The organism is Neobacillus oceani, assembly GCF_046237595.1.
In the GTDB taxonomy this organism is placed as follows: Bacteria; Bacillota; Bacilli; order Bacillales; family Cytobacillaceae; genus Bacillus_D; species Bacillus_D oceani.
In genome coordinates, this window is record NZ_CP143543.1 from 1,784,993 (window position 1) to 1,900,335 (window position 115,343).

The following is a 115,343-nucleotide window of genomic DNA, read 5'->3' on the forward strand; positions in this document are numbered from 1 at the left end:
GGGCTTGTGTCTGGGACGGCGGCGATCGCCTTCGGTGCCTACGCCGTGCTTGCTTGGAGCCAGTCCCAATTTGAACTTTCAATATTTAGTGTCGCCGTCGTTGGCGCGGTACTGGGTTTCCTTGTATTCAACGCCCACCCTGCCAAGGTTTTTATGGGGGATACCGGATCACTCGCGCTTGGGGGTGCCATAGCCGCATTATCGATACTTACCGGCCATGAATTCCTGCTCTTAGTGATTGGCGGCGTCTTCGTAATCGAAACGTTATCGGTCATCCTCCAGGTGATTTCGTTTAAGACAACAGGCAGAAGGATTTTCAAAATGAGCCCGCTCCACCATCATTATGAACTTTCAGGCTGGTCCGAATGGCGAGTTGTCGTCACGTTTTGGACAGTAGGCCTCCTTTTTGCGATTCTTGGAATTTATATCGGGGTGTGGATTTAAGTGAAGATGATTGATACGTACCAGCATAGGAAAATACTTGTACTGGGACTTGCGAAAAGCGGCGTGACGGCGGCCGCGCTCCTACATAAGCTAGGAGCATTCGTGACCGTTAACGACTTTAAGCCCCTCTCCGAAAACGAGGAGGCCCAGGGGCTGCTTGAACAGGGAATCACCGTGATAACGGGGAGCCATCCGGTTGAACTTCTTGAGGAGGGCTTTGAACTCGTTGTCAAAAATCCTGGCATCCCATACACGAACCCGATGGTAAAACGGGCTTTTGAAAAAGGGATCCCAGTTGTAACCGAGGTCGAACTGGCCTGGCAAATTTCCGAAGCCCCGTTTATTGGAATTACGGGAACGAATGGAAAAACAACTACGACAACTTTGATTTTTGAAATGCTTAAAGAAGGGGCAAAACAACCTCTCATCGCTGGGAACATCGGTACGGTCGCATCGGGAGTGGCACAGGAAGCAACAGAGGAAAATACGATCGTCATCGAGCTTTCATCTTTCCAGCTGATGGGCATAGAAGGTTTTAGGCCCAAGGTCGCCGTTCTTACCAATCTTTATGATGCCCACCTGGATTATCATGGAACAAGGGCGGAATACCATTCGGCAAAAGCGAACATCACGAAGAATCAGGGAGATGGCGATTATTTTGTTTTTAACGCCGACCAGGAAGAAACACTTGCTGTTGCAAAAAGCTCGAAAGCAGTGCTTGTTCCTTTTTCGGCCACGAAAGAACTAGGGAGGGGAGCCTACGAGAGTGGGGGCTGGCTTTGCTTTGAAGGAGAGAAGATCATTCATCGCGAGGAAGTCGCTTTGCCAGGGGAGCACAACCTTGAAAATATTCTTTCGGCAGTCGCATCTGCAAAGCTATCGGGAGTGGATAACGAGGCGATCCAAACTGTGCTGAAATCCTTCACAGGTGTCAGGCACCGGCTTCAGTTCGTTGCGGAAAAGGATGGACGGAGGATTTACAACGATTCAAAGGCGACCAATATCCTCGCCACCCAAAAAGCGCTAGAGGCATTTGACGCGCCGATCGTTCTCCTTGCGGGAGGGCTGGACCGGGGGAATGGATTTGACGAGCTCATTCCTTCCATGAAAAATGTCAAGGCATTGATTACCTTTGGGCAAACAGCGGAAAAGCTTGCGGAAACGGCCAAGAAGGCGGGAATAAAAACGATTGTTTGCGCCGATAATGTTGAGGGTGCTGTTCCGGAAGCGTACAGGCTCTCACAGCCTGGGGATGTCATTCTCCTGTCTCCTGCTTGCGCCAGCTGGGACCAGTACAAAACTTTTGAGGTCAGGGGCGACATGTTTATTGAAGCGGTGCATAAGCTTAAGTAGGGCTTGTCTCCTTGTTTGAGCCGATTGCACGAATTTTGCCTGGCTCTCCGGAAGGCCCAATACATGGGGCAGAGGTGTTTGGCAGTGCCAGTAAAAAAAAATTCTCCCGATTTGATCCTGTTGGCCGTGACATTCGCGCTGCTCGCTTTCGGGCTTATCATGGTCTATAGTTCAAGTGCGATTTGGGCGGAATTCAAGTTCAATGACTCCTTTTTCTTCGCAAAAAGGCAAGTGCTGTTTGCCGGGGTCGGAATCGCCGCAATGTTTTTCATCATGAACATCAATTATCTGACATGGCGCACTTGGGCGAAAGTCATTATCATTATTTGCTTTTTCCTACTGCTCCTTGTCCTCGTTCCAGGGGTCGGGAATGTCAGGAATGGATCAAGGAGCTGGATTGGTGTCGGGGCTTTCTCCATTCAGCCTTCCGAATTCATGAAGCTTGCGATGATTGCATTTTTGGCAAAATACCTTTCGGAGCGCCAGAAGTTCATTACGTCTTTACGGAAAGGCCTCGTACCATCGCTTGGGCTTGTGTTCATTGCCTTTGCGCTAATTATGCTTCAGCCCGACCTGGGTACTGGTACAGTCATGGTAGGAACATGCCTGGTCATGATATTCGTGGCCGGGGGAAGGATACTCCATTTCGCTGGGCTGATTCTTCTAGGTGTAGCCGGTTTCGCTGGATTAATCATATCGGCGCCATACAGGATTAAAAGGATAACCTCCTTTCTTGATCCTTGGTCCGATCCGCAGGACAGTGGCTTCCAGATCATACAGTCGTTGTATGCAATCGGGCCGGGCGGCCTTTTCGGGCTGGGACTAGGCGAGAGTCGACAGAAATTCTTTTATTTACCGGAACCACAGACTGATTTCATCTTTGCGATTCTTGCCGAAGAGCTGGGCTTTATCGGGGGCTCGCTTATTCTCCTTTTATTTGCCCTCCTCCTTTGGCGAGGGATTAAGATTGCGCTCGGCGCTCCAGACCTGTTTGGGAGTTTCCTCGCTGTGGGCATTATTTCCATGGTTGCCATTCAAGTGATGATCAATATTGGTGTTGTAACCGGGCTTATGCCTGTTACAGGGATCACATTGCCTTTTTTAAGCTATGGGGGCTCATCGCTGACCCTTATGCTCATGGCAATCGGGGTACTATTGAACATTAGCCGTTATGTAAAATATTAACCAAGGCCCTGCGCTTGCAGGGTTCTTTTTCACTTTGGATTTGCTGAGGATAAAAATGCCATGTATGAAACGACCCTTTTCATCGTTTCTGTGTTTAAAATATAGTAGAATGAGGGTAAATGAAGCGGGTGCTTTTTTTTCGAGTTTTCCTGGTTAGTTTGTGAGGGGCGGTTTTAAAATCATTCGCTGGTCTGTAGAATATCGGCTTCAAGTAACAAGATTCATTAACAAATTTGCCGCGGGCATTACATAATGATGAAGCAAAGCGAGGGGACGCAGCCTAATACTTCCTGCTGGGAGGCGTCCCTAGGGAGAAATGAAACGAACCACTAATTAGGCATAGCATACACTAAAAAAAACTCCGTTTGTAATCAGAAAGGGAGGGATCTTATGGATGGGCTAAAGAAAGAAATTGAAATGGCCGAAGTTGGAAAAATAAAAGAGTCGGAGGCGCTGTCACAGCATACAACAATAAAAATTGGCGGGCCCGCGGACATTTTTGTTGAGCCGTCCTCAATCGAAAACCTGCTTAAAACAATGGAAATTGTAAGGCAGCACGGTGTACCTTGGCGGGCAATCGGGCGTGGGTCAAATCTGCTCGTCTCGGACCGGGGGATTGAAGGGGTTGTAATCAAACTCGGCAGCGGCCTGGACAAATTGGAACAGAACGGAACCGAAATAACGGTCGGGGGCGGACAATCACTCGTTTCGCTCGCCACCTCAGTCAGCAGGAAAGGGCTAACAGGCTTCGAATTTGCCGGAGGAATTCCGGGTTCGGTAGGCGGGGCCGTCTACATGAATGCCGGCGCCCACGGTTCGGATATTAGCAAAGTTTTAAAAAAGGCTCATATTCTATTCGAGGATGGCAAAGCGGAGTGGCTATCAAATGAACAACTGGAATTCTCCTACAGGTCCTCGATCCTTCAGAAAAAAAGGCCGGGGATTGTCCTTGAAGCTGTTTTCCAGCTTGAAGCAGGGAACAGGGAGGAAATTGTAGCGGAACTTCAAAAAAACAAGGACTATCGAAAGGAAACCCAGCCGTGGAATTTTCCATGCGCGGGCAGCATTTTCCGAAATCCTCTTCCTAATTATGCAGGAAGGCTGATTGAAGATGCCGGGCTAAAAGGCCACTCAATCGGAGGCGCGAAAATATCGGAAATGCACGGGAATTTTATCGTCAATACCGGCACCGCGACCGCAGAGGATGTCCTGGCGCTCATCCAGCATGTCAAGGATACGATTTTCTCCCTTAATGGCATCCGCATGGAAACCGAAGTCGAAATAATTGGCCGAAAATAGCAGGAAAATCATCATACTGGCATATAATTGTATGCTATAATATTTCCATTGGATTAGGCGAAAAGTTGTACCAGAAACGGCGGCATGAGACGATCGTGCCGTTGTTTTCGATTATCCCTTCCTTTACAGGGAGTTTTTTCACTAATCACGATGGGGTGAACAGGAATGCAAAAGGGCAAAGTGCTCACACTTGAAGACAGAATACCGAAATTGAAGGAACAACGGCGGAAAAAGGCGAATAGAAGGCTGATTCTTCTGCTTTTTATGTTTTTTTTCCTGATTGCCGGTGTCATTTACATACAATCCCCGCTCAGCCACGTAAGTGCAGTGGAGGTAAGGGGAAATTCGGCTTACGAAGACACGGAACTTGTGAAAGTTACCGGAATAACCTACGAGACGAACATTTGGAAAATTCAAAAGGACGCGGTATCCAAAAAATTGACAGAGTTACCTGAAATAAAGAGTGCCAGCGTAAAACTCGTACTACCAAATAAGATCCTCATCAACATAACAGAGCATAGGCGGATTGCTTATCTCGCCATGGATGCAGGATTTTACCCGGTAATGGAAAACGGAAAAGTACTACCCGGGAACAAAAAGGAGTCTCTTTCAGAAAATGTTCCGGTCCTGATGGGATTCAAGGAAGGCAAAGTGCTTGATGAAATGTGTTCTTCCCTCCTTACGCTACCAGAGGAAATTTACAATTCCATTTCAGAAATCCACTATACTCCCCAAAAAACAGATGAATTCCATGTGTCACTGTTTATGAATGACGGGTTTGAAGTTAGTGCTTCCTTAAGGACATTCGCGGAAAAAATGGTTCATTATCCATCAATTGTGAGCCAGCTTGACCCAAACGTAAAAGGAGTCATCGATTTGGAAGTCGGGTCCTATTTTAAAGCATATGAAATAAAGGGGGAGGAAGGCCTTGATGAAGAAAGTGAGGGGTAAACATGTGATTTTATCGCTCGTTTGCCTTGTTCTTGGATACATTATGGCCTTTTCCTATCATTTAACCCTCGTGGAAAACAAGCATAAAAACAAACAAGTCACAGGCAGCCATTACGAGCGGACACTGGACCTGAGGAACCAGCTCATTTACCTGGAGGAGGAGAACCGTAAGCTTCAAAGGGAATACAATAAAAAACAAGCAAAAGTCCTTCAGAATGAACAAGAACTTTCAAAAGGAGAAGAAGCATACTCATCAATCGCAAAGGAAGCTGAAAAATTTCGGATGTACCTTGGCAAGGTAAAAGTGAAGGGGCCGGGAATACAGGTCTCGCTGGCCGATGGTGATTATAATCCTGATGAACAAAACATTAATAACTACCTCGTACATGAATACCATGTTTTCAAGGTAGTGAATGAATTGTATGTATCCGGCGCGGAAGCTGTTGCCATTAATGGCCAAAGGCTATCCGCAAAATCGTATATCGTTTGCAATGGCCCCGTCATAACCGTCGACGGGAAACAGCATCCCGCTCCATTTGTTATATCGGCGATCGGTGACCCGGCGGTCCTGGAATCGGCCCTCAATATGACAGGCGGCGTCAGGGACCAGATTGTGAATGACAACATCGTTTTTACTTTGGAGAAAAAAGACTCTATTCATTTCAATCCGATATTGGGCAGCTAATTAACTCATGTCCACGAAGAAGGTTAGGTGAAAACTGTGGACAAGCAAAAAAAGAATTTTACCAGCTTTTCAATCGTGGCCGCCATCATCGGTTTTATGATCGCCATCCAGTTCCAGACCGTTAAGGAACCAGTTGATGTACGCGATACAAGGGATATTTGGCAGCTAAGGCAGGACATTCTTAAGGAAAAGAAATTGCAGTCGGAACTTCTGGGTGAAATCCGGTCTGCCGAGGACAAACTTGCCGGGTATGAAACAAAGAGGCAAAATGGGAAAGAACAGGTACTTAAGGAAACGTTGGAGGAATTAAAGATAGAGGCAGGTTTTACTGAAATAACCGGGCCGGGCATTATCCTAACGATCGAACCGGTTTTTGAGGAGGTCCTCATTGGGGACCCGATCAGCACTACTGTTACTCCCGATCTATTAAAAAGGCTGACAAATGAATTGAATATGTATGAAGCGAAACAAATATCCATTGATGGGCAGCGAATAATCAATTCGACGGTCATCCGTGAAATAAGCTCGGAAACAAGGATAGATGGCCATCGGCTCTCTGCGCTTCCGATAGAAATAAAGGTGATCGCTGAAAATATACAGGCCGCGGAAAAACTCTCCAACCGGATGAAAGCTTCGCAATCAATGGAAGAGTTCTTCATTGAAAACCTGCGGTTAACTGTTTCAGATCCAATACAGGAAATTACTATCGAGGCATTTGAAAACCCGATCAGGATAAACACAATGAAGCCAGCCAAGACCGATGAAGGGGGGGATTCCTAATGTGGCTTCCAGTCCTGGGGCTCATCATCGGAGTGATTCTCGGACTAATGACCGAAATCAGGATTCCTGATGAGTATTCGAATTATTTGTCGATTGCCGTCCTTGCCGCGTTGGATACCCTGTTTGGCGGAATCAGGGCGCATTTGCAGAATATATATGACGAAAAGGTTTTCGTCTCCGGTTTTTTCTTTAATATAATCCTTGCCGCAAGTTTAGCTTTCCTGGGAGTCCATCTTGGTGTAGACTTGTATTTAGCTGCTGTGTTCGCATTTGGAGTCAGGCTTTTCCAGAACATTGCGGTCATCAGGCGGATTATGCTGGCCAAATGGACGGCATCACGTGAAAAAACAGAAAAAATTTGATATTTTTTAAAGGGAATCATTTCGTTCTGACGAATATTTTTATAATATATAATTATATTTACAATTTTTGAACGATAAATCTAGTAGAAAGTGCAGTATTTGCTGAAGGAGGTGCCATAGGATGAACAACAATGAGATATTTGTAAGTCTTGACATCGGTACATCCAGTGTAAAAGTAATCATTGGTGAGAAGGTCAATGACTCGTTAAATATTATCGGAGTTGGCAACGTGAAATCAGCCGGGCTTAGAAAAGGGGCCATCGTTGATATAGAAGAGACCGTTCATTCTATTAAAAAAGCAGTCGAACAGGCCGAGAGAATGATAGGAATGGAAATCAGGCAAGTCATTGTCGGGATTACAGGGAACCATGTCATGCTCCAGCCATGCCACGGGGTAGTAGCCGTTTCCGGTGACAACAAGGAAATTACCCGGGAGGATATCATCCGTGTCGAAGATGCAGCCAAGGTTATTTCCATTCCGCCTGAAAGGGAGATCATCGATGTGGTGCCACACCAGTACATTGTCGATGGCCAGGACGAAATTACTGACCCTATCAATATGATGGGTGTTAGGCTTGAAATGGAAGGCACAATCATAACAGGCTACAAAACGATCCTACATAATGTTTTACGATGTGTTGAACGGGCGAATCTCGAAATTCTTGATATTACGCTCCAGCCTCTTGCATCCGGAATGTTTTCCCTCTCAAACGACGAGAAAAACCTCGGTACTGCCCTAGTCGACATCGGGGGAGGCACAACAACAATCGCGGTATTCGATGAAGGCCGCCTGATTGCCACAAGCGTGATTCCTGTTGGCGGTGAACATATTACGAAGGATCTTTCCATCGTGCTTAGGACTTCAACGGAAAATGCCGAAAAAATCAAAATCAAGTATGGACATGCCTTTTACGAGCAAGCATCGGGGGATGAAGTTTTCAGCGTCCCTGTTATAGGAAGCGACCAGCACCAGCAATTTACCCAGCTAGAAATATCGGAGATCATTGAAGCGAGGCTGGAAGAAATATTTGATCTTGTCCTGAATGAATTGAGGAGGATGGGAGTCAGCGACCTCCCTGGCGGTTATGTCCTGACGGGCGGCGTCTCGAATATGGAAGGAGTGCTCGAACTTGCCCAGGCGGTTTTCCAAAGCAGGGTAAGAAGGGCCATTCCTGATTACATCGGTGTCAGGGAACCACAATTCACATCGGGAGTCGGATTAATCAAATATGCCAGCAGAAACAGCAAGCTTGATGGCTATGTCCAGTCGGTAAGCGTTCCGCATTCCCAGGACCAGAAGGAAAACAGGGTGCCAAAACAGCAAGCCGCGCAAAAGCAGGCAAAACAGCCTGAAGAAAAAATGTCCACGAAAGTAAAGAAATTTTTTGGCTACTTTTTTGAATAGGCAAAATGTTTTAAAACTGCTTTCCATACACTGACTGATGAATCGATTGAAATCGGGGGATCTCCTGCCTGAATCCCTTTTTCTTTATAGACAATCAGGCAGGCTATTTGCCTCTAATGAACGGGGCGACAGGGCGACAAGGAAATTGGACGAATTAGGAGGATTTGTCATGTTGGAGTTTGATACAAATTTAGATCAATTAGCTACCATAAAAGTTATTGGCGTCGGGGGCGGCGGAAACAATGCTGTAAACCGCATGATTGAACATGGTGTCCAGGGGGTTGAATTCATCGCTGTCAATACAGACGCCCAAGCCCTCAATCTGTCCAAAGCTGAAGTGAAAATGCAAATTGGCGCGAAGCTAACTAGAGGGCTTGGAGCCGGCGCAAATCCTGAAGTAGGTAAAAGGGCCGCCGAAGAAAGCAAGGAACAAATTGAGGAAGCACTCCGTGGAGCCGACATGGTATTCGTTACAGCCGGAATGGGCGGAGGCACCGGTACCGGCGCTGCTCCTGTCATTGCCCAAATCGCTCGTGACCTTGGCGCCCTGACTGTTGGGGTTGTTACACGCCCGTTCACGTTTGAAGGAAAAAAACGGCAGACACAGGCAGCCATGGGCATTTCCGGGATGAAGGACGCTGTTGACACCCTTATTGTCATTCCGAATGACCGTCTCCTCGAAATCGTTGACAAGAGCACTCCGATGCTTGAAGCATTTCGTGAAGCGGACAATGTATTACGGCAAGGGGTCCAGGGTATTTCCGACCTTATCGCCGTGCCGGGGCTAATTAACCTCGACTTTGCGGATGTAAAAACGATTATGTCCAGCAAAGGCTCGGCGTTAATGGGGATTGGGGTCGCTTCAGGTGAAAACCGCGCTGCAGAAGCAGCCAAAAAAGCAATCAGCTCTCCACTTCTTGAGACATCAATTGATGGCGCACAAGGCGTTCTGATGAACATTACCGGCGGAACCAACCTTAGCCTGTATGAAGTCCAGGAAGCTGCTGATATCGTTGCTTCAGCATCTGACCAGGAAGTGAACATGATTTTCGGATCAGTCATTAATGAAAATTTGAAGGATGAAATTCTTGTTACGGTCATAGCGACTGGATTCAATGAAGAATCCATTCAGCAAAGGCCATCAGCCCGTCCGTCTTTCGGGCAGCCGAAGCCTTCGATTGGCACTGTAAAGAGGGAACCTAAACGTGAAGAACCAGTTCAGGAGCCCCAACGGCCTTCGTCGGTCTCACAGGAAGATACACTCGATATCCCGACATTCCTTCGGAACCGAAACAGAAGAAGGTAATGATGGCGGTTTTTCCCGCTAGCTGAAAAATAAAGTCGAAGCACGCCCGATGAAAAAAGGGCGTGCTTTTATTTTTTCCAAAACTCTCAAAAGAACAGCGCTGATAGTTTTATTTTTATAGATTAAATCGGGGGCAGCCCGCGGAGACATGTGCTTCGTGGCAGGCAGAACAACCACCTGTCTCTTCGAAATGATTCCAGGAAGCTTGCCTGGCGAAATGGAAGTCTACCATTTCTCTTTGCCAAAGAAAGCATTAAACATAGATATTGGCAAAAGCTGAGGGGAATCGTTGAAAATTCCATCATTTCACGTACAGGAATCGACACACTTTCAACCTCGTGATGCTATATACTTTTTCGTAAACAGAACACGGCATCCTGTCTATCAGGATCCCGACCGAGGAGATTATGCGTGTGACTGTTTATTTGGATGTAATCTGGGCTTTGAATCTGCTCTTTGACTGCCTCCTACTCAGCTTGGCGTCAATTGTATTGAAACGGGCTGTTCCACCCTGGAGAATAGCGGCTGGAGGTTTCATCGGCTCCCTAATTATCTTGCTTTATTTCACTCCTTTTGGCACTTATGCAGGGCATCCCATTTCCAAGCTTCTGTTTTCGGTTTTGATGGTCTTAACTGCTTTTGGCTACAAAGGGATGAGATTTTTTTTGTCATCACTAGCCGCCCTCTACCTCTCGACGTTTTTGATCGGGGGGGCAATGATGGGAACCCATTATTTTCTGCAAACAGGCGGGGGAGCATCAAGGGCGTTCCTCTCTTCCGTTTCGGCCGGGTTCGGGGATCCGGTAAGCTGGGCATTTGTATTGATTGGCTTTCCACTCGCATGGCATTTTTCAAAAAACAGGCTTGGGGCCATTGAAATGGCGAAAATCAAGTTCGACCAGCTTGTCAATGTCATTATCACTATAAATGGAGAATCGCTTTACTTTACCGGCTTAATTGACAGCGGAAACCAGCTGTATGACCCGATAACAAGGCTGCCAGTCATGTTTGCTTCAGTGAAAAAGACGATTGGAACATTGCCTCCTCCACTCGTGGCCGCATCAGCCGATCCCGAATCGGTTATTTATGGAGACAAACCTTTGGATAGCGAATGGGGGCATCGCGTAAGAATTGTCCCTTATTCGGTAGTTGGAGAAGAAAACCGGCTGGTGCTTGCCATCAAACCGGATATGGTTGCCATAACGCAAGGTGAACAAACGTTTCGCACGAACAAAGTGCTCGTTTCATTTACGCTTCAGGAGCTTTCATCCGATGGGTCCTTTGAGTGCATTGTCCATCCAAAGATGCTGACAGGCGTTCCGGGAGGCCCCGGCATGGCAAGTTAATACTAATATACTCACAGATACTTTTTTTAGAAGGAGGAACAAACGTGAAAAAATGGAGGCTCCGTTTTTACTATTACTGGTCCAGGCTGCTATTTAAGCTTGGCTTGAAAAGTGAAGAAGTCCATTACATAGGGGGCAGCGAAGCACTGCCGCCACCGCTTAGCAAAGAGGAGGAGGAAGTCCTTTTAAAAAAGCTTCCAGCGGGGGATAAAGCCGCACGCTCCATCCTGATTGAAAGAAATCTGAGGCTTGTCGTTTATATTGCCAGGAAATTCGAAAACACGGGTATCAATATCGAGGATTTGATTTCCATCGGCACCATAGGGCTTATCAAGGCGGTAAACACATTTAATCCAGAGAAAAAGATCAAGCTTGCCACTTATGCTTCCAGATGCATTGAAAACGAAATCCTTATGTATTTGCGGCGGAACAACAAGATCCGGTCGGAAGTTTCATTCGATGAACCACTGAATATTGACTGGGATGGAAATGAGCTTCTTCTTTCGGATGTCCTTGGGACGGATGACGATATTATTACAAGGGATCTCGAGGCAAATGTCGACCGAAAGCTGCTTTCCAAAGCGCTGCACCAGTTGTCGGACCGGGAAAAGCAAATTATGGAGCTTCGTTTCGGGCTGGCGAATGGTGAGGAAAAGACGCAGAAGGATGTCGCCGATATGTTAGGCATTTCACAATCCTATATTTCAAGGCTCGAAAAACGGATTATCAAAAGGTTGCGCAAGGAATTCAATAAAATGGTCTAACCCGCCTAAAATAAGGCTCCAAAATTTTTTTCTGAAGCCGGAAATCGCGAACATAAAGGGATTCGGCTTTTACGTCCCTCTCCGGGCGGATGTGGCCCTGCATATTTTTCCTTTCCAAGGAGATACTGTTTTTTGAACAGCAGCTCCTACAAGGAGGGAAAAGGCATTGACCCGAAATAAGGTTGAAATTTGCGGCGTCGACACATCGAAGCTTCCTGTATTGAAAAACGATGAAATGCGCATGCTTTTCCGTGAAATGCAGGCAGGGGACCTAACTGCAAGGGAAAAGCTAGTCAACGGCAACCTCCGGCTCGTGCTGAGTGTCATCCAGCGTTTCAACAACCGCGGAGAATTTGTCGACGACCTATTTCAGGTTGGTTGTATCGGCCTCATGAAGTCGATCGATAATTTTGATTTAGGCCAGAACGTAAAATTTTCCACATACGCGGTGCCGATGATTATCGGTGAGATTAGGCGCTATTTACGTGACAACAATCCGATCCGGGTTTCCAGGTCGCTCAGGGACATTGCCTACAAGGCACTGCAGGTCAGGGAGAAGCTGATGGGCGAAACATCAAGGGAGCCAACCGCGGAAGAAATTGCGAAGGTTCTTGAAGTTCCCCATGAAGAAATTGTCTTTGCCCTTGATGCAATCCAGGATCCGGTTTCCCTGTTCGAACCCATTTACAATGACGGCGGGGACCCAATCTACGTGATGGACCAATTAAGCGATGAACGTAACAAGGATACCCATTGGATTGAAGAAATCGCGCTTAAGGAAGGGATGCGCAGGCTGAATGACCGGGAAAAGCTAATTTTGCGAAAACGCTTCTTCCAAGGGAAGACGCAAATGGAAGTCGCGGATGAAATAGGGATTTCTCAGGCGCAGGTATCACGGCTTGAAAAAGCAGCCATTAAACAAATGAATAAAAATATCCAAAGCTGAAGCTGCCCCGTAAAGGCGGCTTCTTCATTTTTTAGGGAAATATAAAATTGAACATTGTTGATATCTCAAAAATAAGTTATTGTAATCCAGCTCCAGCGCCTAGCCCCTCGAGGTCTTAAGCCGGTTCCCTCCGGAGGGCAGGCCCGTCCTGCGGGCCCCGTCTTAAGCTTGTCGGGGCTGAACAAGGCGCTTCCGCATTTTGTTCTTTTCCGAATCCTCACTACGGAAGCCTTGAAGGAAAGGCTGCGATGCATGGAAAAAAAGGGTGGCCTTCCAAGTTTTCTCCGCCCTTGACAATTTTCCTGTCCTTCTGTCATATAGTTTAAATAGCAAATGACAGGAGTGGATCGCAATGGTGAGGATATCCGATTTTCAGATGAAGGACGTCATTAATGTCGCCGATGGAAAAAAGCTTGGCAATGTAACTGATATAGACATAAACCTTGCCACCGGGAAAATACAGGCGGTGGTGATTGGCGGTGCGGGAAGGGTACTTGGCTTTTTTGGCAAAGATGAGGACACTGTCATTCCATGGGCAAATATTCTAAAGATTGGCCAGGACGTAATCCTTGTGAGGGCGAGCGGGCTAACGCATAAATCTGCTTCTGAAGGCAAGGAAAACAACGCCGGGTAAGTTAGCCTGTCGGATTTAGGCGTGGTGTGGTAAACTAGAGAAAAAACAGGGGAAAACCATGGAACCATTTATTTCACAAAATGAATCAATTTTAGCTCTTGGCGGTTGGATGAAGGATTATCCCGGGCTTTCCGCGGGATTTACCACAAGGGCCGGGGGTTATAGCACCGGCGAATATGAAAGCATGAATACGGGATTCCATGTTGGTGACCATCAGAATCTCGTAAAGAAGAACAGGGAGGCGATCGCCAGGCTCGCGGGCTTTTCGCTTCTGGATATTGTCGGTGCCGAGCAGACACACGGGACGAACATTGTCAAAGTGGGCTCCAGTTTAAAGGGAAGGGGAGCAGCCGCCTACAGTGATTCCGTCCCGGATACAGACGGTTTTTATACAAACGAGCCAGGCTTCCTGCTGTCCCTCTGTTTCGCGGATTGTGTCCCGCTCTATTTCTTTGATCCGGGGAGTGGGATGGTAGGCATCGCCCATGCCGGCTGGAAGGGTACAGTAAATGGGATCGGCCCGAAAATGATCGATGCCTGGAAGTCGGAAGGAATATCGCCTACGGCTATTTTGGCGGCGATAGGGCCATCGATCTGCAAAAATTGTTACATTGTTGATGACAGGGTAATAGCTTTTGCGGAAAAGAGACTAGAACATGTCGAAAAAAAACCATATAATCAAATTAGCGCCGGGCAGTATTCCTTCGACCTTCAGGCAATGAACAAACTCTTGCTGGAAGAGGCAGGAATACCGTCGCGTAACATTTCGACAACCGGTCTTTGTTCGTCGTGCGGGGGAGGAAGTTTCTTTTCACATCGCAGGGACAAGGGAAAGACCGGGAGGATGCTTGGATTTATTGGTTGGAAGGAGGGTTCTTTGAGGTAATGGGGGTAGCAGAAAATCTTAGAGATATACGTGCCAGGATTGCAGATGCCTGCCTAAAATCCAATAGGGATCCTGATGAAGTGAAAATTATTGCCGTAACAAAATATGTCAGTACGGAAAGGGCTATGGAAGCAGTGGAGGCGGGGATTCGGGACATAGGGGAAAACCGTGATGACGGATTTCTTAAAAAGTGGGATTCCCTCGGCGGAAGGGCCTCGTTCCATTACATCGGATCTCTGCAATCTAGGAAAGTGAAAAATGTCATCGGGAAAGTCGATTATATTCATTCCTTGGACAGGCTGTCTCTAGCCAAAGAAATTGATAAGCGGGCGGAAAATGAAGTAAAATGCCTCGTCCAGGTAAATGTTTCGGGAGAAGAATCGAAGCACGGGCTCCAACCCGAGGAAGTTGTTCCGTTCATTTTGGAAGTTAAGCAATACGGGAATATCCGGATCGATGGGCTAATGACGATGGCTCCCCTGACGGATGATGAAGCAGCAATCAGAAATTGCTTCAAAAAACTCAGGGAATTAAGGGACATGATAAAGGCGATGGGATTGCCGCATGCCCCGTGCACGGAATTGTCGATGGGGATGTCGAATGACTATGAAGTTGCCGTAGAGGAAGGAGCGACGATGGTCAGGATCGGCACGTCCCTCGTCGGAAAAAACGATATGGAGGTGCAGGTAGATGAGCATTAAATCGAAATTTAAAAATTTCTTTTTTTTGGATGATCAATACGAGGAAGAAGAGGGCTATGTTGAAGAGCCTGAGCCGTTAAAACCGCAAAAACAGCAGGCGGCAAAGACGCAAAATGTCGTAAGCCTCCAAAGCGTCCAAAAGGCATCCAATTCGAAGGTGGTCCTGATTGAGCCAAGAATGTATTCCGAAGCCCAGGAAATTGCCGATCACCTGAAAAACCGCAGGGCCGTTGTCGTCAACCTACAGCGGATCGACCATGATCAGGCTAAACGGATTGTGGATTTCCTTAGTGGTACCGTATACGCGATTGGCGGGGACATCCAAAAAATTGGATTGAGCATCTTTCTGTGTACCCCGGATAATGTCGAGGTTTCCGGCAATATTTCCGAGCTGATGCATGAACATGATTTTCAAGATTCGAGGTGGTAACAGTTAATGGCTGTAATTGTGAATGTATTGACATCAATAATTAATATTTATATCTGGGCTTTAATTATCTACATATTAATGTCCTGGTTTCCTAACGCGAGAGGGACTGCGATTGGGCAATTTTTGGCGAGGATTTGTGAACCGTATCTAGAGCAATTCAGAAGGTTCATCCCTCCGCTTGGGATGATTGACATCTCTCCGATTGTCGCCATCCTTGTTCTCCAATTTGCGATGAGAGGCCTGTACAGGGTATTCACCTGGTTTTGACGGCCGCATTGGCTTTTAGGCTGGCTGGCTCAGGCGGCCAGTCTTTTTGATTGAGGGACTTTTGATTCTAGGAGCAAATACATGAATATTTACCAGCACTTCAGGCCTTCGGAAAGGGAGTTCATCGATCAGGCGCTGCAATGGAAGAGCCAGGTGGAAACTTCCTATGCGATGAAATTGACCGACTTTCTCGATCCAAGGGAGCAGCATATTCTTAAAACACTGATCGGTGAGAACGGAGAAGTCCGGGTCCAATTTTCTGGAGGCACCGAAAATGCCGAACGAAGACGGGCGCTTTTGCTTCCCGACTATGCCGTAGCAGGGCAGGAAGAATTCCAAATCAGCCTGATGGATATCCGGTACCCTTCGAAATTTGTTTCAATCGAACATCCCCAGGTCCTGGGGAGCCTAATGTCAATTGGACTCAAAAGGGGGAAATACGGGGACATCCTGATGGGAGAAGGAAAAGCTCAATTTTTTTGCGCCTCCGAAGTGGCGGATTTCGTGAAAATGCAGCTGGAGTCAATCGGAAGAGCCTCGGTAGGCGTCAGTGAAATTCCGATTGGGCAGGCGCTTCAGCCGGCTGAAACTTGGTCCGAAGAATCGATGACCGTAAGTTCGCTGAGGCTCGACGCTGTACTGGCCGCCATCCATCATTTATCGAGGCAAAAAGCCCAGCTCTTCATCCAACAGGGGCTTGTCAAGGTAAATTGGGCAGAGGCTGTGAATCCCGCTTTCGAGTTGGGAGAGGGCGATATGATTTCTGTCCGGGGATATGGCCGCGCAAGGGTGCTTTCGATTGAGGGGAAAACTAAAAAAGAAAAATGGCGGATTGTCGCCGGAAAACAAAAATAATTTTAAAGCGATATGCAGGAAAATGCCTGTTCCTGTCGAATTAACTAGTAGATAAATACATAGCAAACAAGCAGGGAGCGAAAATCGAGCCCTCCTGCATAAAGATTATACTCAATTTAAGGGAGGTTGCGGTATGCCATTAACACCATTGGATATTCACAATAAGGAATTCACAAAGGGATTCCGGGGATATGATGAAGACGAAGTAAACGAATTTCTCGATCAAGTGATCAAGGATTATGAACTGATCCTTCGTGAAAAAAAGGAATTGGAAGAGCGCCTGAATGATATGAATGACCGTCTCGGCCATTTTACCAACATTGAGGAAACGCTGAACAAATCCATTATCATCGCCCAGGAAGCGGCCGAGGAAGTTAAGCGGATTGCCCAGAAGGAAGCAAAGCTTATCATCAAGGAAGCCGAGAAGAACGCGGACAGGATTGTAAACGAGTCCCTGTCGAAAGCCCGTAAAATCGCCCTTGAAATTGAAGACCTGAAGAAACAATCCAAAGTATTCAGGACTCGTTTCAAAATGCTCATCGAAGCGCAGCTTGATATGATCAACAACGACGACTGGGATCACCTGCTCGACTACAAGCTGGATGCGACCGAGCTGAAGGCAACGGAGGAAGAGGACTCGCTCGCTTGACGGATGCCTTCCTTATGGCATATAATTTCCTAATATAAGAATTGAAAAGACTAACAGGCAATGAAAGGGACAGTACAATTTCACAAGCTTTTTTTAGCGAGCCGGGAATGGTGGGAGCCGGCAAAAGCAGGAAATTGGAAAATCACCCAAGAGTCCCGCACTGAAAGGCTTAAGTAAAGCCTAGTAAGCTGCGGCGCCAATTCCACGTTACGGATGTTTGAGCGGGCGGCGTGTTACTATGCTGCCTATCAGGGTGGTACCGCGGGAAAGCAAAACCTTCTCGTCCCTATTTGGGACGGGGAGGTTTTTTATTTTTACCAAAACGTCCCTAATAAATGGCATGTAAGTTCAGGAGGAAAAGAAAATGGATTACAAAGACACATTGTTGATGCCGAAAACGGATTTTCCAATGCGCGGCAACCTTCCAAAAAGGGAGCCGGAAATCCAGGCGAAATGGGAAGAACAGAATATTTATAAAAAAGTACAGGAGCGGACAAAAGGCCGCCCGATGTACGTTCTGCATGACGGCCCACCGTATGCGAACGGCGATATCCATATGGGCCATGCCCTCAACAAAATCCTGAAGGATATCATTGTCCGCCACAAGTCCATGACAGGCTACAATGCCCCGTATGTGCCAGGATGGGATACTCATGGCCTGCCAATCGAACAGGCATTGGCGAATAAGGGGGTTAAGCGTAAGGAAATGACCGTAGCCGAATTCAGGCAGCTTTGCACCGAATACGCGCTTGGCCAAATCGACAGCCAGCGGACGCAATTCAAGCGGCTAGGAGTCAGGGGGGATTGGGAAAACCCATATATCACCCTAAAACCTGAATATGAGGCGCAGCAAATTAAAGTATTCGGGGAAATGGCGAAAAAAGGCTATATTTACAAGGGCCTCAAGCCAGTTTACTGGTCACCTTCAAGTGAATCCGCTCTAGCTGAGGCGGAAATCGAATACAAAGATAAAAAATCTCCATCTATATATGTGGCATTTAAAGTGAAAGACGGCAAAGGTGTCCTTGATACGGATACGAGCATTGTAGTCTGGACAACAACCCCCTGGACCATTCCAGCCAACCTAGGGATTTCTGTACATCCTGATCTCGTTTACGCGGTTGTTTCGGTAAACGGACAGAAATATGTTGTTGCCGAGGCGCTTCTTGAGTCAGTGGCAAAAGAAATTGGATGGGATTCCTATGAAGTTGCCCGGAAGGTAAAAGGCAGCGAGCTTGAGTATATTACAGCAGCCCATCCGCTTTACGCCCGCGATTCCCTTGTCATGCTTGGTGAACATGTAACTACTGATGCAGGGACCGGGTGTGTGCACACAGCTCCTGGCCACGGGGAAGATGACTTCCATGTAGGCCAGAAATATGGGCTTGGCGTGCTTTGCCCTGTGGATGACAAAGGCTATATGACAGCCGAGGCGGAAGGTTTGGAAGGCCTTTTTTATGATGAAGCAAATAAGCCAATCACACAGGCACTTGACGAAGCGGGAGCCCTGCTGAAACTATCGTTCATTACCCACTCCTATCCGCACGACTGGCGGACAAAAAAGCCGGTTATTTACCGGGCAACCGCCCAGTGGTTCGCTTCCATTAAGGACTTCCGGAACGAACTGCTTGAAGCGGTTAAAGAAACGGAATGGGTTCCGGCGTGGGGGGAAACACGCCTGTTCAATATGGTCCGCGACCGAGGCGACTGGTGTATTTCCCGCCAGCGTGTCTGGGGCGTGCCGATTCCCGTTTTCTACGCTGAAAATGGCGAACCTGTCATTACGGATGAAACAATCGAGCATGTATCTTATTTGTTCCGTGAACACGGTTCGAATGTTTGGTTTGAAAGGGAGGCCAAGGATCTTCTCCCTGAAGGCTTTACACATCCAGGTTCTCCGAATGGGACGTTTACGAAGGAAACCGATATCATGGATGTTTGGTTCGACTCCGGTTCTTCCCATCAGGCGGTCCTTGAAGAACGGGATGACCTGCAGCGGCCGGCCGACCTCTATTTGGAAGGCTCAGACCAATACCGCGGCTGGTTCAACTCATCGCTCTCTACCGCTGTTGCCGTGACTGGCAAGGCGCCGTATAAAGGGGTCTTGAGCCATGGATTTGTCCTGGACGGGGAAGGCAGGAAAATGAGTAAGTCACTCGGAAACGTCATGATACCTGAAAAAATCATGAACCAGATGGGTGCCGACATCCTGCGCCTTTGGGTTGCTTCGGTCGATTACCAATCCGATGTGCGCGTTTCCGATGCCATCCTGAAGCAGGTTGCCGAAGTATACAGGAAAATCAGGAATACATTCCGATTCCTGCTCGGAAACCTGGCAGACTTCAATCCGGAAACAGATGCCCTTTCCTATGAACAACTGCGCGAAGTTGACCAATTCATGCTCGTGAAGCTCAACCGGCTCATCAAACAGGTGAGAACCTCTTACGATAAGTATGAATACTCGGGAATTTACCATGCGGTCAACAATTTCTGCACCCTTGACTTGAGTGCGTTCTACCTGGATTTTGCTAAAGATATTCTTTACATCGAAGCAAAGGATAACAAGGCAAGGCGTGCAATTCAAACCGTTCTTTATGAGGCGCTCGTTTCCCTTGCACAGCTCGTTTCCCCGATTTTATCCCATACAGCGGACGAGGTTTGGGAATTCATTCCGGGCGTCAAAGAGGAAAGTGTTCAACTGACCGATATGCCTGAATACAAGGAATATGACAATGCGGTAGCGCTAATGGAAAAATGGACAGCGTTTATGAAGCTCAGGGATGATGTCCTGAAAGCATTAGAAGAAGCACGCAATGAAAAAGTAATTGGAAAGTCACTGACCGCTAAGGTAACCCTTTATGTAAATAAACAAACAAGGGAGCTCCTTGATTCAATCGATGAGGACCTGAAACAGCTTTTCATCGTTTCCGGATTAGAGGTGGCTGGCGAAGCGGAACAAGCTTCAGCAGAGGCGCTGAAGCTAGAGAATGCTTCGATTGTGGTTTCGAAGGCGGAAGGCGAGACATGTGACCGATGCTGGGTTGTTACAACCGATACCGGTTCGGACCCAGATCATCCGACATTGTGCGCCCGCTGCGCTAGTGTTGTGAAGGAAACCTCTCAATTGTAAGATTAGGTTGATTAAAAAGTGTGGGCCGCACCTGCTTTTGCAGGGCGGCTGTTTTTTTTGAAAAAAAGTGCCGGCGCCATTGATTGTGGTAGTATGCTTGTTTGTGCTAAAATGCATAAGAAGTCATCGAGAAGATGTGGAGGGTTCACTTGGTGTTTTATTACGTAATTGCGGCATTTATCATTGCACTTGACCAATTTACCAAATGGCTGATTGTAAAAAACATGAATATAGGGGACAGCATCCCGGTAATCGAGGATATCCTATATATAACCTCCCACAGGAACAAGGGAGCTGCCTGGGGAATCCTCCAGGGGCAAATGTGGTTTTTTTATGTCATTACCGTTGTGGTCATCATAGGAATCGTGTATTACATGCGTAAAGCTGCTGGGGGAAGCAGGCTTTTGGGTGTCTCGCTTGGGTTTATGCTTGGCGGGGCAATCGGCAACTTTATTGACAGGGTTTACCGCAAGGAAGTAGTCGATTTTATCCACACGTATATTTTCAACTACAATTTCCCAGTATTCAACATTGCTGATTCCGCGCTCGTTATCGGCGTGAGCCTTTTGATGTTCCAGATGCTGAAAGAAGAGCGCGAAAGCAAGAAGGAGAAAACATATGGAAAAAATGGTACACACCATCGCTGAGAGCGAGAAGGGTGACAGAATAGACAAGGCGGTATCAAGCCTGAATGAAGAATGGTCCAGGACCCAGGTCCAGCAATGGATAAAGGATGGCCTTGTCCTTGTAAATGGCAGGCTGGTAAAAACAAATTATAAATGCGCTGAGCACGATGTTATTGAAATATCCATTCCGGAGCCCGAGGAGCTTGATGCGATTCCGGAAAATATGGATTTGGATATTTATTATGAAGATGGGGACGTCCTTGTGGTGAACAAGCCAAAAGGGATGGTAGTCCATCCGGCTCCAGGCCATTTGACCGGAACCCTTGTAAATGGGCTCATGTACCATTGCACGGATCTTTCCGGGATAAACGGAGTGCTGAGACCTGGTATCGTCCATAGGATTGACAAGGATACATCCGGCCTCCTCATGGTTGCGAAAAATGACATGGCGCATGAAAGCCTCGTGAACCAGCTCGTTGAAAAATCGGTCACAAGGAAGTACAAGGCGCTTGTCCATGGAAGCATACCCCACGATTATGGAACGATTGAGGCCCCTCTAGGCAGGGATCCAAAAGACAGGCAAAGTATGACGGTCGTTGATAACGGGAAACATGCCGTTACCCATTTCCATGTCCTTGAAAGGCTGGGCGATTATTCATTCATCGAATGCCAGCTTGAAACTGGAAGAACCCATCAGATTAGGGTCCACATGAAATATATTGGCTACCCGCTTGCGGGAGACCCAAAATACGGCCCGAAAAAAACGCTTGAACTTGGCGGCCAGGCCCTCCACGCCGGAGTCCTTGGCTTTAAGCATCCCAGGACGGGCGAATATCTTGAGTTCGAAGCCCCGCTGCCAGCGTATTTCGACAATTTACTCGAGGAATTGCGCAAAAATGGTTGACACGGGTAAATGCTTCAAGTAGTATATCTATAGATTAATAAGCCCTTTAAATGCAGTCCAGAGAGGCTGGGAAGGAACGGACAATCACACACCCGAAATAGGGGGTGTGGCTACATGTGACTATCCAACCTCCCACAACTGCGGGAGGTTTTTTTATGGACATATCTTTAAACAGAGTATTTTAGGGATTATAGATGATTTTATTAAGTAGATTGCAGCGAAGGGCACCGACTCCTGCGGAAAGCGTGTGCCCGTAGCGGAAATCAACAAGCAGATAACCGAGCCTATGAGAAAGCAGGTGGAATGATGGGCCAAAAAGCAATTGTGTTGGATGAACAGGCTATCAGAAGGGCGCTTACACGAATAGCCCACCAAATCATCGAAAAAAACAAGGGAATCGAAGAATGTGTCATTGTCGGGATTCGGACAAGAGGCATTTACATCGCGGAGCGCCTTGCTGAAAGGATCCGCCAAATCGAAGGAGCCTCGGTAGCCACTGGAGAACTCGATATAACCTTATACAGGGATGACCTGACCAAAGTAACCGACGACCAGGAACCGCATGTGAAGGGATCCGATATCCCGGGTGGAGTAACGAATAAAAAAGTCATTCTTGTGGACGATGTTCTCTATACCGGCAGGACGGTGAGGGCGGGAATGGATGCGATCATGGACCTAGGACGTCCAGCCCAAATCCAACTGGCAGTCCTTGTGGACAGGGGCCATCGCGAATTGCCGATCAGGGCCGATTATGTCGGTAAAAATATCCCAACCTCAAGTTCAGAACGGATTGTCGTCGAGCTCGAAGAAGTGGACGGCTGCGACCAAGTAAGCATATACGAAATAATCGAAAAAACAACCGAATAGCCCTTTTAAAGCAGTCCAGAGAGCCTGCAAAGGGGGAAATGCCGGGCCGCGCCATGGGTGTGCGCTGCCACAAGCCGGAAAAAAAGTCCGGCATGCATTTTAACCTCCTTGTGTTCTGGACGCAGGGAGGTTTTTTTTGCTAACATGATTTGTGCTTTTTTAGATAAGTTTTCAGTTGAATAAGGAATACATGCAAATCCTATTAAAATCGGAGGAGAAACGAATGAACAACCCAATCCTGGATGTACACGAAAAACCGAGGCTCGGCCAGATGATTACGCTTAGCCTACAGCACTTATTCGCCATGTTCGGCGCGACGATCCTTGTGCCTTACCTTGTGGATCTAAGCCCGGCAATCGCCCTCATTTCAAGCGGCCTTGGAACATTGGCCTTCCTCGCAATTACAAAATGGCAGGTGCCAGCGTATCTCGGATCATCGTTTGCCTTTATTACACCGATAATCGGCGCGAAGGCAATGGGCGGCCCTGGCGGCGCGATGATTGGCAGCTTCATGGCTGGCCTCGTTTACGGCATCGTCGCCCTGATCATTAAGAAGGCGGGACATCGCTGGATCATGAATCTTCTTCCTCCGATTGTGGTGGGGCCGGTCATCATGGTCATTGGCCTTTCACTGGCGGGAACCGCTGTCGGGATGGCGATGAATACATTAGATAAACCGGAAAATTACAGCATGCTACATTTCTCGGCGGCTCTGGTTACCCTTATCGCCACAATTATATTCTCGATTTATGCGAGGGGGGTACTGAGCATCATTCCAATCCTTGCGGGAATTATCATTGGATACGTGTATTCGATGGCGGTGGGTCTTGTCGATTTCTCAAAGGTAGTAAATGCGAATCTTTTTGTAATGCCTGATTTCATCATTCCGTTTGTCGATTATAAAATAAATATAACGTTGGATCTCGTCCTCTTGATGGTTCCGGTCGCGGTCGTGACGATTTCTGAGCATATCGGCCATCAGCTTGTGCTGAGCAAGGTAGTCGGCCGTGATTACATTAAACAGCCTGGCCTTCACCGCTCCATTTTGGGCGACGGTACGGCAACGATGATTTCCGCATTGATTGGCGGCCCGCCGAAAACAACTTACGGTGAAAACATCGGCGTCCTCGCCATTACAAAGGTATATAGCGTGTATGTCATTGCTGGGGCGGCGGTGGCGGCAATCCTTTTCGGTTTCAGTGGAACAATTACCGCACTCATAGGCTCAATCCCGCCAGCCGTCATGGGCGGCATCTCTATCCTGCTTTTCGGTATCATCGCTTCTTCCGGCCTGAGGATGCTTGTTGACAACAATATTGATTTTGGCAACAACAGGAACCTCATCATCTCATCCGTCATCCTCGTAATCGGTATCGGAGGAGCGTTCATCAAGATAACAAATGGCTTTCAAATCCACGGCATGGCGCTCGCGGCAATCATCGGGGTATTGCTGAACCTGATCCTGCCTGGAAGGGACCCAGTAAAAGACGACATGTTTGAAGTTTCAACAGACAAAAAATCTGCATAAGGTACCACCTTTTAAACCGGTCCCGTGAGTCCGGTAAGGGTGCACGCCCTGCCGCCAGGAAGCCAAATTTCCAGGCAGCAGGGGGAAATCTGCGCCCAGGCTACCGCCGAGGGCGTTTTCTTTCGCCCTAAAGCACAAAAACTGGGGAGGAATGGAAAAATGATCAAGCATTTACTGACAATGGCTGATTTGCAGCCGGAAGAAATCCACACACTGATTGATGAAGCGGAAGGATTTTCAAAAGGGGCAATCTGGGTTCCAAATAGGCCGGCGTTTGTTTCGAATCTATTCTTTGAACCAAGCACCAGGACGAAGTGCAGCTTTGAAGTCGCGGAGCGGAAACTTGGCCTTGAAGTTATCCAGTTTGAGGCAAGTGCTTCAAGCGCTCTTAAGGGTGAAACGCTTTACGACACAGTCCGTACATTGGAATCGATCGGGGTGGATGCGGTCGTCATCCGCCACCCGGCTGACCAGTACTACTGCGAACTCATACAGGGCTGCAGAATCCCGATCCTAAATGCAGGAGACGGCTGCGGCCACCACCCGACCCAATCCCTTCTTGACCTTATGACAATCAGACAGGAGTTTGGAAGGTTCGAAGGGTTGAAGGTTGCAATTGTCGGAGACATTAGGCATAGCAGGGTCGCCCATTCCAATGCTGTCGCGTTGACAAAGCTCGGTGCAGAAGTCGTTTTTTCAGGTCCGCCGGAGTGGTTTGATGGGCATACGAACTATGAGGAAATCGACAGTGCGGTGAGGACGGCGGATATCGTCATGCTCCTCCGGATCCAGCACGAACGGCATGAAAGGCATTCGGGAATATTGAAGGAAGAGTACCATCGCGAGTACGGGCTAACCCTTGAAAGGGAAAAGCTCATGAAGCCCGGGAGCATTATCATGCATCCAGCTCCTGTCAACAGGGATGTTGAAATTGCCTCAAGCCTCGTAGAATCACAACGTTCTAGGATTTTTAAACAAATGGAAAATGGCGTTTATGTCCGAATGGCGGTCCTGAAGAGGGCTCTGGCACAAAAAACAGGGGGTTGGTACCATGAAGCTTTTGGTGAAAAACGTGCGATTGCAAGGTAAATCTACAGGATTGGAAAAAACGGATATTTTCATAGAGAACGGGACGATCGCAAAAATTGGCCGGGAACTAAATCTGGAGGCGGACAGGACCATTGATGGTGATGGATATTTCGCGGCACCCGGTTTCATCGATCTCCACGTCCATCTTCGGGAACCCGGAGGGGAAAAGAAGGAAACGATTGAAACAGGTACACTTGCGGCGGCGAAGGGTGGATTCACTACTGTCGCCGCGATGCCAAATACAAGGCCGGTCCCGGATTCGAAGGAGCAGCTTGACTGGCTTCAGGAAAGGATTGCAAAAACGGCCGCAGTCCGGGTGCTTCCCTATGCATCGATTACAATCCGTGAATTGGGAAGGGAACTGACAAACTTCGAAGAGTTGAAGTCTACGTGTGCATTCGCTTTTACGGATGACGGAGTAGGCGTGCAGACGGCAGCGTTGATGCTTGAAGCGATGAAAAAAGCCGCCGAGCTTGATATGGCGATTGTCGCCCATTGCGAAGAGGATTCGCTCATTAACAAAGGGTGCGTCCATGAAGGTTCATTTTCAAAGAAAAACGGCCTTAACGGGATACCTTCCGTATGTGAAAGCGTCCATATCGCAAGGGATGTTCTGCTTGCGGAAGCTGCCGGCTGCCACTACCATGTTTGCCACATCAGCACGAAGGAATCGGTTAGAGTAGTCCGTGATGCGAAGCGCGCAGGGATTCGCGTCACTGCGGAAGTTACCCCACACCACCTCCTGTTGTGTGAGGACGACATACCAGGCCTCGATACCAATTACAAAATGAACCCGCCTCTGAGGGGCAAAGCAGACCAGGAGGCATTGATTGAGGGGCTCCTGGACGGAACAATTGACTTTATCGCAACCGACCATGCTCCGCATACGGCAGAAGAAAAGGCGGAGGGAATGCAGCTTGCCCCATTTGGGATAACAGGCCTTGAAACAGCATTTCCGCTTCTGTACACCCATTTTGTTGATAAAGGAATACTCAGCCTCCAGCAGCTGGTTGATTTGCTAACTATTAAACCTGCTGAAGCATTCGGGCTTCCGTTTGGAAGGGTAGAAGAAGGAGCTTCGGCAGATATCGTCCTGTTGGACTTGGAAACGCAACGGGAAATCAACCCGCGTGAATTTTTGTCCAAAGGGAAAAACACGCCGTTTGCAGGCTGGCCGTGCAAAGGCTGGCCGGTCTTGACGATAGCGGCTGGAAAAATCGCCTGGGAAGAAGAGGCTGGGGTACTGGCATGAAACGAAAACTGATACTCGAAGATGGCACTGTTTTTATCGGCGAAGGTTTTGGGGACTTTTCAGAAACAGAAGGTGAAGTGGTTTTCAATACAGGCATGACGGGCTATCAGGAAATTCTTTCAGATCCAAGCTATTGCCGGCAGCTCGTTGTCCTTACGTACCCATTAATCGGGAATTATGGCATTAACCGTGATGATTTTGAATCGATCAATCCGGCAGTGGGAGCCCTGATTGTGAAAGAAGCGGAAAACTTTCCATCCAACTGGAGAAGCGAAACAACACTGGAGGAGTTTTTAAAAATCAAAAAAATTCCCGGATTAAAAGGAATCGACACCCGGATGCTGACAAGGGCGATCCGCAAGCATGGAACAATGAAGGGTGCCATTTGCGGAATTGAATCCGATATAGACGAAGTGGTTGAGAGGCTAAAGAGCCGGCCGCTTCTTACCGGCCAGGTTAAAATGGTTTCGACAAAAAATGCTTATCCTAGCCCTGGCCGTGGCAAAAGGGTTGTCCTCGTCGATTTGGGAATGAAGCATGGGATATTAAGGGAGTTGAACAAGCGGGGTTGTGATGTGACGGTAGTCCCTTATGATACATCTGCGGATGAAATCCTGCGGCTCCGGCCGGATGGTATCATGCTGTCAAATGGCCCGGGAGATCCAAAGGATGTGCCTGATGCAATCAATATGATCAGGGAAATCCTCGGCAAGGTGCCGATTTTCGGGATTTGTCTCGGCCATCAGCTGTTTGCTCTGGCCTCGGGAGCTGATACCGAAAAAATGGTGTTCGGACACCGCGGCTCAAACCACCCTGTTAAAGAGCTTTCGACTGGGAAAATCACGATTACCTCCCAAAACCACGGCTATTCCGTTAAAGCTGATTCCATAAAAAACACCGCATTGGAAGTTACCCATATCGCGGTGAACGACGGCACTGTCGAGGGGCTCCGGCATTCCAGCCTCCCCGCATTCAGTGTCCAATACCATCCCGAAGCTTCACCTGGCCCAGATGATGCAAATAATCTCTTTGACCAATTTCTGAACATGATTGAAACCTATGAAAAAGAAGAAGGAGTGCGAGCATGCCAAAGCGTACGGATATAGAAACCATTCTGGTTATAGGTTCGGGCCCCATCATCATTGGGCAGGCAGCTGAATTTGATTATGCCGGTACACAGGCATGCCTTGCTTTGAAGGAAGAAGGGTATAAGGTCATTCTCGTAAACTCGAATCCCGCGACAATCATGACCGATGCGGAAATAGCCGATAAGGTTTATATTGAGCCGCTGACGGTGGATTTTGTGTCGCGGTTTATTAGAAAAGAACGCCCGGACGCGCTTGTGGCGACCCTAGGCGGCCAGACTGGCCTCAACCTGGCGGTGGAGCTTGCCAAATCGGGCGTGCTTAAGGAATGCGGTACCGAAATTCTTGGTACAAAGCTGGATGCGATTGAAAAGGCTGAGGACCGTGAGCTTTTTAGAAATTTGATGAATGAGCTTGGCGAGCCAGTACCCGAAAGCGCCATTGTCCACTCGCTACCGGAAGCACACACATTTGCTGAAAAAATCGGTTTTCCGGTCATCGTCCGACCGGCCTTTACACTTGGCGGGACTGGCGGGGGGATTTGCTCGAATGTCGGAGAGCTTGAAGAAATAGTTTTAAGTGGATTGAAGAACAGCCCTGTTGGACAATGCCTTTTGGAAAAGAGCATTGCGGGCTATAAGGAAATCGAATACGAAGTGATGCGTGACGCCAACGACACGGCAATTGTTGTCTGCAATATGGAAAACATCGACCCTGTTGGCATCCATACGGGAGACTCCATCGTTGTGGCCCCTAGCCAGACATTGAGCGACAGGGAATACCAGCTTTTACGGAACGTATCGTTGAAGATTATCCGCGCCCTTGGCATCGAGGGAGGCTGCAATGTACAGTTAGCCCTTGACCCCAAAAGTTTCAACTATTATATCATCGAAGTCAATCCGAGGGTCAGCCGGTCTTCGGCGCTTGCCTCCAAGGCAACCGGGTATCCAATTGCGAAATTGGCTGCAAAAATTGCTGTCGGCCTGACCCTTGATGAAATGATCAATCCTGTCACGGGCAAAACATATGCAAGCTTTGAACCGGCACTTGATTACGTCGTGACAAAAATTCCGAGGTGGCCGTTCGATAAATTTGAAACAGGAAACCGGGAACTTGGGACCCAAATGAAGGCTACTGGCGAAGTTATGGCAATTGGGCGGACATTTGAAGAATCGCTTTTAAAAGCGATTCGGTCACTTGAAGCAAACGTCTATCATTTTGCCCTGCCTGGCGGGCAATCCATTTCGGATGATACGGTTGAAAAACGTATCCGGAGAGCTGTTGATGAGCGGTTGTTCTATATTGCCGAAGCAATGAGGAGGGGAGTTTCGGTCGAGGTTATTCACGAATGGAGTCAAATCGACCATTTCTTTTTAAGAAAATTTAAAGGGATTCTTGACCTTGAAATCATTCTTAAAAACAACCCTTTCGACTATTTTGTTGGTCTGGAGGCAAAAAAACGCGGATTTTCGGATAAGGCAATAGCCTTGCTATGGGGCTGCGGGGAACTGCATGTTTCTGAATGGAGGAGGCAGCATGGTATTTTGCCTGTATACAAAATGGTCGATACATGCGCATCCGAATTTGAAGCAGCGACACCGTATTTTTACGGAACGTACGAAAATGAAAATGAATCGGTGCTGAGTTCCAGGAAAAGCGTTGTTGTATTGGGGTCCGGTCCAATCAGGATCGGCCAGGGGATTGAATTTGACTATGCGACCGTCCATTCGGTAAAGGCTATCCAGGAAGCAGGCTATGAAGCAATAATCATAAACAGCAATCCTGAAACGGTATCGACCGATTTCAGCATCTCTGACAAGCTGTATTTTGAGCCGCTCACAATCGAGGATGTGATGCACGTCATCGACCATGAGAAACCGATTGGAATCGTGGTCCAATTTGGCGGCCAGACGGCTATCAATCTTGCATCAGGACTTGCGGAAAGGGGCGTCCGGATATTGGGCACTAGCCTTGAGGACCTTGACAGGGCGGAGGACCGCGACAAATTCGAGCGCGCCCTTGTAGAACTCGGGATTCCGATGCCACTTGGAAAAACCGCATTATCCGTCGAGGAAGCCGTAACGATTGCGAATGAAATCGGCTATCCTGTACTCGTACGCCCATCCTACGTCCTCGGGGGGAGGGCAATGGAAATCGTGCACAATGAACAGGATTTAATTCTTTATATGAAAAACGCGGTAAAAGTCAATTCCGGCCATCCAGTCTTGGTCGACCGCTATATCACGGGCAGGGAAATTGAAGTTGATGCAATTTCGGACGGGACCGATGTGTTGATTCCGGGGATTATGGAGCACATTGAAAGGGCGGGAGTCCATTCTGGAGACTCGATTGCCGTCTACCCACCGCAATCGCTGACCGTTGAAGAAAAGCGGCGGATCGCTGACTATACCACAAGGCTTGCAAAAGGGTTGAACATCATTGGCCTTTTGAACATCCAATTCGTCCTGTCTGATAGCGGCATATATGTCCTTGAAGTGAATCCCCGCTCAAGCAGGACTGTCCCATTCCTAAGCAAAATTACACATGTTCCAATGGCTAAAATCGCGACGAAGGCGGTTCTTGGCATTTCCATCCGTGAACAGGGCTTTCAAGGCGGAATCATCCCGGAGAAAGAAGAGGTTTTTGTTAAAGTGCCTGTCTTCTCTTTTGCGAAATTAAGAAGCGTCGATATTACGCTCGGACCGGAGATGAAATCAACCGGTGAAGTAATGGGCAAAGATTTTTCGCTTGAAAAAGCCTTATACAAGGGCGTCGTAGCTTCCGGAATTTCGATTCCGCAATTTGGCGCCGTTCTTATGACAGTGTCGGATAAGGACAAACCGGAAGGGGTTTCCCTGGCAAAAAGGTTTGCCGCGCAGGGCTACCAGATCATCGCGACTTCCGGTACTGCGGCGGCAATTGAAAAGTCAGGAATCCCAGTTCAGGTTGTTGGGAAAATCGGTTCCGAGGGGCCTACGCTTGTCGATATTATCCATAAGGGCGAGGTTCAATTTATCATCAATACGTTAACGAAGGGCAGGCAGCCAGAGCGGGATGGCTTCAGAATCAGAAGGGAAGCAGTTGAAAATGGGATTCCTTGCCTTACATCGCTTGATACTGCCGCCGCTATTTTAAAAGTCATTGAATCAATGAGTTTTTCAGTAGCAACAATTGGCCCAAACACAAGGGAGGCAGCTAAGATTTGATTACAAAAGAAATGTGCGCGATTGTCCGCCAGGAAGAACTTGCCGACTCAATCTTCAGGCTGACGGTTGAAGGGAAGATGTCAATGGGAGCATCGCCGGGCCAATTTGTGCATATAAAGATTGGCGGTGCAATGGGACCGCTTTTAAGGCGGCCAATCAGCATCTCGTCAATCGACAGGCAGAACGGCAGAATGACACTCATATATCGTGCTGGCGGCGAGGGGACAAAGTTGCTATCAACCTATACCGCTGGAACAGAAATCGATATCCTCGGCCCGCTAGGAAACGGGTTTCCTGCCAGTGAGACTGCCGCCGGGGAAATTGCTTTGCTTGTTGGCGGGGGGATAGGTGTTCCGCCTCTTTATGAACTATCGCGCCAACTCGTCCAAAAGGATGTCAAAGTCGTCCATATACTTGGTTTCCAGACAGCTTCAGCCGTTTTTTACGAAAAAGAATTCTCGGAGCTTGGGGATACATTCATCGCAACAGCAGATGGAACATATGGGGTAAAGGGGTTTGTGACGGATATCTTGAGGAAGGAAGAGCTTGGCTTCCACACTCTATATGCGTGCGGCCCGGTTCCGATGCTAAAAGCTTTGGAGGTTGAGTATCCGGATAAGAAAGTGTTCCTTTCTCTAGAAGAACGGATGGGCTGTGGCATCGGCGCATGTTTTGCCTGTGTCTGCAGGGTACAGGGCGATGCGTCTGGCCATGCCTATAAAAAGGTTTGCAGTGACGGGCCGGTATTCCGTACCGGGGAGGTAGTATTATGAACAGACTTGAAATTTCATTGCCTGGGTTAAACTTGAAAAATCCGGTCATGCCTGCTTCCGGCTGTTTTGGGTTTGGTAGGGAGTTTAGCAGGCTCTACGATTTGGACGTTCTTGGAGCAATCATGATCAAGGCCGCTACCGGCGAACCGCGGTTCGGGAACCCCACTCCGCGGGTTGCGGAAACCCCGTCTGGAATGCTGAACGCAATTGGCCTCCAAAATCCTGGTTACAAGGAAATTATCGCAACGGAACTTCCCTGGCTCGAACAGTTCAATGTGCCTATCATTGCAAATGTTGCCGGCTCTACCGAAGAGGAATATGTCGAGGTGGCAAGGCATATTTCACAGGCGCCGAATGTCCGTGCCCTCGAATTGAATGTTTCGTGCCCGAATGTGAAGGAAGGCGGGATCGCCTTTGGGACAGACCCTGTCGTGTTGAGGGAACTCACGAAAAAGGTAAAGAATGTTTCCGCCGTACCTGTATATGTGAAACTTTCACCAAATGTAACAAATATAGTGGAGCTCGCCCTTGCCGCGGAAGCCGGCGGCGCGGACGGCCTCACAATGATCAATACCCTCATCGGAATGAGACTGGACCTTAAAACCGCCAAACCGATACTTGCGAACAGGACTGGCGGGCTCTCCGGACCGGCAGTCAAACCGGTTGCTTTAAGAATGGTTTATGAAGTTAGCCAGAGAACAAGCCTACCGATCATTGGCATGGGAGGCATCCAGTCCGCAACTGATGTAATTGAATTTTTCTACGCGGGAGCTAGTGCCGTCGCGGTCGGGACGGCAAACTTTACCGACCCGTTTGTGTGCCCGCAAATCATCGAAGAATTGCCTGTTTTGCTTGATGAATTGGGATATGAACATATCTTCGAATGCAGGGGAAGGAGCTGGAACAATGCAGGACAACCCGCTTATCATCGCGCTTGATTTTGGGGACATGGCAGAGGTTGAAAGATTCCTGAAGCCTTTCTCTACCCACAACCTGTTTTTAAAAGTCGGAATGGAGCTGTTTTACAAAGAGGGTCCGCGGACAGTCTATACATTGAAGGAAATGGGCCATCGCGTCTTTCTTGATTTGAAGCTACATGACATCCCGAACACGGTTATGAGCGCGATGAGGTCTCTTTCAAGCCTCGGCTGTGATTTGGTAACCGTTCATGCCGCTGGAGGGAAAGCGATGATGGAAGCAGCAGTTGAAGGGCTAGAGGCCGGGACTCCAGCTGGAGGAAAGAGGCCAGCCTGTGTTGCAGTCACACAGCTTACCAGTACGGAAGAAGCAAGGATGCAGGAGGAACAACTCATTCCTGTTCCCCTTATAGAATCTGTTTTGCACTATGCTTCTCTCACCAAGTCAGCAGGACTGGATGGAGTCGTTTGCTCCGCATGGGAAGCCGGAAAGATTATGGAACGTCAAGGCAGCGGGTTTTTGACGGTGACTCCCGGCATCAGGATGGGTACTGACAGCCACCAGGATCAAAAACGGGTCGCAACCCCTGAAAAGGCGCGCGAAGCCGGGATATCGGCCATTGTCGTAGGCAGGCCGATCATCAGGGCTGAAAAACCTGTAGAAGCCTATGAAACTTGGGTGGAAGCATGGAAAGGAGCATCACGGTGAACAAATCAATTGCCGCTCAACTATTGGAAATCAATGCAGTTACTTTAAGGCCGCTTGAGCCGTTTACGTGGACATCCGGGATCAAGTCGCCGATTTATTGCGATAACAGGCTGACACTTTCCTATCCGGATATCCGTAAGGCGATTGCGAAAGGCCTGATTTCATTGATACATATGCATTTTCCCGATGTAGAGGTGATTGCCGGGACTGCCACTGCTGGAATCCCCCATGCCGCATGGGTAAGCGCCGGTATGGAGCTTCCGATGTGTTATGTCCGTGGCAGCGCGAAAGGCCATGGAAAGGGCAATCAGATCGAAGGCAGGGTGGATAAAGGACAAAAGGCCGTCATCATCGAAGACCTTATATCAACCGGCGGCAGTGTGATAACAGCTGCCAAGGCGCTTGAGGAAGCCGGTGCGGAAGTCCTTGGGGTCGCGGCGATTTTCACCTATGGGCTTGAAAAGGGGAAAAAGGAGCTAGCGGATGCCGGCCTTGCCGCTTATACGATTACTGATTTTCCAGAACTCGCAAAAATCGCGGCGGATGAGGGATATATCAAGGAAGAAGAACTCGGCCTCCTGATGGAGTGGTACAAAAACCCAAGTGAATGGATGAAATAAAAGTTGTAGCCCGGCATAAAAGCCGGGCTATTTCATATCGGATAGTATTCTTTATTTACTGGCAGGTGCAGGTCAGCTATTTTTTCTTAAGTGCCAGGACGGTTTCTTCGTCCGGGGTCACATAGACTGTTTTTTGATTGTCGTAGATGACAAATCCCGGTTTTGCGCCATTTGGTTTTTTTACATGCCTGACACGCGTATAATCCACCGGAACTGAACTGGAATCACGGGCCTTTGAAAAATAGGCTGCGAGCAACGCGGCTTCGCGGATTGTTTCTTCGGAAGGCTCCTTGCTCCGGATGACCACGTGCGAACCCGGGATATCTTTGGTATGGAGCCAGATTTCATCCCGTCCGGCAAGCTTTCCGGTCAAATAATCATTTTGCTTATTGTTTTTGCCGACGAGTATTTCAGTTCCATCCGAACCGGTATAGCTGTCAAGCACGGGTTTCCAGTTGGCTTGTTTTTTGCCATTCTTTTTCGCCCGCTGCCTGATGTAGCCACCTTCGGCAAGTTCCTCCCTGATTTCTTCAATATCACTTGGGGAAGCTGAATCAAGCTGCTGCAGCAGGCCGTCAAAGTAAACCGCTTCTGCTTGGGCTTTTTCAATTTGTTCATTCACTGCCAAAACAGCATTTTTGGCTTTCTGGTATTTTGAAAAATATTTTTGCGCGTTTTCGGATGGCGTTTTTTGTGGGTCAAGCGGAATGACCGCCATTGCACCATTTTCATCGTAGTAATCGAGCACCTCAATTTCTTTCATGCCTTTTTTTGCTGCATGCATATTCGCTGTCAACAGTTCCCCATATTTTTGGAACTCCTCTGCTTTTTCTGCGTCCTTCAGGGTTTTCTTAAGCTTCTCGATTTTCTTTTCATTCTTTTCTTTTTCGTTCGCGATAAACCTTTCAAGATCGCCAGCCTGCTGTTTAACCCTGTCCCTCTCGGCTTTGCCAAAATAATAACGGTCCAGCATGACGCTCAAGGTTGGAAAAACCCTCGGTTCGCCTTTCAGGTGATGGAGGGGAAACAGGTAAAACGCCTCCTTGTTGGGGCCAGCCGTTATCGCAGGCTCTATCCTGCCATCACCGATCCTGTCAATCATTGAAACGAAAGCTTTTGGCATTGTCGTCCTGTTTGCCAGGCCGCTCGCGAACACAGTTTCTTTTGCGAACAGTGGAGACACACCGGAAAAAGCGTCGACCAGTTGCCTGTCGAGCTTCCCGCTATTAAAATCGATTGTTTTCAGCACATCTTCCTCTGTCGCCTTAAATGGGTCCAATTTATGTTGTTCAGGCGGTGCTATATAGGGCTGGCCGGGCAGGATGGCCCTATGGGTATTCACCGCGAACGACACGTGCTTGATGCTATCCAATATCATCTGCCTGCTTTTATCCACAAGGATGATATTGCTGTGTTTCCCCATAATCTCGACAATCAGCTGCTTGTAGCTGATATCGCCAATTTCATTCCGCCCCTTTATTTCAAAAATGAGGATCCTGTCCGTACCGGATTGGTAAACGTCCTCGAGTATATAGCCTTCGATATGTTTCCTAAGGAGCATGCAGAACATCGGTGGCTCACTAGGGTTTTCATGAGTTTCATTCGTCAATTGAACCCGGGCATAGTTTGGATGGGCGGAAATGAGGAGGCGATGGTTGGCGCCATTTGCCCTAATGACGAGAATGATTTCATTTTTATATGGTTGCTGAACTTTATTGATACGGCCACCAGCGAGTATTTTTGAAAGCTCGCCGGCCATGGCTCTAGTAAATAATCCATCAAATGACATCGAAAATACCTTCTCTTTCACTAGTTTTAACACAATCTAGAAGCATCTTATACCCTGAAGCTGTTGCTCCTTCTATTTTAGCATTTTTTTGGACGAGTCTGAATAAGCTTACTTGAGAGTATGGAATGCGGGAGGAAATATGGCGTTCCGTGGAAAAATCAAAGGGGGAAGCGTGATGGCCGGATGAGGTTCCATGAAATGAATACAAGCCAGGTGGAAGAGGCGCTGAATACTGACTATTCGTCTGGATTATCCCTGGATGAAGCGGGGAAGCGGATAAAAATCCACGGGTACAATGAGCTCGATGAAGGGGAAAAGCAATCCGCGCTGCTGCTTTTTCTTAACCAGTTCAAGGATTTTATGGTACTGGTGCTTCTGGCAGCTACGCTCATATCCGGGCTGCTGGGCGAGTATATAGATGCCATAGCGATTATTACAATCGTTTTAATAAATGGCTTCCTTGGTTTTTTTCAGGAAAGGAAAGCTGAAAAATCCCTTCAGGCATTGAAGGAATTATCGGCGCCGCAAATCCATGTGCTCCGTGAAGGCAAATGGCTTAAAATCCCTTCTAGGGAGGCTGTCCCGGGTGATGTCGTCAAATTCTCAAGCGGGGATAGAATCGGGGCGGATGTACGGATTATCGAATCTAAAAGCCTCGAAATTGAAGAGTCGGCCCTTACAGGAGAATCTGTGCCAGTTTCAAAAGGTACCGACGCTCTATCCGTACCCAACCCAGGACTTGGGGATATGGAGAATATTGCATTCATGGGTACGATGGTGACGAGGGGGAGCGGATATGGAACCATTATTGCCACTGGGATGAAAACGGCGATGGGCCAGATTGCCGATTTGCTCCAGAATGCGGAAACAGCGGAGACGCCATTGCAAAGAAGGCTCGCCCAGCTAGGGAAAATACTCATTACAGTCGCGCTATTATTAACGTTGCTAGTTGTAGTTATCGGCCTTATACAAGGGCACGGCCTGTACGAGATGGTTTTGGCGGGCGTCTCGCTTGCTGTTGCGGCAATCCCGGAAGGCCTGCCCGCGATTGTAACCGTCGCCCTGTCGCTTGGCGTCCAGAAAATGATAAAAAGCAATGCAATTGTCAGGAAGCTACCCGCCGTTGAAACACTCGGTTGCGCATCGGTCATTTGTTCGGATAAAACCGGGACGATGACACAAAACAAGATGACGGTTACCCATTTGTGGAGCGGTGGGAAGAGCTGGACCGTAGACGGAATCGGTTATCAGCCAGAGGGCAGCTTTTACGGAGAGAACAAGCATACCATCCAGGTGAGGAACGAAAAAGCGCTCCAGCAGCTTCTCATGTTTGGAATGCTCTGCAATCATTCAGTGTTGGCCCGGAAGGAGAACGAGCTTTTCCTGGATGGGGACCCAACGGAAGGCGCACTTCTTATCAGCGCCATGAAGGCCGGGTATGACAGAAAAAAACTTCTCGAAGAATATAAAATTCTGAATGAGTTCCCATTCGATTCGTCCCGAAAGATGATGAGTATTATCGTTGAGGACAGGCATGGGAAAGTCTTTGTTGTTACGAAGGGTGCACCTGATGTCCTGATTGGGGTAAGCAGCGGCATCCTAAAAGAAGGAAGAGTCCAACTGATGTCTGGCGAAACGAGGGCGGAGGCTAACGCAGCGGTTGAAAGCCTTGCATCAAAAGCATTAAGGACGATAGCGGTTGCCTATAAGCCCCTGCCGGCAGGGCGTGTTATCCTGAATGAACGCGAGGCGGAAAAGGATTTGACTTTCATAGGCATACAGGGAATGATTGATCCGCCGCGGCCCGAGGTAAAGGATGCTGTACGCGAATGCCGTGAAGCGGGAATTAAGACGGTCATGATCACTGGAGACCATGTCATAACGGCGAAGGCTATCGCCAGCCAGCTCGGAATCCTGTCAAGGAACAGCAAGATTTTGGATGGCAAGGCGCTTTCGGAAATGGCTATCGAAGAACTTGAAGAGGTCGTTGAAGACGTTTCGGTTTTTGCTCGTGTTTCCCCTGAGCATAAGCTGAAAATAGTGAAAGCGTTCCAAAATCGCGGGCATATTGTCGCGATGACCGGTGACGGTGTGAATGACGCTCCCGCGATCAAGGCCGCCGATATTGGCGTTGCCATGGGAATTACAGGGACGGATGTTGCCAAAGAAGCATCGTCGCTCATCCTTCTCGACGACAATTTTGCCACCATTAAATCGGCTATTAAAGAGGGCAGGAACATTTATGAAAATATCCGTAAATTCATCCGATATTTGCTGGCTTCAAATGTAGGGGAAATCCTTGTCATGCTTTTTGCAATGATCCTTGCCCTTCCGCTCCCGCTTGTTCCCATCCAAATCCTATGGGTGAATCTGGTGACAGACGGGCTGCCTGCCATGGCGCTTGGCCTAGACAAGCCAGAGGAAAATGTGATGAAGCGGAAGCCTAGAAGTCCGCGTGAAGGTGTTTTCGCCCGTGGCCTTGGCTGGAAAGTAGTCTCGCGGGGATTTTTGATTGGGATTGTTACGCTGCTTGCTTTTATGGCGATTTACAACAAGCATCCTGAGCAGCTGGATTATGCCAGGACAGTTGCATTCGCTACCCTCGTCCTTGCCCAGCTCATCCATGTATTTGACTGCCGCAGTGAAATTTCCGTTCTTTCAAGGAACCCATTCGGCAACAAATATCTTGTCTGGGCGGTAATATCATCAGCGGCCCTGATGGTTGCCGTCATTTACTATCCGCCGCTGCAGCCGGTTTTCCATACGGTTTCAATCAAGCCAAATGATTGGCTATTGATTGTCGGGCTTTCCGCAATTCCAACTTTTTTGCTGGCAGGAACATTTTTGGCAAGAAAAACAAAATGAGGTATGATATAATCACAAAGGTAGTAGAGACGGCTCTATTGCCTTTTCTTTATGGAATGGCAATTCGCCGGCCGGATTGTGAAAAGGATGTGCGGATGATGATTGTTAGCATGACTGGTTTTGGAAGCTGCAAAAAAGAAACCGGAACCTTTTCCATACATGTTGAAGTCAAAACGGTTAATCATCGATTTTGTGAGTTTAGTTTCCGTATGCCCCGTTACCTGTTAAAGGCTGAAGACAAGTTTAAAAAGGCTCTTGGCCGCCATATCCGCAGGGGCCGTGCCGAAGTGCACATTTCCGTGGAAGGGGAAGGGCCCCATGAAAGGATCCTCCGTGTCGATTGGAATCTGCTGGACGGCTATTACCGTTTTATTGCCGAGGCTGGCGCCAAATACGGCTTTGATTCCATGGAAGCCTTTAAGCATGCGCTGGGGCGGGAGGAATTCGTACATATTGAAGAACGGGAAACCGGGAATGAGCAGCTTGAGGCCATGATCCTAGAGGCAATCGATGAGGCTGGGTCGATGGCGAAGCAAATGCGGATGGCGGAAGGTGAAGCACTGAAGGAAGACTTGTCCTCTAATTTGGCGCGTTTTCAGGATATCGCTTCAGAGTTAAAGGTCTATGCTCCGTCCGTGGTTGAGCAATATAGGGAAAGGCTTACCAAACGGATGTCGGAGCTGCTTGATGGTGGGGCGGATGAATCTAGGATTCTCGCCGAAGTAGCCCTGTTCGCGGATAAATCGGATATCAATGAAGAACTGGAGAGGCTGAAAAGCCATATCGGCCAATTCACATCCGCCTTGGATGAAACAGACCCGGTTGGAAGAAAGCTGGACTTCCTCGTTCAGGAAATGAACCGGGAGGTAAATACAATCGGGTCGAAGTCGAATGATTCACGCATATCCGAACAAGTTGTTGTGCTTAAGAGCCTGCTTGAAAAGCTGAAAGAGCAAATTCAGAACATTGAATAGGCGCCCCGTTTTAGAAGGCATCCCAAGGGGCATAATGATAAAATTGATGACTGGAGAATGGGCATGAACATTAAATTGATCAATATTGGCTTTGGGAACATCGTATCCGCAAACCGGATCGTTTCAATTGTAAGCCCCGAGTCCGCTCCGATAAAACGGATTATTCAGGACGCCCGTGACCGCGGCTCACTTATTGACGCCACGTATGGAAGAAGGACAAGGGCAGTTATCGTCATGGATAGCGACCATGTAATTTTATCGGCGGTCCAGCCGGAAACGGTTGCGGGCAGGCTTTCGGACCGCGAAGATATAATGGATGAAGGGTAGGATAGGCCAAATGCAGGAAAAAGGATTGCTCATAGTGCTTTCAGGGCCATCGGGAGTAGGAAAGGGTACCGTAAGGAAAGAGATTTTTTCCCAGCCTGATACGTCTTTTGAATATTCCATTTCAATGACAACGAGGAGTCCCCGTGAAGGGGAAGTTCATGGGGTGGATTATTTCTTTAAAACTAGGGAAGAGTTTGAAGAGCTGATTGCCCAGGGAAAGCTTCTTGAATATGCAGAATACGTAGGGAATTATTATGGGACCCCGGTCGATTATGTGCGGGAAACACTTGATTCCGGGAAAGACGTTTTCCTCGAAATTGAAGTGAAAGGCGCGAAGCAGGTAAGGGAAAGGTTTCCTGAGGGGCTGTTCATCTTTCTCATGCCGCCAAGCCTTACGGAACTGAAGAACCGGATCGTCACGAGGGGAACGGAAACGGAGGACCTCATCAATAACCGGATGTTGACAGCGCGTGAAGAAATCGAAATGATGCATCTTTATGACTACGTTGTCGAAAACGATCAGGTCGAACTGGCCTGCGAACGAATCAAAGCGATCGTCACTGCGGAGCACTGCCGCCGTGAACGTGTTGAACAGCGATACATTAAATTACTGGAGGCGGAATAATTGTTATATCCATCTATCGATTCCCTGTTGAATAAGATTGATTCGAAGTACTCACTCGTATCTGTTGCTGCGAAAAGGGCAAGATACATGCAGCAAAACGGCGGCCTCCGCCTTGAAAAATATGTATCACATAAATTTGTCGGAAAAGCGCTTGAAGAAATTCACAGCGGCCAGCTGACCTACCGGGTCGGAAAAAAAGCGGAAACCCCCGCTGAATAGTTGGCTATTGAGCGCCGGCAAAACGGCTGCTAATCTTTAGCATGGTTTTCATCGAAAGAAAATTGCAGATTGGGGCATGGCAAAGGGAATATGTCAGCCCCTTTCTTATTGAAGAAAATAGAACGCTGTTGATAACTACTTCTTACCTGTAATTGGATTAGGGGACAGGGAAGAAAGAACATTCCATCGATTTGACCAAACACAAGCGCCTGTTCCCGGGCGCTTGTGTTTTTCAAAGAAGAGCAATGATTGCTTGCCTTTAACAGTTGGGGCTTGAATACATAAGGCATTAAAATGTTTGTGTATCCGAGCTCTATCATTTTTTGATATAATAGGAACGAGTGTTCTTGTTTTGAGAATCATCCAATGAGGATGTTTTTGAATCTAATGTCAGTAGAGGCGGAGGGAATGGCAAATGCTTGAAGGAAAGAAAATCCTGCTATGTGTCACCGGAGGGATTGCGGTATACAAAGCTGCCGCGCTTACGAGCAAGCTTGTCCAGGCAGGGGCCCTGGTTAAAGTAATCATGAGCGAGTCAGCAACAAAATTTGTCGCGCCATTGACATTCCAGGCTTTGTCGCGGAATGATGTTTTTACCGATACGTTTGATGAAAAAATTCCAGGCGCCATTGCGCATATCGAGCTTGCGGATTGGCCGGATTTGGTGATTTGCGCCCCTGCCACCGCAAATACCATCGGGAAGCTTGCTGCCGGGATTGCCGACAACATGGTTACAACCACCCTCCTTGCTTCCAAAGCACCCGTCTGGGTGGCCCCCGCAATGAATGTCCATATGTATGGGCACCCTGCGGTTATTAGGAATATTGAAACGCTCCATCAATTCGGCTACAGGTTCATCGAACCGAGCGAAGGCTTCCTTGCCTGTGGATATGTCGGCAAAGGCCGGCTTGAAGAACCTGAAAAGATTGTGGAACTCGCTGCGGGTTTCTTCAGAGAGGAAAAAGGAATACTGGCAGGGAGGACGGTCCTCGTCACAGCGGGCCCGACACGGGAAAGGATCGACCCGGTCCGATTCATATCGAATGACTCGAGCGGAAAAATGGGCTATGCGATTGCCGAGGAAGCCATCCGCGAAGGAGCGAAAGTAATTCTTATATCCGGGCCGGTAGGAATCGAGCCGCCGAAAGATGCCCTTATCGTACGGGTCGAAAGCGCCGAGGAAATGTACGAAGCGGCGCTCCGCCATTTTGAAGAAGCTGATATTGTCATTAAATCAGCCGCGGTATCCGATTACCGCCCGAAAACAGCCTATGCGCATAAAGTTAAAAAACAGCCTGGAAATGAAACAATCGAGCTTGAAAGGACCAAGGATATCCTGATGGAACTTGGAAAAAGAAAAACCAGCCAGGTACTCGTAGGCTTCGCGGCTGAAACAAACAATGTGGAAGAATACGCAACACGAAAGCTTGTTTCGAAAAACGCGGATATCATCGTTGCAAATGATGTCACGGCTAGCGGCGCGGGTTTTGGAACCGATACGAATATCGTGACATTGTTCATGCGGGACGGTTCAATTGAAAGCCTTCCACTCATGACGAAGCACGAAGTGGCAAAAAGGATTTTAAAGGAAGCTTCCATCCTGGCAGAGGGGGCGGTTAAATGAATATTGCGAGTGTTATCGTTGATGTGCCGGCGAAACAAACGGACAAGCCATTTGATTATAAAATCCCCGATAAATGGGCAGGTACGATTGTCCCCGGCATGAGGGTCATCGTTCCCTTTGGGCCAAGAAAGGTACAGGGCTTCGTAATTGGGCTAAAGGACCATTCGGAGTTCGATAGCCTAAGAGAAATCCAGGAACCAATGGATTTGGTTCCTGTTTTAAACAACGAACTCCTCGCACTTGGAAACTGGCTGACAGATAAAACCCTCAGCTTTAAAATATCCGCCTTTCAGGCAATGCTGCCAGCAGCCTTGAAAGCAAAATACAATAAGAAAGTTAAGCTCGCCCAGGGAGCAAGCATAGAGGAACTTCCGGAAAGCCTCCGCCATTATTTTGAAGGCGGCAAGGCAATTGGATGGGAAGATGCCGTAAAGGGCGGGCTTGTTCCCGTCCTGCAGAAAGAAGCGGCGGCCGGGACCGTCGAAGTCCTTTACGAAGTGCGGGAACGGCTCGGCAAAAAGCATATCAAATATATCTTTCCCCTTCTTCCGGCTGGACAGTTAAAGGAAGAGTCCGATGAATTATCCAGAAGGGCGCCGAAGCAAAAGGAATTGATCGATTATTTCATAAACAATCCCGAGCCGGTTGAGACAAGGAAACTGTCCGCTGATCTCGGTTATTCGGCATCAGCGATAAAGGCCCTCATCGACAAGGGGTTCCTTGGCGAAAAAGAGTTCGAGGTTTACCGGGATCCATATGAAGACAGGGATTTTCCAAAAACCGCTCATCTTGAGCTTACACCTAGCCAAATAGCCGCCATTTCACCGGTTAAGGCCGCGATTTCGGAAGTGCGCCATGAAGTCTTCCTGCTGTATGGAGTAACTGGCAGCGGAAAAACGGAAATCTATTTGCAATCAATTCAGGATGTGATTCAAAAAGGCAAGGAAGCGATCGTCCTTGTACCGGAAATCGCCCTAACCCCCCAAATGGTCGAGCGGTTTAAAGGAAGGTTTGGGGCCGAAGTTGCCGTCCTTCACAGCGGACTCTCCGCAGGTGAAAAATACGATGAATGGCGTAAAATCCAGCGCCGCGAAGTTAAGGTGGCCGTCGGAGCTCGGTCGGCGATATTCGCCCCATTTGAAAACCTTGGAATCATCATTATTGATGAAGAACATGAGACAAGTTACAAACAAGAGGAAATGCCTCGCTACCATGCAAGGGAAGTGGCAATTGAGAGGGGGAAGAGGCATAATTGCCCGATTATTCTCGGTAGCGCGACCCCTTCGCTTGAGTCGTTCGCCCGTGCGCAAAAAGGCGTATATTCCCTGCTGGCGCTGCCGGACAGGATGAACAACCAGCCGATGCCAGAGGTCGAAATTGTGGACATGAGGGAAGAAATGCGTTCCGGGAACCGGTCAATGTTTTCGAGGAAGCTTTTTGAAAAAATTGAAGACCGGATTGAAAAAAAGGAACAGATTGTTTTGTTCCTCAATAAGCGCGGCCACTCCTCTTTTGTTATGTGCAGGGACTGCGGCTATGTCATGGGATGCCCTCATTGCGATATTTCACTGACATACCACCGAAAAAATGAGCAGATGAAATGCCATTACTGCGGATATGAAACCCACGTCCCCCTTCAATGCCCGGAATGCCTGAGCGAACACATCCGCTACTTCGGAACAGGGACGCAAAAGGTCGAAGAGGAATTGGGCAAGCTCCTCCCCCATGCCCGCGTCGTAAGGATGGATATGGACACAACCGGCAGGAAAGGGTCCCATGAAAAGCTTCTGAAGGAATTTTCGGAAGGGCGTGCCGATATCCTTCTCGGCACGCAAATGATTGCCAAGGGCCTGGATTTTCCAAATATCACGCTTGTAGGCGTCCTCTCCGCGGATACGATGCTTCACATACCGGACTTCCGCTCAGCGGAAAAAACGTTCCAGCTCCTGACCCAGGTTAGCGGGAGGGCAGGCCGCCATGAGCTTCCCGGCGAGGTCGTCATCCAGACATACACCCCAGAGCATTATAGCATCGAGCTCGCAGGCAGTCAGAATTACGACCTTTTTTACCAAAGGGAAATGATGGCGAGAAAGGTCCATAAATACCCGCCATTTTATTACCTCGCCCTAGTAACGGTAAGCCATGGCCAGCTGATGAAGGCGGTCACAGTCACGGAGCAAATCACCGCGTTCATAAGGGCGAGGGTTTCAGAGGACGCTGTCGTGCTCGGTCCGGTGGCATCCCCAATTCCGAGGATCAATGACCGGTACCGGTATCAGTGCCTCATAAAATACAAACGTGAGCCATCCCTCCCCGAAAACCTGAAGCATGTCATTGACAGGTTTCAGAAAGAGGAAGGGGCCGGGGGCCTGCAGGTGTCCGTCGACATCAATCCATACTTGTTGATGTAATCGGGGCATCTCTCCCGACCCTCCACGGCATGGGAAAAACGGGATTATCAGGGCTTTTTTTTGGTAAAAGTATTATTAAGGTGGTTCTTCACCATTAGTGCTCGTATATGATTAAAGTGCTTAACTTATATGTTGATTGGAGCCGAAATCAAAAATTTAACCAAAACCACTTTTTGTGGTGAAGAACTATTAACGTAATTGGAGGAACAATCTTTGGCAATTCGCAAACTAGTGTACTATCCGGCAGAAATCCTGGAGCAGCCCTGCAGCGAAATCGGCAAGTTTGATAAAAAGCTCGGGAAGCTGCTTGATGATATGTATGAAACTATGATTGAATTCGATGGCGTGGGCCTAGCCGCCCCGCAAATTGGGCAGCCTGTCCGCGTTGCCATTGTCGATGTCGATGATGAATCTGGAACGATTGAAATGGTAAACCCCAAAATTCTCTCCTCTTCGGGGGAACAAACGGGTGCGGAGGGATGCTTGAGCTTTCCAGGCATTTATGGGGAGGTTACCCGGCCAAACCGTGTCAAAATCGAGGCACAGGACCGGAAGGGGAAACCCTATACCCTTGAGGCGGAAGGGTTCCTCGCCAGAGCCATCCAACATGAAATCGACCACCTTGATGGGGTCCTGTTCACGGCGAAGGTGACACGCTATCTGGAAGAAGATGAACTTGAGGGAGTTGAGAATGAATGACAAAAATAGTTTTTATGGGAACTCCCGATTTTTCGGTACCGGTCCTAAGGCGATTGATAGAGGACGGCCATGAAGTAATCGCGGTTGTAACCCAGCCTGACAGGCCTGTTGGCAGGAAAAGGGTATTAACTCCGCCTCCGGTAAAAGTGGAGGCCGAAAAGCATGGGATACCGGTCCTTCAGCCCGAAAAAATCAGGTTGAAGGAGGAGTACGAAAAAATTATCGGCCTGAATCCCGATCTGATTGTCACCGCGGCATTCGGGCAGATTTTGCCCAAGGAGCTCCTTGACGCGCCAAAATATGGCTGCATCAACGTCCACGCTTCTTTGCTTCCGGAGCTGCGCGGGGGAGCCCCTATTCATTATGCGATAATCCAGGGGAAGAAAAAAACCGGGATCACCATTATGTATATGGTTGAAAAGCTCGATGCTGGTGATATCCTCACCCAGGTGGAGGTTCCAATAACCGAATCCGATACGGTTGGAACGCTTCATGACAAATTGAGCAAAGCGGGTGCTGAGCTATTATCCGAGACGATGCCGATGCTCCTTAGTGGCCAATTGGAGCCAATCAAACAGAATGAGGATAAAGCGACGTTCGCATTTAATATTAAAAGGGAAGAAGAACGGATTGACTGGGCCAAAACGGGGGAAGACATTTACAACCAAATCAGGGGGATGAACCCATGGCCGGTTGCATATACGACGCTTGACGGTACAGTTGTAAAGCTGTGGGCCGCCGAAAAAGTTTCGGTAAAGGGAAAAACGGAGCCAGGAGAAATTGTTCGATTGGAAGAGGATGGCTTAACGGTTGGAACCGGGAACGGAACCGGAGTAAAGATTACAATGCTGCAGCCTTCAGGGAAAAAGCCGATGGTTGCCGGCCAATTTTTACGCGGTGCCGGAGCAAAACTGCAGGCTGGCCAAAAATTCGGCGAATAACACCGGTGCTTTCCGGGTTGGACTGAAAGGAGAGAAGGGCGCGCTTTATTGCCCGTAAAAATGGCGGCAAAAAGGAAAAATGTGCGGGAGACAGCTTTGGATCTTCTGGAAGCAATCGAAAAACAACAGGCATACAGCAATTTGCTCCTGCACCATACGATTGAGAAAAACCAGCTTCCCCAAAAGGATATTGGCCTTTTGACGGAGCTTACATACGGAACCCTTCAAAGGAGCATGACACTTGATTATTATCTGGCGCCTTTTTTGAAAAATCCGAAGAAAATCGAACGCTGGGTCATCCACCTTTTAAAGGTTACCGTATACCAAATGGTCTATCTCGACAAAATACCGGACAGGGCCGCTATATTTGAAGCAGTTGAAATCGCGAAAAACCGGGGGCACAAAGGAATTGCCTCGATGGTAAACGGGGTATTGAGAAGTATCCAGAGGGAAGGAATCCCTTCCCTTGAACAAATCGGGGACCGTTCAAAAAGGCTTGCCATTGAAACAAGCCATCCGGAATGGCTCGTCAAAAGGTGGATCAGCCAATTCGGATTTGAAAAGACGAAGGAAATGTGCGAAATCAATTTGACTGCCCCGCTTCAAACAGGAAGAGTCAATCTCTCCAAAATTTCACGGGCCAATTGTGTTGCGCTTTTGGAAGAGGAAGGGTTTATGGTGGAAGAAAGCCCTGTCATCCCTGAGGCTGTCAGGTCCCTGAAGGGAAATCTCGCATCGTCCAAAGCATTCAGGGAGGGGTTTTTGACAATACAAGACGAAAGTTCCATGCTTGCCGCGTACGCGCTTGGCGCGGAGCGGAGTGAAAACGTCCTTGATGCATGCGCCGCGCCCGGAGGGAAAAGCACTCATATTGCTGAAAAAATGGCGGGAACAGGGCAAGTTGTTTCGCTAGACCTTCATGAGCATAAAGTGAAGCTGATTCAGGAAAATGCCCAAAGGCTTGAGTTGCCGAATATTGAAGCGATGGCACTTGACAGCCGCAACGCCCAAAGCAGGTTCGAACCTGAATCTTTTGACCGGATCCTTCTCGACGCCCCATGTTCGGGCCTGGGCGTCATGCGGAGAAAACCCGATATGAAATACACGAAAAAAGAGGAAGACCTTGGCCGGCTCGAAAAAATCCAGCAGCAACTCCTCGATTCGGTTGCCCCGCTGTTAAAAAAAGGTGGAATTCTTGTCTATAGTACGTGTACAGTAGATAAAGGAGAAAACCACCGCAGTGTAACGGAATTCCTGAAAAGGCATCCCGAGTATGAACCAGATGGCGGGCTCGCTGACAGGATGCCTGATGCGGTCCGCCCGTTGGTCAGTGGAAGCGAACTTCAGATCATGCCACAGGACTTCGGGTCTGATGGGTTTTATATTGCAAGTCTACGAAAGAAGGTGTAACGGATGGAACCAAACAATACAGCAAAGAAAACAAATTCCGAAGAACAGCAGAAACCGTCCATTTACTCGCTCCAGCTTCACGAATTGAAGGATTGGCTAACCACGCAAGGGGAAAAGCCGTTCAGGGCCGAGCAGATTTTTGAATGGCTTTATAATAAGAGGGCTGTTTCCTTTGAAGAAATGAGCAATCTTTCTAAAAGCCTCCGGGAAAAACTGGAGGACAATTTCAATCTAACAACCCTCACGACAGCTATCCAGCAAACATCGGCTGATGGGACCATCAAATTTCTTTTCGAACTGCATGATGGCTATTCGATTGAAACGGTGCTTATGCGCCATGATTACGGGAATTCGGTTTGCGTTACAACGCAGGTTGGCTGCCGAATTGGCTGCACGTTTTGCGCATCCACACTTGGCGGCCTGAAACGGCACCTTGAAGCAGGAGAGATTGTGGCCCAGGTCGTTAAAGTCCAAAAGGCGCTCGACGAAACGAATGAGCGGGTGAGCTCTGTCGTAATAATGGGAATTGGCGAGCCGTTCGACAACTATGACAATATGCTTTCCTTCCTGAAAATCATCAACCATGACAAAGGGCTGAATATAGGAGCACGACACATCACCGTCTCAACAAGCGGAATCATCCCGAAGATATACCAATTTGCGGATGAGAACATGCAGATTAATTTCGCCATTTCCCTCCATGCCCCCAATACGGAGTTAAGAAGCAGGCTAATGCCGATAAACAAGGCTTACAAACTTGATGACTTAATGAAAGCTGTAAGGTATTATATCGATAAGACAGGGAGAAGGATTAGTTTTGAATATGGCTTGTTCGGGAAGGTGAACGACCAAATCGAACACGCCGAAGAGCTTGCCAACCTTTTAAAAGGGCTAAAATGCCACGTAAACCTTATCCCAGTCAATTACGTTCCGGAACGGGATTATGTAAGAACTCCGAAAGACCAGATTTTTGCGTTTGAAAAAGCCCTTAAAAATAGGGGAATCAATGTAACCATCAGGCGAGAGCAGGGGCATGACATCGATGCGGCATGCGGACAGCTGCGGGCTAAAGCCCGTGAGGAGGAGTTGAAAAGCTAGATGAGAGCGGTCTATATGACTGACCAGGGGAAAATTAGAAGCCATAACGAGGATAACGGGGGAATTTTCGTGAATGGCGATGGCTACCGCCTGGCCATCGTAGCGGATGGCATGGGCGGCCACCGCGCCGGGGATGTTGCCAGCGGGATTGCGTTAACGGAGTTGAAAAATTTTTGGGAGAATTCAAGAGGGATTAAGGTTCCCGACCAGGCTGAGCGATGGCTGAAGGAGCACATCGGCCTTGTTAACGGGGTAATTTTCAGGCATGCCCGCGCAAACAAGGCGTGTGATGGTATGGGGACGACCATCGTCGCAGCCATCATGCTTGAGGATTCCGCCACAATCGCCAATATTGGCGACAGCCGCTGCTATATTCTCAATGAATCTGGTTTCAGAAAAATAACGGAGGACCATTCCCTTGTAAATGAATTGCTTCGCTCCGGGCAAATTTCAAGGGAGGATGCTGAAAACCATCCGCGAAAAAATGTCCTGCTTAGGGCGCTTGGCACGGAGGAAAAAGTCGAGATGGATGTCAGCACCATCATGTTTGAAGAAGGCGACGCGATTTTGCTTTGTTCCGATGGCCTTTCCAATAAGGTAAGTGAAAACGAAATGGCGGAGGTCCTTTCAAGCGGGGATTCGCTTGAAGAAAAAGCCTCCAGGCTGATTTCCCTTGCCAATGAATACGGTGGAGAAGACAATATCACCTTGGCGATTGTCGAGTTTGCCGGAGTCAGCGAGGGTGATAGTTAAATGATGATTGGAAAACGCGTTAGCGGGCGCTATAAGATTCTTGATGCTATAGGCGGCGGAGGGATGGCAAACGTTTACCTCGCACATGATATGATCCTGGACAGGAATGTCGCCGTCAAGATGCTCCGCCTTGATTTTGCCAACGACGAGGAATTCATCCGGAGATTCCACCGGGAAGCACAGTCGGCGACCAGTCTCGCCCACCCCAACATTGTCAACATTTACGATGTCGGCGAGGAAGAAGACCTCTATTATATCGTTATGGAATACGTGGATGGGCAGACCCTGAAGCAATACATACAACAATTTTCCCCGCTCAGGGTGGAAGCGGCCATCGAGATTATGAAACAGCTGACCTCGGCGATTGCCCACGCCCATCAGAATCACATCGTCCATAGGGATATAAAGCCACAGAACATACTGGTTGACAGGCAGGGGAATGTTAAGGTAACCGATTTTGGCATTGCGATGGCCCTCAGTTCGACAAGCATTACACAAACCAATTCGGTCATGGGTTCCGTCCATTATTTGTCTCCTGAACAAGCGAGAGGCGGTATGGCAAATAAAAAGTCGGATATCTATTCACTCGGAATCGTAATGTTCGAGCTGCTGACCGGCAGGCTTCCGTTTTTTGGGGAGTCGGCGGTTTCTATTGCTCTGAAGCACCTCCAATCTGAAACCCCTTCGGTTCGGAGATGGAATCCAGACATTCCGCAAAGCGTGGAAAACATTGTTTTAAAGGCAACCGCCAAAGACCCTTTCCTTCGCTACGACAGTGTTGAGGAAATGGAAGACGACCTGCGTACTTCCCTTTACCCGGAAAGGATCAACGAGCCAAAATTTGTCATACCCCAAGACAATGAAGTGACAAAAGTGATTCCGATTATTACCGCGGATCAGCATCTGAAAAACCTGGATGAAACAATCGTCCATGCTCAGGAAAAGGAGAGCGCGGTGGAATCCACCGGGCAGCAGGAAAAAGTAGAGAAGAAACGGAAAAAATGGCCGATCATCCTTGTGTCCACATTCGTGGCACTTGTGCTCTTGGGAATAATGACGATAACCGTCTTTCCGGCAATTTTCGGGGCAAAAGATGTAGAAATCCCGGATGTTCGCGGGGGAACCCTCAACAATGCCATATCCGATTTAAAAGACGCTGGGTTTGCAATCGGTGAAACGAGGGAAATACCTGATGATCTCGTTCAGCAAGGGCTCGTGGTAAAAACCGACCCGCCTGGCGGACATACGGCCAAGGAGGGGGCGAGGATTGATCTTTTTGTCAGCTCCGGGAAAGAAAGGTACGAACTGTCTGATTACACAGGAAGGCCTTTCAAGGAAGTGGAACAGCTTCTTAAAAAAGAAAAATTCAAGATTGTCCCTCCTATCGAGGAGCATGATGAAAGCGATCCAGGAACAATCCTTAAACAGAGCGAACCAAAAGGGAAACTTGTAGTTCCAGAGGAAACCGAGATGGAGTTCGTTATTAGCAAGGGGCCCGAAAAAATTACACTCCGCGATTTACGGGAGTATAATGAAAAAAGCCTTGCCGATTACGCGGAGTCGACTGGATTGAAGGTGAAGATGGCTGAGCCGGTCTATGATGAAACGATAGAAAAAGGGCTTGTTGTCTCGCAAACACCTCCTGCCGGATCTGAACTTTACCGAGGGGATACGGTCACTGTCGTACTTTCAAAAGGGAAGGAAGAAATCTTGCCCAAAAAGATCCGGAGGGAAATTACCCTTGAATATGATCCGGAAGTACCCGGCCAGCCGCAGGAGTACCAGGTTTATATTGATGATGCTGTCCATACAATGACGGAACCGGCTGAAACAGGCGCGATTACATCCACCGAAACAATTGTTATCGAACTCCAGGTGCCGTACGGTAAAAAAGCAGGCTACCAAGTCATCCTCGACAACAGGGTCATCGATAATTACACTGTATCCTATGAAGATGCCGAATAGTTTGCGGCGGGCAGGAGGGTTTTTTTACAGCCTTCAGCCCGCCTGCTCTTGGAGAAAACGATAAATCAAGGAGTGTGTATATGCCTGAAGGGAAAATCATTAAGGCATTAAGCGGTTTTTATTATGTTGTCCACAATGGAACGGTTACCCAATGCAGGGGGAGGGGCGTTTTCCGGAAAAACAAAATCACGCCTCTTGTCGGGGATGATGTTGTTTTCCAGGCAGAGAATCAACAGGAAGGGTACATCCTCGAGGTCAAAGACCGGAAAAACGAGCTTATCAGGCCTCCGATCGCTAATGTTGACCGGGCGTTCCTCGTCTTTTCCGCTGTTGAACCGACATTCAGCCCGGTCCTTCTCGACCGTTTTCTCGTTCTCGTCGAGTACAACCATATTGAACCAATCATTTGCGTTACGAAAACCGATCTTGTGACCGAAACTGAACTAAAAGAGATAGAACGTTATGCATCGGACTATCGGTCCGCGGGTTATGAAGTCATCCTCGTTTCTTCGGAAACAGAGACGGGAATCGAGCAGCTTTTTCCCCATCTGGACGGAAAAATTTCCGTTTTCGCGGGTCAATCGGGGGTCGGTAAATCATCACTTCTGAATGTACTCCGCCCTGGGCTCGAGCTTAAAACGAGTGGCATTTCAAGCCACCTGGGCAGGGGGCGGCATACAACTCGCCATGTTGAGCTGATTGAGATCGGGGAAGGTCTTGTAGCAGATACACCTGGCTTCAGCTCGCTGGAATTCCAGGAAATCGAAGCTAGCGAACTCGGTTCGTGTTTTCCGGAAATTTCACGGACCGCCGAAAACTGCAAATTCAGGGGCTGCCTCCATGTAAAGGAGCCAAAATGTGCGGTAAAGGCCGGGGTTGAGGAAGGCGCTATCCCCCAGTACCGCTATGAAAATTATTTAGATTTTTTACAGGAAATTAAAGACAGAAAGCCGAGGTATTAGTTATGGTCAAAATTGCACCTTCAATCCTCTCAGCTGATTTTTCAAGGCTTGGCGAGGAAATTAAAGATGTCGAGCGTGGGGGAGCAGACTACATCCATGTTGATGTAATGGACGGTCACTTTGTTCCGAATATTACAATCGGTCCGCTGATTGTCGAGGCAATCCGCCCGGTAACGGACCTTCCGCTCGACGTGCACCTTATGATTGAAAACCCAGACCAATACATTGAGGCGTTTGCGAAAGCGGGAGCGGACTACATAACGGTCCATGTTGAAGCGAGCCGCCATCTTCATAGGACAATCCACCTAATTAAAAGCTTTGGCATCAAAGCTGGCGTAGTCCTTAACCCGGCGACACCCGTTGAGTCGATCAAGCATATAATTGAAGATGTCGACATGGTCTTGCTTATGACTGTTAATCCGGGGTTTGGGGGACAAAAATTCATTCAAGGAGTCCTGCCGAAAATCCGTCAAGTTAAAGCGATGGCTTTGGCGGCCGGCAAGGAACTTGAAATTGAAGTTGACGGCGGTGTTAATGCCGAAACCGCCAAGCTATGCATTGAAGCCGGTGCGACTGTCCTTGTTGCCGGGTCGGCGGTGTACGGGCAGGTAGACAGGGCAAAAGCAATTGCCGACATCCGCGGTTAACTAGTTCGAAATTATAGCCAGCTTTTATGCTGGTTTTTTTCTTTGATACGCATTGCTGAAGGGAAATTTTAAAACGCTGCTTTGAAAGTCGGAGGAGGTGCTCATTTGATTATTAATATTGTAGGAGGCGGCCCTAGGGCATACATTCCTCCGCTTCGGGAATATGACGAAGGCCAAACGAGATGGATAGGGGTCGATGGTGGCACGGCGGTGTTGCTGGAAAACAGTATTATGCCTGATGCCGCATTCGGGGATTTCGATTCTGTCACGAAAGAAGAATTGGCGGAATTTGAAGCGGCTATTCCCGATCTAAAAAAGTACAAGCCCGAAAAAGATGAAACGGACATGGAGCTTGCCCTTTCCTGGGCGATTGGACAAAAACCGGACATCATCCGTATTTTCGGCGCTACTGGTGGGCGAATTGACCATTTCCTTGCCAATATCCAGCTGCTTGAAAAATACGCCTTAGAAAAGCAGCCCTGTGAAATCATCCTAATCGATTGTTTGAATAGTGTTTCCATGAAGGTACCGGGACTCTATCAAATTGAAAAAGAGAGCGGCAAAAAATATATTTCCTTCCTTCCTGGCTCACAGAATGTAGAAGGCTTGACATTGCATGGGTTCAAATATCCACTGGAAAACCGATATGTTCCTAAAGGTTCCACACTTTGTGTCAGCAATGAACTAATTGAGGAAACCGGTACTTTTTCATTTTCTGAAGGCATATTAATAGTCATAAGGAGCAATGACTAATCTGTTCTCCGGTTTAATGTACTTATTTATAATGAGCGGAATATCCTAAATAAGAGTACAGGTAAAGATTGAGCCGTGTGAAAAGGTGAGGAGGGGCACTATGAAATTTTATACGATCAAACTGCCAAGATTCCTGGGTGGGCTTGTCCGGGCGATGATTGGGATGTTTAGAAAAGGCGAATGAGGAATATGGATGTTACAGCACCCTTGTAAAAGGGTGTTTTTCCTTTTTAGTACCATTATTAAAAATTAGCAAATAACAAAATGCGTAAGCGCCGTGGTCAGCCCCGACAAGCATAAGACGGGGCCCGCAGGACACTGAATGGCATCCCTGAATTCGCCCACGCACGAAGGAAATGCGGGCATTTCCGAGGACGGGCCTGCCCTCCGGAGGGAACCGGCTTAAGACCTCGAGGGGCTAGGACGCTCCTCGAAAAAGCTATCGCTTTTTCTTCGTGCGAGGATTATGCTTCCGTAGCTTACTCTTGTGGAGCTGAATTACAATAACTTATTTCGAGTTATCCACAAGGTTCCATCTTAAAATTTCGTAGACAAAAACAAAAAACAGGCACCAAATGGATGCCTGTCCCTGAACAGCATTATACGCGTTCTACTTTGCCGGATTTGAGCGCCCTTGCGGATACCCAAACACGTTTTGGCTTTCCGTCTACAAGAATGCGGACCTTTTGTAGGTTGGCGCCCCATGTACGCCTGTTAGCGTTCATAGCGTGAGAACGGTGGTTGCCAGTTGTAGTTTTCTTGCCTGTGATAACACATTTGCGTGGCATATTGTTTCCCTCCTTAACATGCATAAGCGAGTACTTTTCTATTGCATTTTCGCCAAGTCCGGTTTCGTCCGGAGCGGGGAAAAGGAATCTGTCCCCGTTTCTAAAAGATACTTTAATAATTTATCATACAACGATACTGATTGCAATAGATGAAACGAAAGCTTTCAAGAAAAAAACCTTGACATCAAACAGATGTTGATGCTGTATAATAAGCATGGCAGTATAACTTTCAAAATAGGCTGGACTATAGTAAAATGGCTTTAGCAAATGAGCAATTACCAAAAGGGGGAACGTTCATGTCCATCGAAATGAAGACGAAGTTCGGGCAAATCGATATTTCAAACGAAGTAATCGCGACCATTTCAGGCGGCGCGGCGGTTGACTGCTATGGGATCGTAGGGATGGCTTCGAAGAACCAAATCAGGGACGGACTCACTGAAATCCTCAGGAAGGAAAATTTCACGCGGGGTGTGATTGTCCGTCAGGAAGAAAGCCAAGTGCATATTGATATGTACATTATCGTCAGCTACGGAACGAAAATTTCCGAGGTTGCCCACAACGTGCAATCGAAAGTAAAATATACCCTTGAAAAAACGGTTGGCTTAACGGTTGACTCGGTAAATATTTACGTCCAGGGAGTTCGTGTAACGAACCCGTAGTGAGGAGGAAGCATCAGTGTCAATGAAAGCGTTAAACGGTATACAATTTGCGGAAATGGTTATTCAGGGTGCCAACCACCTTGCAGCGAATGCGAAGCTGGTTGACTCCCTGAATGTTTTTCCCGTGCCGGATGGCGATACCGGAACGAATATGAACTTGTCAATGACATCCGGGGCGAAGGAAGTCAAAAATAATGTCCAGGAACATATCGGCAAGGTCGGAACAGCACTTTCTAAAGGTTTGTTAATGGGTGCCCGCGGAAATTCCGGAGTCATCCTATCACAGCTGTTCAGGGGATTTTCCAAAGCAATCGAAACAAAATCGTCCATCAGCGGAAAAGAATTCGCCGCAGCGTTAGAAACGGGGGTCGAAACGGCCTACAAGGCTGTTATGAAGCCTGTTGAAGGAACAATCCTGACAGTGGCAAAAGACTCCGCGCGAAAGGGTGTCCAAGCTTCAAAATCAACTGATGATATCATTCAAATTATGGAAGCGGTACTTGCGGAATCAAAAGCATCCCTGAAGCGGACGCCGGACCTTCTTCCTGTCCTAAAGGAAGTAGGGGTAGTGGACAGTGGCGGCCAGGGCCTTGTTTTTGTCTACGAGGGATTCCTTGCCGAGCTTAAAGGCGAGAAGCTCCCAGATTCCCCTGAAGCGTTGCCATCGATGAATGAACTCGTCAATGCCGAGCACCATAGGAGCGTCCAGTCCCATATGAACACGGAGGACATCGAATTCGGGTATTGCACTGAATTTATGGTGAAATTCGAGGCGGACAAGCTGGCAGCCAAGCCGTTCAAAGAAGATGCATTCCGCCGTGACCTCAGCCAATATGGCGATTCGCTCCTAGTCATTGCCGATGAGGATGTGGTAAAGGTACATATCCATTCCGAGCAACCCGGTACAGTTCTGAGCTATGGACAGCGATACGGGAGCCTAATCAATATCAAGATAGAAAACATGCGCCAACAGCATTCGAATATTATTGGTGAAACACACACGCCGCTAGTTACCGAGAACGCACCAAAAGAGCGCCGGGAATATGGGATCGTTACCGTATCCATGGGATCCGGTATTGCCGAATTATTCAGGAGCATCGGTGCCCATTCCGTCATTGAAGGCGGCCAGACGATGAATCCGAGCACCGAGGATATCGTAAAGGCGATTGAGGAAGTCAATGCGGAGAAGGTATTCATCCTACCTAACAATAAAAATATCATAATGGCAGCCCAGCAGGCCGCGGAAGTAACAGGTTCAAAGGCGGTTGTCATCCAGTCAAAGACTGTGCCGCAAGGACTTTCGGCGTTGCTCGCGTTTAATCCGGGAGCCGATATGGGAACAAACGAATCTGCGATGTCTGAGGCGATGCGGCATGTCAAGACAGGCCAGATTACCTTCGCGGTCCGGGATACGAACATTGACGGGCTCGATATCGAAAAAGGCGACTTCATGGGCATCAACGAAGGGAAAATTATTGTAAAAAGCAAAGAAAAAGTCGCTGCGGCCCAGGAGCTGCTTGCGAAAATGCTTGATGATGAATCTGAAATCCTGACTATCCTTCAAGGCGAGGACGTTACAGAAGAAGAAACCGCAGTAATCGCTTCGTTTGTCGAGGACAATTTCGGGGATGTCGAAATTGAAATCCATAATGGCGAGCAGCCGCTGTATCCGTTCATTTTTGCAATCGAATAGCCGATTTTACGAAAAAGGCATTCTGCCAATACTGGCGAATGCCTTTTCTTCATTTCCCAGTTAGGCCACAAGGAAAAGAATTTGTCAAAATACAAAACAATTCGTTAAAATAAAGTGAACCTTCCATCAGCGGTGGGTTTCCGCTGATGGTTAGTCCCGTTCTACTGCCGCTAATTCTCCGCTAAGGCGGAGATTAAACGGCAGTACGAACCCGATTGGTTCAACTAAGCCGCTAAAAGGCGAGCGGCTAGTTTCACTGTAGCTCACCAATCGGACCTTTAGGGACAGTTGCCCCAAGGGGCTTACTGTCCCTTAAGAGTGGGATAAAGTGAACCTTCCATCAGTGGCGGTCTTCCGCTGAGGGTTAGTCCCGTTCTACTGCCGCCAATTCTCCGCTAAGGAGGAGATTAAACGGCAGTACGAACCCGATTGGTTCAACTAGGTGCTTTAAAGCGAAGGGGCATTTTCACTGTAGCCCGCCAACGGGTTACATCACGGCTTTTAAATAAACGGGTTCGGCCCGAGCTGATAAGGGGAATGGAGATGAAATATAAAAGTGTATTTGATATAATCGGCCCGGTCATGATAGGGCCATCAAGTTCACATACTGCTGGCGCGGCGAGGATTGGCCGTGTTGCCAGGAGCCTGTTTGGCAGGGAGCCGAAATGGGTGAATATTTCACTCTATGGCTCTTTTGCAAAAACATACCGCGGCCATGGCACCGATGTAGCGCTAATTGGCGGTTTGCTAGACTTTGATACGGATGATCCGAGGATTATCCAGGCGATAGACCTTGCGGAGGAAAAGGGGATCAAACTGAGATTCATAGAGGAAGACGCCTTAACTGATCACCCGAATACAGCCAGGATTATTATAGGTGACGACAAGGGCGAGCTTGAACTTGTCGGCATTTCGATCGGCGGAGGGAAAATTGAGATTACCGAACTCAACGGCTTCGAATTGAAGCTTTCAGGGCATCATCCGGCCATTCTCGTAGTCCATAATGATAGGTTCGGCGCGATAGCCAATGTTGCCAATGTCCTGGCCAGCCATCAGATTAACATCGGCCATATGGAGGTTTCCAGGAAAGAAAAGGGAAAGATGGCACTAATGACAATCGAAGTTGACCATAATATTGGGCAACCTATCCTTGATGAAATTGAAAAGCTTCCAAATATCCTAAAAGTAACAAAAATTGTCGATTAGATAAAAAGGGGGGATGGCGGATGTTCCGCAATGTGGCAGAGCTGGTCGAACTCGCAACCAGCAGGAATGTGAAAATATCGGAAATCATGATAGAACAGGAAGTCGAAGTAACAGGGCGGTCAAGGGAAGAAGTCATTGCGATGATGGACCGGAACCTCCGGGTTATGGAACAGGCCGTCGAGCGTGGCATCCAGGGGGTAAAATCCCATTCAGGACTTACCGGCGGAGACGCGGTCCTTTTACAGGAATATATAAAAAAAGGCAACTTTTTATCGGGCGAAACATTGCTTGACGCCGTAAGCAAGGCGGTCGCCACGAATGAAGTAAATGCGGCCATGGGCACCATTTGCGCGACACCTACTGCCGGTTCCGCGGGTGTTGTTCCCGGAACATTGTTTGCCGTGAAAAACAAGCTGAATCCAACGCGTGAACAAATGGTTTCCTTTTTGTTCACTTCGGGGGCGTTTGGCTTCGTTGTAGCGAACAATGCGTCCATTTCAGGCGCCGCTGGAGGCTGCCAGGCCGAAGTGGGCTCCGCCGCTGGGATGGCGGCCGCGGCACTAGTCGAGCTTGCGGGAGGAACCCCGGAGCAGTGTGCCGAAGCAATGGCCATTACGTTGAAAAACATGCTAGGGCTTGTTTGCGACCCTGTTGCGGGCCTTGTTGAAGTGCCATGTGTAAAACGCAATGCAATGGGCGCGGCTAATGCGATGGTTGCGGCTGATATGGCGCTCGCCGGGATTAAAAGCAGGATTCCGTGCGACGAGGTAATTGACGCAATGTTTAAGATTGGCCAATCTATGCCAACCGCACTTAAAGAAACAGCACAGGGAGGTTTGGCGGCGACTCCAACCGGCAGGGAGCTGGAAGCGAAAATCTTTGGAATCCCGCTGACAAAACAGTGAATACAAATCTCATGCAATCAGTAAAAATCTTAAAAGGAATTGGCGATGAAACAGCGGAGCTTCTGGCTGACATGAATATTGTTACGATCAAGGATTTGCTCGAACATTTCCCGTACCGCTACGAAGATTACAGGCTGCGCGACCTCGCTGATGTGAAGCATGAGGAGAGAATAACCGTGGAGGGGAAGGTTCATAGTGAGCCTTCCCTTGCCCGTTTTGGAAAAAACAAATCGCGAATGACGGTTCGCTTGCTAGTCGGGCGGTATTTAGCCCAGTCAATCATCTTCAATCAGCCATATTTAAGAAGCAAAATAAAAATTAGTGAAACAGTAACAGTTACGGGAAAATGGGACCAGCACCGGATGGCGATTACGGTTTCCGAAATGCATTTTGGTGAAAACAGGTCCGGTAAAATGTTCGAGCCCGTGTATACATTACGGGGTAGCTTGACGATGAAAAGCATGCGGAAATACATTGCCCAGGCTTTTGAACTGTTTGGGAATCATATTGAGGAAACGCTGCCCGAGGGGCTCGTTGCGAAATATAGGCTTCCCAATAGGCGTGAGGCACTGAAAATCATGCATTTCCCTGATACACCCGAAGATGTGAAGAAGGCGAGAAGGCGTTTTGTTTACGAAGAATTCCTTGCCTTCCAATTGAAAATGCAGGCGCTCAGGAAGCTTGAAAGAGAGCAATCCCCTGGGATTGTCCAACAATATGACCTTTCAAAACTGAAAGCGTTCATCGAAGCCCTCCCCTTTCCGCTGACGGGTGCGCAAAAAAGGGTTGTGAACGAAATTCTTACTGACCTGAAATCGCCGTACAGGATGAACCGCCTTTTGCAGGGGGATGTAGGTTCGGGGAAAACGGTCGTTGCCGCAATCGGGCTATACGCGACGGTTACAGCGGGAAGGCAGGGCGCGCTGATGGTGCCGACCGAAATACTGGCGGAACAACATGCCGCTTCACTCAAAGAATTATTCGATCCGTACGGAGTCCGCTGCGAATTGCTAACAAGCTCAATAAAGGGGAAGGCGCGTAAGGAAATCTTGGCGGCCCTCGCCGCAGGTGAGATAGACATTCTGATTGGGACACATGCCCTTATCCAGGAAGAGGTCGCTTTTCACCGGCTTGGCTTTGTCATAACGGATGAGCAGCACCGGTTTGGCGTCGAGCAGCGACGTGTGTTGAGGGAAAAGGGAGAAAATCCCGATGTCTTGTTCATGACCGCAACCCCGATTCCAAGAACCCTTGCCATCACCGTATTTGGAGAAATGGATGTTTCCATTATTGATGAAATGCCTGCCGGGAGGAAAACGATCGAAACGTATTGGGCCCGGCAGGATATGCTGGACAGGGTGCTGGCTTTTATGGAGAAAGAATTGCGCAAGGGACGGCAGGCGTATGTCATCTGCCCGCTGATCGAGGAATCAGATAAGCTTGATGTCCAGAACGCAATCGATGTCCACGCTTCCCTCGTTCACTACTTCCAGGACCGTTTCAAGGCAGGCCTCATGCACGGCCGCCTCCATTCTTCGGAAAAAGAAGAAGTCATGCGTTCGTTTGCCGCAAACGAAATCCAGGTTCTTGTTTCTACCACTGTCGTCGAGGTTGGCGTCAATGTCCCGAATGCCACAGTGATGGTCATTTATGACGCGGAGCGCTTTGGCCTCGCGCAGCTTCATCAGCTAAGGGGCAGGGTCGGCAGGGGCAGCGACCAATCCTACTGCATCCTTCTTGCCGAGCCGAAGTCGGAAGTAGGCAAGGAGCGGATGAAAATCATGACGGAAACAAACGACGGATTTGTTGTCAGTGAAAAGGATCTCGAATTAAGGGGGCCAGGTGACTTTTTCGGGAAGAAGCAGAGTGGGATTCCAGAGTTTAAAGTAGCCGATATGGTCCATGATTACCGGGCTCTTGAAACAGCAAGGGAGGACGCGGCAAAGCTCGTCCAGTCAAGGGCATTTTGGGAATCACCCGAGTATGCGAACCTTAGGGAAGGATTAATCGAAGCTGGGTTGCTTAAAGGAGAAAAGCTGGATTGATGCCAAGGCAAACAAGATAATTACTCTTGCAATCTGGATATCTTACTTTTATACTACTGTTAGTACCTAGTCATAAGAGCAAATGGCGGTGGATGCGATGAAGCGTAACAAAAAAGAACGGCAGCGCGAGCTAGTTTTGACGATAAAGGAAAATCCCTTTATAACCGATGAGGATTTAGCCGAGTTGTTCTCGGTCAGTGTCCAGACAATCCGGCTTGACCGGCTTGAACTGTCCATACCAGAACTTCGGGAACGAATCAAAAACGTGGCTGAAAAAAAGTTCGAGGATGAAGTACGATCCTTGCCGATAGATGAAGTGATTGGGGATATTATCGATATAGAGCTCGACCAGAGCGCAATTTCGATTTTGGATATTAAAAAAGAGCATGTGTTCAAACGGAACAGGATTGCCAGGGGCCATCACTTGTTCGCTCAGGCAAATTCTCTTGCCGTTGCGGTCATTAACGATGAACTCGCATTGACCGCGAAATCCGCCTTGCAGTTTAAGAGGTCCGTGCATGAAGGCGAGAGGGTTATCGCCAAGGCAAAGGTAACCAGGATTGACAACGAGCATGGCAGAACATTTGTTGAAGTGACAAGTTTTGTGAACAACGAGCCCGTTTTCATCGGGGAATTTGAAATGTTCCGCTCAAATAAAAACAGAGGTGGCAATACGGATGAGGCTGGCAATTGACGCAATGGGCGGTGACCACGCTCCAAAGGAAATCGTCCTTGGTGCGATTAAGGCCGCCGACACATTTAAAGACATTAAAATCCTTCTGGTCGGTGATGAAGCGAAAATCAGGGAAACATTCACCGGACATGACAGGATTTCAATTCTACATACCGATGAAGTCATCCTTGGAACGGATGAGCCTGTCAGGGCGGTAAGGCGAAAAAAGAATGCTTCCATGGTCCTTGCGGCAAGACAGGTATCGGAAGGTACCGCGGACGCCTGTATATCCGCGGGGAATACAGGGGCGCTGATGGCGTCCGGGTTGTTTGTGGTTGGTCGGATAGAAGGAATTGACAGGCCGGCCCTCGCGCCGACGCTCCCCACGATTGGCGGGGAAGGATTCCTGCTTCTCGATGTAGGAGCGAACGTGGACGCGAAGCCGGAGCATTTATATCAATTTGCATTGATGGGTTCCGTCTATACAGAGAAAGTCCGCGGAATGACAAAGCCAAGGATTGGGCTCCTCAATATCGGCACGGAGGAAAAGAAAGGGACAGACCTGACAAAGGAAGCCTTTTCCATCTTAAAGGAATCAGACCTGAACTTTGTCGGAAATGTAGAGGCGAGGGATTTGCTGAACGGAGTGGCCGATGTTGTCGTAACGGACGGGTTTACCGGGAACATGGTATTGAAATCGGTGGAAGGAACCGCAATGTCCGTTTTTAAAATGCTGAAAGGGGCGCTTACCTCCAGCCTGAAAAGCAAGCTTGCAGCGGCAGTCCTGAAACCCGACCTGAAGGCATTAAAAGACCAGATGGATTACTCCGAATATGGCGGCGCGGCTTTATTCGGCCTAAAAGCCCCGGTTATTAAGGCGCACGGATCTTCCAATGCGCAGGCAATTTTCAGCGCGATCCGCCAAACAAGGGAAATGGTTGCAAATGATGTAACCGGACTGATCAAACAATCGGCGGAAAGGGCAAAACCGGACAAAAACGAATCTTAATGTAAGAGGTGCTTCAATGGGAAAAATCGCATTTATCTTTCCTGGGCAGGGATCCCAAACTGTTGGGATGGGCAAAGAGCTTGCCGGGAATCATGAAAGAAGCAGGGCTTTATTTGAAAAAGCGGATGAACTATTAGGTTATGGTTTATCTAACATCATGTTTGAAGGCCCGCAGGAAACGTTGACAAAAACAGTCAACGCCCAGCCGGCTTTGCTGACAATCAGTACAGCGCTTCTTGATTTATTCAAGGAATCCGGAATCAAGGCCGATTATGCCGCGGGGCATAGCCTCGGTGAATATTCCGCCCTTGTCGCGGCAGGCGCCCTTTCTTTTGAAGAGGGGGTCAGCATCGTAAGGAAACGGGGAGAGTTCATGGAAGAAGCCGTTCCCGATGGAATTGGAACAATGGCCGCGGTACTGGGCCTTGAACGTGGAATTCTGGCAGATGCGGCCGCTGAGGTTACTGCCGATGGTTATCCGGTCCAACTTGCGAATATTAATTGCCCTGGACAAATTGTCATTTCCGGCACCGTGGAAGGCGTAAGGCTGGCGGGCGAAAAAGCGAAGGAAGCAGGAGCAAAAAGGGTCATCCAACTGGATGTAAGCGGCCCGTTCCATTCAAGCCTGATGGAACCCGCCGCGCAAAAACTGAGCGATGTACTTAACGGCGCGCAAATCCGGGATGCATCCGTACTGGTCATCGCAAATGCCGATGCGATGCCAATGGAAGACGCGGATACAATCAAGTCGAATTTGGTCAAGCAGCTTTATTCCCCTGTATTGTGGGAAGATTCTGTCCGGAAAATGATAGAGCTTGGCGTCGATACATTCATAGAATTCGGCCCTGGCAAGGTGCTCGGCGGACTTGTGAAAAAAATCAGCCGTGATGTAAAAATCTATTCTGTTTCCGATGAACAGAGCTGCATTGAGACCATCGCCGCTCTTAAGGAGGAAAAACAATGAAGCTTGAAGGAAAAACCGCGCTTGTTACCGGCGCGTCAAGGGGAATAGGCAGGGAAATCGCCCTTGAGCTAGCAAGGCAAGGCGCGAATGTTGCCATCAACTTCGCCGGCAGCGAAGCAAGGGCGAATGAGGCTGCGGAGGAAATCAAAGCGATGGGACGGGAAGCCTTTGCGATCCAGGGTGATGTGTCCAACCCGGACGCCGTTGCGGCCATGGTCAAAGAAACAATCGACCGGTTTGGCTCCCTGGATATTCTCGTCAACAACGCGGGCATTACAAGGGACAACCTTCTGATGAGAATGAAGGAATCAGAATGGGATGATGTTATCAATATAAACCTTAAAGGCGTTTTCCTTTGCACGAAAGCCGTAACCCGCCAGATGATGAAGCAGCGCAGCGGCCGTATCATCAACATCGCCTCAATTGTAGGGGTAAGCGGAAATCCTGGGCAAGCTAATTATGTAGCTGCGAAAGCGGGAGTGATTGGCCTGACAAAGACGGCTGCAAGAGAACTGTCTTCGCGTAACATTAATGTAAACGCGATTGCCCCAGGGTTCATTACGACTGACATGACCGACAAACTTACAGAGGACGTCAAGGCGGAAATGCTTAAGCAAATCCCGCTTGCCCGCTTTGGGGAGCCTTCCGATATTGCAAAGGCCGTAGTGTTCCTCGCCTCGGAGGATTCTTCCTATATGACCGGACAGACGCTCCATATCGATGGCGGCATGGTCATGTAAAACGGCCTGGAATTGGGTGAGGTTTTTCGGGTGAAATTTCATTCCGGTTTGGCTTTGCCCCGCCTTAACGGGAACCCCGCCCGCTAATGGAAGTTTCGCTTTACCCCTTTTTTGAAATACTCTATAATAGCTTGAGGGGAGGTGACAAGCATGGCAGATGTATTAGAACGCGTGACAAAGATCATTGTGGACCGCCTCGGTGTTGACGAATCCCAAGTAACACTTGAAGCTTCCTTCAAAGATGATCTTGGCGCAGATTCCCTTGATGTAGTTGAACTTGTTATGGAATTGGAAGATGAGTTCGATATGGAGATTTCTGACGATGATGCTGAGAAAATCAGCACAGTAGGAGATGCTGTTAATTACATAAATAGCAACAAATAATCGCAGTTTTCTCGGGCTCCGTTTTCAAACGGAGCTTTCTTCTGTATTATAGAACTACCCGAGGTCTTTCAAAAAAGATTGGCATCCCCAAGAATGATGAAGCAAGGTGGAGACATATGCGCAAAAACAATAAGGAAAAAGAAACTGTGGGAACTCGCGCTAAGGATAATCTTTTTAAAGAATTCCAATCGAGGATTGGCATTCAATTTACGGATGAAAAGCTGCTGAAACAAGCCTTTACCCATTCATCCTATGTTAATGAGCATCGCAGGAAGCTTTTTGAGGACAATGAAAGGCTTGAATTCCTTGGTGATGCCGTGCTTGAATTGACCGTATCAAAGTTCCTTTTTAAAAAATATCCAATGATGAGCGAGGGGGAGCTGACAAAGCTCCGCGCGGCAATTGTCTGTGAGCCATCCTTGGTGTCTTTTGCAAATGAACTTTCATTCGGCAAGCTGATATTACTAGGAAAAGGCGAGGAAATGACTGGTGGCCGAACCCGTCCCGCGTTGCTCGCGGATGTGTTTGAGGCTTTTATCGGCGCATTGTATCTAGACAAAGGATTGGACGCCGTAATCTGGTTCCTTGAAAAAACAATTTATCCAAAAATAAATTCCGGTGTGTTTTCCCATGTCATGGACTTTAAAAGCCAGCTGCAGGAACATGTACAGCGCGACGGTGCCGGAACGATAGAGTACAAGGTGCTCCAGGAAAAGGGGCCCGCACACAACAGGGAATTTGTGTCCCGGGTTTCCCTCAACGGGGAGGAACTGGGAGTTGGCACGGGCCGCTCAAAGAAAGAGGCGGAACAGCTGGCTGCGCAAATGGCGCTTTCACGGCTGAGGCAAACGGGTGGACAGCTGGAAGAGGATGGAGAAAACCGGCAATAGCAAGAGGAGGAAGCAGGCAGTGTATTTAAAACGGCTCGATGTTGTAGGTTTCAAGTCCTTTGCAGAACGGATTGGCGTCGATTTCGTTCCCGGTGTCACGGCTGTAGTCGGGCCAAATGGAAGTGGAAAGAGTAATGTAATCGATGCGATTAGGTGGGTGCTTGGCGAGCAATCGGCAAAATCCCTTCGCGGCACAAAAATGGAAGACATTATTTTCGCGGGGAGCGATTCCCGCAAGCCGCTGAATTTCGCTGAGGTCACGCTAACCCTTGATAACGAGGATCAACGCCTTGCGATTGAATATAATGAAGTAAGTGTAACCAGGCGGGTATTCAGGTCGGGTGAGAGTGAGTTTCTCATCAACAAGCAGCCATGCAGGCTGAAAGATATCGTCGACCTTTTCATGGATTCGGGCCTCGGGCGTGAAGCATTTTCGATTATTAGCCAGGGAAAAGTTGAAGAAATCCTAAACAGCAAGGCGGAGGAACGCCGTACCATTTTCGAGGAAGCGGCCGGCGTCCTGAAATATAAGCAACGAAAGAAAAAAGCTGAAAGCAAGCTGGCTGAAACACAGGACAATCTGAACAGGGTTACGGACATTCTTCATGAATTGGAAAGCCAGGTTGAGCCTCTTAAAATCCAGGCATCAATCGCCCGTGACTACCAGGATAAGAAGGAAGAGCTAGAGAAAATCGAGGTCGCACTGACCGTATTTGAAATAGAGGAACTGCATGGAAAGTGGGAAGAGCTTTCCCGTCTTTTTGATGTACATAAGGCGGAGGAAGTTAAATTGTCCGCCTCCCTTCAGAAAAAGGAAGCGGAAATTGAGCAGGCACGTGATAGAATTGCTGCTGTCGATGAGTCGGTCAGCGATCTGCAAACAGTCCTTCTCCATGCGAGCGAGGAACTTGAGAAGCTTGAGGGCAGGAAGGAAGTCCTGAAGGAACGAAAAAAGAATGCCGCGCAAAACAAAAGGCAGCTAGAAGATAGCATTAAAGAACTTTCCGATAAAAAAGCAGCACTTGAGGGAGAGCGGGAAAAGCTTTTGGCTTCCGCCAAAACCCTCGGTAACGAGGCATCGCTGCTACAGGAGAAACTTAAAGCGAAACAGGGCGAACTTGTTCTTTATAGCGAGAACGCCGATGATAAAATTGAATCGCTGAAAAGTGAATACATTGAAGAGCTGAACGCACAGGCGGGAGCGCGGAACGAAACAAAGCTCGTCCTTCAGCAGCTTGAACAGCATGACAGGAAAAGCACAAGGCTTGACGAAGAGAATGGGCGATTCCTTGAACAACGTACGAATGCTGCCCAAAAGGTCGAAGAAATCACCTTGGAACTCGAATCCGTGGCAAAGGATTTGGAATCCCAGGTACAGGAATTTTTAAAAAACAAACGGCACCTTGAAACGGTTTCGGCCAACTATCAGAAGCAGGAAAAAATGCTATATCAGGCCTACCAGTTCCTCCAGCAAGCGAAGTCAAGGAAAGAGATGCTTGAAGAAATGGAGGAAGGCTACAACGGCTTTTTCCAGGGTGTTAAGGAAGTTTTAAAGGCGCGCGGGACAAAGCTAAGCGGAATCGAAGGCGCTGTGGCGGAGGTCGTCCATGTTCCAAAAGAATATCAGGCGGCAATCGAAACCGCTCTCGGCGGAGCCCTTCAGCATATTATTGTCGATACGGAACAGAGTGCTCGGGAGGCAATCCAATTTTTAAAAAGGAACTCCTCTGGCCGGGCAACATTCCTTCCGCTAAGTGTTATAAAAAGCAAATCCCCGGCACAGTCCCAGCTTGATTTGGCCGGACAGCATCCATCCTTTATCGGAACCGCATCCGGCCTTGTCGAATTCGAAGATAAATACAGGAATATCATTGAAAACCTTTTGGGCAATGTATTCATTGCCAGCGACCTGAAAGGTGCGAACGAAATCGCCCGCTCCCTTCAGTACAGGATGAGGGTTGTTACCCTTGAGGGGGATGTCGTGAACGCCGGAGGATCGATGACAGGCGGGGCTTCTAAGCAAAACGCCACCGGCCTTTTGAGCAGGAAAACAGAACTTGATGAATTAAAGGCGAAGCTTGGCGATATGGAAGAAAAAACGTCCCAGCTTGAAGAGGAAGTTAAAGTCCTGAAAACATCCGTAAAGGAAACGGAAGGTCTCCTTGAAGAGTTGAGGAGAAGAGGCGAAGAAAAACGCCTCGAGGAGCAGCGTTTGAAAGGCGCGCTCAGGGAAGCCGAGCTTGAATTGAAAAATATTAGCGACCGCCTTTCCATTTATGATATGGAAAAAGCCCAAATCAACGAGGACAGGGAAAGGCTGCTGTCAAGGAAAAACGAGCTTGAAAGCGCGCTTGATGGCGCAAGGGAGAAAATTCAATCGCTTGACGCGGAAATCGCCAGGCTGTCGGAACAAAAAGCAAAGGCCCTCACATCCAAAGAAGCAGTTTCTGAAGAGATCAACAGCCTTAAGGTTGAATTTGCCGCCAAAAACGAACAATATCTTTATGCAATGGAACAAGTTAACCGTGTGACGGAAGAACTTGACGGCGTTTCAAATAAGCTGAAAGTGCAAACGGAAGACCTCGGCCTTCTTGTTTCCGAAATGGATGGCAGTCTGTCAGGCGAAGACCATCTTCTTGCAGCCGCGGCGGAGAAACAAAAGGACAAGGAAAACACACTTAAGCTGATTTCCGAACGCAGGCAGGAAAGGCTACAACTTTCAACGGAACTTGAACAGTCCGAAGCTGAGGCGAAAGAGCTTAGAAGGCTGCATAAAGGGATGGCGGAAGCACTGCGCGATGAGGAAGTCAAGCTGAACAGGCTCGACGTTGAACTTGAAAATAAACTTACCCATCTTCGGGAAGAATATTTGCTTACGTTTGAAGGGGCGAAGGAAAACCACCCCCTCCTCCTTCCGCCTGATGAAGCCAGGAGGAAGGTCAAACTCATTAAACGGGGTATCGAGGAGCTTGGGACGGTTAATCTGGGTGCCATCGAGGAGTATGAGCGTGTATCGGAGCGTTATGAATTTTTGCTGGAGCAAAAAAATGACCTGCAGGAAGCGAAGGATACCCTCCATCTTGTAATCAGTGAAATGGATGAAGAGATGATAAAAAGATTCGAAGAGACATTCTCCGCCATCCGCATGCATTTCGAGCCTGTCTTTAAGGCGTTGTTCGGAGGGGGACGCGCGGATTTGCGGCTTACGGATCCGGATGATCTCTTGCATACAGGTGTTGATATTGTCGCTCAGCCTCCTGGGAAAAAGCTTCAAAACCTTGGCCTCCTATCCGGAGGTGAAAGGGCGTTGACAGCCATCGCCCTGCTGTTTTCAATCCTCAAAGTCCGTCCGGTGCCATTCTGTATCCTGGATGAGGTGGAAGCAGCGCTTGATGAGGCGAATGTGTACCGTTTTAGCCAATATTTGAAGCGCTATAGCGCGGGTACCCAGTTCATCGTCATCACCCACAGGAAAGGAACGATGGAGGAAGCCGATGTCCTTTATGGGGTCACTATGCAGGAATCAGGGGTTTCCAAGCTTGTTTCTGTAAGGCTGGAGGAATCGAAAGAGCTGGTTGAAACATAAAACAAGGACGTGTTGAAATGAGTTTTTTCAAGAAATTAAAAGAAACGTTTACAAAGCAAACCGACAGTGTAACCGACAAATTCAGGGAAGGGCTTTCGAAAACGCGAAATAGCTTTTCCGGAAAGGTGAATGATCTTGTCGCCAGGTACCGAAAAGTGGACGAGGACTTTTTTGAAGAGCTTGAAGAAATCCTGATCCAGGCGGATGTCGGCTTTGACACTGTGATGGAATTGATCGATCAGTTGAAGCTTGAGGTGAAACGCCGTAATATTAGCGACCCTGCGGAAGTCCAGAACGTAATATCCGAGAAGCTCGTTGATATTTACAATGCCGGTGGAAACGAATCATCCAAATTAAATATCCAAGAGAACGCACTTACGGTAATCCTTTTTGTAGGCGTCAACGGGGTTGGCAAGACCACGACAATTGGAAAGCTTGCCCATAAATTCATTTCAGAAGGAAAAACTGTCCTGATGGCGGCGGGTGATACATTCCGCGCAGGGGCAATCGACCAGCTTGAAGTATGGGGCGACCGTGTGGGGGCTACTGTCATCAAGCAGGCGGAGGGTTCAGATCCAGCGGCTGTCATGTTCGATGCGATCCAGGCTGCGAAGTCAAGAAAAGCGGATATCCTTCTCTGTGACACGGCCGGGCGGCTTCAGAATAAAGTGAATTTAATGAAAGAGCTAGAAAAAGTGAAAAGGGTCATCGAAAGGGAAATCCCCGGAGCTCCCCATGAAGTGCTGCTCGTACTTGATGCGACGACAGGGCAAAACGCCCTGATCCAGGCAAAAACATTCAAGGAAGCAACGGATGTAACCGGCATCGTCCTTTCGAAACTGGACGGAACTGCAAAGGGAGGCATTGTCCTTGCCATCCGGAATGAATTGAACATCCCCGTGAAATTTGTCGGCCTCGGGGAAAAGATGGATGACCTTCAGGAATTCGACCCTGAAAAATATGTGTACGGCCTGTTTGCAGACCAGGTTGACAAAACTGAATAATCAGCTAAACGAACAGTATCGCAAAAAATGGCGGTACTGTTTTTTTGTGATTGCACTTTATTAGCCCGAAGTGTAAAATTACACTAAGGTAATTGCTAAAAAGTGGAGCAAAAAGGAAAGAACATACGTCTAATCTAGTAAGCAATCATTAGGGGGAATCATTTTGGCTCTCGGAAACAGAAAATGGGTTCTATTTTTGATATTTTTTCTTTTATTTTCTTTTATCCCCTTCCCTGCTTCGGCAGCCGTGGACGGGCTCAAGATTTCAACGAAAGCAGGTTTTAATGGCTATGTAAAAACAGGCAGGGGCTTTCCAGTTTCGGTCACTATCGAAAACAGCGGTAACGATTTTAAAGGCGACCTGCTTATCAACTTTTATCCTACATACAGTTCATCCGGCTCAAGGGCAATCCAGATCGATGTGCCAAAGGGGAGCAAAAAAACGTACAGTGTTTCCCTTCCCGGCATTACCGATGAAGGCCAGTATACCAATCCTGCCAGCAAAAACATTTTCTTATTCGAAGGCAGTTGGAAAAACGGTAAGGAAGTAGACTTCCAAGGCCCAAAGACACTGGCTCTAAAATACACAGACCAATCATGGAAAACGCTTGGAATCCTGAGCGAGGAACCAGATCGGTTGAAGGAGCTAAGGCCGTTGCCCGCGGACAGCAAGATTGAGACTGTGGTCCTAGAGGGTTCCATCATTCCGGAGGAACAGTCAGGGCTGGATTATTTTGATTACATCCTGCTTGATGGATTTCCTGTTACAAGCCTTAAACCCGACCAGGAAGAAGCTCTCCTTGCCTGGGTGAAAAGCGGGGGGGTATTGATTGCTGGCGGAGGGCCGAATGTGGTCCAGGCATATGGCAAGCTTTATAGTGAACTTCCAATGGAAACTCGTATCGAATCTAGGGCCGACCTTACCGGCCTAGAAAGCTCCATCAATCCGGGAAATGAATTCAAATCCGTGCCCGTTTACTTCGGATCATCCTCAGCGAATGGAGCAGAAGTAATCCTGAAATCCGGAGAAACGCCGATAGTCGCCAAAAGGGGAGTCGGGACTGGGGAAATTTGGCAAACCGCATTTTCTCCCGGCGAAGAACCCTTTTCATCCTGGAAAGGCTATGGCGAATGGTTTTCCTCTATCCTGGTAAAGGCGCGAGCTTTAAAAGCGCGAAGTGTATCAGGATATTTCAATCCTTATGATAGCTATTATTCAAATGTCGCCGATGTAAATGAGTACTTTCCCTCGGTCCACTTTACAACCGGCCAAATTGTCTTGATGTTGATATTTTATGTGTTGCTTGCCGGGCCAGCCCTTTATTTGCTATTAAAGAGAATTGATCGAAGGGAACATGCCTGGTGGATTGTCCCTTCCATTGCGCTAGTATGCTCGGCTGCAATCTTTGCCATAGGCGCGAAGGACCGGATCGCAAGCCCCCAGGTAAGCCAAATGGGGGTGTATAAAGCTTATGGCGGCCAACTGAACGGCATTGAAGCTGTTTCTCTTTTATCGAATACCGGTGGAGATTATACATTTTCTTTCAAGGGCGGAGAGTTCAACGGCATCCCCGGGTCTTCTTTCGGCCCCTCTCCAGCCCCGCAGCGCTTTGCGGTTATTGAAAAAGGGAGGAAAGAGGATTCCGCCACGTTCCGGAATGTGGAATATTGGTCAACAAGGACATTGTACGGGAGTGCCTCAATCGAAAAGGCTGGGGGATTCGAAACAGATTTCCATTATTCCGGCGGGAAAATTAAAGGGACCATTCAAAACAATTTTCCACTGGATTTTGAAAATGTTTATTTTTGGTCTGGTATGAAAAAAGTCGAGCTTGGCCCTATGAAAAAAGGATCAGTGCTTCAGGTGGACCACGAACTCAACCAAAAGTACTTATTAGCGCCAAGTTTCGCGGGATATGGCTACCAAGGTCCGGGCTATTATGGCGCGGAAATAGAAAAAATGAAAAAAAGCAGGCTTGAGAATGAGGGGATCAGCTTTCTGTACAATCAATCCAGGGCCCAAAACAAGCCAATTGTTTATGGAATGACAAAAGACCAGGTCTTGCATGCCGACCTAGTAAATAAAAAAGAAAAAACAACCAGCATTTCGCTCATCTATCAGGATGTGGATATTGCCGGCGAAGTTAACGGGGCCTTCTCGGTTAACGAGGATTCCCTTTCGTTCGATCTGATTCCAATAAAAGGCGGGAACATCGACTTTCCGCCTGGAGGCAAAGAGGCATTCCTGGAATTTGGCATATATGAGTACATTCTTCACCTCCCCCCTCAGCTCTCAACGGGAATAGAAAAGTTTGAAGAAATTTCAATCATGCTCCAAACTGACCAGGCGGCTTATTCGATTAAGGATGTTAGGAGCGGCGAATTCATGAGTCTGGAAAGCCCAGTGACCAGCATTACTGACCGGCCGGAGAGATTTGTATCCGCGAACGGTGAAGTCACGATACGGCTTGACAAAACAGGGCAAGGCGACCCGGCCGTACGTTTGCCATCGGTCACAATCAAGGGGGTGGCGGGAAAATGATTGAGATAATGGAATTAACGAAAAAATATGGCAGGTTTACCGCCCTTGACTCCCTTACGCTGAACATCGAAAAAGGGACCGTGTTTGGCTTTGTCGGGGCAAACGGCGCGGGAAAATCGACAACTTTCTCAATTTTGGCGACACTTTTGGCGCCGACTTCCGGTACAGCCTATATTAATGGTTGCAACATTGGCAAGGAACCGGCTTTGGTCAGAAGGCAAATAGGCTATATGCCGGATTTCTTTGGGGTCTATGATCAACTGAAGGCTGTCGAGTATCTTGATTTTTACGGAGCAAGCTATGGAATCCCGGCTTCGGAAAGGGCAAAGCTGATTCCTCAGCTTCTTGATCTGGTCAACCTGTCCCATAAGGCGGACTCGTATGTGGATGTTCTCTCGCGAGGAATGAAACAGAGGCTTTGCCTTGCAAGGTCGCTCATCCATGATCCCGAAGTGCTTATCCTAGATGAACCTGCATCCGGTCTCGATCCGCGGGCGAGGGTTGAAATGCGGGAAATCCTGAAAGAATTGAAGAATATGGGGAAAACAATTCTAATCTCATCCCATATATTGCCTGAGCTTTCGGAAATGTGCGACACAATCGGGATCATTGACCAAGGAAGGCTCGTCGCCCAAGGTTCGGTGGCTGAAATCCAAAGGCGCCTGCAGGGCGAGAAACTGATCACAGTAAAAATTTCGGGCAACCTGGACCTGGCCGCGTCATTTTTTGAAGATCATCATCTAGTCAGCCGCCTTGAAAAGAACGCAAGTGGGGACAGGGTGCAGTTTGTTTTCAGCGGTACGGACGAAGACCAATTCCTTCTTTTAAAAAAGGCGGTCGCCGCGGACATAAAAATTATCAGTTTTTCCGAGGCCGAGTCCAATCTTGAAGATGTGTTCATGGAAATTACGAAAGGGGTGGAACTGTCATGAGGCTATTTTTAAATCCAGTCCTGATTAAGGAATACAAGCTAAGGTTCCGCTCCTTTAAAAGTTTTCTCGGGCTCATGTTTTATTTGCTGGCGGTTTCAATCTTTGTCGCCGGTTTTATCTTTTTAAATTCCCAATCAATGGGTAACTCGTTTGTAAGGCCTGATACGAGCAGGATGATGTTCATGACCCTTTCTTTCATCCAGCTTGGGCTTATCCTTTTCATTACTCCGGGGCTGACCGCCGGCGTCATCAGCGGGGAAAGGGAGAAGCAAACGCTCAATATCCTGCTGACGACAACCCAAAGTTCAGGGGCCATCATCATCGGCAAGCTTGTATCCTCCGTTTCGTTTTTGATGCTGATGATTTTTGCAAGCTTGCCAATCTATAGCATCGTTTTCCTGTTTGGAGGGATTTCGCCTCTGCAGCTCCTAACCGTGCTCGGATACTATATGTTTATCATCTTCGTATTTGGAAGTTTTGGCGTGCTTTATTCCACATTGATTCGGAAGACAATTGTTTCAATGATTTCAACGTATGGGACGGCGCTGTTTTTTACCGCTGGGACGGCTTTTCTGATGCTCGTGTCTTTGCAGTTCAGCAACGGTTTCCAGGGGGCCAATCCTTTACCATACTTCCTCGCGATGCTGAATCCCTTCGCCATTTTGCTCGGCATATTCGAGCCTGGCGCGCTAGAGGACCTCGGCAGACAGACGGGGGTTAAGTTCCCGTTATGGGCCGCGCACCTGATTTCCTACACGCTCTTTTTCGGGGCTGCGATTTTTATGAGCATCCGGAAACTGCGTCCGAAAGCAGGAACAAAACGTTAAAAGGAGTGGCGGAAATGGATGATAAAAGGCAGTTTCTCAAGCTTCTGTCTCCGGTAAGGCGGCAGCTAAGGTTGGCCCGCGTTTTTACCGCGGCGCAATACGGGCTGGCGTCCGCCGGGGCTGGCTTTGTGGCTGTGCTGCTTTTGGCGAGGATGGTTGTTTTTCCGTACTATATTGAGGCTGCAATAGTTTGTTCCGTGCTGGCCTTCCTTTCTTTGTTTCTAGTTTGCGTAAGGCGATTGCCCGACTGGAAGGAAGCAGCCGCGCTTTACAACAGTTATGTTCCGGAAGACAGGGTCCTTTCCGCCCACTCCTTTCATGGAAGGGAAGGAGCCATCGAAAAGCTGCTCCTTGTGGAAGCAATTTCCTACATGAAAAGGGAACAGGATCGCGTCCTTTCCCGGAAAAAGAAATACCCATTCACAAAATGGCTCGCGGCTGGCCTTCTTCTTGCTGCCGCGGCCGTGTCACTGGAACAATTTCCGAATAAGAAAATTGAACTGGCCGAAAAAAGGCAAACCGAGCTAGCTGCCATTAAAAAAGTGGAAGAAGCTGTTGCCGAGCAAATGAAAAAAGAGAAAAATCCGCTTGCCAAAAAAGAGCTTGAAGAATTGATGAAGGAACTCGAAAAAGCCCGGAGCCCAGAAGAGGCTTTGAAAGCAATCGACCGAAAAAGAAAAGAGCTCGCCCTGAAAGAGCTGAAGGAAAAAGAAAAAACCGCCGAGCTCGAATCTCTTATAAATGAGCTGAAAGAGGCTGGGCTTGAAAACCTTGCTTCTTCCATACGTGAAAAGGATGTTGAAAAGGCATTGGCGGAAATTCGCAAGCTTTCAAATAACGGGGAACGACGAACGCCAGCCCAATCGGCGGCGATGAAAAAGCTTGCCGGTGCGGACAGCGCTCTTTCAGAGGAACAACTCGGCAGGCTCCGGAAAAAGCTTGAGGAAACATTCCAGGCTGATAACGATTCGAAATTATTGGCATCCGTTCAAGATACATTAACAAAACAAGGTCAAAAACTGCAAAACGAGATGGCCGCAAACGGTATTTCAACAAACGGATTCGCGATGGAAACTCAAAACGTTTCGCCGGATGGCCAGACGCCATCAACGGGCAGCCAAGGAGAAAATCCTCCTGTAACAAGCGGTGCGTCCGGCAACCAGTCCGGTAGCAGCCCGAATAACGGTTCAAAACCAGGAAGCGGACCGGAAAATGGCAGCGGGAATGGGACGGGAACGGGGACTGAAAACGGCTCCGGGCAAGGAAGCGGACCCAGCAGCCCCCCTGGGCAAGGGAATGGAAGCGGCAACGGTATCGGTACTGGGCAAGGCGGCAACCCTGGCAAAGGAGCCGGATTGGGACAGGGAGCCCAGGAGTTCCTTACTGTCCCCGAGAAAATTGGCGGAAACATACAGGTCGAAGCGGATTTCGGGAAGCTTGGTGAAGGAGGCGCCTCCGAATTCGAAAGCGACTGGCCTGTCCAGCGCGGAACGATCCGGCCTTATGAGGAAGTTTATGGTGAGTACGCCGCAGCCAACCGTAACAGCCTAGACAGGGTCAAGCTGCCGGGTGGCCTCGAGAATATCGTTAAAAATTATTTTTCTGATTTGGATCCCGAGAAGGAGTGATTCCATGGATGCTATAAAATATAAGGAAAATGAATTCAGGAGCGCTGCCGAAAAACTTCAGTCTGCCAGAGAGGAGATTAAAAGGATCATTGTCGGGCAGGACGAAGTTGTTGAACAGCTCCTATGGAGCATACTGTCCGGCGGGCACAGCCTTCTTGAAGGGCTTCCGGGGCTGGGAAAAACAATGCTGATCCGGACGATCGCGGACTGTATGGACCTTTCCTTTAATCGGATTCAATTTACCCCGGACTTGATGCCGTCCGACATAACCGGGACGATGCTCCTCCAGCCGGGCGATAACGGCAGGCAGGAATTCATTTTCCATGAAGGGCCGATTTTTGCCAATATTGTCCTTGCGGATGAAATCAACAGGGCAACCCCAAAAACACAGAGCGCCTTGCTTGAAGCAATGGCGGAACGGACTGTTACCGTGATGGGTAGCACGAAAATGATGGCAAAGCCGTTTTTCGTTCTGGCCACCCAGAATCCAATTGACATGGAGGGTACCTACCCTCTACCCGAGGCACAAATGGACCGGTTCATTTGCAAGATCCTCGTCGGCTATCCTTCAAGGGAGGACTTGAAAGATATTGCCCGCAGAACGACAGGAACGGAAACTCCAATTGTGAGTAGGGCCGTTTCCGCGGATGATGTCATCCGGCTCCAGCAACTCGCGAAGGAAATCCTGGTATCCGAAGAAATCCTTGATTTTGCGGTTGCTATTGTTACTTGCTCCCATCCCGGAAGTGAGGGGTCATCGGAATCCGTCAACAAGTTCATCCAGTACGGGATTGGCCCGAGGGGGCTGCAGAGCCTTTTGATGCTGGCCAAAGCAAGGGCGTTGTGTTCCGGCAGGTACCATGTATCAACCGGGGATTTGAAGAATGCTGCCCTCCCGGCGCTTCGCCACAGGCTGCTTTTGAACTTTGAAGGTGAAGCTCGAGGGCTGGCCACGGATGAATTGATCCTTGAAATCCTGGAGAATTGCTCGAAGGCGGCCGCTGCAAAATGAGCGCAGTATATAGCAGTCTGCTAGCCAGGCTTCAAAGGAGGAGGCTCTCGGTCAGGACTCGTAGAAGGGCTGTCCATAAAGGAGGGCGCCGGTCGGGACGGCCAGGCCAATCCCTGGAGTTTTCCGATTTCCGGGCCTACCAGCCTGGGGATGACCTTCGCCTGATTGATTGGAATCTATATGGCAGGACAGGCAAGCATTATATTAAAAGATTTCTAGATGAACAGGAAATTCATGCGGCCGTTATTCTTGACGTTTCACCATCAATGCGGCTGGTTGAATCGAAATGGAACAGGGCGAAGGAAATTGCAGCTGCATTGGCTTATATTGCTTTGATAGGGGAAGACCGGCTGTCCTTCATTCCCGCATCCGCTTCAACGGAAGGTAAAATCACGAGAAAAGGAGCGGTCTACGCCAAAAGCGTCTACACTAGCATCCTGGCAACAGACAATCTGCCGACGGCTGGAACTTTCACGGAAAATGCTCTCCTCGAAGGGCTGAAAAGAACCCAGGCAGCAATCATAATAACCGATGGACTCGAAAACCCCGGGGAATTTGACAAGCTGTTCAGGAAGCTTGCGTCATCGAAAGTCGAGGTAAAGTTCATCCAAGTTTTAGCCGGTGAGGAACGAAATCCGACAGCCGCAGGCGATTTGCGGCTCATCGATAGCGAAACCGGAACAGCGGTCGATGTGAGCATGCGGGAGAGTGTGATAAAAATGTACCAAAGCAGACTGGATGCCCACAACTCTTCGCTCGAACAGCTGTGCAAAAAATACGGCATTACCTATTTATTCGTGACCGACCAGGATGATTTTCATGAGTTTATTTTTCACATGTGCACGGCAAAAAAAGTGCTGGAATGAGGTGACCTGAATGCACTTCGCCAACCCCGCCTATTTCACTCTGGCAGGCTTGATTGGATTTGTCATTCTCCTATATTTTTTCCGGAAACAATATAAGTCTGTCATCAATCCTTCCAACATGCTGTGGGCCGAGGCGATGAATGAATGGCAGGCATCCCCGTGGCTGAAGAAACTCCAGAACAGCCTGCTTTTATGGCTTCAGGTCATTGCGCTCGCCCTTTTGATGTTCGCTCTTGTAAAACCGGGCTGGCAAAGCGGGGGCTTGGCTGAAAACCATTTGATCATCATATTCGATCCCTCTTCGTCCATGTCCGCGGCGGCGGGACATGAATCAAGGGCATCCCTTGCGAAAAAGAAAATGATTGAGCTTCTGGAAAAAGGCGGGTACGGGGAAGTCACGCTTATCACCGCGGGGCAAAGGCCAGAAGTAATCCTGAACAGGGAAACAGGAAAAAAAACCGCGCTGGAAGCGATTCAATCCCTTTCGCTCACCTATGAACATGAGAATATTGTTGAAGCGGTTAAGTTAGCTGTCTCATTGTCTTCTAAAGAAGGAAACGAGATACATATTTTCTCTGATGCCGCCCTTAAGGACGATATAGGGGCATTCGCGGGAAATGAGTTTATCCAGGTTCATAATAGCGGCGCAGCGATTCAGAATCAGTCGCTTCTCTCTTTTGGCGCTGCCAGGGTGGGCAATGCGATTGCCGCCGTGGCAGTGGTTGAGAACCAGGGCACCGAAGAATACGATGTCCTTTGCAGAGTAAAGGGAGAAAAAGACGTTCTGTTTGAAAAGGGCGTGAAAATTGGCGCTAAAAGCCAGGAAATCATTGATATCCCCGATTTACCAGAGCTACCTTATTATCTTGCCGAGGTAATCGCGGAGGACGGCTATGTAGCGGACAACGAAGCCGCGGCTGTTCTCGCACCGGCCAATCCGCCTATTTATGCAATCGGGAATGTAAATCCCTTTTTGCTGAAAGGAATAAAGTCAATTGGGTTGGAGATCATCCAGCCGGATAAAAGCGCAGTCGCTTCCATAGAGGAAGGAATCCTGCTGGTTGAGGGGAAGGAGCCAGATAACTTGCCCGCTCTTCCGGCCCTTCTAATCAATAAGGACAAGGGGCAACGGTTGGAATTGAAGGAAAAAATAAAGGCTGTTGAATCCCCTATATTACATTTCACCGAATTTGGCAAAACCTTTGTAATATATGCAGCCGAGCCTTATAACGATTCTTTTAAAACGATTGCGGAATCGGGCGGCCGACCTTTAATTCAAACCGGTTACCGAAAAGGGCAGCCTGCAATCGCCGTAAACTTTTCTATTGAAGACTCGGATTGGCCGCTTCATCCAGGCTTTCCGATCTTCCTGTATAACACCTACCAATGGCTTACGCAGCAATCCGCGTTTCTTGGGTACTTTCAGCCCGGAGAAGAGAAATGGCTTAGCTTGGATACACTGGAAAGCAAACTGGCCATATTTGGCCGGGATGGAAAAAACCTGGCCGAGTACGACTTATCGTCGGAAAATTTCAAGGCACCATTCAAACCTGGCCTATACCAGGCATTCTCGGGCAACAAGATCCACTATTTTTCGGTAATGCTGGACGACAGGGAAAAGATAGCCCCACATTCGGATTCCTTCATCGTGAATAAAAAGACACTTAAATCGGGACAAAAGGTCTTCCGGGAAAATGAAACAGCCTGGCTGGCGCTTGGCATTCTCGCCTTTTTCGCCTTGCTGATGGAATGGGAGGTGTACAGGCGTGGGCTTGGACGTTAAATATCCCCTTATGTTTGCCCTCGTGCTTCCAGCGGCTTTTCTCATGTACAGGTTTTTCAGGCGGACGGGGACGTTGGAACAAAAACTTATCGGCTCGATCCGCGCTGTTGTTTTTTTTCTCATCATCCTTGCCCTGGCGGTTCCGCAGATTGTCTTTCCGGCCAAAACGGAAACGGTCATTTTTCTTGTGGACAGGTCGAAAAGTGTCGCGGCCGCTGGTGATGAAGCGCTTGACTGGATTCATGAGGCGGTTTTAAAAAAAGGACCAGGCATGCAATTCGCAATTTCTTCTTTCGCGAAAGATCCGCAATCCGAATCGTCTTTGGCAACTGGCGGGGAAATACCTTCCCAGTTTAACGAGGACCTGGATAAAACGGAAACAGACATCGGCTCTGGGCTAAGGTTTGCTTCCTCGCTCATTCCAGGGTCCCAGGCGGGGAGAATTGTCCTTCTTTCGGATGGAAACAATACCGCTGGCGAGGCGGCTTCAGCGGCCCGGATGTTAATGAACAGAAAGATTGAACTGGATTACGTTACCCTTAGGCAGGAGGAAAAAAGAGATGCCGCTGTGGCTTCTTTTTCTGTTCCGCCAACACTTTATGAAGGGGAAAACACATCGGTTTCCGTTGCCATTTCAAGCAATACGGAAATGGATGCCGTATTGAGGCTTACTGTTAACAACAAGGAGATTTTAAAGAAAGGAGTAAAGTTAAAGGAAGGGCACAATGCCTTTACTTTCACCCACCTTCCCTCGGACACCGGCCTCGCGGTCTACAAGGCTGAATTAATCAATTCCAGCGATGCGCATATTGAAAACAATTCGCTGTTTGCAGTTACGGATATAAAAGGTGTGCCCAAAGTGCTTGTCGTTGAAGGCACGCCTGGGGGAAGTCTGCCCGCGATTTTGCGGGGATCAGGGCTGGCTGTCGACGCCATTATGCCGGAAAGGCTCCCAACGGCGCTTGGCGGGTATCTCCACTACCAATCGATTGTTTTTGAAAATGTTCCCGGCCACAGGGTATCCGAGGACCAGATGGACCTGATTGAAAAAGCGGTCAGGGAATTTGGGACTGGTTTTGTTATGACAGGCGGAGAGGACAGCTTTGGGTTGGGTGGGTATTTTAAAACACCGATTGAAAAGCTCCTACCCGTCGATATGGATATAAAAGGAAAGAAAGAAATGCCGTCACTCGGCCTCGTTATTGTCATTGACCGGTCCGGAAGCATGGAAGGAGCAAAGTTTTCCCTTGCGAAAGAGGCGGCGGCAAGGTCGGCTGAATTACTGCGGGAGGATGATACCCTCGGTTTCATTGCGTTCGATGATAGGCCGTGGGTCGTTGTTGAGACGGCTCCGCTAAAAAACAAACAGGAAGCCATTGATAAAATTCGTTCCGTTGCCGTAGGCGGAGGCACGAATATTTATCCGGCCCTGGCAAAGGCTTACGGGGAACTTCGTGATTTAAAACTTCAGCGGAAGCATATTATTTTGCTGACGGATGGCCAATCGGCGACGAACAGCGATTACGCCGCATTGATAGAGGAAGGGAAAAAACGGAACATCACACTTTCAACGGTAGCCCTTGGCAGTGACGCGGACAGGCGGCTCCTTGAAGAATTGGCGAAGATGGGGAGCGGCCGGTTTTACGATGTATCCGATGCTTCGGTCATTCCGAGCGTGCTATCACGTGAAACCGTCATGACATCGAGGACATACATCGAGGACGACCCCTTTTATCCGGTGATCGAAGCGTACCCGGAGTGGATGGCGCTTTTTGAAAAAGGCGTTCCGCAAATGAATGCGTATATTGCCGTTACCCCGAAGCCGAGGGCTCGCGTTCCCGTCTTGAGCGAAAAAGACGATCCCGTCCTTGCCCAGTGGCAATACGGGCTTGGAACAACGCTCGCGTTCACGTCAGGCCTTTCGGGAAAATGGTCAGGGGATTGGGCAAGGTGGCCAGGCTGGCCGGGTTTCCTTAACCAGGTTGTAACCGAGTCGCTCCCGAAATATGATAGCGAGCCTTACTCGGTGTCAGTGGATAAGGATAAAGGGGAGGCGGTCATATCGTTGAACAGCGAAAACGCTGACCCCATACCGATTGAAGCGACCGTTCTGACTCAGGAGGGAGAAGCCGTCGATGCGAACACGAAGCTTGTTTCCCCAGGGAAGTATGAGCTTATTATCCCTGGCCGGCCGGGTATGTATTACCTTTCCATAAGGAAAAAGGACAAAGAGGGTGTATCCTCTGTTTACCGTACCGGATTCTCCGTTCCTTATTCGAAAGAGTTTTTGCTAAAGGGAACAAATAAAGAGTTTTTAAATGAACTTGTTTCATTCAGCGGGGGCAGGGAGCTTACCTCTCCTAAGGAGGCATTCAGGCCGTTGGCGTCGAAGCCGTTTACAAAACAGCCTATCAGCGAGTATTTGCTCCTGGCTGCTTTTCTGCTGCTTGTAGCGGAAATCTTTCTTCGGAGATTTGGAGTCGGGGTGCTTGGGAGGTTGCTTCCGAAACGCAAGGTTTCAATGGGTACAGGAGATGATGAGAAAACTGCTGTTTTCGGAAGGCTTGCGAGAGCGAAGGAGCGTACCGGGAATAAAGCAAATCTGAAAAAGCCTGTCGCTGCCGTTCGGGAAAGGGATGAGCCAATTTTGCAAACTCCCCCTACAGAACCTAATAATTCAAGGGAGTCCCCAAAAGAGAATCCGGCTAAGAGGGACTCAGCTGCTTCGGAGGCTGAGGACAGGATGAAACGCCTTCTAGAAGCGAAGAAGAGGCGCCGTTAGGAACAAAATGCGTAAGCGCCTTGGTTAGCCCCGACAAGCTTAAGACGGGGCCCGCAGGACGGGCCTGCCCTCCGGAGGGAACCGGCTTAAGACCTCGAGGGGCTAGGCGCTGAAGCTGGATTACACTTACATATTTCAAGGTATCACAAATGTTCATTTTATAAATTCCTTTGTAGCCAAGAACACCGCTGAAAAAACGCGGTGTTTTTGTTTTTATCCCATGCCGCCCATGACCTTGACATAGCCGGGCAAGGGCTGTAAACTTAACGATGTAAAGGTTTTTCACTTAACAAGGAGGGATAGCATGCTTGAGAAAACAACGCGAATGAATTATCTTTATGATTTCTACCAGTCGTTGTTGACGGAAAAACAGCAAAGCTATATGTCTCTCTATTACCTGGACGATTATTCGCTCGGGGAGATTGCCGAAGAGTATGATGTGAGCCGCCAGGCCGTTTATGATAATATTAAACGCACTGAAGCAATGCTCGAGGAATATGAAGAAAAACTGCTTTTGCTGCAGAAGTTCCAGGAACGCAGCACCATTTTAGGGAAAATGAAAGAATTGATTAATTCCGAACCACTCCCTAAGCAGGCCCTGCTTGATGCGGTGGCCGAGCTTGAGAAATTAGATTAGGAGGCGGCACGATGGCATTTGAAGGATTGGCCGACCGACTGCAAAATACTCTCCAAAGAATCCGCGGCAAGGGGAAAGTAAATGAAGCGGACGTCAAGGAGATGATGAGGGAAGTCAGGCTGGCGCTGCTTGAAGCAGACGTAAACTTTAAAGTAGTCAAGGAGTTCGTCAAAAAGGTCAGCGAGCGGGCAGTCGGACAGGAAGTTTTAAAAAGCCTGACGCCAGGCCAGCAGGTCATCAAGGTCGTTAAAGAAGAACTGACCGAGCTAATGGGCGGGGAGCAGAGCAGGATCGCTGTCGCGAACCGGCCGCCGACCGTCATTATGATGGTTGGGCTGCAGGGTGCCGGTAAAACGACGACGACCGGGAAGCTCGCGAACCTGCTGCGCAAAAAACACAACCGGAAACCGCTGCTCGTTGCGGCGGACATTTACCGCCCGGCAGCCATCAAACAGCTGCAAACGCTCGGCAAACAGCTCGACATGCCTGTTTTTTCGCTTGGCGACCAGGTAAGCCCGGTTGAGATTGCGAGACAGGCAATAGCGAAGGCCCGGGAAGACCATCATGATTATGTTCTGATTGATACCGCAGGGCGGCTTCATGTCGATGAAACGCTCATGGATGAATTGAAGGACATCAAGGAGCTTGCCAAGCCAAATGAAATCTTCCTCGTCGTCGATGCGATGACCGGGCAAGACGCAGTAAATGTGGCCCAAAGCTTCAATGAACAGCTTGGCCTTACCGGCGTTGTATTGACGAAGCTTGATGGCGATACAAGGGGCGGCGCGGCGTTATCCATCCGCTCTGTGACGAACACGCCGATCAAATTTATCGGCCTTGGTGAAAAGTTGGATGCGCTTGAAGCGTTCCATCCTGAACGTATGGCCTCCCGGATTCTAGGGATGGGCGATGTCATGACATTGATTGAGAAAGCCCAGGCCAATGTCGATGAGGAAAAGGCGAAGGAACTTGAGCAAAAAATGCGGACAGCTTCCTTTACGCTTGACGACTTCCTTGACCAGCTTGGCCAGGTTAGGAAAATGGGGCCGCTGGAGGATATATTGAAAATGCTTCCGGGCGCGAACAAAATCAAGGGATTGAATAATGTTTCAATCGATGAGAAACAGATTGCCCATGTGGAAGCGATCATCCGCTCGATGACGCCAAAGGAAAAGACCAACCCGGAAATCATCAACTCGAAGCGCAAACAGAGGATCGCCAAAGGAAGCGGAAGGACCGTTCCCGAGGTTAACAGGCTCCTGAAACAGTTCGAGGATATGAAAAAAATGATGAAGCAAATGGCAGGCATGCAGCAAAAAGGGAAAAAGAAAGGCGGATTCAAGCTTCCGTTCAATCCATTCTAAGGAATTATTTACCTATTTTTAGGTGTTAAGAAAAAAGACTTTACAAACTATTTAACAATTGGTATTATACTATCTTGTGTGAAACTATTCGGAGGTGCAAGTTAAAATGGCAGTAAAAATTCGTTTAAAGCGTATGGGAGCAAAAAAATCTCCTTTCTATCGTATCGTTGTAGCAGATTCCCGTTCACCACGTGATGGACGTTTCATTGAATCAGTAGGCACTTACAATCCGGTTGCAGCGCCTGCGGTTGTCGACATCAATGAAGAATTGGTTCTTAAGTGGCTTCAAAATGGCGCGAAGCCATCCGACACTGTCCGCAACCTATTCTCCCAGGCCGGCATCATGGAGAAATTCCACAATGCCAAGCTTGGCAAATAATAACGGCGGTCCGCTATGAAACAGTTGATCGAAACGATTGTAAAGCCCCTTGTTGATTTTCCAGAGGATGTTCGTGTGAACGTTATGGAAGAAGATCAGCGCGTAACCTATCACCTTTCTGTCAACAAGAGCGACATGGGAAAAGTAATTGGAAAGCAGGGGCGCGTTGCGAAAGCAATCCGCACCGTCGTCTATGCGGCCGGTGCATCGGAACAGAAAAAACTGTTTTTGGAAATTGGAGAGTAACAAACAAAGGAGGGAGAAATCCCTCCTTTTTTGCAATTTACGAAATGATAAAATAGAACGATGTAAATAACTCGAAACAAGTTATTGTAATCCAGCTCCACAAGAGTAAGCTTCGGAAGCATAAACCTCGCACGAAGAAAAAGCGATAGCTTTTCGAGGAGCGTCCTAGCCCCTCGAGGTCTTAAGCCGTGTCTTGCGTCAGCGGCTAGGGGCTCGGGGTCATAAGCCAATCCGTCTAGAAGGCAAATGGCGCCTTCTGGCCGGCTTGTCTTATGCCTGTCGCCCCTGGGCAAGCCGCTTATGCATTTCGTGATTCCCTCCGGAGGGCAGGCCCGTCCTCGGAAATGCCCGCATTTCCTTCGTGCGTGGGCGAATTCAGGGATGCCATTCAGTGTCCTGCGGGCTCCGTCTTAAGCTTGTCGGGGCTGACCACTAAGGAAAGCTCCTTAGAATAATCATCGCAGTGACAAGCGGTTTTTGCTTGTCGCGAAGGCGCTTACGCATTTTGTTAGTATCTTTACATATAGGAGGTTTTTGTATGAAAATTCTCCGCACTGTCGCAGTAAAGCAAGTCCTTACGGAAACGAGCCGACAAAAGCTGCTTGATGCTTACCTGCATACGAAAGCGCAGCTTGAGAAAGAATGCGGCCAGCTGAAATTCGAACAGAAAAAGCTCGAGAAGGCAGGCAAGCTTCCACCCGCTGAAATCAAAAGGCAATTTGAAAAGGAAATCCTCTCCCGGAAGGAAAGGATGGAGCAGCTTGAGTTTCAAATTGGACAGCTGCATATGCTACCATTAGGGAGCGAATTAAAAGAATCCGAAGTACAGGCAATTATCGACATTAAGCCTGGAGATCCCTGGGAGGATAGCCAGGAGGAAATTATCATTCGCGACGGGATTATTGAAGAGATACGCAAGAGGTGATGCAGATGGATAAATGGTTCAACGTCGGGAAAATTGTCAATACCCATGGTATTCGCGGCGAGGTCAGGGTCATTTCAAGAACAGATTTCGCCGACGAAAGGTACAAACCCGGAAGCAAGCTCTATTTGTTCCTCCCCAAGGAAAAAGAGCCGATGGAACTAACGGTGAAAGCCCACAGACAGCACAAAAACTTCGATTTACTCCAGTTCGAAGGCTACGGGAATATAAACGATGTTGAAAAGTTCCGGGATGGGATTCTTAAAGTGCATGAATCTCAGCTTGGCGACCTGAAGGAAGATGAGTATTATTTCCACGAAATCATTGGCTGCAAGGTATTCACGACAGAAGGAGAGGAAATCGGGAAGATATCCGAAATCCTTACCCCTGGGGCCAACGATGTATGGGTCGTAAAAGGGAAGGGCGGCAAGGAGCATTTGATCCCCTATATCGCGCATGTCGTCCTTAAAGTGGATGTAAAAGAAAAGACGGTTATCATCGACCCGATGGGAGGCCTCCTGTCATGATGAAAATCGATGTGTTAACATTATTCCCGGAAATGTTCGATGGGGTATTCGGCAGCTCGATTTTGAAAAAAGCGGCAGAAAAAGGGGCTGTCGACTACAATGTCGTAAATTTCCGCGAATTTGCGGACAATAAGCACAAAACAGTCGACGATTACCCGTATGGAGGCGGGGCTGGCATGGTGTTGAAGCCGCAGCCGATTTTCGATGCCGTCCAGGCTCTATCGGAAGGCGCTTCCGTAAGGCCAAGGGTTATCCTCCTTTGTCCACAAGGAGAACGCCATTCCCAGCGGAAAGCGGAGGAGCTTGCCGAGGAAGAGCATTTGATTTTTATATGCGGCCATTATGAGGGCTATGATGAAAGAATACGGGAGCATCTGGTGACGGATGAACTATCGATTGGCGATTTTATTTTGACTGGCGGGGAGCTTGGGGCGATGGTCGTAATCGACAGTGTCGTACGGCTACTCCCAGAGGTACTCGGAAACGAGGAATCCCATCGGAAGGATTCATTTAGCACGGGGCTCCTAGAGCATCCCCATTATACAAGGCCAGCGGATTTCCGCGGACATAAGGTCCCGGATGTGCTGATCTCGGGCAACCATAAGCTGATCGAAGAATGGCGGACGAAGGAATCGCTCCGGAGAACGTGGAACCGCCGCCCGGATTTATTCGAAGCCATCGAACTTGAACCCGTCCAAAGAAAATGGCTAGAGGAGATCAAAAAAGAAGGGCGGTAGTTATTGCACCATGCCGCTGTTTATGATAAGATACATCTTGTGGCTTGAACCGGTTTCCGGCTAAGCCCTTGAAAACGATGTTCCGCTGCATAGGCAATGGATTGCAAGAGCATCTGTGGGAGGAGTTGAATACGATGCAACAATTAATCAATGAAATCACAAAAGCACAGCTTCGCACGGATCTTCCTGCGTTCCGTCCTGGTGACACTGTACGTGTACACGTTAAGGTTGTCGAGGGCACACGCGAGCGTATCCAGTTGTTCGAAGGTGTTGTGATTAAGCGTCGTGGTGGTGGAATCAGCGAAACTTTTACTGTCCGTAAAATTTCTTATGGAGTAGGCGTAGAGCGTACTTTCCCTGTCCACACACCGAAAATTGCGAAATTGGAAGTAATCCGCCGCGGTAAAGTCCGCCGTGCGAAGCTTTACTACCTGCGCAAACTTCGCGGGAAAAAAGCCCGTATCAAAGAAATTCGATAATAACACGCAGCAAGCGTTCATTGCGCTTGAGCGAGACAAGAAAACAAGGAAGCGCCTTCGCCAGGTCTCCCAGCCATTATCGGCCGGTGCCCCGCGATGGCGCTTCATTTGTTTAGCGCGGGGCTTGATTACCGGCCTTTTTCTGAAAAAATAAGCTAACCGCTGCCCAAATGTTTCATTTTTTTAACAATCATCAAATCGGCTCCTGAAAAATGCTTTCCATTTGTGTTTAAGCGGGTCGGGTTATGTAAAATAGAGTATGGAATCAACTTTAAGGGAAATGGGTGGGAAACACATTATGACGAAAAAGAAAAATGAAGTATGGGAATGGACCAAAGCGCTGCTTGTCGCTGTTGCGCTTGCCGCGGTCATCCGCTATTTCCTTTTTGCACCGATTGTCGTTGACGGACAGTCGATGATGCCGACCCTGAAGCACCAGGACAGGATGATTGTCAATAAATTTAGTTACCGCATAGGGGAGCCAGAACGGTTCGACATCATTGTTTTTCACGCTCCGGAGCAAAAAGATTATATTAAGCGTGTAATCGGCCTCCCTGGGGACCATATTGAATATAAGGACGATACCCTTTATGTAAATGGGAAAGCATACGAAGAGCCGTATTTGGATGCCTACAAGAAAATGGTCGTTGACGGCCCGCTGACCGATCCGTTCACACTTGAAGAAAAAATCGGCGAGAAGACCGTCCCCGAGGGCGAATTGTTTGTAATGGGGGACAATCGCAGGTATTCCAAGGACAGCCGCCACATTGGCACCATTCCTATGGAAAAAGTGCTTGGAAAAACAAGTGTTGTGTACTGGCCTGTCGAGGATATGCGCATTGTAAAATTGGAAGAGTAATTTTCTACTAAATGCTACAGGAGGTGGCCGCATTGACCATCCAATGGTTTCCTGGCCACATGGCAAAGGCGCGCAGGGAAGTAACCGAAAAACTAAAACTCGTCGATATCATTTTTGAACTTATTGATGCCAGGATCCCTTATTCATCCAGGAATCCGATGATCGATGAAATCATCCAGCACAAACCGAGGCTTGTCCTGCTGAACAAAGCGGACATGGCCGATAAAGAAGCCACTAAGGCCTGGATCCGCTATTTCGCGGAGAAAGGAATAAAGGCTTTGGCAATCAACGCGCAGGCTGGGGAAGGAATGAAGGAAATAACCGCCGCTTCCCATGAAATACTTAAGGAAAAATTCGACCGTCTAAGGGCAAAGGGCGTTAAGCCGCGGGCAATCCGGGCAATGATCGTCGGTATCCCGAACGCGGGCAAGTCGACGCTGATTAACAGGCTTGCCAAAAAAAATATTGCCAAAACAGGGAATACTCCCGGTGTGACAAAGGCGCAGCAATGGATCAAGGTTGGCAAGGAACTTGAACTCCTAGATACCCCGGGCATCCTCTGGCCGAAGTTTGAAGATCAAGAGGTAGGGAAAAAGCTTGCACTTACCGGAGCAATAAAGGATACCCTCCTTAATTTGCAGGAATTAGCCCTTTATGGATTGAGGTTTCTGGACATGAAGTATCATAGTCGGTTGACGGAGAGGTACCAGTTAGATGAGGTTCCGGAAGACCCGGTAGAGCTTTTTGACCATATCGGCAAGCTAAGAGGGGCACTTGGCAGCGGAGGGACGATTGATTATGACAAAGTCGCCGAACTGGTCGTCCGTGAAATCAGGATGGAAAAGTTCGGGCCGCTTACCTTTGAATGGCCGGAAGAGGTTTTTGAAAAAAGTGAAAATGAAACGAAGTAGGCTCTCTTGTCGGGGGCCTTCTTTCATTAAATCAATACATAGGGGCAGTAACCAAATGACTAAATTAAGTATCAGGGAAATTGAAGAAAAGCTCTCTTTAATTACAGATGAACGCGATCCATTTTTGCGCGAATTGGGCATGGATGGCCGGAAAGGGGTCGCAGCACTCCTCAGGAAATGGAACAAGGCAAAGCTGGACGAAGGGGAAATGAAGGCCAAATTTTTCGAAATGACGGCTTTTGAGATGAAAGCGCGGGAGCAGGGCTATAAATGGATTGCAGGAACCGACGAAGCCGGAAGGGGGCCTCTGGCGGGGCCTGTCGCCGCGGCCGCGGTCATCCTTCCGGAAGATTTTTTTCTTCCAGGGCTTGACGACTCAAAAAAGCTCACGCCCCAAAAACGGGAAGAATATGAGCAGATCATTAAACGTGATGCCATCGCATTCAGCACCTGTCTGGTCGGAGCGGAGGAAATAGATGAACTGAATATTTACCAAGCGTCAATCAAAGCGATGAAGGCAGCAATCGCCGCCCTCTCGCCCCTGCCTGACTATGTCCTTGCCGATGCTGTCAAACTTGATATGCCTTTTCCTTCTGAGGCCATCATCAAAGGGGATGCAAAAAGCATATCGATTGCCGCGGCTTCCATTTTGGCTAAAAATGAACGGGACAGGTTCATGAAAAAAATCGCCCAACAATATCCCGTTTACGGATTTGAAAAAAATATGGGCTATGGCACGAAAGAGCATATGGAAGCGATTAAAAAATACGGGATAACCCCTTACCACAGAAAATCGTTCGCTCCGGTAAAGATGGCTGATGATACCTGGAACCTTCCTGAAAACTGATTCGAATGCGCAACTCTCTAAAAATGACAAAGCAATGAAGAGAACTCTCAGATGAGAGGAATGTTTTGCCTAAAGTGTGGACAAGCCACGAGGCTTTATATAAAATGAAAGCGCAGTGCAATTTTCGACAGGTTGTTAGGAGGATGGGAAATGAATATCCACGAGTATCAGGGGAAAGAAATACTCAGGAAATATGGAGTAGCGGTCCCTAATGGAAAAGTGGCGTTCACGGTTGAAGAAGCGGTAGAAGCCGCGCGTGAGCTTGGAACAAAGGTTTGTGTCGTAAAAGCGCAAATCCATGCTGGTGGCAGGGGAAAGGCCGGCGGTGTTAAAGTTGCCAAAAATCTTGATGAAGTGCGTACATATGCGAGTGAAATTCTTGGTAAAACGCTGGTCACTCATCAAACAGGCCCTGAAGGGAAAGAGGTTAAACGCCTTTTAATTGAAGAAGGCTGTGATATTAAAAAGGAATATTACATCGGCCTCGTTCTTGATCGGGCTACGTCCCGTGTCGTCCTGATGGGTTCCGAGGAGGGCGGTACGGAAATAGAAGAGGTTGCCGAAAAGACACCTGAAAAGATTTTCAAGGAAGAAATCGACCCTGTTATCGGTCTTCAGCCGTTCCAGGCGCGCCGACTTGCCTTTAACATCAATATACCGAAGGAACTTGTCGGCCAGGCAGTCAAATTCATGACCAGCCTCTACAATGCTTACATTGAGAAAGACTGCTCTATTGCAGAAATCAACCCTCTTGTAGTAACCGGGGATGGAAAAGTTCTGGCGCTTGACGCAAAACTGAACTTTGATTCCAATGCCCTCTATCGCCAAAAGGATATTCTTGAATACCGCGATCTTGAAGAAGAGGATCCAAAGGAAATTGAAGCATCGAAATACGACCTGAGCTATATCGCCCTTGATGGGAACATTGGCTGTATGGTAAACGGAGCCGGCCTGGCAATGGCGACGATGGACATTGTCAAGCATTACGGCGGCGACCCAGCGAACTTCCTTGATGTTGGCGGCGGTGCCACAGCCGAAAAGGTTACCGAGGCATTCAAAATTATCCTTTCCGACCCGAAAGTAAAAGGCATCTTCGTCAACATTTTCGGCGGAATCATGAAGTGCGACGTCATTGCGACGGGTGTCGTCGAGGCTGCGAAACAGGTAGGGCTTGAAGTTCCGCTTGTTGTGCGCCTTGAAGGGACGAACGTTGAACTTGGCAAGCAAATCCTGAACGAATCCGGTCTGAACATCGTTGCTGCTGAATCCATGGCTGACGGTGCCCAGAAAATCGTTTCTTTGGTGAAATAAAAGGGGGAAATTGTTGTGAGCGTTTTTATCAATAAAGACACAAAGGTCATCGTCCAGGGAATCACTGGATCAACGGCACTTTTCCATACGAAGCAAATGCTGGAATACGGCACGAAAATTGTCGGCGGAACATCTCCGGGCAAGGGCGGGCAGGAAGTGGAAGGCGTACCTGTGTTCAATACAGTAAAAGAAGCTGTGGATGCAACTGGTGCAAACGCTTCCGTCATCTACGTCCCGGCCCCATTCGCAGCGGATGCGATTATTGAAGCTGTCGATGCCGAGCTTGACATTGCCATCTGCATCACAGAGCATATTCCGGTCCTTGATATGGTAAAAGTAAAGCGCTATATGGAAGGGAAGAAAACCCGGCTTGTCGGACCGAACTGCCCTGGCGTCATCACAGCCGACGAATGCAAAATCGGCATCATGCCTGGCTATATCCATAAAAAAGGCCATGTAGGCGTTGTTTCCCGTTCCGGAACCCTAACGTACGAAGCAGTCCACCAGCTGACACAAGCTGGAATCGGCCAGACAACCGCAGTCGGAATCGGCGGCGACCCTGTCAATGGAACGAACTTCATCGATGTACTTAAAACGTTCAATGAAGACCCTGAAACTTATGCCGTCATCATGATTGGCGAAATCGGCGGAACTGCCGAAGAGGAAGCAGCAGAGTGGGTAAAAGCGAACATGACAAAACCAGTCGTTGGCTTCATCGGCGGACGGACAGCCCCTCCAGGAAAGAGGATGGGCCATGCGGGCGCAATCATTTCCGGCGGAAAAGGAACAGCGGATGAAAAAATCCGCGTCATGAACGAATGCGGCATCAAGGTGGCCGACACTCCTTCCGTTATGGGCGAAACGCTGATTGAGGTATTGAAGGAAAAAGGCCTTTACGAAAAGTGCAAAACTCATTAATGAATGCATAGCGGGAAATGAAGCCCTTCGATTAGGAGGGCTTATTCCCGCATCCTTTGATGCCTTATTTTCATCCGATGGAACCTTTCACTCCCCCCTCGTAATTTCTGCTGCTCCAAAAATTTTCACTTTTTTAAAAACAAATCATACCATGGAGGTTTTTCCGATGGAAAGGATTAGAAGCAAACTGATTAGGCTTCTGCACCGGCCTGATTCGACATGGAACTCCGTTGGGCGCATTCTCAAGGCGGAGCCGCTGCCCGAGCCGATTGCAAGCCTCCCGGCACTTAAGTTTTTACCACCCTTGAAGGATTCTGCCGCTGCTGATTTGACTCAAGCCCGCCACATAGATGAAACCCTCCCGATCCTTCTCCAACAGTATAAAGCAAGGAACATCTCAATCATTACCATTCTCGATTCCAGTTATCCATCCCTATTAAAACAAATCTATCAGCCTCCATGGGCCCTTTTTGCAAGTGGAGACCTATCACTACTCGACGCCACGCCAAAGCTTGCCGTAGTGGGGTCCCGCCAGGTTTCCGATTATGGAAAGAATGCAATCAGGCTCATCTTCCCGGAATTGATTGAAAAAGGGACTGTCATTGTAAGCGGCCTGGCAAAGGGAGTTGATACGGTTGCCCATGAATGCGCGATCCGTAATGGAGGCAAAACAATTGCAGTAATCGCCGGCGGCCTTTATCATGTATACCCTGAGGAAAACAGAAAGCTGGCATTTGAAATGATGAAAAGCCAACTCGTTCTATCGGAGCATCCTCCCGGCACAAAGCCTGCCCGCTGGCATTTTCCGATGAGAAATAGGATTATCAGCGGGCTTTCGCGGGGAACATTCATTGTAGAGGCGAAAAATAAGAGTGGCTCCCTCATAACCGCGAATTACGCAGTCCATGAAGGCCGGGATGTGTTTTCGCTCCCAGGCAGCATTTTCAGCCCTTTTTCAACTGGTACAAACGAATTAATCCAGCAGGGCGCGAAACTTATCATAAAGGCCGAGGATATTTTAGAGGAGCTCCGCTATTGACATTCGCTGAATCCGGGAGTAATGTAAGTGGCTGGAGACCAATGAACTCCAAATGGACCATTCATGCATGGTTTTCTTCACGACAATTGGAAATATTTGCGTAAATTTTACGAAAAAGGTTGAAATTATCAGTAAACTGGTATACATTTTGCAACAGGTATTAGAATAATCCCTCTCAAGGAGGATGATTGAATGGCAGAATTTCTTGTCATCGTAGAATCGCCGGCAAAGGCGAAAACCATCGAGCGATATCTTGGAAAAAAATATAAAGTAAAAGCGTCCATGGGCCATGTACGCGATTTGCCGAAAAGCCAAATGGGCGTTGATATAGAAAATGATTTCGATCCAAAATATATCACGATCCGCGGCAAAGGCCCGGTCCTGAAAGAATTAAAAGCCGCCGCGAAGAAAGCGAAGAAAGTCTATCTCGCGGCTGACCCCGACAGGGAAGGGGAAGCGATTGCCTGGCATCTGGCCAATACCCTTGATGTTGATTCAAATTCGGAGTGCAGGGTTGTTTTCAATGAAATTACCAAGGATGCAATCAAGGAATCTTTTAAGCATCCAAGGGCGATCAACATGAATCTCGTTGATGCCCAGCAGGCCAGAAGGATACTCGACAGGCTTGTCGGCTACAATATCAGCCCGTTGCTATGGAAAAAAGTCAAAAAAGGGCTTTCTGCCGGAAGGGTCCAGTCAGTCGCTGTCAGGTTGATTATTGACCGTGAAAAGGAAATCCAGGCATTCGTCCCGGAAGAATACTGGACAATTGGCGGAACGTTTACAAAAGGAAAGGATGCATTTGAAGCGTCCTTTTACGGCATTGACGGCCAGAAGAGGGAACTCCATTCCGAGCAGGATGTAAAAGAAGCGCTGGCTGGGATGAACGGCGACCGGTTTACCGTCGCGTCCGTAACAAAAAAGGAACGTAGGAGGAATCCTGCACCGCCGTTTACAACATCTTCCCTCCAACAGGAAGCTGCAAGGAAGTTAAATTTCCGCGCAAAAAAAACAATGATGCTCGCCCAGCAGTTGTATGAAGGAATCGACCTCGGAAAAGAGGGCACAGTTGGTCTCATCACCTACATGAGGACGGATTCGACTAGAATCTCCGAAGTTGCCCAGTCCGAAGCGAAGAATTATATCTCCTCGGTGTTCGGTGAGAACTTCTTGAAAGAGGAAGCTGGAAAAGAGAAGAAGCAGACAAACGCACAGGATGCCCACGAAGCGGTTCGCCCTACAAGCTCATTCCGTGATCCCGGTTCACTGAAGGAATTCCTCTCAAGGGACCAACTAAGGCTGTACAAGCTGATTTGGGATCGTTTCATCGCAAGCCAGATGGCCCAGGCTGTTATGGATACGATGAGTGTCGACCTTGTAAATGGGAATGTAACCTTCCGGGCCACAGGCTCAAAAATTCGCTTCCCAGGCTTTATGAAGCTGTATGTTGAAGGTACGGATGATCAGGTGGAGGAAACGGACCGCATGCTTCCTGATTTAAAGGAAGGCCATGAGGTCAGCAATACCGGCATCGAACCAAAGCAGCACTTCACCCAGCCGCCGCCAAGGTATACGGAAGCACGGCTTGTTAAGACTCTGGAGGAACTGGGGATAGGACGTCCGTCAACATACGCCCCGACGCTCGACACGATCCAGAAACGCGGTTATGTTGCGCTTGATAATAAGAGGTTTATCCCAACGGAGCTTGGGGAAATTGTCAATGAACTGACGCTGGAATTTTTCCCGGAGATTCTCGATGTCGAGTTCACCGCCAAAATGGAACAGGATCTTGATGATGTTGAAGACGGCAAAGTTGCCTGGGTAAAGATTATAGGCGAATTCTATGAAGGATTCGAGAAAAGGCTTGAAGTAGCCGAGAAGGAAATGCAGGAAGTAGAAATCAAGGATGAACCTGCCGGCGAAGATTGCGAAAACTGCGGCAACCCTATGGTCTTTAAAATGGGCCGTTTTGGCAAGTTCATGGCCTGCAGCAATTTTCCGGACTGCCGGAATACAAAGGCGATTGTTAAGGAAATTGGTGTCACATGCCCGAAATGCGAAAAAGGCCAGGTCATTGAACGGAAAAGCAAGAAAAAGCGGATTTTCTATGGATGCGACCGTTTCCCGGAATGCGACTTCCTATCCTGGGATAAGCCGCTTCCAAGGAATTGCCCGAAGTGCGACCATGTCCTGATTGAGAAGAAGCTGAAAAAAGGCGTTCAGGTACAGTGCTCCAATTGTGATTACAAGGAAGAGCAGCAAAGCTAGGAGTGGGCTGAAATGCCCGCTCCTTTCCTTTGGGCATAGAATCAGAAACAGCATCCAATTTTGCATGATGGCAATTAGCTGAAACTTTTTGCTTGCCTGTACGTATTGTTAAACGCAAGATGGAGATGAATGTGGATAGACCATCTGCTATTAGTGGAAGTAGTTGAATTGAACAATCCTGGAGGTTGAAATATGAGCGAGAAAATAGTAAATGTGGTGGGGGCTGGCCTGGCCGGAAGCGAGGCTGCGTGGCAAATTGCCCAACGCGGAGTGAAGGTACGGCTTTATGAAATGAGGCCGGTAAGGCAGACTCCCGCCCACCATACAGATAAGTTCGCGGAACTTGTGTGCAGTAATTCACTAAGGGCGAACGCGCTGACAAATGCTGTCGGTGTATTGAAGGAAGAAATGAGGACGCTAGATTCCGTCATTATCTCATCCGCAGACCAATGCTCTGTTCCCGCAGGGGGAGCTTTGGCCGTGGACAGGCATGAGTTTGCCGGGAGGGTCACGAATCTTGTCAGGAATCATGAGAATATTACAGTCATCAATGAAGAAGTTGACGAAATACCGGAAGGAATTACCGTCATCGCAACAGGGCCGCTGACAAGCCCGTCCCTTTCCGCTCGCCTAAAAGAGCTAACCGGCGAGGAGTATTTGTATTTTTATGATGCCGCCGCGCCTATCATTGAGAAAGATAGCATAAATATGGATAAAGTTTACTTGAAATCCCGCTATGACAAAGGGGAAGCGGCCTATCTTAATTGCCCGATGACGGAAGAGGAATTCAATCGGTTTTATGACGCCCTCGTGTCTGCCGAAACGGTTCCCCTTAAGGAATTCGAAAAGGAAGTTTTCTTTGAAGGATGCATGCCGATCGAGGTGATGGCTACAAGGGGAAAGAAAACGATGCTCTTCGGCCCGATGAAACCGGTGGGCCTTGAAGATCCGAAAACAGGAAAGCGGCCATTCGCCGTCGTCCAGCTTCGCCAGGATGATGTTGCTGGCACACTGTATAACATTGTCGGATTTCAGACACATTTGAAATGGGGACCGCAAAAAGAAGTAATCCAACTGATTCCTGGCCTTGAAAATGCTGAAATTGTCCGTTACGGCGTCATGCACAGGAATACCTTCATTAATTCTCCGAAAGTCCTTAACCCTACTTATCAGTTCCGCGCAAGGAGAGATTTGTTTTTCGCCGGGCAAATGACCGGTGTGGAAGGATATGTGGAATCGGCGGCTAGCGGCCTAATATCCGGGATCAATGCTGCCAGGCTTGCACTTGGACAGGAACCAGTGCAATTCCCGATTGAAACAGCAATGGGGAGCATGGCCCACTACATTACCAATGCCAACCCGGATAACTTCCAGCCGATGAACGTAAATTTTGGCCTGTTCCCTGAGCTGCCGGTAAGGATTAAAGGGAAACAGGAACGGTACCTTCAATATGCAAATCGCGCAATTGAAACAATTCAGAAATTTGTGAAAAATTTGTAAAGTTCCTTGCATGTGTATTTTGTGTATGTTACTATTTAAAAGGCCGTGCGAGGTGGTTTAAATGGGAAATGTGAACGTTTGTTTAAAGTTATTTCTTGAATATTTACAAATTGAAAAAAATTCATCACAATATACAATTGACCATTATCACCATGCAATTAATGAATTTTTTATCCTGATGGCTGAACAGGGCATCGTCGACGTAAAAGACGTTCAATACCACGATGCCAGGCTTTTTCTTACAAAACTTTTTGGCCAAAAGCAGGCAAGGAAAACCATTTCGAGGAAAATTTCAAGCCTGCGCAGCTTTTATAAGTTCCTGTTAAGGGAAAACATTGTGGAAGAGAATCCTTTTGCTGTTGTCATTTTGCCGAAGGGGGAAAAAAGGCTTCCCGAGTTTTTCTATGAAGATGAGTTGAACATCCTGTTTGACGCGTGCCCGACCGATACCCCTCTCGGCCAACGGAATTTAGCTTTGCTGGAGCTTCTATATGCGACCGGAATCCGTGTGAGCGAGTGCTGCAATATTTCCGTTAAGGATCTCGATTTCTTCCTTTCGACCGTTCTTGTAATGGGAAAAGGCAGCAAGGAAAGGTATGTCCCTTTTGGAGCGAAGGCTGCCGAGGCTCTTAAAACGTATATTGGCGACGGAAGGAAAAAATTGCTTGAAGGAAAACCGAACCAGGATGCCCTCTTTCTCAATCACAGAGGTGGTCCCCTTACAACACGTGGAGTAAGCACCATACTGGATAGCATGATTGAAAAATCGTCCCTTACTGGAAAAATCCATCCACACAAACTGAGGCATACGTTTGCCACACATCTTCTAAATAACGGCGCAGATTTGAGGACGGTCCAGGAACTTCTCGGGCATTCATTCTTGTCCTCGACGCAAATCTACACGCATGTCACGAACGAAAAGCTGAAAAAAACATATATGGCCCATCATCCAAGGGCGTAAAAGCCGAATAATGCTCAAATTATTAAGGGGGTGCACCATGTCCCAATTCCATGCGACTACGATTTTTGCGATCAGGCACAAGGGAAAATGCGCCATGGCTGGTGACGGCCAGGTGACATTCGGGAATGCGGTTGTGATGAAACACACAGCCAAAAAGGTAAGGAAGATATTTAATGGAAAGGTACTGGCAGGATTTGCGGGTTCCGTGGCGGACGCCTTTACATTGTTCGAGCTGTTCGAATCAAAGCTTGAGGAATACAACGGCAATTTGCAGCGGGCGGCCGTGGAGCTTGCAAAGGAATGGCGGAGCGACAAGGTATTAAGAAGGCTTGAAGCGATGCTGATCGTCATGAACGAGGATTATCTCCTTCTTGTAAGCGGAACTGGCGAAGTCATCGAACCGGATGATGGCATTCTGGCCATTGGTTCGGGCGGCAATTATGCCCTGGCTGCTGGCCGTTCGTTGAAAAATTTCGCCGGGGACCATTTGACGGCCCGGGAAATCGCAAAGGCTTCATTGGAAGTAGCAGCTGATATATGCGTTTACACAAACACGAATATCATAGTCGAAGAGCTGTAACTGGAAGGAGAATGCGAATATGTCAAAGGCAGCTAGTTTAACCCCCCGCCAGATTGTCGAAAAACTTGACCAGTACATAATTGGCCAGAAGGACGCGAAAAAAGCGGTGGCGGTTGCGCTCAGGAACAGATATCGCCGGGAAATGCTCGAAGAAAGCATCCGTGACGAAATCATTCCGAAAAACATCCTGATGATTGGGCCGACAGGGGTAGGAAAAACCGAAATTGCTAGAAGGATCGCCAAATTAACCGGGGCGCCTTTCATAAAAGTCGAGGCAACAAAGTTTACGGAAGTCGGATATGTCGGCCGCGACGTCGAGTCGATGGTACGAGATCTTGTTGAAACCGCAGTCCGGCTTGTTAAGGCTGAAAAGATGCAAAAGGTAAAAGGGAGGGCGGAAGAAAACGCAAACCGCCGCCTAATCGACCTTTTGGGCCCTTCCGCGAAAAAACAAGCCAACTACAAGAATCCCCTTGAAATGCTTTTTGGGGGTGCCAACGCACAGCCTGAACCGGAAACGGAATCAAATGACGATTATTCCGCCCAGCAAAAACGCGCCGTTATAAAAGAAAGGCTTGAAAAGGGCGAGTTGGAAAATGAAATTGTTACGGTAGAAGTGGAAGAACAGGCGCCGTCAATGTTTGATATGCTTCAGGGTTCAGGCATGGAGCAGATGGGCATGAACATGCAAGATGCATTCAGCAGCCTGTTGCCCAAAAAGAGAAAGAAAAGGAAGCTTACAGTCAGGGAGGCAAGGGCTGTTTTAACAAACGAGGAAGCCGCAAAGCTGATCGATATGGATGAGGTGACCCAGGACGCAGTCTTCCGGGCGGAGCAGACAGGGATTATTTTTATCGATGAAATCGACAAAATCGCAAGTAAAAGCTCGGGGGGAGCATCCGCGGATGTTTCCCGAGAAGGAGTCCAAAGGGACATCCTTCCGATCGTTGAAGGCTCTACGGTGGTGACGAAATATGGGCCGGTGAAAACAGACCATGTCCTTTTCATCGCCGCTGGCGCGTTCCACATGGCTAAGCCGTCCGACCTCATTCCTGAATTGCAGGGAAGATTCCCGATTCGGGTTGAACTCGGCAAATTGACGGTGGATGACTTTTACCGAATCCTTGTAGAACCCGACAATGCATTGATTAAACAATACGTAGCTTTATTACAGACAGAAGGTATAGAAATTGAATTTTCTGACGATGCTATTCAGAGAATTGCGGCAGTCGCTTTCGAAGTGAACCAAAATACTGACAATATTGGAGCCAGAAGGCTTCACACAATCCTTGAAAAGCTCCTTGAAGATTTGTCCTTTGAAGCGCCGGATATAAACCTTGAGAAAATTGTCATCACTCCCCAATACGTGGAGGAAAAATTGGGGGCAATTTCAAGAAATAAGGATTTAAGCCAGTTCATCCTCTAAGACGCCGTTTTGCCACGGTCTCTAAAGGGTAAATTCAGAGATAGACATTCCAATAGAAGCAGTATTATATTTAGCAATGGATGCAGCATATAGGAGGAATAGAAAAATGGATTTATTAACAAAAACGAGAAAGATAAACGCGCTTTTGCAAAAAGCGGCGGGTAAACCGGTCAATTTTAAGGAAATGTCCGAAACGTTAAGTGAAATTATCGAGGCTAACATTTTTGTTGTCAGCCGCAGAGGGAAGCTGCTAGGCTTTGCGATTAACCAGCAGATCGAAAACGAGCGGATGAAGAAAATGCTTGAAGACCGCCAGTTCCCTGAGGAATATACGAAAGGTCTTTTCGATATCCATGAAACATCCCCGAACCTTGATGTGGAAAGTGAATATACCGCCTTCCCTGTTGAGAACAAGGATTTGTTCCGAGAAGGGCTGACAACAATCGTGCCGATTATTGGCGGAGGCGAACGCTTGGGGACGCTGATTCTTGCAAGGCTCCATGAAAAGTTCCATGATGATGACCTGATTCTTGCCGAATACGGCGCAACAGTAGTCGGTATGGAAATCCTTCGTGAAAAAGCCGAGGAAATTGAAGAGGAAGCAAGGAGCAAAGCGGTTGTCCAAATGGCGATCAGCTCCCTTTCCTACAGCGAGCTTGAAGCGATCGAGCATATTTTTGAAGAGCTTAATGGAAATGAAGGCCTATTGGTCGCTTCAAAAATCGCTGACCGTGTGGGCATTACCCGTTCCGTTATCGTCAATGCGCTAAGGAAACTTGAGAGCGCGGGCGTTATCGAATCACGTTCACTTGGCATGAAAGGAACATACATTAAAGTCCTTAATGATAAGTTCCTCGTTGAGTTGGATAAGCTTCGTTCAAATTAATGAATCAATGCCTGCCGGGCGTTCACCGGCAGGCATATGTTTTTTTTGCAGAAAACTTCCGGTTTTTCAATGAAATTCTTGATTGTCGATTCGTCTTGTGCTATATTACTACATGGTGTTAATCACACACGTCTGTTGATTCATGCGGGCGGTGCTGGCAAGCCAGTTCCCGCTGAAGCCGATACAGGCGGAGGAAATCAAACCATTAGGAGGAAAAAACATGTCAGTCATTTCTATGAAGCAACTGCTTGAAGCTGGTGTACACTTCGGTCACCAGACTCGCCGTTGGAACCCTAAGATGAAGAAATATATCTTCACTGAGAGGAACGGCATCTACATCATCGACCTTCAAAAGACAGTTAAAAAGGTTGAAGAAGCTTACAACTTTGTAAAGGAGCTTGCAGGCCAAGGCGGCACAATGCTGTTCGTTGGTACTAAGAAACAAGCTCAGGATTCTGTTAAAGAAGAAGCAGAACGTTCCGGAATGTACTATGTCAACCAACGCTGGTTGGGCGGAACACTTACAAACTTCGAAACAATCCAAAAGCGTATCGCGCGCCTAAAAGATATCGAAAGAATGGCAGAAGACGGCACTTTCGAGGTACTTCCAAAGAAAGAAGTCGTTCAGCTTAAGAAAGAACAAGAACGCCTTGAAAAGTTCCTTGGCGGTATCAAAGATATGAAGACTCTTCCAGATGCTTTGTTCATCATCGACCCTCGCAAAGAGCGCATCGCTGTTGCTGAAGCACGCAAATTGAACATCCCTATCGTTGGTATCGTTGATACAAACTGCGATCCTGATGAAATCGATGTTGTCATCCCTGCGAACGATGACGCTATCCGTGCTGTCAAGCTTTTGACTGGCAAAATGGCTGATGCGATCCTTGAAGCAAAACAAGGTGAAGAAACAGCTGTCCCTGCCGAATAAGCAAAGATTCGTTCATCTACGGTAAATAAAAAGGTGATAAGAGGGAACACCCTTTATCACCTTTTTTTAAAGTAAAAGCGGAAGTAGCCGTTTAGCGGCGAAGCTACTACGATGAAATTTTCTGCATGAGAAACATCTTAGAGCTTGCATCATGCGCTTTGCGACGAGCTGAACAGCCGCTTCTTCGAAAAGCTTTGGCGCAGGAGCATATAGGCCTGGAGGGCCTCGACATGAGATAAAGGAAACACGAAGAGCGAAGCTACTGCCTTGCATCACTTCATGAAGCTACATCTCCGAAAAGCTACGTGGGCTTTGCGACGAGCTGAAGGTATGCTTCCATGAATAAGCTATGGCGCAGGAGCACTAAGCGATTCGATGTTGACTTATCGTAGTGAGGGGACCGAAGGACACTAGACGCTGGCTGCTGGAGCTAGATAAGTAAAAGCAAAGAATTAAAAGCTGCAGAAGGTTTACAATATCCCAGGCTGGCTATGATAATACAGTAGTGAAACGCACGGGTACTGCAGAAAGATTATCGAACCAATGTACATAGATTAAAAGGAGGAATTTCATATGGCGATTACTGCCCAAATGGTTAAAGAACTTCGTGAAAAAACAGGTGCAGGCATGCTTGACTGCAAAAAGGCCCTTCAGGAAACTGACGGTGATATGGAAAAAGCAATCGATTACCTTCGCGAAAAAGGGATTGCGAAAGCTGCGAAGAAGGGCGACCGCATCGCGGCTGAAGGCCTTGCTGCAATCAAGGTTGAAGGAAACGACGCTGTTATCCTGGAAGTAAACTCCGAAACAGACTTCGTTGCTAAAAACGAAGGCTTCCAGGCTCTTGTTCAGGAGCTTGCTGACCATCTTCTTAAGAACAAGCCTGCTTCCATCGAGGAAACAGTAGGACAAAAAATGGACAATGGTGCAACGGTCGAAGAGCACATTAATGCTGCAATCGCAAAAATTGGTGAAAAGCTTTCCCTTCGCCGCTTTGAAATCAAAACTAAATCTGACAATGATGCGTTCGGTGCATACCTTCATATGGGCGGCCGCATCGCGGTTCTATCTGTCCTTGAAGGAACAGCGGATGAAAGTGTTGCGAAGGATGTTTCCATGCACATCGCTGCCCTTAACCCTAAATATGTTTCCCGTGATGAGGTATCCGCTGAAGAAATCGAGCGTGAGCGCCAGGTTCTTACTCAGCAGGCCCTAAATGAAGGCAAGCCTGAAAACATTGTTGCAAAAATGGTTGAAGGCCGCCTTGGAAAATACTTTGAGGATGTTTGCCTCCTTGACCAAACTTTCGTTAAAAACCCTGACCAAAAAGTTCGCCAATACGTTGAGTCCAAAGGCGCGACAGTACGCGAATTCGTCCGTTACGGAGTAGGCGAAGGAATTGAAAAGCGCGAAGACAACTTTGCTGAAGAAGTAATGAGCCAGGTAAATAAAAAATAGGCAATTCATTTAGAAGGGCGTTAGTTCGCCATTTGAAAATCGTTTCAAAAGGGATAGGGAACACGCGGTGTTCCCTATTTTTTAAGAAAAAACTCATTACGGACATCCGCCTTCGTAGACGGTGATCCGGATTTCTTCTGACTAGGCATGCGATGGCCTCAGATTACATAGGAGGTTTTTATGAGCAATCCCAAATATAAACGTGTTGTTTTAAAATTAAGTGGAGAGGCCCTTGCCGGTGATGCTGGCTTCGGAATCAACCCTGCATTCATCAAATCCATAGCCGAACAGGTAAAGGAAGTTGCCGAACTGGGCGTCGAGGTAGCAGTCGTCGTTGGGGGAGGAAACATTTGGCGGGGGAAAATCGGTGAAGAAATGGGCATGGACCGTGCCACTGCCGATTATATGGGGATGCTTGCCACTGTAATGAACTCATTGGCCCTTCAGGACAGCCTCGAGCAGCTCGGAATAGAAACCCGCGTACAGACATCGATTGAAATGCGCCAAGTTGCCGAACCTTATATCCGCCGCCGTGCGATTCGCCATCTTGAAAAAACACGCGTCGTCATTTTTGCAGCCGGAACAGGCAATCCTTATTTCTCGACAGATACCACTGCCGCGCTTCGGGCAGCCGAAATAGAGGCGGAGGTCATTTTGATGGCCAAAAACAACGTAGACGGGGTATACTCCGCAGATCCGCGCCACGATAAAAATGCGAAGAAATACGAAGAGCTATCCTATCTGGATGTATTGAAGGAAGGGCTGGCTGTCATGGATTCGACCGCATCATCGTTATGCATGGACAATGACATCCCGTTAATTGTTTTTTCCATTATGGAAAAAGGCAATATTAAACGTGTAGTAATGGGTGAAAAAATCGGAACTATTGTTAGGGGGAAATAATAATGCCGAAACAAGTCATTAGCAACACAAAGGAAAAAATGGCCAAAGCAATTCAAGCATACACCCGGGAGCTAGCGACAATCAGGGCGGGTAGGGCTAGCGCTTCGCTTCTTGACCGGATTACAGTCGACTATTATGGCGCTCCTACCCCAGTAAACCAGCTAGCTGGAATCAGTACGCCAGAAGCAAGGTTGCTTGTCATCCAACCATATGACAAAAGCATCTTGAACGACATTGAGAAGGCTATCCTGAAATCGGACCTTGGCCTAAATCCCACAAACGATGGATCGCTTATCCGCATTGCGATTCCTCAATTGACTGAGGAACGCCGCAAAGAGCTCGTCAAAGTTGTCAAAAAGGAATCCGAAGATGCGAAGATTGCCATCCGCAATATCCGCCGTGATTCAAACGATGATTTAAAGAAACTGGAGAAGAACGGTGAAATCACGGAAGATGACCTTCGCGGCTATTCCGATGATATCCAGAAAATCACGGATGAGCACATTACCAAAATCGATCAGATTACAAAAGACAAAGAAAAGGAAATCTTGGAAGTTTAACAACCAAGGATTTCCATCCGGTAAAAAGCCCCTTAATGGGGTTTTTTCCGCTTTTGGGGCTTTTATAGAAAATTGGTGCCATAATGCTTTTTAAAAGAGATATCTTCTTTCTTTTTTGGTATGATAAAAGCATGTCAAAAAAACATAGGCATATACATAGAAATGCGAAGGGGCCTTGCCCGGGGGCGACAAGCGCTGGAGGACCGGAAGGGGAAGCCGGGGTTTGGCTTCATCTGGAGGGCCGAAGCGACCTCGAGCCCCCAGGCCCCGCAGCTGGACAAACGAAATGCGAAGGGGCCTTGCCCCGGGGCGACCAGCGCTGGAGGACCGGAAGAGGAAGCCGGTTTTTGGCTTCATCAGAAGGGCCGAAGCGACCTCGAGCCCCAGGCCCCGCCGCTGGACAAACGAAATGCGAAGGGGCCTTGCCCGGGGGCGGGGCCCGCCCGCAAACGATTCACCCCTTTATCGGAGGGAAGATTGATTGAACTGGAGGAGCAAGAACATGTTAAACAAACTTAAAATTTGGAAGACCCAAAATGCCCCTTCCACTCTCCGAGACAGGATAGACTTCGTTAAAAGTTCCGGAGTCCCTGCCCACATTGCGATTATTATGGACGGGAACGGCCGCTGGGCCAAAAAAAGAGCGATGCCGAGGGTAGCAGGGCACCATGAAGGAATGAAAGTTGTCAGGAGAATTACGAGGCTTGCCAATGAACTTGGCATCGGAGCCTTGACATTATACGCTTTTTCGACTGAAAATTGGAAAAGGCCAAAAAATGAAGTCGATTATCTCATGCAGTTGCCTGAGGAGTTTCTCGGATCGTTTCTTCCGGAGCTTGTGAAAGAAAATGTCCGCGTCCAAATGATCGGCTACAAGGAAAAACTGCCTCCGCACACCTTGAAGGCGATTAACCGGGCAATTGAGGATACGAAGGAGAATACAGGCCTCGTCCTCAATTTTGCCCTTAATTACGGCAGCAGGGCGGAGATCATCGATGCTGTGAAACATGTCTTAAAAGACTGCCAGAGTGGTATACTAAATGCAAACAGCTTGGACGAAGAGGCCTTTTCCTCTTACTTGATGACTTCAAAGATGGCTGACCCGGATTTGTTGATCCGGACGAGTGGAGAAATCCGTCTCAGCAACTTCATGCTCTGGCAGCTTGCGTATACCGAATTTTGGTTTACGAATGTACTTTGGCCGGATTTTGGCGAGGAAGATTTCCTTGAAGCAGTCGAGGCTTACCAGAACCGGCAGCGAAGATTCGGCGGGCTTGAAGGCTCTTAAAAATCGTAGGGTACATTGCAATCCTTTGATGCTTTTAAGGATGCAACACCGCCAATTCGCCATTTATATCGAGAAGGAGGAAAGGCAAATCGCCAGCCAAAGCGTTCTATTTTTGGAAGGGCTGATTGCCTGAGATTAAATGAAGCAACGAATTATAACTGCAGTCATAGCAGCGGCTCTTTTTTTACCGATTGTCATCGTCGGGGGCTTGCCTATTGTCCTTCTGGCATATCTACTTGCTAGCGTCGGCCTGTATGAACTCGCAAAAATGAAAAATATAAAGCTCGTTTCCTTTCCAGGAATCGTATCGCTTTTGACAATGTGGCTATTGATTCTTCCCAAAGATTATATGGGGTTTTTATCCGATGTCGGAATGGAAAAGCATGAAATTGCCATCCTGGCTGTTTTGCTGCTTCTCGCTTATACAGTCGCAGCAAAGAACCGGTTCACATTTGACGATTCGTCATTTATGGTGATGGCGGTGGTCTACGTTGGGGCGGGTTTTTATTATTTTATGGAAACTAGGGAAGCAGGTGGCCTAATCTGGCTTTTTTACTCCCTTTTTATTATGTGGGCAACTGATTCGGGCGCGTATTTTATTGGACGCGCTTTTGGAAAACGGAAACTTTGGCCGGAAATCAGTCCGAACAAGACGGTTGAGGGAGCGATTGGTGGGGTTGTGTGCGCGCTTCTTGTCGCCCTGGCCTTCTTGTTCTTTAGCGATATTGGTGCGTCACCTTTGAAATTGCTTGTGATAACGGCGCTCCTGTCTGTTTTTGGACAGCTTGGGGACCTGGCCGAATCCGCATTCAAACGTAAATACAATATTAAGGATTCCGGTAAAATCCTTCCGGGGCATGGCGGCATCCTTGACAGATTCGACAGCCTGTTATTCGTATGGCCGTTAATTCATTTATTCCAGCTTATCTGAATAAAGGAAGGCCAATATGACTCGTCATCGTAACAGGGGCAGTTTTTTTAGGAGAGGAAATCATGAAATTTATTAGTTTGATGGGCGCCACTGGCTCAATCGGCATCCAGACACTTGACATCATCCGGGAAAATCCTGAAAGCTTCAGGCTGGCCGCATTTTCCGCAGGCCGGAATATCGGGCTTGCCAGAAAAATCATTACCGAATTCAAACCGGATTATGTTTCCGTTCAGGATAAGGAAGATGCTTTAAAGCTTGAAACGGAATTTCCGGGGATTGATTTTTCATACGGCGCCGAGGGCCTTTCAGGTGTTGCAACCTTTGAAAAGTCGGATGTAGTTGTCAACGCCGTTGTTGGTAGCGTTGGGCTGAAACCGACGCTTGAAGCAATTGCATGGGGCAAAACAATCGCACTAGCAAACAAGGAAACACTCGTTACGGCTGGCCATCTTGTAATGGATGCGGCGAAGAAGCAAGGGGTAGCCCTTCTTCCGGTCGATAGCGAGCATTCCGCCATCTTTCAGGCGCTGCAAGGAGAAAACGCAAAAAACATCGAACGCCTGATCATTACGGCATCCGGGGGAAGCTTCCGTGACCGGGGCAGGGAGGAATTGAAGGACGTGTCTGTCGAGGATGCCCTGAACCACCCCAATTGGTCAATGGGGGCGAAGATTACAATTGATTCGGCCACGATGATGAATAAAGGGCTTGAGGTCATTGAAGCCCATTGGCTGTTTAACTTGCCATACGAACAGATTGATGTTCTTCTTCATCGGGAGAGCATCATCCATTCGATGGTAGAGTTCCATGATTCAAGTATTATTGCCCAGCTAGGGAGTCCGGATATGAGGGTTCCTATCCAATATGCCCTAACATATCCAGACAGGCTTCCGCTTTCTTCTGCAAAACGGCTAAACCTGGCCGAAATCGGAAAGCTGCATTTCCGGGAGATGGACTTTGAACGGTTCCGTTGCCTGCGTTTCGCCTATGAAGCGGGAAAAGCTGGCGGTTCACTGCCAACCGTCCTGAACGCCGCGAATGAAGCGGCCGTTGCTGCATTCCTGGAAGGGCGTATCCGCTTTCTTGAAATTGAGGATTTGATTGAAACGGCGCTTCATACTCATGAACGGATTGCGAATCCGGGGCTCGAAGAAATCCTTCAAGCCGACAGGGATGCGAGGAACTTAATTCAATCGCTCCTCGATAGAAGGAAGTAAATGATTTCCGATTTTATGTGTCATGGTTCGCAATTTGGGAAGCCAGGCAATACCGTAGTTCAGACGTACATGCGGAACTCTTTTAAAAGGTGGTTTTTTTATTGAATACAGTCATAGCGTTTATTATCATTTTCGGGGCGATCGTATTCTTCCACGAATTGGGGCACTTTATTTTTGCAAAAAGAGCCGGGATACTCTGCAGGGAATTTGCCATTGGCATGGGCCCAAAGGTGTTTACGTATAAAAGGGGAGAAACGCTGTATACAATCCGCCTTCTGCCAATCGGCGGGTATGTAAGGATGGCCGGCGATGATCCCGAAGCCGTTGAAATTAAACCAGGATACAGGATAGGCCTTATTTTTGGCCAGGACGGAAAGGTAAGCAAGATCATCCTGAACAACAAGGACAAGTTCCCGGATGCCAGGATAATGGAAGTCGAGCAGGCTGACCTGGAAAGAGAACTGGTGTTGAAGGGCTATCCAGATGATGCCGAAGAAACTCTCCAAACGTTCGCGGTACATTCTGAAGCGGTAACAGTAGAAAACGGTGTTGAAACACAGATTGCGCCGTACAACCGCCAATTCGCCTCCAAGACACTAGGCCAAAGGGCGATGGCGATTTTTGCGGGACCAATGATGAACTTCATCCTTGCCTTCCTTATTTTTCTGACGCTTGCTTTTATCCAAGGGGTTCCTTCAGATGACCCGAGACTAGGCAAGCTTGCCGATGGCGGCGCCGCAATGGAAGCGGGGCTGAAGGAGGGCGATGTTGTCCAAAGCATTAGCGGCTCGGAAATATCGAGTTGGAAGGACGTTGTAGAAATCATCAGGAAAAATCCGAATAAAGAACTTGATTTTGTTGTAGAACGCGAAGGGAAAGAAATTGCCATTCCTGTTACACCGAAAGCCCAGGAAGTCGAAAAGGAGAAAATTGGGATTATCGGGGTATACAGCCCTGTTGAAAAATCACCTATGCTGGCTGTATCTTACGGGTTTAGTGAAACGGTCTACTGGTCCAAGAAAATTTTCGAGATGCTTGGCCTTCTCGTGACCGGACAATTCGCCATCGACATGCTTAGTGGTCCGGTCGGGATTTACGCGACAACTGATACGGTGGTGAAATCCGGGATCTTTGTCCTAATGAAATGGACCGCAATGCTTAGCGTCAACCTTGGTATCATGAACCTGCTTCCGATTCCTGCGCTTGACGGCGGGCGGCTCCTTTTCTTCGCTGTCGAAGCGATCAGGGGCAAACCAGTCGACCGGCAAAAGGAGGGCCTTGTCCACTTTATCGGATTCGCTCTGCTGATGCTGTTGATGCTGGTCGTAACATGGCATGACATACAAAGGTTCTTTTTGTAAGAAGAAGATGCGCAAGCCCCTTGGTCAGCCCCGACAAGCTTAAGACGGGGCCCGCAGGACGGGCCTGCCCTCCGGAGGGAACCGGCTTAAGACCTCGAGGGGCTAGGCGCTGGAGCTGGATTACAAAAACCTTATTTCGAGTTATTCACAAGGATAAATTTTTAAGTTTCCTTAGCGAAAAATCAAAGCCGGCCCGGGAAATCCTGGCCGGCATACATATGCCTTCAAGGGGTGAAGGCGGAATAAAGCAGATTGTTGGAGGCGGACATAGTGAGACAAAGTATGACCTTGATTCCTACATTAAGGGAAGTTCCGGCTGATGCGGACGTTAAGAGCCATCAGCTATTATTGAGGGCCGGTTTCATTCGGCAAAACGCAAGCGGGGTATACAGCTACCTGCCACTTGCAAAGAGGGTTTTGGTAAAGATCGAAACGATTGTCAGGGAGGAAATGGATAAGGCGGGCGCGGTTGAACTGCTCATGCCGGCATTGCAGCTGGCCGAACTTTGGCAGGAGTCTGGCAGGTGGTACTCGTATGGGCCAGAACTGATGAGGATGAAGGATCGCCATGAGCGAGAATTCGCTATGGGACCAACCCATGAGGAAGTGATTACAAGCCTTGTCCGTGACGAAGTGAAGTCGTACAAGAGGCTCCCATTGACGCTCTATCAAATCCAGACGAAATTCCGCGACGAAAAGCGCCCTCGTTTCGGCCTTTTGCGCGGAAGGGAGTTTATTATGAAAGACGCCTATTCCTTCCATTCATCGAAAGAAAGCCTTGATGAAGTATACGAGCGAATTTTTACTGCGTATTCGAACATCTTTGCGCGCTGCGGTTTGAACTACCGCGCCGTCATCGCGGATTCCGGGGCAATGGGCGGGAAAGATACACATGAATTCATGGTCCTTTCCGATATCGGCGAGGATACAATCGCCTACTCAGACACTTCTTCCTATGCAGCCAACATTGAAATGGCTCCGGTAGTGGCTTCATATGTGAAAAGCGACGAGGCGCCTCGCGGACTGGAAAAAGTTAGAACCGAGAACAAAAAAACAATTGCTGAGGTATCTAGCTACCTTCAAGTAGATGAAACACAGTGCATCAAGTCGCTTTTATTCAAGATTGACAGCCGCCCTGTCCTTGTTTTGGTCAGGGGAGACCATGAAGTCAATGATATTAAACTGAAAAACCTGTTTGAAGCTTCGACGGTTGAGCTTGCCGAGGCATCGGAAACGAAGAGCATCCTTGGCTGTGAAGTTGGTTCAGTCGGCCCAATCGGCGTAAAGGATGTTGAGATTGTCGCAGACTTTGCGGTTGAATCGATTGTCAATGGCGTCTGCGGGGCAAACGAAGAGGATTACCACTATGTGAACGTGAACCCTGGGAGGGACTTTGAAGCGAGCCGTTATGCGGATGTACGTTTCATTAAGGAAGGGGATCCTTCGCCAGATGGACAAGGGACCATCCAGTTTGCGAAAGGCATTGAGGTTGGCCATGTGTTCAAGCTTGGCACACGATACAGCGAAGCGATGGAAGCCTTTTACCTTGATGAGAATGGCAAATCCCAGCCGATGATTATGGGCTGTTATGGAATTGGCGTATCGAGGACATTGTCAGCGATTGCGGAGCAATTCAATGATGAGAAAGGGCTTGTCTGGCCAAAAGCTGTCGCGCCATACCAGCTTCATCTTATCGCGGTCAATACGAAAGATGAAGCCCAGTCCAACCTGTCGGAAGCACTCTACGAATCACTTGGGAAAAAATTCGAAGTTTTATATGATGACAGGCAGGAACGCGCAGGAGTCAAGTTTGCGGACTCCGATTTGATCGGCCTCCCTGTCAGGATTACGATAGGTAAAAAAGCGGCTGAAGGGATTGTAGAGGTCAAGTCCAGAAAAACTGGCGAGGTCTTTGAGGTCCAAACTGATAAGCTGGATGAAACGATTAACTCTATGTTGGAAAGCTAATACGAGCCGGGTGCCGATAGGATGGCACCCGGCATTTTTCTGGCTCCGGGCTTGAAACTTCGTGCTTATACGCTTATGGAGCATGGTTTTGTCCAACTGCATATTTTTTGTTGTTTCTTCCCGAATCACGGCGGTTTCTATGGTATAATTAACATTTGATAATAGAATGACAGAGATGGGGAGAGTGTTTAATGAATACCCATTTGGATGACAGGATGGAACGGCTGCGGCTATTGCTTCAACAGCTGGAAATGACAGATGACGCCCTTGTTCCATTTTTTCAAAAAGCAATGATAGAAAAGGTGCAAATTGGCAGAAAGACCAGAACAATGCATTTTCTGCTATCACTTGAAAAAATTCTTCCCTGCAACGTATACAGCATGCTCGAAGCAAGGCTGAAACAGAAATTTTCGGAATTGGCAAAAGGGGTTACATTCGAATTAAAGGTTGCCGACCAGTCTTTTTCAGAAGAGCTCATTCATGGCTACTGGCAAAAATGCATCCAGGAAATTGACGGCATCGCTCCTCCGCTCCTAAAGCTCATGAACGAACAGATCCCCAAAATCCACGGGTCAAGGCTTATCCTTTCTGTCAGGAATAGTGCAGAAGGAGGAGCCATCAAGAGTAAATATGGCTCGATCATTTCTTCCATCTACCAAACCTATGGATTCCCCTTACTCTCCATTGATACGGAAATGATTTCCGAAGAAAAGAACGAGGAGTATCGGCAGTTCATGGAGGCCAAGTTAAAAGAAGACCAGGAACGGGCTCTGCTCGCGGTCGCGGAATTGCAGAAGCGAGAATCCGAGAAAGAGCAGAATGGTTCCCAGGCGGATGAGGGGCCGCTTGTAATTGGCCTGACGATCAAGGACGATGCCGAGTTCAGAAAGCTTATCGAGATTGTCGATGAAGAGCGGAGAATCGCAGTAGAAGGCTACATTTTTGATGCGGAAACAAGGGAATTGAGAAGCGGCAGGACTTTGCTGACATTTAAAATAACCGATTATACGAGCTCAATCATGGTGAAAATGTTTTCACGCGACAAAGAAGACGCGGCACTCTTCCAGCGAGTGAAAAAAGGCATGTGGGCCAGGGTCCGTGGGAGCATCCAAAACGACACGTTCGTGCGGGATCTTGTCATGATTGGCAACGATATTAACGAAATCAAGCCAGTGAGCAGGAAAGACGCCGCCCCTGAGGGTGAAAAAAGGGTCGAATTGCATCTTCATACCCCAATGAGCCAGATGGACGCGGTCACTCCGGTAGGAGCCTTGGTCGCCCAGGCTAAGAAATGGGGCCACAAGGCTATCGCGATTACAGACCATGCGGTTGCCCAATCCTTTCCGGAAGCATTTTCCGCGGGGAAGAAAAACGACATTAAAATCCTTTATGGAATTGAAGCAAACCTTGTTGATGACGGCGTCCCGATTGCCTATAATGATGCGCACCGTCCCTTAACGGAGGCAACCTATGTTGTGTTTGACGTCGAAACGACCGGATTATCGGCATTCTACGACACAATCATCGAACTTGCGGCTGTTAAAATAAGAGACGGTGAAATCATTGACCGGTTCGAGTCGTTTGCCAATCCGCATCACCGCCTATCGGCGACAACAATCAACCTCACAGGGATCACCGATGATATGGTGCAAAACGCTCCTGAAGTCGGCGAGGTGCTCGAACGATTTAAGGAATGGGCCGGTGATGATATCTTTGTCGCCCATAATGCCTCCTTTGACATGGGCTTCATCAATGCGGGTTATAAAAAATTGGGTTACGAAAAGGCAAAAAACCCGGTTATCGACACACTTGAACTTGCAAGATTCCTATATCCCGAAATGAAAAACCACCGGCTGAATACATTGGCCAAGAAATTCGATATTGAACTGACCCAGCACCACCGGGCTATTTATGATGCGGAAGCGACAGGCTATCTGCTTATGAAAATGCTTAAGGACTCGCTTGAAAAAGGTATCGAATACCACGACCAGTTCAATGAAAACATGGGGAAAGGGAATGCTTTTCAGAGGGCCCGCCCCTTTCACTGCACACTGCTGGCGCAAAATGAAACTGGCTTGAAAAATCTGTTCAAGCTCATTTCGATCTCGCATATCAACTATTTTTACAGAGTTCCAAGAATTCCAAGATCGGTCCTCCAAAAATACCGGGAAGGGATTTTGGTCGGCTCTGGCTGTGACCGCGGCGAAGTTTTTGAAACGATGATGCAAAAGTCGCCGGAAGAAGCGGAAGAGCTGGCGGGATTTTACGACTACCTTGAAGTGATGCCGAAACCCGTTTACGCGCATTTGATTGAAATGGAGCTTGTCAGAAACGAAAAGGCGCTTGAGGAAATCATCGGCAATATTGTGAAGGTTGGCGAAAAACTTGGCATCCCAGTCGCCGCGACTGGGAATGTCCATTACTTGAATGAAAACGACAAAATCTACCGCAAAATCCTGATCAACTCACAGGGCGGCGCCAATCCGCTGAACCGCCACAAGCTTCCGGATGTCCATTTTAGGACCACCGACGAGATGCTGAGGGAATTCAGCTTCCTTGGCCTTGAAAAGGCAAAGAAAATCGTTGTCCAACATCCGAATGAAATCGCGGATATGATTGACACAATCAAACCAATTAAGGATGACCTATACACCCCTAAAATTGAAGGCGCCGATGATGAGATGAGGGAAATGAGCTATGCGATGGCCCGAAGAATTTATGGCGACCCTCTACCGGAAATTGTTGAAGCCAGGCTTGAAAAAGAGTTAAAGAGTATCATTGGCCACGGATTCGCGGTCATTTACCTCATTTCGCACAAGCTTGTTAAAAAATCTCTCGATGATGGCTACCTCGTTGGATCGCGGGGGTCGGTCGGCTCATCATTCGTCGCGACAATGACCGAGATTACAGAGGTCAATCCGCTGCCGCCGCATTATGTTTGCCCGAAATGCAAGCATTCCGAATTTTTCAATGATGGTTCGGTCGGTTCAGGCTTCGA

General features: G+C 48.3%; 103 protein-coding genes and 1 other annotated feature (2 of these 104 running past the window's edge). Of the genes, 101 read left to right on the forward strand and 2 right to left on the reverse strand.

All coding sequences use genetic code 11. The features are described 5' to 3' along the window. The 33 genes from mraY to pyrE form a co-directional block, all read left to right on the forward strand. Nucleotides 1-444 carry the 3' portion of a phospho-N-acetylmuramoyl-pentapeptide-transferase gene (gene mraY / locus V1499_RS08930; RefSeq protein ID WP_409275541.1) on the forward strand. Its footprint begins 531 nt before the window's first position, so 444 of the gene's 975 nt are visible here — the last part of the coding sequence; the start codon falls outside the window, past its left edge; the stop codon is at nt 442-444. After that, complete coding sequence (gene murD / locus V1499_RS08935; RefSeq protein ID WP_409275542.1) at nt 445-1,797, forward strand: UDP-N-acetylmuramoyl-L-alanine--D-glutamate ligase; 1,353 nt, start codon at nt 445-447, stop codon at nt 1,795-1,797. A gap of 84 nt (nt 1,798-1,881) precedes the next feature. Then, a complete protein-coding gene (gene spoVE, locus V1499_RS08940) occupies nt 1,882-2,982 on the forward strand; it encodes a stage V sporulation protein E (RefSeq protein ID WP_409275543.1) in 1,101 nt (366 codons plus the stop codon). A gap of 390 nt (nt 2,983-3,372) precedes the next feature. Continuing rightward, nucleotides 3,373-4,281 carry a UDP-N-acetylmuramate dehydrogenase gene (murB, locus tag V1499_RS08945; RefSeq protein WP_409275544.1) on the forward strand — a complete coding sequence of 303 codons (909 nt, stop codon included), beginning with the start codon at nt 3,373-3,375 and terminating at the stop codon, nt 4,279-4,281. A gap of 165 nt (nt 4,282-4,446) precedes the next feature. Then, complete coding sequence (locus V1499_RS08950) at nt 4,447-5,232, forward strand: cell division protein FtsQ/DivIB (protein ID WP_409275545.1); 786 nt, start codon at nt 4,447-4,449, stop codon at nt 5,230-5,232. After that, on the forward strand, nt 5,213-5,917 hold the full coding sequence (locus V1499_RS08955) for a DUF881 domain-containing protein (protein ID WP_409275547.1): 705 nt from the start codon (nt 5,213-5,215) through the stop codon (nt 5,915-5,917). Before V1499_RS08950 ends, V1499_RS08955 begins: the two co-directional genes overlap by 20 nt. Before the next feature lie 36 nt (nt 5,918-5,953). Next, on the forward strand, nt 5,954-6,697 hold the full coding sequence (locus V1499_RS08960) for a DUF881 domain-containing protein (RefSeq protein ID WP_409275549.1): 744 nt from the start codon (nt 5,954-5,956) through the stop codon (nt 6,695-6,697). Further along, entirely contained in the window at nt 6,697-7,059 is a 363-nt protein-coding gene (locus tag V1499_RS08965; RefSeq protein ID WP_409275550.1) for a small basic family protein, read from the forward strand. The genes V1499_RS08960 and V1499_RS08965 overlap by 1 nt, the downstream gene beginning before the upstream one ends. A 121-nt stretch (nt 7,060-7,180) precedes the next feature. Further along, complete coding sequence (ftsA, locus tag V1499_RS08970; RefSeq protein WP_409275551.1) at nt 7,181-8,464, forward strand: cell division protein FtsA; 1,284 nt, start codon at nt 7,181-7,183, stop codon at nt 8,462-8,464. A 169-nt stretch (nt 8,465-8,633) separates the two neighbouring features. Further along, nucleotides 8,634-9,770 carry a cell division protein FtsZ gene (ftsZ, locus tag V1499_RS08975; RefSeq protein WP_409275553.1) on the forward strand — a complete coding sequence of 379 codons (1,137 nt, stop codon included), beginning with the start codon at nt 8,634-8,636 and terminating at the stop codon, nt 9,768-9,770. A 413-nt stretch (nt 9,771-10,183) separates the two neighbouring features. Then, the gene (gene spoIIGA, locus V1499_RS08980) at nt 10,184-11,116 is read left to right on the forward strand and encodes a sigma-E processing peptidase SpoIIGA (RefSeq protein ID WP_409275555.1); all 933 of its coding nucleotides are present in this window, start codon (nt 10,184-10,186) and stop codon (nt 11,114-11,116) included. A 44-nt stretch (nt 11,117-11,160) separates the two neighbouring features. Further along, nucleotides 11,161-11,880, forward strand: coding sequence for an RNA polymerase sporulation sigma factor SigE (gene sigE, locus V1499_RS08985; protein WP_316568441.1), 720 nt, complete (start codon nt 11,161-11,163; stop codon nt 11,878-11,880). Between the two features lie 166 nt (nt 11,881-12,046). Then, complete coding sequence (sigG, locus tag V1499_RS08990) at nt 12,047-12,826, forward strand: RNA polymerase sporulation sigma factor SigG (protein WP_053366118.1); 780 nt, start codon at nt 12,047-12,049, stop codon at nt 12,824-12,826. A 352-nt stretch (nt 12,827-13,178) separates the two neighbouring features. Continuing rightward, complete coding sequence (locus V1499_RS08995) at nt 13,179-13,460, forward strand: YlmC/YmxH family sporulation protein (protein ID WP_409275558.1); 282 nt, start codon at nt 13,179-13,181, stop codon at nt 13,458-13,460. Nucleotides 13,461-13,518: 58 nt separating this feature from the next. Further along, a complete protein-coding gene (pgeF, locus tag V1499_RS09000; RefSeq protein WP_409275560.1) occupies nt 13,519-14,346 on the forward strand; it encodes a peptidoglycan editing factor PgeF in 828 nt (275 codons plus the stop codon). Then, a complete protein-coding gene (locus V1499_RS09005) occupies nt 14,346-15,047 on the forward strand; it encodes a YggS family pyridoxal phosphate-dependent enzyme (RefSeq protein WP_409275562.1) in 702 nt (233 codons plus the stop codon). The genes pgeF and V1499_RS09005 overlap by 1 nt, the downstream gene beginning before the upstream one ends. Further along, nucleotides 15,037-15,477, forward strand: coding sequence for a cell division protein SepF (locus V1499_RS09010; RefSeq protein WP_409275564.1), 441 nt, complete (start codon nt 15,037-15,039; stop codon nt 15,475-15,477). Before V1499_RS09005 ends, V1499_RS09010 begins: the two co-directional genes overlap by 11 nt. A gap of 6 nt (nt 15,478-15,483) precedes the next feature. Beyond that, on the forward strand, nt 15,484-15,744 hold the full coding sequence (locus V1499_RS09015) for a YggT family protein (RefSeq protein WP_409275566.1): 261 nt from the start codon (nt 15,484-15,486) through the stop codon (nt 15,742-15,744). An 81-nt stretch (nt 15,745-15,825) separates the two neighbouring features. After that, nucleotides 15,826-16,599, forward strand: a complete 774-nt coding sequence (locus tag V1499_RS09020) for an RNA-binding protein (RefSeq protein ID WP_409275568.1) — start codon at nt 15,826-15,828, stop codon at nt 16,597-16,599. 133 nt (nt 16,600-16,732) lie between these two features. Next, entirely contained in the window at nt 16,733-17,248 is a 516-nt protein-coding gene (locus tag V1499_RS09025; protein ID WP_053366125.1) for a DivIVA domain-containing protein, read from the forward strand. Nucleotides 17,249-17,299: 51 nt separating this feature from the next. Beyond that, nucleotides 17,300-17,539 (forward strand) — a binding site (T-box leader). A gap of 73 nt (nt 17,540-17,612) precedes the next feature. Then, nucleotides 17,613-20,378: an isoleucine--tRNA ligase gene (gene ileS, locus V1499_RS09030; RefSeq protein WP_409275571.1), complete on the forward strand. Its 2,766-nt coding sequence runs from the start codon at nt 17,613-17,615 to the stop codon at nt 20,376-20,378. Between the two features lie 134 nt (nt 20,379-20,512). Beyond that, the gene (lspA, locus tag V1499_RS09035) at nt 20,513-21,025 is read left to right on the forward strand and encodes a signal peptidase II (RefSeq protein ID WP_316568450.1); all 513 of its coding nucleotides are present in this window, start codon (nt 20,513-20,515) and stop codon (nt 21,023-21,025) included. Further along, on the forward strand, nt 20,997-21,908 hold the full coding sequence (locus tag V1499_RS09040) for an RluA family pseudouridine synthase (protein ID WP_409275573.1): 912 nt from the start codon (nt 20,997-20,999) through the stop codon (nt 21,906-21,908). The genes lspA and V1499_RS09040 overlap by 29 nt, the downstream gene beginning before the upstream one ends. A 306-nt stretch (nt 21,909-22,214) precedes the next feature. Then, nucleotides 22,215-22,775, forward strand: a complete 561-nt coding sequence (gene pyrR / locus V1499_RS09045) for a bifunctional pyr operon transcriptional regulator/uracil phosphoribosyltransferase PyrR (RefSeq protein ID WP_409275575.1) — start codon at nt 22,215-22,217, stop codon at nt 22,773-22,775. 223 nt (nt 22,776-22,998) lie between these two features. Beyond that, entirely contained in the window at nt 22,999-24,303 is a 1,305-nt protein-coding gene (locus V1499_RS09050) for a solute carrier family 23 protein (protein WP_409275577.1), read from the forward strand. Nucleotides 24,304-24,465: 162 nt separating this feature from the next. Beyond that, nucleotides 24,466-25,392 (forward strand): aspartate carbamoyltransferase catalytic subunit, encoded by a 927-nt coding sequence (locus V1499_RS09055; protein ID WP_409276264.1) that lies wholly within the window; start codon nt 24,466-24,468, stop codon nt 25,390-25,392. Continuing rightward, a complete protein-coding gene (locus V1499_RS09060; protein ID WP_409275579.1) occupies nt 25,355-26,644 on the forward strand; it encodes a dihydroorotase in 1,290 nt (429 codons plus the stop codon). Before V1499_RS09055 ends, V1499_RS09060 begins: the two co-directional genes overlap by 38 nt. Then, nucleotides 26,641-27,750: a carbamoyl phosphate synthase small subunit gene (locus tag V1499_RS09065; protein ID WP_409275581.1), complete on the forward strand. Its 1,110-nt coding sequence runs from the start codon at nt 26,641-26,643 to the stop codon at nt 27,748-27,750. The genes V1499_RS09060 and V1499_RS09065 overlap by 4 nt, the downstream gene beginning before the upstream one ends. Further along, the gene (carB, locus tag V1499_RS09070; RefSeq protein ID WP_409275583.1) at nt 27,729-30,935 is read left to right on the forward strand and encodes a carbamoyl-phosphate synthase large subunit; all 3,207 of its coding nucleotides are present in this window, start codon (nt 27,729-27,731) and stop codon (nt 30,933-30,935) included. The genes V1499_RS09065 and carB overlap by 22 nt, the downstream gene beginning before the upstream one ends. Then, complete coding sequence (locus tag V1499_RS09075) at nt 30,932-31,708, forward strand: dihydroorotate dehydrogenase electron transfer subunit (RefSeq protein WP_409275585.1); 777 nt, start codon at nt 30,932-30,934, stop codon at nt 31,706-31,708. The genes carB and V1499_RS09075 overlap by 4 nt, the downstream gene beginning before the upstream one ends. Further along, nucleotides 31,705-32,646, forward strand: coding sequence for a dihydroorotate dehydrogenase (locus tag V1499_RS09080; RefSeq protein ID WP_409275587.1), 942 nt, complete (start codon nt 31,705-31,707; stop codon nt 32,644-32,646). The genes V1499_RS09075 and V1499_RS09080 overlap by 4 nt, the downstream gene beginning before the upstream one ends. Continuing rightward, nucleotides 32,615-33,334, forward strand: a complete 720-nt coding sequence (gene pyrF, locus V1499_RS09085) for an orotidine-5'-phosphate decarboxylase (protein WP_409275589.1) — start codon at nt 32,615-32,617, stop codon at nt 33,332-33,334. Before V1499_RS09080 ends, pyrF begins: the two co-directional genes overlap by 32 nt. Then, nucleotides 33,331-33,954, forward strand: a complete 624-nt coding sequence (pyrE, locus tag V1499_RS09090) for an orotate phosphoribosyltransferase (RefSeq protein WP_409275590.1) — start codon at nt 33,331-33,333, stop codon at nt 33,952-33,954. Before pyrF ends, pyrE begins: the two co-directional genes overlap by 4 nt. A gap of 76 nt (nt 33,955-34,030) precedes the next feature. Here the strand turns inward: pyrE and V1499_RS09095 are convergent, their stop codons facing one another. Then, nucleotides 34,031-35,743 (reverse strand): NFACT family protein, encoded by a 1,713-nt coding sequence (locus tag V1499_RS09095; protein ID WP_409275592.1) that lies wholly within the window; start codon nt 35,741-35,743, stop codon nt 34,031-34,033. A gap of 183 nt (nt 35,744-35,926) precedes the next feature. Between V1499_RS09095 and V1499_RS09100 the strand changes: the two genes are divergently transcribed. The 17 genes from V1499_RS09100 to spoVM all read left to right on the forward strand — a co-directional run bounded on the left by V1499_RS09100 (nt 35,927) and on the right by spoVM (nt 54,200). Beyond that, on the forward strand, nt 35,927-38,608 hold the full coding sequence (locus V1499_RS09100) for a cation-translocating P-type ATPase (protein WP_409275593.1): 2,682 nt from the start codon (nt 35,927-35,929) through the stop codon (nt 38,606-38,608). Next, nucleotides 38,605-39,582, forward strand: a complete 978-nt coding sequence (locus V1499_RS09105) for a YicC/YloC family endoribonuclease (RefSeq protein ID WP_409275595.1) — start codon at nt 38,605-38,607, stop codon at nt 39,580-39,582. The genes V1499_RS09100 and V1499_RS09105 overlap by 4 nt, the downstream gene beginning before the upstream one ends. A gap of 63 nt (nt 39,583-39,645) precedes the next feature. Next, entirely contained in the window at nt 39,646-39,909 is a 264-nt protein-coding gene (gene remA, locus V1499_RS09110) for an extracellular matrix/biofilm regulator RemA (protein WP_316568462.1), read from the forward strand. Nucleotides 39,910-39,919: 10 nt separating this feature from the next. Then, nucleotides 39,920-40,534: a guanylate kinase gene (gmk, locus tag V1499_RS09115; RefSeq protein WP_409275597.1), complete on the forward strand. Its 615-nt coding sequence runs from the start codon at nt 39,920-39,922 to the stop codon at nt 40,532-40,534. Then, a complete protein-coding gene (gene rpoZ, locus V1499_RS09120; protein ID WP_409275599.1) occupies nt 40,535-40,753 on the forward strand; it encodes a DNA-directed RNA polymerase subunit omega in 219 nt (72 codons plus the stop codon). It begins immediately after the preceding gene. Nucleotides 40,754-41,168: 415 nt separating this feature from the next. Beyond that, nucleotides 41,169-42,377, forward strand: coding sequence for a bifunctional phosphopantothenoylcysteine decarboxylase/phosphopantothenate--cysteine ligase CoaBC (coaBC, locus tag V1499_RS09125; RefSeq protein ID WP_409275601.1), 1,209 nt, complete (start codon nt 41,169-41,171; stop codon nt 42,375-42,377). Continuing rightward, nucleotides 42,374-44,788: a primosomal protein N' gene (gene priA / locus V1499_RS09130; protein ID WP_409275603.1), complete on the forward strand. Its 2,415-nt coding sequence runs from the start codon at nt 42,374-42,376 to the stop codon at nt 44,786-44,788. The genes coaBC and priA overlap by 4 nt, the downstream gene beginning before the upstream one ends. Nucleotides 44,789-45,001: 213 nt before the next feature. After that, complete coding sequence (def, locus tag V1499_RS09135) at nt 45,002-45,487, forward strand: peptide deformylase (protein WP_409275605.1); 486 nt, start codon at nt 45,002-45,004, stop codon at nt 45,485-45,487. After that, complete coding sequence (gene fmt / locus V1499_RS09140; RefSeq protein WP_409275607.1) at nt 45,484-46,428, forward strand: methionyl-tRNA formyltransferase; 945 nt, start codon at nt 45,484-45,486, stop codon at nt 46,426-46,428. The genes def and fmt overlap by 4 nt, the downstream gene beginning before the upstream one ends. A gap of 60 nt (nt 46,429-46,488) precedes the next feature. Beyond that, nucleotides 46,489-47,838 carry a 16S rRNA (cytosine(967)-C(5))-methyltransferase RsmB gene (gene rsmB / locus V1499_RS09145; RefSeq protein WP_409276265.1) on the forward strand — a complete coding sequence of 450 codons (1,350 nt, stop codon included), beginning with the start codon at nt 46,489-46,491 and terminating at the stop codon, nt 47,836-47,838. A 3-nt stretch (nt 47,839-47,841) separates the two neighbouring features. After that, nucleotides 47,842-48,936, forward strand: coding sequence for a 23S rRNA (adenine(2503)-C(2))-methyltransferase RlmN (rlmN, locus tag V1499_RS09150; protein WP_409275608.1), 1,095 nt, complete (start codon nt 47,842-47,844; stop codon nt 48,934-48,936). Then, nucleotides 48,937-49,689: a Stp1/IreP family PP2C-type Ser/Thr phosphatase gene (locus tag V1499_RS09155; protein WP_409275610.1), complete on the forward strand. Its 753-nt coding sequence runs from the start codon at nt 48,937-48,939 to the stop codon at nt 49,687-49,689. Next, nucleotides 49,690-51,654 (forward strand): Stk1 family PASTA domain-containing Ser/Thr kinase, encoded by a 1,965-nt coding sequence (pknB, locus tag V1499_RS09160; RefSeq protein WP_409275612.1) that lies wholly within the window; start codon nt 49,690-49,692, stop codon nt 51,652-51,654. Nucleotides 51,655-51,734: 80 nt separating this feature from the next. Then, nucleotides 51,735-52,616 (forward strand): ribosome small subunit-dependent GTPase A, encoded by an 882-nt coding sequence (gene rsgA / locus V1499_RS09165; protein ID WP_409275614.1) that lies wholly within the window; start codon nt 51,735-51,737, stop codon nt 52,614-52,616. A gap of 2 nt (nt 52,617-52,618) precedes the next feature. Then, on the forward strand, nt 52,619-53,263 hold the full coding sequence (gene rpe / locus V1499_RS09170) for a ribulose-phosphate 3-epimerase (RefSeq protein ID WP_409275616.1): 645 nt from the start codon (nt 52,619-52,621) through the stop codon (nt 53,261-53,263). A 105-nt stretch (nt 53,264-53,368) separates the two neighbouring features. Next, entirely contained in the window at nt 53,369-54,016 is a 648-nt protein-coding gene (locus V1499_RS09175) for a thiamine diphosphokinase (protein WP_409275618.1), read from the forward strand. A 100-nt stretch (nt 54,017-54,116) separates the two neighbouring features. Continuing rightward, on the forward strand, nt 54,117-54,200 hold the full coding sequence (gene spoVM, locus V1499_RS09180) for a stage V sporulation protein SpoVM (RefSeq protein ID WP_048824436.1): 84 nt from the start codon (nt 54,117-54,119) through the stop codon (nt 54,198-54,200). A gap of 415 nt (nt 54,201-54,615) precedes the next feature. On the opposite strand, the gene rpmB is transcribed toward spoVM, so the two are convergent. After that, nucleotides 54,616-54,804 (reverse strand): 50S ribosomal protein L28, encoded by a 189-nt coding sequence (gene rpmB, locus V1499_RS09185; protein ID WP_316568474.1) that lies wholly within the window; start codon nt 54,802-54,804, stop codon nt 54,616-54,618. 296 nt (nt 54,805-55,100) lie between these two features. On the opposite strand from rpmB, the gene V1499_RS09190 reads away from it, so the two are divergent. From V1499_RS09190 to V1499_RS09440, 51 genes are all read left to right on the forward strand, one after another. After that, nucleotides 55,101-55,463, forward strand: a complete 363-nt coding sequence (locus tag V1499_RS09190; protein WP_316568475.1) for an Asp23/Gls24 family envelope stress response protein — start codon at nt 55,101-55,103, stop codon at nt 55,461-55,463. A gap of 22 nt (nt 55,464-55,485) precedes the next feature. Then, on the forward strand, nt 55,486-57,156 hold the full coding sequence (locus tag V1499_RS09195; RefSeq protein ID WP_409276266.1) for a DAK2 domain-containing protein: 1,671 nt from the start codon (nt 55,486-55,488) through the stop codon (nt 57,154-57,156). 543 nt (nt 57,157-57,699) lie between these two features. After that, entirely contained in the window at nt 57,700-58,362 is a 663-nt protein-coding gene (gene sdaAB, locus V1499_RS09200) for an L-serine ammonia-lyase, iron-sulfur-dependent subunit beta (protein ID WP_409275620.1), read from the forward strand. A 20-nt stretch (nt 58,363-58,382) separates the two neighbouring features. Then, a complete protein-coding gene (gene sdaAA, locus V1499_RS09205; RefSeq protein WP_409275622.1) occupies nt 58,383-59,267 on the forward strand; it encodes an L-serine ammonia-lyase, iron-sulfur-dependent, subunit alpha in 885 nt (294 codons plus the stop codon). Continuing rightward, nucleotides 59,264-61,312: an ATP-dependent DNA helicase RecG gene (gene recG, locus V1499_RS09210; protein ID WP_409275624.1), complete on the forward strand. Its 2,049-nt coding sequence runs from the start codon at nt 59,264-59,266 to the stop codon at nt 61,310-61,312. The genes sdaAA and recG overlap by 4 nt, the downstream gene beginning before the upstream one ends. Before the next feature lie 97 nt (nt 61,313-61,409). After that, the gene (fapR, locus tag V1499_RS09215) at nt 61,410-62,006 is read left to right on the forward strand and encodes a transcription factor FapR (protein WP_409275626.1); all 597 of its coding nucleotides are present in this window, start codon (nt 61,410-61,412) and stop codon (nt 62,004-62,006) included. Continuing rightward, entirely contained in the window at nt 61,990-62,994 is a 1,005-nt protein-coding gene (plsX, locus tag V1499_RS09220; RefSeq protein ID WP_409275628.1) for a phosphate acyltransferase PlsX, read from the forward strand. Before fapR ends, plsX begins: the two co-directional genes overlap by 17 nt. Nucleotides 62,995-63,010: 16 nt before the next feature. Then, on the forward strand, nt 63,011-63,958 hold the full coding sequence (gene fabD, locus V1499_RS09225; RefSeq protein WP_409275630.1) for an ACP S-malonyltransferase: 948 nt from the start codon (nt 63,011-63,013) through the stop codon (nt 63,956-63,958). Beyond that, nucleotides 63,955-64,698, forward strand: a complete 744-nt coding sequence (gene fabG / locus V1499_RS09230; protein WP_409275632.1) for a 3-oxoacyl-[acyl-carrier-protein] reductase — start codon at nt 63,955-63,957, stop codon at nt 64,696-64,698. The genes fabD and fabG overlap by 4 nt, the downstream gene beginning before the upstream one ends. A gap of 150 nt (nt 64,699-64,848) precedes the next feature. Continuing rightward, entirely contained in the window at nt 64,849-65,082 is a 234-nt protein-coding gene (locus V1499_RS09235; protein ID WP_409275634.1) for an acyl carrier protein, read from the forward strand. A 116-nt stretch (nt 65,083-65,198) separates the two neighbouring features. After that, a complete protein-coding gene (rnc, locus tag V1499_RS09240) occupies nt 65,199-65,972 on the forward strand; it encodes a ribonuclease III (RefSeq protein WP_409275636.1) in 774 nt (257 codons plus the stop codon). Nucleotides 65,973-65,991: 19 nt separating this feature from the next. After that, entirely contained in the window at nt 65,992-69,558 is a 3,567-nt protein-coding gene (gene smc / locus V1499_RS09245) for a chromosome segregation protein SMC (RefSeq protein WP_409275638.1), read from the forward strand. 17 nt (nt 69,559-69,575) lie between these two features. Next, nucleotides 69,576-70,562, forward strand: a complete 987-nt coding sequence (gene ftsY / locus V1499_RS09250; protein WP_409275639.1) for a signal recognition particle-docking protein FtsY — start codon at nt 69,576-69,578, stop codon at nt 70,560-70,562. A 163-nt stretch (nt 70,563-70,725) separates the two neighbouring features. Beyond that, nucleotides 70,726-73,104, forward strand: coding sequence for a hypothetical protein (locus V1499_RS09255; RefSeq protein ID WP_409275641.1), 2,379 nt, complete (start codon nt 70,726-70,728; stop codon nt 73,102-73,104). Continuing rightward, nucleotides 73,101-74,036: an ATP-binding cassette domain-containing protein gene (locus V1499_RS09260; protein ID WP_409275642.1), complete on the forward strand. Its 936-nt coding sequence runs from the start codon at nt 73,101-73,103 to the stop codon at nt 74,034-74,036. Before V1499_RS09255 ends, V1499_RS09260 begins: the two co-directional genes overlap by 4 nt. Next, on the forward strand, nt 74,033-74,863 hold the full coding sequence (locus V1499_RS09265) for an ABC transporter permease (protein WP_409275644.1): 831 nt from the start codon (nt 74,033-74,035) through the stop codon (nt 74,861-74,863). Before V1499_RS09260 ends, V1499_RS09265 begins: the two co-directional genes overlap by 4 nt. Before the next feature lie 14 nt (nt 74,864-74,877). Next, nucleotides 74,878-76,491 carry a hypothetical protein gene (locus V1499_RS09270; RefSeq protein WP_409275645.1) on the forward strand — a complete coding sequence of 538 codons (1,614 nt, stop codon included), beginning with the start codon at nt 74,878-74,880 and terminating at the stop codon, nt 76,489-76,491. A 4-nt stretch (nt 76,492-76,495) separates the two neighbouring features. Further along, complete coding sequence (locus tag V1499_RS09275) at nt 76,496-77,503, forward strand: AAA family ATPase (protein WP_409275646.1); 1,008 nt, start codon at nt 76,496-76,498, stop codon at nt 77,501-77,503. After that, nucleotides 77,500-78,369 (forward strand): DUF58 domain-containing protein, encoded by an 870-nt coding sequence (locus V1499_RS09280; protein WP_409275647.1) that lies wholly within the window; start codon nt 77,500-77,502, stop codon nt 78,367-78,369. The genes V1499_RS09275 and V1499_RS09280 overlap by 4 nt, the downstream gene beginning before the upstream one ends. A gap of 10 nt (nt 78,370-78,379) precedes the next feature. Continuing rightward, complete coding sequence (locus V1499_RS09285; protein ID WP_409275649.1) at nt 78,380-80,152, forward strand: vWA domain-containing protein; 1,773 nt, start codon at nt 78,380-78,382, stop codon at nt 80,150-80,152. Nucleotides 80,153-80,225: 73 nt separating this feature from the next. After that, nucleotides 80,226-82,934, forward strand: coding sequence for a VWA domain-containing protein (locus V1499_RS09290; RefSeq protein ID WP_409275651.1), 2,709 nt, complete (start codon nt 80,226-80,228; stop codon nt 82,932-82,934). A gap of 304 nt (nt 82,935-83,238) precedes the next feature. After that, a complete protein-coding gene (locus V1499_RS09295) occupies nt 83,239-83,571 on the forward strand; it encodes a putative DNA-binding protein (RefSeq protein ID WP_409275653.1) in 333 nt (110 codons plus the stop codon). 11 nt (nt 83,572-83,582) lie between these two features. Continuing rightward, the gene (gene ffh, locus V1499_RS09300) at nt 83,583-84,935 is read left to right on the forward strand and encodes a signal recognition particle protein (protein ID WP_409275655.1); all 1,353 of its coding nucleotides are present in this window, start codon (nt 83,583-83,585) and stop codon (nt 84,933-84,935) included. Between the two features lie 106 nt (nt 84,936-85,041). Continuing rightward, complete coding sequence (gene rpsP, locus V1499_RS09305) at nt 85,042-85,314, forward strand: 30S ribosomal protein S16 (protein ID WP_053366175.1); 273 nt, start codon at nt 85,042-85,044, stop codon at nt 85,312-85,314. 15 nt (nt 85,315-85,329) lie between these two features. Next, nucleotides 85,330-85,560: a KH domain-containing protein gene (locus tag V1499_RS09310; protein ID WP_115450473.1), complete on the forward strand. Its 231-nt coding sequence runs from the start codon at nt 85,330-85,332 to the stop codon at nt 85,558-85,560. A 538-nt stretch (nt 85,561-86,098) separates the two neighbouring features. Continuing rightward, complete coding sequence (locus tag V1499_RS09315) at nt 86,099-86,485, forward strand: YlqD family protein (protein WP_409275657.1); 387 nt, start codon at nt 86,099-86,101, stop codon at nt 86,483-86,485. Nucleotides 86,486-86,490: 5 nt separating this feature from the next. Then, the gene (gene rimM / locus V1499_RS09320) at nt 86,491-87,009 is read left to right on the forward strand and encodes a ribosome maturation factor RimM (protein ID WP_409275659.1); all 519 of its coding nucleotides are present in this window, start codon (nt 86,491-86,493) and stop codon (nt 87,007-87,009) included. Continuing rightward, entirely contained in the window at nt 87,009-87,746 is a 738-nt protein-coding gene (trmD, locus tag V1499_RS09325) for a tRNA (guanosine(37)-N1)-methyltransferase TrmD (protein ID WP_409276267.1), read from the forward strand. The genes rimM and trmD overlap by 1 nt, the downstream gene beginning before the upstream one ends. A gap of 134 nt (nt 87,747-87,880) precedes the next feature. After that, the gene (gene rplS, locus V1499_RS09330) at nt 87,881-88,225 is read left to right on the forward strand and encodes a 50S ribosomal protein L19 (protein WP_316568499.1); all 345 of its coding nucleotides are present in this window, start codon (nt 87,881-87,883) and stop codon (nt 88,223-88,225) included. Between the two features lie 298 nt (nt 88,226-88,523). Further along, nucleotides 88,524-89,084, forward strand: coding sequence for a signal peptidase I (gene lepB / locus V1499_RS09335; protein ID WP_409275661.1), 561 nt, complete (start codon nt 88,524-88,526; stop codon nt 89,082-89,084). A 32-nt stretch (nt 89,085-89,116) separates the two neighbouring features. Continuing rightward, nucleotides 89,117-89,995: a ribosome biogenesis GTPase YlqF gene (gene ylqF / locus V1499_RS09340; RefSeq protein WP_409275663.1), complete on the forward strand. Its 879-nt coding sequence runs from the start codon at nt 89,117-89,119 to the stop codon at nt 89,993-89,995. Between the two features lie 55 nt (nt 89,996-90,050). Then, nucleotides 90,051-90,842 carry a ribonuclease HII gene (locus tag V1499_RS09345; RefSeq protein ID WP_409275664.1) on the forward strand — a complete coding sequence of 264 codons (792 nt, stop codon included), beginning with the start codon at nt 90,051-90,053 and terminating at the stop codon, nt 90,840-90,842. A 150-nt stretch (nt 90,843-90,992) separates the two neighbouring features. Further along, nucleotides 90,993-92,153, forward strand: a complete 1,161-nt coding sequence (gene sucC, locus V1499_RS09350; protein ID WP_409275666.1) for an ADP-forming succinate--CoA ligase subunit beta — start codon at nt 90,993-90,995, stop codon at nt 92,151-92,153. 15 nt (nt 92,154-92,168) lie between these two features. Then, nucleotides 92,169-93,071 (forward strand): succinate--CoA ligase subunit alpha, encoded by a 903-nt coding sequence (gene sucD / locus V1499_RS09355; RefSeq protein WP_409275668.1) that lies wholly within the window; start codon nt 92,169-92,171, stop codon nt 93,069-93,071. A 166-nt stretch (nt 93,072-93,237) separates the two neighbouring features. Beyond that, nucleotides 93,238-94,110: a DNA-processing protein DprA gene (gene dprA / locus V1499_RS09360; protein WP_409275670.1), complete on the forward strand. Its 873-nt coding sequence runs from the start codon at nt 93,238-93,240 to the stop codon at nt 94,108-94,110. Between the two features lie 192 nt (nt 94,111-94,302). Continuing rightward, complete coding sequence (topA, locus tag V1499_RS09365; protein ID WP_409275672.1) at nt 94,303-96,378, forward strand: type I DNA topoisomerase; 2,076 nt, start codon at nt 94,303-94,305, stop codon at nt 96,376-96,378. A 192-nt stretch (nt 96,379-96,570) separates the two neighbouring features. After that, nucleotides 96,571-97,878 (forward strand): FADH(2)-oxidizing methylenetetrahydrofolate--tRNA-(uracil(54)-C(5))-methyltransferase TrmFO, encoded by a 1,308-nt coding sequence (trmFO, locus tag V1499_RS09370; protein ID WP_409275674.1) that lies wholly within the window; start codon nt 96,571-96,573, stop codon nt 97,876-97,878. Nucleotides 97,879-97,939: 61 nt separating this feature from the next. After that, nucleotides 97,940-98,839, forward strand: coding sequence for a tyrosine recombinase XerC (gene xerC / locus V1499_RS09375; RefSeq protein WP_409275676.1), 900 nt, complete (start codon nt 97,940-97,942; stop codon nt 98,837-98,839). 37 nt (nt 98,840-98,876) lie between these two features. Next, a complete protein-coding gene (gene hslV, locus V1499_RS09380; protein WP_409275678.1) occupies nt 98,877-99,419 on the forward strand; it encodes an ATP-dependent protease subunit HslV in 543 nt (180 codons plus the stop codon). Nucleotides 99,420-99,438: 19 nt separating this feature from the next. Then, nucleotides 99,439-100,845 carry an HslU--HslV peptidase ATPase subunit gene (hslU, locus tag V1499_RS09385; RefSeq protein WP_409275680.1) on the forward strand — a complete coding sequence of 469 codons (1,407 nt, stop codon included), beginning with the start codon at nt 99,439-99,441 and terminating at the stop codon, nt 100,843-100,845. A gap of 106 nt (nt 100,846-100,951) precedes the next feature. Then, nucleotides 100,952-101,731 (forward strand): GTP-sensing pleiotropic transcriptional regulator CodY, encoded by a 780-nt coding sequence (gene codY / locus V1499_RS09390; protein ID WP_409275682.1) that lies wholly within the window; start codon nt 100,952-100,954, stop codon nt 101,729-101,731. Between the two features lie 220 nt (nt 101,732-101,951). Next, nucleotides 101,952-102,659, forward strand: a complete 708-nt coding sequence (gene rpsB / locus V1499_RS09395; protein ID WP_409275684.1) for a 30S ribosomal protein S2 — start codon at nt 101,952-101,954, stop codon at nt 102,657-102,659. Nucleotides 102,660-103,232: 573 nt separating this feature from the next. Beyond that, nucleotides 103,233-104,117, forward strand: coding sequence for a translation elongation factor Ts (gene tsf / locus V1499_RS09400; protein WP_409275686.1), 885 nt, complete (start codon nt 103,233-103,235; stop codon nt 104,115-104,117). Nucleotides 104,118-104,297: 180 nt separating this feature from the next. Further along, nucleotides 104,298-105,020, forward strand: coding sequence for a UMP kinase (gene pyrH / locus V1499_RS09405; protein WP_316568514.1), 723 nt, complete (start codon nt 104,298-104,300; stop codon nt 105,018-105,020). Between the two features lie 2 nt (nt 105,021-105,022). After that, nucleotides 105,023-105,580 carry a ribosome recycling factor gene (gene frr / locus V1499_RS09410; RefSeq protein WP_409275688.1) on the forward strand — a complete coding sequence of 186 codons (558 nt, stop codon included), beginning with the start codon at nt 105,023-105,025 and terminating at the stop codon, nt 105,578-105,580. Between the two features lie 502 nt (nt 105,581-106,082). Then, nucleotides 106,083-106,868: an isoprenyl transferase gene (locus V1499_RS09415; RefSeq protein ID WP_409275690.1), complete on the forward strand. Its 786-nt coding sequence runs from the start codon at nt 106,083-106,085 to the stop codon at nt 106,866-106,868. Between the two features lie 139 nt (nt 106,869-107,007). Then, nucleotides 107,008-107,799 carry a phosphatidate cytidylyltransferase gene (locus tag V1499_RS09420; RefSeq protein ID WP_409275692.1) on the forward strand — a complete coding sequence of 264 codons (792 nt, stop codon included), beginning with the start codon at nt 107,008-107,010 and terminating at the stop codon, nt 107,797-107,799. Nucleotides 107,800-107,861: 62 nt separating this feature from the next. Continuing rightward, complete coding sequence (locus tag V1499_RS09425) at nt 107,862-109,016, forward strand: 1-deoxy-D-xylulose-5-phosphate reductoisomerase (RefSeq protein WP_409275694.1); 1,155 nt, start codon at nt 107,862-107,864, stop codon at nt 109,014-109,016. Between the two features lie 101 nt (nt 109,017-109,117). Further along, nucleotides 109,118-110,377 carry an RIP metalloprotease RseP gene (gene rseP, locus V1499_RS09430; RefSeq protein WP_409275696.1) on the forward strand — a complete coding sequence of 420 codons (1,260 nt, stop codon included), beginning with the start codon at nt 109,118-109,120 and terminating at the stop codon, nt 110,375-110,377. Nucleotides 110,378-110,647: 270 nt separating this feature from the next. Beyond that, the gene (locus V1499_RS09435) at nt 110,648-112,345 is read left to right on the forward strand and encodes a proline--tRNA ligase (protein ID WP_409275698.1); all 1,698 of its coding nucleotides are present in this window, start codon (nt 110,648-110,650) and stop codon (nt 112,343-112,345) included. A 191-nt stretch (nt 112,346-112,536) separates the two neighbouring features. Then, a protein-coding gene (locus tag V1499_RS09440) for a PolC-type DNA polymerase III (protein WP_409275700.1) crosses the window boundary here: on the forward strand, nt 112,537-115,343 show its 5' portion. The gene runs 1,522 nt beyond the window's last position; the window shows 2,807 of its 4,329 coding nt (coding positions 1-2,807); its start codon is at nt 112,537-112,539; its stop codon lies beyond the right edge, outside the window.

Bases quoted from the DNA above. Each gene is read 5' to 3' on its own strand.
- pyrH (WP_316568514.1), top strand. From the start codon at position 104,298: ATGAGCAATCCCAAATATAAACGTGTTGTTTTAAAATTAAGTGGAGAG.
- V1499_RS09020 (WP_409275568.1), top strand. From the start codon at position 15,826: ATGAATATTTACCAGCACTTCAGGCCTTCGGAAAGGGAGTTCATCGAT.
- fapR (WP_409275626.1), top strand. From the start codon at position 61,410: ATGAAGCGTAACAAAAAAGAACGGCAGCGCGAGCTAGTTTTGACGATA.
- fabG (WP_409275632.1), top strand. From the start codon at position 63,955: ATGAAGCTTGAAGGAAAAACCGCGCTTGTTACCGGCGCGTCAAGGGGA.
- topA (WP_409275672.1), top strand. From the start codon at position 94,303: ATGGCAGAATTTCTTGTCATCGTAGAATCGCCGGCAAAGGCGAAAACC.
- rpmB (WP_316568474.1), bottom strand. From the start codon at position 54,804: ATGCCACGCAAATGTGTTATCACAGGCAAGAAAACTACAACTGGCAAC.
- tsf (WP_409275686.1), top strand. From the start codon at position 103,233: ATGGCGATTACTGCCCAAATGGTTAAAGAACTTCGTGAAAAAACAGGT.
- V1499_RS08950 (WP_409275545.1), top strand. From the start codon at position 4,447: ATGCAAAAGGGCAAAGTGCTCACACTTGAAGACAGAATACCGAAATTG.
- fabD (WP_409275630.1), top strand. From the start codon at position 63,011: ATGGGAAAAATCGCATTTATCTTTCCTGGGCAGGGATCCCAAACTGTT.
- rsgA (WP_409275614.1), top strand. From the start codon at position 51,735: ATGCCTGAAGGGAAAATCATTAAGGCATTAAGCGGTTTTTATTATGTT.
- plsX (WP_409275628.1), top strand. From the start codon at position 61,990: ATGAGGCTGGCAATTGACGCAATGGGCGGTGACCACGCTCCAAAGGAA.
- V1499_RS09105 (WP_409275595.1), top strand. From the start codon at position 38,605: ATGAGGTATGATATAATCACAAAGGTAGTAGAGACGGCTCTATTGCCT.
- V1499_RS09040 (WP_409275573.1), top strand. From the start codon at position 20,997: ATGGAAAAAATGGTACACACCATCGCTGAGAGCGAGAAGGGTGACAGA.
- hslU (WP_409275680.1), top strand. From the start codon at position 99,439: ATGTCAAAGGCAGCTAGTTTAACCCCCCGCCAGATTGTCGAAAAACTT.
- xerC (WP_409275676.1), top strand. From the start codon at position 97,940: ATGGGAAATGTGAACGTTTGTTTAAAGTTATTTCTTGAATATTTACAA.
- ftsY (WP_409275639.1), top strand. From the start codon at position 69,576: ATGAGTTTTTTCAAGAAATTAAAAGAAACGTTTACAAAGCAAACCGAC.
- V1499_RS09015 (WP_409275566.1), top strand. From the start codon at position 15,484: ATGGCTGTAATTGTGAATGTATTGACATCAATAATTAATATTTATATC.
- V1499_RS09095 (WP_409275592.1), bottom strand. From the start codon at position 35,743: ATGTCATTTGATGGATTATTTACTAGAGCCATGGCCGGCGAGCTTTCA.
- rpsP (WP_053366175.1), top strand. From the start codon at position 85,042: ATGGCAGTAAAAATTCGTTTAAAGCGTATGGGAGCAAAAAAATCTCCT.
- pyrR (WP_409275575.1), top strand. From the start codon at position 22,215: ATGGGCCAAAAAGCAATTGTGTTGGATGAACAGGCTATCAGAAGGGCG.
- V1499_RS09280 (WP_409275647.1), top strand. From the start codon at position 77,500: ATGAGCGCAGTATATAGCAGTCTGCTAGCCAGGCTTCAAAGGAGGAGG.
- ftsA (WP_409275551.1), top strand. From the start codon at position 7,181: ATGAACAACAATGAGATATTTGTAAGTCTTGACATCGGTACATCCAGT.
- ffh (WP_409275655.1), top strand. From the start codon at position 83,583: ATGGCATTTGAAGGATTGGCCGACCGACTGCAAAATACTCTCCAAAGA.
- V1499_RS08995 (WP_409275558.1), top strand. From the start codon at position 13,179: ATGGTGAGGATATCCGATTTTCAGATGAAGGACGTCATTAATGTCGCC.
- trmD (WP_409276267.1), top strand. From the start codon at position 87,009: ATGAAAATCGATGTGTTAACATTATTCCCGGAAATGTTCGATGGGGTA.
- rnc (WP_409275636.1), top strand. From the start codon at position 65,199: ATGCGCAAAAACAATAAGGAAAAAGAAACTGTGGGAACTCGCGCTAAG.
- V1499_RS09285 (WP_409275649.1), top strand. From the start codon at position 78,380: ATGCACTTCGCCAACCCCGCCTATTTCACTCTGGCAGGCTTGATTGGA.
- pgeF (WP_409275560.1), top strand. From the start codon at position 13,519: ATGGAACCATTTATTTCACAAAATGAATCAATTTTAGCTCTTGGCGGT.
- V1499_RS09235 (WP_409275634.1), top strand. From the start codon at position 64,849: ATGGCAGATGTATTAGAACGCGTGACAAAGATCATTGTGGACCGCCTC.
- V1499_RS09315 (WP_409275657.1), top strand. From the start codon at position 86,099: ATGAAAATTCTCCGCACTGTCGCAGTAAAGCAAGTCCTTACGGAAACG.
- codY (WP_409275682.1), top strand. From the start codon at position 100,952: ATGGATTTATTAACAAAAACGAGAAAGATAAACGCGCTTTTGCAAAAA.
- hslV (WP_409275678.1), top strand. From the start codon at position 98,877: ATGTCCCAATTCCATGCGACTACGATTTTTGCGATCAGGCACAAGGGA.
- trmFO (WP_409275674.1), top strand. From the start codon at position 96,571: ATGAGCGAGAAAATAGTAAATGTGGTGGGGGCTGGCCTGGCCGGAAGC.
- carB (WP_409275583.1), top strand. From the start codon at position 27,729: ATGCCAAAGCGTACGGATATAGAAACCATTCTGGTTATAGGTTCGGGC.
- V1499_RS09065 (WP_409275581.1), top strand. From the start codon at position 26,641: ATGAAACGAAAACTGATACTCGAAGATGGCACTGTTTTTATCGGCGAA.
- V1499_RS09260 (WP_409275642.1), top strand. From the start codon at position 73,101: ATGATTGAGATAATGGAATTAACGAAAAAATATGGCAGGTTTACCGCC.
- V1499_RS09310 (WP_115450473.1), top strand. From the start codon at position 85,330: ATGAAACAGTTGATCGAAACGATTGTAAAGCCCCTTGTTGATTTTCCA.
- V1499_RS09190 (WP_316568475.1), top strand. From the start codon at position 55,101: ATGTCCATCGAAATGAAGACGAAGTTCGGGCAAATCGATATTTCAAAC.
- spoVM (WP_048824436.1), top strand. From the start codon at position 54,117: ATGAAATTTTATACGATCAAACTGCCAAGATTCCTGGGTGGGCTTGTC.
- rplS (WP_316568499.1), top strand. From the start codon at position 87,881: ATGCAACAATTAATCAATGAAATCACAAAAGCACAGCTTCGCACGGAT.
- V1499_RS09050 (WP_409275577.1), top strand. From the start codon at position 22,999: ATGAACAACCCAATCCTGGATGTACACGAAAAACCGAGGCTCGGCCAG.
- pknB (WP_409275612.1), top strand. From the start codon at position 49,690: ATGATGATTGGAAAACGCGTTAGCGGGCGCTATAAGATTCTTGATGCT.
- V1499_RS08965 (WP_409275550.1), top strand. From the start codon at position 6,697: ATGTGGCTTCCAGTCCTGGGGCTCATCATCGGAGTGATTCTCGGACTA.
- sucC (WP_409275666.1), top strand. From the start codon at position 90,993: ATGAATATCCACGAGTATCAGGGGAAAGAAATACTCAGGAAATATGGA.
- V1499_RS09425 (WP_409275694.1), top strand. From the start codon at position 107,862: ATGAAATTTATTAGTTTGATGGGCGCCACTGGCTCAATCGGCATCCAG.
- V1499_RS09270 (WP_409275645.1), top strand. From the start codon at position 74,878: ATGGATGATAAAAGGCAGTTTCTCAAGCTTCTGTCTCCGGTAAGGCGG.
- sdaAA (WP_409275622.1), top strand. From the start codon at position 58,383: ATGTTCCGCAATGTGGCAGAGCTGGTCGAACTCGCAACCAGCAGGAAT.
- remA (WP_316568462.1), top strand. From the start codon at position 39,646: ATGAACATTAAATTGATCAATATTGGCTTTGGGAACATCGTATCCGCA.
- ftsZ (WP_409275553.1), top strand. From the start codon at position 8,634: ATGTTGGAGTTTGATACAAATTTAGATCAATTAGCTACCATAAAAGTT.
- rpe (WP_409275616.1), top strand. From the start codon at position 52,619: ATGGTCAAAATTGCACCTTCAATCCTCTCAGCTGATTTTTCAAGGCTT.
- V1499_RS09005 (WP_409275562.1), top strand. From the start codon at position 14,346: ATGGGGGTAGCAGAAAATCTTAGAGATATACGTGCCAGGATTGCAGAT.
- sdaAB (WP_409275620.1), top strand. From the start codon at position 57,700: ATGAAATATAAAAGTGTATTTGATATAATCGGCCCGGTCATGATAGGG.
- rsmB (WP_409276265.1), top strand. From the start codon at position 46,489: ATGGCGGCAAAAAGGAAAAATGTGCGGGAGACAGCTTTGGATCTTCTG.
- V1499_RS09295 (WP_409275653.1), top strand. From the start codon at position 83,239: ATGCTTGAGAAAACAACGCGAATGAATTATCTTTATGATTTCTACCAG.
- V1499_RS09415 (WP_409275690.1), top strand. From the start codon at position 106,083: ATGTTAAACAAACTTAAAATTTGGAAGACCCAAAATGCCCCTTCCACT.
- lspA (WP_316568450.1), top strand. From the start codon at position 20,513: ATGTGGAGGGTTCACTTGGTGTTTTATTACGTAATTGCGGCATTTATC.
- V1499_RS08955 (WP_409275547.1), top strand. From the start codon at position 5,213: ATGAAGAAAGTGAGGGGTAAACATGTGATTTTATCGCTCGTTTGCCTT.
- gmk (WP_409275597.1), top strand. From the start codon at position 39,920: ATGCAGGAAAAAGGATTGCTCATAGTGCTTTCAGGGCCATCGGGAGTA.
- lepB (WP_409275661.1), top strand. From the start codon at position 88,524: ATGACGAAAAAGAAAAATGAAGTATGGGAATGGACCAAAGCGCTGCTT.
- ileS (WP_409275571.1), top strand. From the start codon at position 17,613: ATGGATTACAAAGACACATTGTTGATGCCGAAAACGGATTTTCCAATG.
- V1499_RS09195 (WP_409276266.1), top strand. From the start codon at position 55,486: ATGAAAGCGTTAAACGGTATACAATTTGCGGAAATGGTTATTCAGGGT.
- V1499_RS09060 (WP_409275579.1), top strand. From the start codon at position 25,355: ATGAAGCTTTTGGTGAAAAACGTGCGATTGCAAGGTAAATCTACAGGA.
- V1499_RS09155 (WP_409275610.1), top strand. From the start codon at position 48,937: ATGAGAGCGGTCTATATGACTGACCAGGGGAAAATTAGAAGCCATAAC.
- V1499_RS09080 (WP_409275587.1), top strand. From the start codon at position 31,705: ATGAACAGACTTGAAATTTCATTGCCTGGGTTAAACTTGAAAAATCCG.
- dprA (WP_409275670.1), top strand. From the start codon at position 93,238: ATGGAAAGGATTAGAAGCAAACTGATTAGGCTTCTGCACCGGCCTGAT.
- V1499_RS09345 (WP_409275664.1), top strand. From the start codon at position 90,051: ATGACTAAATTAAGTATCAGGGAAATTGAAGAAAAGCTCTCTTTAATT.
- V1499_RS09265 (WP_409275644.1), top strand. From the start codon at position 74,033: ATGAGGCTATTTTTAAATCCAGTCCTGATTAAGGAATACAAGCTAAGG.
- priA (WP_409275603.1), top strand. From the start codon at position 42,374: ATGAATATTGCGAGTGTTATCGTTGATGTGCCGGCGAAACAAACGGAC.
- coaBC (WP_409275601.1), top strand. From the start codon at position 41,169: ATGCTTGAAGGAAAGAAAATCCTGCTATGTGTCACCGGAGGGATTGCG.
- rlmN (WP_409275608.1), top strand. From the start codon at position 47,842: ATGGAACCAAACAATACAGCAAAGAAAACAAATTCCGAAGAACAGCAG.
- murB (WP_409275544.1), top strand. From the start codon at position 3,373: ATGGATGGGCTAAAGAAAGAAATTGAAATGGCCGAAGTTGGAAAAATA.
- V1499_RS09420 (WP_409275692.1), top strand. From the start codon at position 107,008: ATGAAGCAACGAATTATAACTGCAGTCATAGCAGCGGCTCTTTTTTTA.
- V1499_RS09100 (WP_409275593.1), top strand. From the start codon at position 35,927: ATGAGGTTCCATGAAATGAATACAAGCCAGGTGGAAGAGGCGCTGAAT.
- rpsB (WP_409275684.1), top strand. From the start codon at position 101,952: ATGTCAGTCATTTCTATGAAGCAACTGCTTGAAGCTGGTGTACACTTC.
- fmt (WP_409275607.1), top strand. From the start codon at position 45,484: ATGACAAAAATAGTTTTTATGGGAACTCCCGATTTTTCGGTACCGGTC.
- rimM (WP_409275659.1), top strand. From the start codon at position 86,491: ATGGATAAATGGTTCAACGTCGGGAAAATTGTCAATACCCATGGTATT.
- frr (WP_409275688.1), top strand. From the start codon at position 105,023: ATGCCGAAACAAGTCATTAGCAACACAAAGGAAAAAATGGCCAAAGCA.
- V1499_RS09025 (WP_053366125.1), top strand. From the start codon at position 16,733: ATGCCATTAACACCATTGGATATTCACAATAAGGAATTCACAAAGGGA.
- V1499_RS09010 (WP_409275564.1), top strand. From the start codon at position 15,037: ATGAGCATTAAATCGAAATTTAAAAATTTCTTTTTTTTGGATGATCAA.
- pyrF (WP_409275589.1), top strand. From the start codon at position 32,615: ATGCAGGACAACCCGCTTATCATCGCGCTTGATTTTGGGGACATGGCA.
- V1499_RS09275 (WP_409275646.1), top strand. From the start codon at position 76,496: ATGGATGCTATAAAATATAAGGAAAATGAATTCAGGAGCGCTGCCGAA.